We start from the raw sequence: 112,163 nt of genomic DNA, 5'->3' as shown, positions 1-112,163 counted from the left end.
CCCTGCCCCCCCCCCCCCCCCCCCCCCCCCCCGCCCCGGCGCGCCCCCCCCCCCCGCCCCGCCCCCCGCCCCCCCCCCCCCCGGGCCCCCCGGCCGCCCCCCCCCCCCCCCCCCCCCCCCCCCCCCCCCCCCCCCCCCCCCCCGGGCGCGGCCCCCCCCCCGGCCCCGGACGCGTTCCCCGGGGGGCTCCACCCGCGGTGAGCTGGGGCGTGTGTCACACCTTCGAACGGTTACGTCACGGCGCGTCACGGCCTATCGTCGTGGCCATGTTCGCCGCCTACGCAGCCCGCATCGACCGTGACCGGCCCCTCGACGGGCTCGAACTGGGCGAACGCCCGGCACCCGAGGCGCGGCCCGGGTGGACCACCGTCAGGGTGAAGGCCGCTTCGCTCAACCACCACGACCTCTGGTCCCTGCGCGGCGTCGGCCTCGGTGAGGACAAGCTGCCCATGATCCTCGGCTGCGACGCCGCGGGTGTCGACCAGGACGGCAACGAGGTCGTCCTGCACTCCGTCATCGGCCAGACGGGCCACGGCGTCGGCCCGGACGAGCCGCGCTCCATCCTCACCGAGCGCTATCAGGGCACCTTCGCCGAGCAGGTCACGGTCCCCAGCTGGAACGTCCTGCCCAAGCCGAAGGAACTCACCTTCGAGCAGGCCGCCTGTCTGCCGACCGCCTGGCTGACCGCGTACCGGATGCTGTTCACCAACGCCGGGGTGCGGCCCGGTGACTCCGTCCTCGTGCAGGGAGCCGGCGGAGGTGTGGCCACCGCCGCGATCGTGCTCGGCAGGGCCGCCGGTCTCCGGATGTTCGCCACCAGCCGTGACGAGGCCAAGCGCAAGCGGGCCGTCGAGCTGGGCGCCGTCGAGGCCTGCGAGCCGGGTGCCCGGCTGCCCCAGCGTGTCGACGCGGTCATCGAGACCGTCGGTGCCGCGACCTGGTCCCACTCGGTCAAGTCGCTGCGCCCCGGAGGCACCCTGGTCATCTCGGGCGCCACCAGCGGTGACCGCCCCTCGCACGCCGAGCTGACCCGCATCTTCTTCCTGGAGCTCAAGGTCGTCGGCTCCACGATGGGCTCCAAGGACGAGCTGGAGGACCTCCTGTCGTTCTGCGCGGCCACCGGTGTGCGGCCCGTCATCGACGGGACGCTGCCGCTCGACCGGGCCCGCGAAGGCTTCGAGCGGCTGGCCGCCGGAGACCTGTTCGGAAAGATCGTTCTCACGACCTGATGAGCGCCCAGGGGGAGCCGCGGGCACCGGACGGCCTCGGCCTGAGGGCCTGGCGGCCCGAGGACGCTCCGGCACTTCTCCGTGCCTTCTCGTCTCCGGAGATGGCGCGGCAGGCGGGCCGGCCCGTCACGACCGGTGCCGAGGCGCTGGAGTGGGTCGCGGAGCGGGAGGCCGAACGGGCGGCCGGCACGGCCTACGGCTGGGCCGTCGTGCGGGACGGGGTCCCACTGGGGCACGTGGCCGTCGCGGCGGTGAACCACGTCCACGACACCGGCTGGGTCTCGTACTGGACGGTCGAAGGGGCCCGCGGGACGGGTGTCGCCCTCGGGGGCGTACGGGCGCTGGCCCGCTGGGCCTTCGACGACCTGGGTCTCCACCGGCTGGAGCTCGGCCACAGGACGAACAATCCGGCCTCCTGTGCCGTAGCCGTGCGGGCCGGCTTCGTCCCGGAGGGCATCGAACGGCAGAGGCTCCGCTACGGCGATGTCCGGTACGACGTGGAGCGCCACGCCCGCCTCTCCACCGATGATGTCAACGATGGTTGACGGGTGTCCGATGTCAACGTAAGTTGACGTCATGACCGAAGCAACGGATCTCGCCGCCCGCGCCGGTGATCACGACCCGCGAGTCGGCCTGCGGGCCGTCGCCGCACTGCGGCGGCTGCTCGAGCAACTCGAAGCCGTCCAGGTGAGAAGTGCCCGTGTCCAGGGGTGGTCGTGGCAGGAAATCGCTGCCGAGCTGGGTGTCAGCAGGCAGGCCGTGCACAAGAAGTACGGGAGGCATTGATGTTCGAGCGATTCACCAAGGGTGCCCGGGCCACCGTGACCGGCGCCGTGACCCATGCCGAGCGTACGGACGCGGACTCGGTGACCGAGGGGCACCTGCTGCTCTCCTTGCTGGACCAGCAAGGCAGCCGGGTCTCCTTCGCCCTCGCTGCCCTCGGACTCAGCGATCGCCGCGCCTCGGTGGAGGCGGCACTCGACGATGCCCGCCGCCGCGGAGGGCTCACCAGGGCCGACAGTGAGGCGCTCGCCGGAATCGGTATCGATGTCACCGAGATCGTGGCCCGGGTCGAAGGGGCTCACGGTGAGGGGGTTCTGGCGGGCGGGCGCGCGAACCGCCGATGGTGGACCGGCCGTCGGCCCTTCACGGCCGGCGCCAAACGCATCCTGGAGAAGTCCCTGCGTGTCGCCCTCGGCCGCCGCGACCGCTTCATCGGTGAGGAGCACTTGCTGCTCGCCCTGACCGCTTGCCCCGGTGTCGTGGCCGATGTGCTCGCCGAACACGGTGCCACCTACGCGACGGTGGAGCGGGCACTGTACGGGGACACGGGCCAGGGCACGGCCCGCGCGAGCTGAACCGGCGACCCGGCCCGCGCGAGCTGAACCGGCGGCCCGGCCCGGCGGCCCGGCCGGGTGAAGCCGACGGGGCGCGACGCCGGCCTGGCCGCGGTGTCGCCCGGCCAGGATGTCCGGCCGGGCGACGAGCGGTTCGTCACCTGCCGGAGGGGCCCGCCGCCGTCTCGTCGGGCGTACCGCGCAGCAGTGAGTCGATGCGGGTCGCCGCCCCGGCCAGGTGACGGCGCGCCTCCGCGAGCTGTGCCTCGGTGACGCCGCGGTCCCGGGCCGCGTCGCGGATGTCGTCGCGGAAGCGGTCCAGCAGGCGGTCCAGGTCCCGGGCGGCGTCGCCGGTGCTCGTGGCGTCGGCGGCCCACTCGATGTCCGGTTCTTCGGGTGCCGGACGGCTGTACGAGGGCCAGGTGCCGGTCTTGGCGAAGCCGCCGAGCTGGCCGGTGATCTCGGCGAGCCCGTCCCGCACCCCGGCGGGCCAGTCGCCCCGCGCGAAGTGCTCCTGGACCTGGCGTGCGGCGTTCTGCACCTGCTCCCGAGCCTTCTCGTGCGCCTCCTGGGCCTGACGGCGGGCCTGGTCGGCGTCCTCGCGGGCCTTACGGGACTCGTCCTTCGCCCTGCGGGCCTGTTCCTTCCATTCCTGCTTGGCCTTGCGGAGCTCTTCCTTCGCCGTGCGCCAGGCATCCGTGTCCCCGAGACCGGCGTCCCAGCCGCTCCGGCCGCCGGCCGAGGCATGCCGGGACTCGGAGGCCGCAGCGCGCATCTCGCTGCGGAGCTGGCCCGCCGCGCCCCGTACGTCGTCGCGGATCTCGGCGGCCAGCTCGGAGACGGACTCGCGGATCTCCAGCTCCAGATCGGCCAGTTCGCCGCTTCGGCCGGCCAGCTCGGCGCGCCCGGCGTCGGTGATGGAGTAGACCTTGCGGCCGCCTTCGGTGGCGTGGGTGACCAGGCCTTCCGCCTCGAGTTTGGCCAGCCGGGGATAGACGGTGCCGGCCGACGGCGCGTACAGCCCCTGGAAGCGCTCCTCCAGGAGGCGGATCACCTCGTACCCGTGGCGGGGGGCCTCGTCCAGCAGTTTGAGCAGGTACAGGCGCAGACGGCCGTGGGCGAATACGGGGGCCATGTCAGAGCACCTTTCCGGTCGGCTCGGCATCGTGCGCGTGGTCCTGGACGGGTGGGCGGCGCAGCAGGGCGATGGAACCCGACACCGTGGTCGCCTTCAGCCTGCCCGTGCCCGCTCCCAGGGTGCCGGTGATCTTCTTCGCGCCCCACTGGCCGCCCACGCGCAGGTCTTCGAAGGCGCTGGACACGGTGCCGCCGGCGGTGTTCGCCTCGACCCTCGCGTCCGCCGGATGTGGCAGCCGGACGGCGATCTCGCCGGACACCGAGGTCAGTCTGATGTCGGTCGGCTTCGGTGAGGTGTCGAGATCGAGCAGCATGTGGCCGGTGACGGATTCCGCGTGGACCGAGGTGCCGGCACTCTCGACGACCGTCAGATCGCCCGACACCGACGTGAAGTGGAGGTCGCCCGTGACGGACTGGGCCTCCAGGGTGCCGGACACGGTCTCGGCACGGACGGCTCCGGAGAGGCCCACGAGGGTGCTGTCGCCGGAGATGCCCCTCAGCTCTGTCCGCCCCCTGATTCCCGAGACGACCGCTTCGGCGCCGACCGCTCCGACCTCCACCGCCGCCCTCGTCGGCACGGACAGGGACACCACGGCGCTGCGACGCGGACTCCGCCGGTCGAGCCACGAGAGGAGGCCCTGCCACGGCAGGTCCTCGTAGGTGACGGTGAGGGTGCCGTCCCGCAGGGTCACGATCAGCGGGGGCCCGTCGATCGCGGACACCTCCAGCCTGGCGGCCGGCTCGTCGGTGCCGACGACATTGATCGTGCCGTCGACGAGCCGCACGTTGAGTGCTGTCACGGGCTCGTCGAAGGCGAGCCTCAGGGGCTCGGCGACGGTCCACGTCGTCTCGGGCATGGATCTGACCTCCCACTGGCTGGCGTAACGCAATATATCGCGTCTCCTGAGAACACGATATATCGCGGATCGGGGAAGTCAAGAGTGAATCGGAAGGGGCGTGTAGGGGTGGTCGATGAGTGCATCAAAGGGTCCACAAGTGGGCAAAGTGCCCTAGCGTATGGGACATGACCGCGACATCCGTGGGTGCCCTGCTGCTGTGCCGGGCCGACCCCGAGACCGTACGGCCCGTGGCCCACCTCCTGCGGGAGCGCATGCTGCTCGTGCCCGCCGGGGCCGGCTGGAGCGTGCTCGTCCCCGAGGGGAAGCCGTGGCGGAAGGACGGCCAGGACGGGGGCGGGGGAGCGGCGGCAGGCGGGGGCACCGCGTCCGACGGAGGTGTGGAGCCCGTCGACCGCGTCGTCGGCGGCTGGGTCACGGCCCTCGCGGTGGGTTCGACGTGGCCGGTACTCGCGCTGTGGTGGGACGGGGACCGGTCCGGCTACACGCTAGCCTCGGGGTTCCGCCGCCCGGTCGGCTACACCTGGCTCGCCGACGGCACCCCCGCCGCCGAGGAGGAGGCCATGCGGACGTCCGCACTCCGGCTCGGCCTCGACCCCGTCCAGGACGTCCAGGCGCTGGAGGAACTCACCCGGGCGGATCCGGAGGCGGACGCCGATGCCCGGCTGCGGGGGCTGCTCGTCGTGCTCGCCCGCGCGGGGGTGGATCTCCCGCCCGGTCTCACGCCGGGCGATCCCGCCGACCGGCTGCGCTCGGTGGCCGGGATCCTCCCGGAGGCGGAACAGATCGAATGGGCCGGCTGGCGCGATGCCGTTCGCGTGGAACTCGACGCCGTCGAGAGCGGAAGCCTCGGCCCCTGGATGCTCGGTCCGCGGGCCCGTGCCGCCGCCACGGCCCAGGTCGTCGTGGGTCTCCCGCTCGCCCTGTGGGGTGCCGGCCGCCGTAGCGGCGGCTGGGTCACGGCGGGCATGGTCCTTCTCGTGCAGGGTGTGCTGGGACTCGCGTACAACCGCCTCAGGAGCCCGGCGGGAGGACGTCGGGGGAGGTGACTACTCGTCCTCGTCCTCGTCGTCCAGCCGGGCCAGCCAGGTCGCGAGGCGTTCGACGGGGACCTCGAAGTCGGGATTGAGGTCGACGAAGGTGCGGAGTTGCTCGGCGAGCCACTCGAAGGTGACCTCCTCCTCGCCGCGCCGCTTCTCCAGTTCCTCGATGCCACGGTCCGTGAAGTACATGCGTGCGCTCGCTCCGGGTGGGGACGTAGGTGTCCCCTCAGGGTAATGGCGTTCCCATCGCCGCCGCGCAGGGCAGAACACCCGGAACAGGCGTACCGCGGACGGCGTCGTGCTCCATGAGCCCCACATCGCCTGCGGACTCCCGCTAATCTGCGACGAGTTGGGGAACGGGGGGTGTCATGGGTGACAGTGTGGCCCGGATCACGCGCATCGAGATGCCGGACGGTACACCGGTCTGGGCGCGGATATCCGGCGCTGAGGAGCTGGGGGAACCCACAGGGGGGCCGACCTACACGGACATCGGGTACGAGGACCTGACCGACCGGATCCAGGCGAGGGTGGAGAGCCTCGCCGACGTCGTCACGAGCGTCGCCCGCTCGTTGGCCGAGCCCTTGCGCGCGGTACGGCCGGACGAGGTCAGCGTGGAATTCGGCATCGAGCTCACGGCCAAGGCGGGCAAGGTCGTCGGACTCCTCGCGGACGGCGAGGCCAAGGGCGCGATCAAGGTCACTCTCACCTGGTCCGGCGGAGAGTCCCCTCCCTCCACCTCTCCTCCCGCCGCGCCGCCAACCGCCACACCTCCTCCTCCCACCACGCCCCCTCCCGCCACGCCGCCATCCGCCACACCTCCTCCTCCCACCACCACCCCGCCGCCCGTCGGCGCTCCGCCGGGCGAGCCGTCCGCCGGGGCTTCCACCGGCGCACCGGTGCATCCCCTCGGCGGTGGGGCGCCCGGCGGTGACGGTTCATGACCCAGCCCGCCGGCGGGGGCGCAGAGGGCGGACGGGACCGGGCGACCCTTGCCCTGATGGACCTCGTGAGGGAAGCGACGGTACGCATCCATCGGCCGGGGCCCGGGTATGTCCCAGACGGATCCGACACGGGCTTTCTCGGCAGCGGCTTCTTCATCGCACCCAGCTGGGTCCTCACATGCGCCCACGTGGTGCTTCAGGGGGAGGGGGGCGGGGTGAACGTGGTCTTCAGGCCCGACCGGCACAGCGCCGCGGAGACCGCCGTCGCGGGCACGATCGTCGCGACGCTGCCCGAGACCGGACCGGGCACCGGACCGCGGGCACCCGGCTGGCCGGCCCCCGACCTGGCCCTGATCCGCCTGCTGGAACCGGCCGAACACGCGTGCGTATACGTGACGGAGAGGCCCGCCGCCATGCTCCCGGGCGGCAGGGTCCACTACGTGGGCTGGACCGGTCCGAGGGGCGGCAGGCCGGCCGCCGTCAGCGGCGACTGCGCGGTGAAGGGCATGTTCGGGGGGCCCGCCGACGACGGGCAGCAGATCCGGCTGGGCGGTGACTGGATGGAGGCCGGGATGTCCGGCGGCCCGGTGGTCGACCTGGCCCGGGGTGAGGTGGTCGGCGTCCTCAAGTCACGCATCGAGGGCGAACAGGGCGGCACGGCGGTCGGCATCGAACGGCTGCGTACCCTCCCGGTCCCGGCCGGTGCGGAGGACCGGCGGGCCGATCACTACCACGCGGTGTTCCACGCGCACGACCGTCATCACGCCGACCGGCACGACAGCACGGCCGGCACCGAGCGGACCTGGGTCGACGCCCAGAGCGAGCTCGCGACCGGGCCCGGGCACACGCTCAGCCCCCGGCAGCGGATCGTCCTTCTGGGGCGGCTGGCGGACATCCCGCCCCCGGTCAGCACGCGTGCCCTGCTCGACCTGCTGGACAGCCTTCCGGACGTCTGGTCCGGCGATCACCGCCCTGCCCCGCGGGGCTGGCGCGACGGCCTCGCGGCCCTGTACGAGGTGCGTGACGGCGATCCCGCGCTCGAACTGGTCCTGCGCTACTGCATGGCCGTCATCTCCGCCGACCGCCCCTACGAGGCCACGGGCACCGCGGAGGCCACCCAGGCCCTCTGGGAGTGGGTGCGCCGGACCGCCGACGACCGCCTCTCCCGCGGCTTCCGCAAGGAACTCGATCTGCTCTGGAGCGCGGGCCGCAACCGTCCGGTTCCCGGGCGCCGCGCACCTCACGCCCGGCCCGGCGCGGCGGAGCCGCCGGCGGCGCGGTCCTTCGTCCTGCTGTCGCTGGAACTGCGTGGCTGGGAGCAGGGACGCTACGACTGGCGCATCGCCGTCGGTGAGGGCGACGGCGACTTCCGTCCGGTCGCGGAGGACGCCCACGGCACCGCGCTGGCCGACCTGCCGTCCCGGTTGGCCGCTCCGCTGGCCGAGGCCTTCAGGTGCTGTGACGAGCCGGACAGCCCGGCCGTCCTCCAGGTGGCCACCGACCGGGCGTTGTTCACCCTGGACGTGGACAAGTGGTGCCTGGCGCCGCACGAACCACCGCTCGGTGTCGTGCGCCCCGTGGTCCTCAGGTGCGCCGACCAGGAGGCGTACGACGAGGAGTGGTCCGCGAAGGAGCGGAAGGTCCGCTGGAACCGCATGGCGGCGGGCCCGGTACGCGGCGAGGTCATCGACTGTGTCGCCGGTATCCGGGTACGTGTTCCGGAGACGGCCGAGCTCCGCACGCTGGCGCACGAGACGGTTCCGCTGCTCTGCCAGTACGGCGGTCACTCCCCGGCGGAGGCTCTGGCCGGGCTCGGCCGGGTGGTGAGCGCGGGCTACGGCGTGGTGCTGTGGCGGAGGCGCGCGGGGCAGGCCGGGGCCGTCTGCACGGAGTTCCACCGGCGTGGCGCCGACACGGTGGCACAGGCCGGCGTGAGTGGCCGACTTCCCTACTTGATACACGAGTTGAGGAAATCTGTACGGGCCGGCCGTATCGAGACGTACTGGTCCGACAGCGTCGCCCTGCTCTACGACGACCCGCATCATCCGCTGCCCGGCTCCGGGCAGCTCCTGGAGGCGCCATGACAGGAGGAACGCCATGAGTGAACCGAGCGAGTGGCTCATCTACCGAGGGGCCGGCGAACCGCACGAGGGGATCGGGCGCCTGCCCTCCCCGCCGCCCTGGCGGGACTTCGCGAACCGTGCCGGCCCACCGCCCGGCGGAGCCGAGGAGGCCGACGGCTCCGCGGACCGGCGGCTGGGCAGCCACCGGCATCTGGCCGAGCTGCACCGGCCGGGCGCCGAGGAGCTGGAGATGATCAACGCCGCGCTCTACCTCAGACGCCCACTGCTCGTCACCGGGAGCCCAGGTGCGGGGAAGAGCACCCTGGCGCACTCGGTGGCCCACGAGCTCGGCCTCGGCAAGGTGCTGCGCTGGCCGGTGGTCAGCCGCTCCACCCTGCTCGACGGGCTGTACCGCTACGACGCCATCGCACGGCTCCAGGACGTACAGATCGCCGCACACGGGGCAGCCGGGGCGCAGGCCGGGGAGGGCCCCGCGGACGACATCGGGAGCTACATCAGGCTCGGCCCGCTCGGCACCGCGCTGCTGCCGTCCGACCGGCCGCGAGTGCTGCTCATCGACGAGCTCGACAAGAGCGACATCGACCTGCCCAACGACCTGCTCAACGTGCTGGAGGAGGGCGAGTTCGCCATCCCCGAGCTGGAGCGCATCAGCGACAGGCTGCCCGACGGGGAGGCCCGCGTCCTGGACGACGACGGCAACAAGGCGGTGATCAGGGGAGGCAGGGTCCAGTGCACGTCCTTCCCCTTCGTCGTCCTCACCAGCAACGGCGAGCGTGACTTCCCCGCTCCGCTCATGAGGCGCTGCATCCACCTGGAGCTCGGCCGCCCCGACCACCAGCGACTGGCCACCTTCGTGCGCGCGCACCTCGGTGACGAGGCGGCGCGCTCCGGGGACGATCTCATCAGCCACTTCCTGGAGCGCTCGCGCGGCGAACTCCTCGCGACGGACCAGCTGCTGAACGCCGTCTACCTCACCGACGTGACCGCGCCCTCGGGCCGCGACAGGCTCGCCGACCTGCTCATCCAGCGACTCGACCGGCCGAGGTGAACGGCTGATGCCCGATGCCGCGGCACGGCACGGACCGGGCGGCCCCCAGGACGCGCCCACCCCCCGTAACGGAGGACCGGACGAGCCGGGGGCCGGCGGGAGCGGGCTGCTGCCCGCGTTCGTCGCCAGGCTGCGCGGGGCCGGGCTCGACCCCGACGCGGAACAGATCTGCGACGTCCTCTGGCTCGCCCGGCAGACAGCCGGCGCGGACGCACCGGAGGCGCCGGCCACCCCTGGTCCGCTGCCGGACCGCACCGCCGAGGCCCTCGGGAGCGTCAGCACCCACGGCAAGGACGAGCGCCCGGCACCCCCCGGCCCGGACCCGTCCGCTCCCGACCAGGACACGGACGGAGAGCCGGACGGTCCGCCGCCCGCGGACCCGCGCGTCGCTCTCTACCCGGTCCCGTACACCACCGGCGTGCCCGGCCGGTCCGGCGGCGCACTCCGGTCCGGCCTGGGGAGTGCCACGGTGCTCCCTCTCGGGGTGCCCGCCGCGCAGTCGCTCCCGGACCTGCTGGAACTGCAGCGCGCGCTGCGCCCGTTGCAGCGCTACCGGACGGGGGCCCCGCCCCGGCGCAGCACCCTGGACGAGTCGGCGACGGCGGAGCTCAGCGCCCGGACGGGCGGGCTGGTCATTCCGGTGTTCCGAGGGGTGTCCCGAGCCGACGCGCTTCTTCAGTGCGTCATGGACGCCTCGTCCTCGATGCGTGTCTGGGACCGCATGTTCACCGAACTCCAGTCGATATTCGCCCAGCTGGGAGCCTTCAGGGACGTACAGGTGCGCTATCTGCACGAGGGCCCTGACGGGGCGCCGGCGGTGAGCCGGAGTGCCGATCCGGCCGCCGCCCCCCTGCACTCCGCGGACCGGCTCAGCGATCCCACGGGCCGCCGTGTCACCGTGGTGGTCAGCGACTGCACCGGGCCCGTCTGGCGCAACGGGCAGGCGCACCGGCTCCTGCACCACCTCACCCGGCAGACCCCCACCGCCGTACTGCAGCCACTGCCGCAGCGACTGTGGAACCGCACCAGACTGCCCGTCAGCTACGGCGTCCTGTCGCGCGGCGACGGCATCGGCGGGGCCGCCACGCTCAGGGTGACCGATGAGTCCGGGGCGCTCCTGCCGGGACACGACGGGTCGCTGGCCGTTCCCGTGCTGCCGCCCGTCGCGGGTGCGCTGGCCGGCTGGGCCAGGCTGCTCTCCGGCACCGGTGCGGGACGGATCTACGGTGCCGTCGCCCGGGTGCGCGCGGACCAGCCGGCGGCCCCCGCGCCACGAGGCGGCGCCCGGCCGTCCTCGCTCCAGCTGGTCAGCCGGTTCCGTTCGTCGGCCTCCCCGGCCGCCGGGCAGCTGGCGGTCTACCTCGCCGCCGCACCGCTCTGCCTCCCCGTGATGCAACTGGTGCAGCGGACCATGCTGCCGGACTCGGGCCCCTCCGAGCTTGCCGAGGTCCTGCTGAGCGGGCTGCTGACCCGCACCGGGGTCGACGCGGCGGAACAGGGGCAGTGGTACGCGATCGAACCGGGTGTCCAGGAGGCACTGCTCGGCTCGCTGGGCCGGGACGAGGCCAAGCTCGTGCTCAAGCACTGCTCGGAGTACATCGAGCAGCGTTTCGGGAGGGCGGGACCCAACTTCCCGGCCCTGGCCCTGGCCCAGCTCGGCGACGGCAGGTACAGCGCACCGTCGTACCCCGCCGGCCCGCCTTACCAGGACGAGGCGGACGACCCCGGGGCCGGTGGAATCGAAACGGACACGCCGGGCGGTGCGCCGACTCCGCCCCAGGTCCCGCACCCCTTCGCCGAGGTCGCCGCCCAGGTGCTGAAGCGCTTCATGCCGCTGCCCGACCGCTTCGCCCGACCCGACGGTACGCAGGGCTCCCGGCGCCCCGACCCCGCGGGGGCCACCGCCGTCGCCGCCGCACGCGACCTCGTGCGTCAGTTCGAGTCCGACGGCATGGTGCAGTATCTGATCGACGCGGTCCAGATGCTGCGCGGAGCCACCGGCCGGGAGCGGTCCGAACCCGGCCCCGCCCTGTGGGCCGAGTACGCGCGCTGCCTGCTCCGCCTCTGGGAGGTGCGGGGCGGCGACGAGTTGCTGCACGAGGCCGAGCGCGCCGCCGAGCGTGCCGCGGGCCACCCCGGAGCCGTGGCCGAACGGGCGGTCCTGGCCAGAGTTCTGCACGTTGCCGCCGACGACCGGCGGCGCCGCGGTGACCGCCGCGGCGCCCTGGAACTGCTGCGCCGAGCGGATCGCGAGTACACGGTGGCCTGCGCGGACCCGGACCTGGACCCGGGAAGCGCGTTGCGCCTCACCCTGGAGCGGGTGCGCGCCCTGGAGGCGCAATGGCGGTTGGGAGGTGACCCCGCGCTGCTGCAGGCGGCCGTCGGCATGCTGGAGGCCTTCGCCGACGTGTGGCCCGACCAGGAGGACCGTCCCTCGCCCCTGGTCCTGGCCCATGGGCGGGTCCTGCTGCGGCTGGCCGGTGCGACCAGCGACGCCGAGCAGTCCCGGGTGTACGCCCGCCAGTCGGCGCGGTCGCTGCGCACGGCGTTCGAGGCCGGCGCCGCCCAGCACACCGGCGACACCCGGACACGGGTCCTGCTGGACCTGGTGGACGCCCTGCTGGGCTGCGGAGGAGATCCGGAGGAAGCGTCGAACCTGGTCGGACAGGCCCTGGAGGCGGTGCACGACCAGCGCATGCGGGCCCCGCTCCGGGCGAGGGCGGGCCGGATCCGCGTCGCACGCCACGAGCACACCGGCGACCCGTCGGAACTGGTCCTGGCCGCGGCATGGTTCGAGCGCGCCGCGCGCAGCGTCCCGAGGGACTCCCGGGACCACGCCGACCTGCTCGCCGAGTGGGGCAGCGCCCTGCTGAGGCGCGCCGGACTGCCCGACGGCGACCGCTACATCGGCGACGCCGTCCGGGTCCTGCGCGACTGCCGTACGGAGACCGCCGGCGGCAGCCCGCGCCAGGCGGGCCGGCTGCTGATGCTCGGCAGGGCCCTGATGCTTCGCCACCGGGCCACCGGCGACCCCGTGGACCTGCGCGAGGCCGAGCACCTCTTCGATCTCGCCGCGAGGGAGGCCCGCGATCCGCTGACCGAGGCGGAGTGCAGGCTGGAACTGGGGCGGTCCCATCTCGACGCCTACCACAGCCTCGGCAGGTCCACCCGTCTCGACGAGGCGGCGGAGGCCTTCCGCACGGCCTCCGAGGCCGCCAGGGCCGCGGAAGAGGAGCTTGAGGTTCCACAACTGATCGGACAAGCAGTGGAATTGGCTGCTACAGCCAACCACTGGCGGGGTATGACCTATGAAGAGGCGGGGCGTCCCAGGGCCGCGCGCGACGCGTACCGGGCGGCCCGTCTCGAATGGCGCAAACTGCCGGACGCGGGCGGCCCGGCGGGCGAGTCGACGGACCGTCGGCTGGAGGCGCTGGAGCGATGAGCGTTCGACGGGGAACGCCGACGGGCACGCTCAGTACCACTTGTGTCAGGGCCGTGCGCTCACGAGCGAGCGCACGGTGGTGAGCCGGGTACGACGTCGACGGGGAGTCGCGATGAGTCAGTCCGCGCGCGAAGGCGGAGCAGATGCACCACGGGAGCCGTACGCAGGGGGCGAGCCGTTGCCCGACCTGCTGCAACTGGACCTCGAAACCCTCCGGACGATGGACCACCCGGTCCTCGCCTCGGTGGTCGCGGACCTGCGGTGCCGGGCGGGAGCGCCGCAGGAAACGCTGTGGGGCTTCACCAGCGCGCTGTGACCGGCCCCGCGGGCGACAGCACTTCGAGGGGGCCGGAGTGTCCGGATCGGAGAGGACGACCCCTGCGACGGTGCCGCCCGCCGGTCCGGTGACCCCCGTTCCCTTCGGGCAGTTCATCATCAAGGTGCACGGCCGCTGCAATCTCGCGTGCCGCTACTGCTACCTCTACGAGGGCCCGGACAACACCTGGCGGGACCGTCCGGGCCCCGCGTCCGACGCCGTGCTGGACCGCGCCGCCGCACGTGTCGCCGAACACGCCGCCACGCATCGCCTCAAGCGGATCTCGCTCGTCCTGCACGGTGGCGAACCCCTCCTCGCGGGAGTGGACCGGCTGGGCGCCCTCGCCGGCCTGGTCCGCGAACGGGTCCCGGACCCCTGCACCGTCAGCACCACCCTCCAGACCAACGCCACGCTCCTCACCGACGCGCGCGCCGCGACCCTGGCCGGGCACGGCATACGCGTCGGCATCAGCCTCGACGGAGGCCTCGCCGCCCACAACTCCCGCCGTACCGACCACGCCGGACGCCCTTCCTGGCCCGCGGCCTCGCGAGGCGCCCGGCTGCTCGCCGCCCGCCACCCCGACGCCTACGCCGGCATCCTCACCGTCGTCGACCCGGACACCGACCCGGTCGAGGTGTACGAGTCGCTGCTCGCCCTGCGGCCCCCGGCCGTCGACCTGCTGCTCCCGCACGGCAACTGGACCACCCCGCCGCCCGGTCTGTCCGACCGGGTCAGGGACGAGGGGGCGGGCCCCGGTGCGGCGGCTCCCCGCCCGGCCCCGTACGGGGACTGGCTGTGCGCCGTCTTCGACCGCTGGTGGCGGGCCGGACGCCGGGAGACCCGGGTGCGCCTCTTCGAGGAGTGCCTGGCCCTCCTGCTGGGCCTGCCCGCCGCCACCGAGTCCCTCGGACTCGACCCCGTCAACGCCGTCGTGGTGGAGACCGACGGAAGCATCGAACAGGTCGACTCCCTCAAGTCCGCCTACGACACGGCCGCGGAGACCGGGCTCGACGTCTTCCGCCACAGCTTCGACGAGGCGCTGAGCCACCCCGGCATCGCCGCCCGTCAGGCAGGCGCGGGCGCGCTCGCCCCCGCGTGCCGCGCCTGCCCGCTGCTCGGTGTCTGCGGCGGCGGGCACTACGCCCACCGCTACCGCGCCGGACACGGCTTCGTGAACCCGTCCGTCTACTGCGCCGACCTCGAACGGCTGATCCGCCACATCGCGGCCCGGCTGGCCGACGCCGTCACAGGAGACGGGCCGTGACCCCCGCCCTCTCCGACCGCGAACTGCGCGCGCTGGGCCGTACCGAGGGTGACGCCCACGCCCTCGGGCTTCTGGTGCACGACCAGGACACGCGCCGCTTCCTCCTCCTGCGGGCCCTGTTCGACGCCGCCGACCAGGCCCCGGACGCGGTCTGCCCACCTGCCCTGCGCCACCGCCTCCGTGACGACTGGGCGCTGCTGGAGGCGGCCGAGCGCGCCGACCGCGCCGCCGCCCGCTCCGTGCTGCTCCACCCGCTGGTGGGCCCCTGGGGCCGGCGCTGCCTGTCCGGCCTCGGCGCCGGCGCGACCACCCCGCAACTCCTGGCCGATATGGCCCACTTCGGGGCGATCGCCGCCGCGGCCGCGATCCGGGCGCGGATGCCGTTCACCATCCGGCTCACCGTGCGCGGCAGCACACTCCCGCTGCCCACCCTGGGGGCTCTGCGAACCGGCCGCGGCCAGGTCGACCTGAGTCACGCGGACGGGGTGTTGGCCGTGCGGAGCGAGGGCGGGACGGACATCGTGGTGCGCCCCGTGACCGACGGCCGCCACCCCCACGACCCGCGGTGGCGGCCCGTCCACGTGCTGCCGCCCCTGGTGCCCGGCGCGGCGCCGGTCCCCCTCGACGACTTCGATCCCCATCGCACGGCGGACGGCGGCCCGGGAGCCCACGGCCTGAGCGGCGCCGTGCGCCTCGACGACCGGGCCCGGGCGGGCTGGGCGGAGTCATGGGCGGGGGTCGCCGACCGGCTCCGCGCCGGGGGCGGTCACCGGCTCACCGAAGCGGCGGTCCTGCTCCGTTGCCTGGTTCCGCTCGCCCCGCCACCCGGCTCCGGACGGACGGGCGGGAGCGCGTCGCACTGCAGCGGCACCCGCCGCGAGGCGTTCGGCGCCGTGCTCAGCAGCCGCCCCGGCACCTCCGGGTACTTCGCCTCCACGCTCGTGCACGAGTTGCAGCACACCAAGCTGGCCGCGCTCACCGCCCTCGTACCGCTGCACCACGAGGGCCCGGAGGCACGGCACTTCGCGCCCTGGCGCCCCGACCCCCGGCCGTTCGACGGCCTGCTGCAGGGCGCCGTGTCGCACGCCGCCCTCGCCGGCTACTGGCAGCGGTGCGCGCTGGCCGCGGAGAGCGCGGGGGAGCGGGACCTGGCCTGGACCGAGCACGCCCGCTGCCATGAACAGGTGGGCGCCGTACTGCCGGTCCTGGCCGGATCGGGCGGGCTGACGCGGGAGGGACGCGTGGTCGTCAACGAGTTGATCAGCCTCTACCACCGTCTGGCGGAATCTCCGGCTCCCACGGGGCACCAGGCCCGCGCGAGGGCCTACGTGGGTACGGCCCGGGTGATATGGCAGCAGAGGAACGGCTCCGGGCAGCTGTGAAGAACCGCGCCCGCCGGGCAGGAACGCGAGGTTCCCGCAAGGTCGCCGGTGTATGTTGACAAGGCTTGTAACGATGCAGGGAGACGGTTGAATGCCCGTACCAGATAAGCACGTTGGGGCGGCCGGAGCACATTCCGTCACCATCAGTTTCGCGGGGTTCAACCGGGCCTGGGCCACCTGGATCGGGGACTGCCTCGAACGGCGCGGGGTGCGGGTCGGCTACCAGCGCTGGGACCCGCAGGCCGGGACCGCGCTGGAGGACGAGCTCCGGAACCTGATGCTCGCCCCCGGCCGGATCCTCGTCGTCCTCAGCGAGTGGTACTTCCAGCTCGGTCCCCGCAGCCAGGAGGAGTGGAACAGGGCGCTGCGCGCGGTGGTCGCCCCGGACCCGGGCCGCTTCGCCGCGGTCTCCGTCACCACCTCGGCCCTTCCCGGCGCCACTTCGGTCTTCGCCGCGGCCGACCTGACCAACACCGGCCAGGACGACGCCGAGCGGCGCCTGCTCGCCCACCTCGAACTGCCCGACGAGCCGCTGCCGCGGCCCGAAGGGGGGCGACCGGCACCGCGCTACCCGGCCGTCACCCCCGAGGTGTGGGGCGGGGTCCCGCGCCGCAACACGCGGTTCACGGGCCGCGAGGCCCTGCTCAGCAACGTCTACCGCACCCTCCAGGACGCGGGCCCCGGCGCCGGTGTCGTCACCGTGCACGGGATGTCCGGCGTCGGCAAGACCCAGCTGGCCGCGGAGTACGTCTACCGCTTCAACGCGGAGTACGACGTGGTCTGGTGGGTCCCGGCCGACCGGCGGGCCCTCTACCGCCAGAAGCTCGCCGAACTCGCCCCGGAGCTGGGCCTGAGCACCGGTGCCGAGTACGGGGAGCGGCTGCGCGCCGTGCGCGACGCCCTGCGGCGCGGCGAACCGCACTCCCGCTGGCTCCTCGTCGTGGACGGCGCCGACGAGCCGGACCAGATCAGCGACCTGGTGCCGAACGGACCGGGCCATGTGCTGATCACGTCGCGCAACACCGAGTGGGGCGAGTACAACAGCTCACTGATCAGGGTGCCCGAGTACGACCGGGGCGAGTCCGTCTCCTTCGTCCGCCGCCGGGCCCCGAGGCTCACCGAGACCGAGGCCGACGAACTGGCCGGGGCGCTCGGCGACCTCCCGCTGCTGCTCGACCAGACGGCCGGCTGGCTCAACGACTCCGACATGTCCGTACGGGAGTACATCCAGCTGCTCGACAACGGCATCGAGGGGGACGTGGTCAAGGTCTCCGCGGACTTCCCGCTGGCCTTCCAGACCGCCTGGTCGATACTGCTGAACCAGCTCAAGGAGACCGTCCCCGAGGCCGTCGACCTGCTCCGTCTGTGCAGCTTCTTCGCCCCCGGCTCCATCCCCGTACGGCTGCTCAAGGAGATGCCGCCCGGGGATGTCCCGGAGCAGCTCTCCCGCCTGATGAACGATCCGGTGCTGTGGAACCGGGCGGTCGGCCGGCTGAGGCAGTACTCCGTGGTCCGGCTGGAGTCGCACGAGTCGGGCACCGAGGACGCGTCCTCCGGAGAGTCGATCTACCTGCACCGGATGGTGCACAAGGTCCTCGGGCTCGACATGCGCGGACCCGACCGCGGGGAGTTCGTCGACGTCGTCCGCCGCGCACTGGCCGCCGCGGACCCCGGCCGTCCCATGGAGGCGCTCTTCTGGCCCGCGTACGCCGAGATCGTTCCGCACCTCAAGTGGGCAGAGGTCCTGGAGAGCACCGATCCGGCCGTCCAGAACCTGACCCTCAACTGTCTGCGCTACATGTACTGCTCGGGGGAGTACCGCGCGGGCATCAAGCTGGGTGAACGCGCCCTGGAGGCCTGGCGGGAGCTGCTCGGCGAGACCCACCCCCGCGTGTGGGACGTCAGCTACCACTACGCCAACCTCCTCAGGGCCGTCGGCGACTACGCGGTCACCGAGGCCATGGAGCGGGTCGTCGTCGACCATCTGCGCCAGGAGCGCGGACCGCAGGACCTCAACCACCTCAGGGCCGCGACCGGCCTCGCCGCGGACCTGCGGGGGCTCGGCCGCTACGACGAGGCACTGGAGCTGTCCACCTGGCTCCTCGTCGCCTACCGTGACCTGCTCGGCGACCAGGACTCACGCACCGTCAACGCCCAGAACAACCTGGCCGTCTCGCTGCGCCTGCTCGGACGGTACGAGGAGTCGAGGGACCTCAACCGGCGCACCCTGGAGGCCCGGCGCCTGCTCCTCAAGCCACGCCACCACTGGACCCTCCTCTCCGAGATCAGCTACACCACGGACCTGCGCCTCCTGGGCCGCTACGGCGAGGCGGAGTCCCTCCAGGCCCAGAGCGCCGAGCTCCACCGCACCACCCTGGGCAAGGACAATCCGCAGACACTGATCGCCGAGTACAACCTGGCGCTCTGCCGCTACCGCCGAGGCGACCGGGGCAGGGCAGGGACGGCGCTCACCAGCGTCCTGGAACGGGCCGAGCGGGTGCTCGGCGAGAGCGACCCCCTGACCCTCATGTTCTCGGCGGGCCAGAGCTGCTTCGCCCGCGAGCACGCGGACGTGGACCAGGCCAGGGCCATAAGCGACCGGGTCATGGACGGGTACCGGATGATGCTCGGCGAGGACCACCCGTACCTCGCCGGCATCCGCGCCAACCACGGGCTGATCCTGCGCAACGTCGGCGAGCGGGACCAGGCCCACCTGCTCATCGAGCACGCACTCGCCGACATGACCCGGGCGGTGGGGGAGCACCACCCCTGGACCCTGGGCTGCGCGATCAACGCCTCGGCGCTGCGCAACCTGGTCGGGGACCCGGAGGCCGCCGCCGAGCTCACCGAGTCCACGATGAACCGCGCCACCGAGGTCATGGGCCGCACCCACCCGCTGACCCTGTCCGCCAGGATCGCGTACGCGGCCGACCTGAGGGCGCTGCGGGACCGCACCCGGGCGGAGAAGATCGAGGGCGAGGCCCTGGGCGACCTGGCGTCGAGCCTCGGCGCGCAGCACGTGCACACCGTCTCCGCCCGCTCGCGCAACCGGCCCTTCTGGGACTTCGAGCCGCAGATGATCTGAGGCGGCGCGCACGACGGGTTACGGCGCCCCGTGACGCCGGAGGGCCCGGCCCCGCGAGACGCTCGCGGGGCCGGGCCCTCCGGTGACGTACAGCCGCTGATCAGGCCTCGAAGACCTCGGCGACCAGCTGAGCCTGCTCGGCCTGGTGGCGCTTGGCCGAGCCGACCGCCGGGGACGAGCCACGCGGACGCGAGATGCGGCGCAGGCGCTCACCGTGCGGCACATCGGCGCCGACGGCCAGGTCCAGGTGGTCGATCAGGTTGAGCGCGATGAACGGCCACGCACCCTGGTTCGCCGGCTCCTCCTGTGCCCACAGGTACTTCTCGGCGTTCGGGTACTTGGCGATCTCGGCCTGGATCTCGGCACCCGGCAGCGGGTACAGACGCTCCAGACGGATGATCGCCGTCTCCGTGTCACCACGCTTCTCGCGCTCGGCGTCGAGGTCGTAGTAGAGCTTGCCGGAGACGAAGACGACCTTGCGGACGGCTTCGGCCGCGACCGACTCGTCACCGATCACCGGGCGGAAGCCGCCGGTGGTGAACTCCTCCACCTTCGACGCGGCCGCCTTGAGGCGGAGCATCGACTTCGGGGTGAAGACGATCAGCGGCTTGTGGTGCGGGTTGTGCACCTGCCACCGCAGGAGGTGGAAGTAGTTCGACGGCAGCGTCGGCATCGCGACCGTCATGTTCTCCTGGGCGCACATCTGCAGGAAGCGCTCGGGGCGGGCGGACGAGTGGTCCGGGCCCTGGCCCTCGTAGCCGTGCGGGAGCAGCAGGGTGACGCCGGACGTCTGGCCCCACTTCTGCTCGGCGGAGGAGATGAACTCGTCCACGACGGTCTGGGCGCCGTTGACGAAGTCACCGAACTGCGCCTCCCAGATGACCAGGGACTCCGGGCGGGCCAGCGAGTAGCCGTACTCGAAGCCCATCGCCGCGTACTCGCTGAGGAGCGAGTCGTAGACGTTGTAACGGGCCTGGTCGTCGGAGAGGTAGAGCAGCGGGGTGTAGTCCTCGCCGGTCTTCTGGTCGACGAGCACCGCGTGACGCTGGCCGAAGGTGCCGCGGCGGGTGTCCTGGCCGGCGAGCCGGACCGGGGTGCCCTCCATCAGCAGCGAGCCGATGGCCAGGGTCTCGCCCATGCCCCAGTCGATCGTGCCGTTCTCCACCGAGGCGGCGCGGCGCTGCATCTGGGGCATCAGGCGCGGGTGCACCGTGATGCCGTCGGGGATGTTCACCTGCGACTCGGCGATCAGCTTCACGACCTCCGAGGAGATCGCGGTGCCCACCGAGACCGGGAACTCCGCCTGCACGTCCGGGACATGCGGCTGGGAGGGCGCCGAGGTGGCCTCGCGGACCTCCGCGAAGACCTTCTCCAGCTGGCCCTGGAAGTCCTGGAGCGCCTGCTCGGCCTCTTCCAGCGTGATGTCGCCGCGACCGATGAGGGACTCGGTGTAGAGCTTGCGCACCGAGCGCTTCTTGTCGATCAGGGTGTACATCTGCGGGTTGGTGAACTCCGGGTTGTCGCCCTCGTTGTGACCGCGGCGGCGGTAGCAGATGAGGTCGATCACGACGTCCTTGTTGAACGTCTGCCGGTACTCGAAGGCGAGGCGCGCGACGCGGACCACGGCCTCCGGGTCGTCGCCGTTGACGTGGATGATCGGCGCCTCGATCATGCGCGCCACGTCCGTGGCGTACATCGAGGAACGCGAGGACTCCGGGGCGGCGGTGAAGCCGACCTGGTTGTTGATCACCACGTGCACGGTGCCACCGGTGCGGTAGCCGCGCAGCTGCGACATGTTGAGCGTCTCGGCGACGACGCCCTGGCCCGCGAAGGCCGCGTCGCCGTGGAGCGCGACGGGCAGGACCGTGAAGTCCGTGCCGCCCTTGTTGATGATGTCCTGCTTGGCGCGCGCGATGCCCTCGAGGACCGGGTCGACCGCCTCCAGGTGCGAGGGGTTGGCGGCCAGCGAGACCTTGATCTGCTCGCCGTCCAGGCCGGTGAAGGTGCCCTCGGCGCCCAGGTGGTACTTGACGTCACCGGAGCCGTGCATCGACCGCGGGTCGAGGTTGCCCTCGAACTCCCGGAAGATCTGCGCGTACGACTTGCCGACGATGTTCGCCAGGACGTTCAGCCGGCCGCGGTGGGCCATGCCGATGACGACCTCGTCGAGGCGGGCCTCGGCGGCGGAGTCGATGACCGCGTCGAGCAGCGGGATGACGGACTCGCCGCCCTCCAGCGAGAACCGCTTCTGGCCGACGTACTTGGTCTGCAGGAACGTCTCGAACGCCTCGGCGGCGTTGAGGCGGCGCAGGATCCGCAGCTGCTCCTCGCGCTCCGGAGCGGGGCGCGGACGCTCCACCCGGTCCTGGAGCCACTTGCGCTCCTTCGGCTCCTGGATGTGCATGAACTCGATGCCGGTGGTGCGGCAGTACGACTCACGCAGGACGCCGAGGATGTCGCGGAGCTTCATCATCGTCTTGCCGGCGAAGCCGCCGACCGCGAAGTCCCGCTCCAGGTCCCACAGGGTGAGGCCGTGCTCGGTGATGTCCAGGTCGGGGTGCTTGCGCTGGCGGTACTCCAGCGGGTCGGTGTCGGCCATGACGTGGCCGCGGACCCGGTAGGAGTGGATCAGCTCGAAGACCCGCGCGGCCTTGGTGACGTCGTCGTCGTGCGAGGCGTCGATGTCCTTGAGCCAGCGCACCGGCTCGTAGGGGATGCGCAGCGCCTTGAAGATCTCGTCGTAGAACTCGTTCTCGCCGAGCAGCAGCTGGGACAGCACGCGCAGGAACTCGCCGGACGCGGCGCCCTGGATGACCCGGTGGTCGTACGTCGAGGTCAGGGTCATGACCTTCGAGATGCCGAGCTTGTTCAGGGTGTCCTGCGAGGTGCCCTGGAACTCCGCCGGGTAGTCCATCGCGCCGACGCCCATGATGAGGCCCTGTCCGGGCATCAGGCGGGGCACCGAGTGGACGGTGCCGATGCCGCCGGGGTTGGTCAGCGAGGCCGTGACGCCGGAGAAGTCGTCCATGCCGAGCTTGCCGACGCGCGCACGGCGGACGATGTCCTCGTAGGCCTGCCAGAACTCGAAGAAGTTGAGCGTCTCGGCCTTCTTGATGGCCGCGACGACCAGCTGGCGGTCGCCGTTCGGCTTCACCAGGTCGATGGCCAGACCGAGGTTGACGTGCTCCGGCTTGACCAGGGTCGGCTTGCCGTCCTTCACCGTGAAGGAGTGGTTCATCGACGGCATGGCCTTGAGGGCCTGCACCATCGCGTACCCGATGAGGTGCGTGAAGGAGATCTTCCCGCCGCGGGCGCGCTTGAGGTGGTTGTTGATGACGATGCGGTTGTCGAAGAGCAGCTTCACCGGCACGGCGCGCACGGACGTGGCCGTCGGCAGTTCCAGAGAGGCGTTCATGTTCTTCGCGACGGCGGCCGACGGGCCGCGCAGCGTGACGAACTCCGGGCCGCCCGGCGCCTCGGCGGGGGCGTCCTTCTTCGCGGCCGCCGGGGCGGCCTTGGCGGGCGCTGCCTTCGCGGGAGCGGCGGGAGCCTGCGCCGGAGCCGCCGGAGCGGCTGCCGCGGGCTTGGCCGGAGCAGCCGGGGGCGCGGCCGGGGCCTGAGCCGGGGCCTGCGCCGGAGCGGCGTTGTTCACGGTGTTCGCGGCGGTGGCGGCCGGGGCCGGGGTCACCGCTCCCGCGGATGCGGGGACGGGCTTGTCCGCCGTGCCGGACGTGCCCGGCTTGTAGTCGGCGAAGAAGTCCCACCAGGCGCGGTCGACCGAATTCGGGTCCTGGAGGTACTGCTGGTAGATCTCGTCGACGAGCCACTCATTGGGGCCGAACGCAGCCGCCGGGTTGGACCCGGAGCCTGCTTCCTGATCGGTCGAGATGCTCGAGTTACTGGGGGACTGAGACGACACGGCGGCAACCGCCCTCTTCCGCTTCACAAGGTGATGGACAGCGGAAATCAAGGCTACGCCTCCCCAGCCGTTACGTGCAGGCCGGGCCGGTCTTCGTCGTGCACATCACATCGGAAGCCGGGTTTCGGCGCATGAAATGGCGGGAAACAAGCAGGGTTCCGCTGCCCTTCGGGTACGCGAGGCCGCGCTACGGCCCCTTGGACCGTATCTCTTTCCCGGCCGGGAGGGAGAAACGGGGCCCTCCGCTTCGAACGCGGGGTCAATCGTGGGCGTGCTGGTTGCCCGGAAGGGTGACCTGGATGCGGCACCCGCGGGCGGATTCGGCCACTCCGATGCGACCGCCGTGCAGATCGACCGCCCAGCGGGCGATGGCAAGCCCCAGGCCCGTACCGCCGTCACTGCCGGGGCCGTGCGGAGACGGCGCCTGGCCGCGGTTGAAGCGTTCGAAGACCCGGTGGCGCTCGGCCTCCGGGATGCCGGGCCCCTCGTCGATGACCTCGAGCTCCAGCGACTCGGGATGCTCCCCGCGCCGCGCCAGCACCGTGACCCGGCCGTGCGGCGGACTGTGCTTGACGGCGTTGTCGATGAGATTGGCCACCACCTGGTGCAGGCGCTCCGCGTCCGCGTGCGCCGTCAGCTCGGGCGGTGACACATCGAGGTGCAGGTGGACGTCCGTGCGGGAGTGGTTGCCCGAACCGGAGGAGAGCCGGCGCTGCGAGGCGGCGAGATTCGCTTCCTTCAGCACGCCCGACAGGTACGGCCACACCTCGAAGCGGCGTGCCTTGATGGCCAGGACACCGTTGTCGAGCCGGGAGAGGTCCAGCAGCGTCTCCACCAGCCTGCCCAGACGCTCGGTCTGTTTCAGGGCCGTCCGCATCGTCTCGGGGTCCGCGGCGGACACCCCGTCCACGACGTTCTCCAGCACGGCTCTGAGGGCCGCGATCGGTGTGCGCAGCTCATGGGAGACGTTGGCCACCAGCTCCTTGCGGTGCCGGTCCTCCGCCTCCAGATCGTCCGCCATGCGATTGATCGTCTGCGCCAGGTCGCCGAGCTCGTCACGGCGCCCGGCGCCGCTCACCCGTCTCGTGTAGTCGCCGTGGGAGATCGAGCGCGCGACGGCGCGCATCTCGTCCAGCGGCGCGGTCAGACCGTGTGCCACGAACTGGGTGATCAGCAGGGTGGCGATCACCGAGAAGACCGTGATGAACCGGAACTCGGTCCTGGTCCGCAGTGCGACGATCAGCAGTCCGGTCGTGATGAACACGGAGACCACCACGAGCGTGCCCAGCTTGGCCTTGATCGAGAACGGTCGCAGTCCGGAGCCGGGCCGCGTCATGGCGCGGGAGTCTCCAGGGCGTAGCCGACGCCGTGCACGGTGCGGATCCGCTCGGCGCCGATCTTCCGGCGCAGAGCCTTGATGTGGCTGTCGACCGTGCGGGTCCCGGAGGCGTCCGCCCAGTCCCAGACCTCGGCCAGCAGCTGTTCCCGGGACAGCACCGCGCGCGGGGTGTTGGCCAGGCAGACCAGCAGGTCGAACTCGGTCGGGGTGAGGTGGACGTCGTCGGCGCGCACCCGGACACGGCGCTGCGCGTGGTCGATCTCCAGCTCTCCGAGACGCAGGATGCCGCTGCGCGGCGTCACCGCCGCCAGCGCGGCGCGCTCGACCCGGCGCAGCAGGACGTGCACCCGTGCGGCCAGCTCACGCATGGAGAACGGCTTGGTCATGTAGTCGTCGGCGCCGACCCCGAGCCCGACCAGCATGTCGGTCTCGTCGTCGCGTGCGGTCAGCATCAGCACCGGCACGGGGCGCTGGGCCTGCACGCGGCGGCAGACCTCCAGGCCGTCGAAGCCGGGAAGCATGATGTCGAGCACCATCAGGTCGGGCTGCCACGCCTCTGCCGCGTCCACGGCCGCGGGCCCGTCCAGTGCGGTCTGCACCAGGAAGCCCTCGGCCCGCAGCCGGGCGGAAATGGCGTCGACGATCGTCGCGTCGTCCTCGACCACCAGCACCCGGCGCTGAGCCCCGGGGGTGGCCGCGACGCCGTTGTGGGTGGTGTGTGTCTGTTCCATCGCCCCGCCCCTGCCCGTTCTCGCGGAGGCCATTCCCCCGGAGGCACGGTTATCGCTTGTGGATTTCGTCGGTGATCCCTTGTGCCGGTCAGCAGCGTAAAGGCAGAGGACGCCTCTCGGCTACGCAGGGTGTTGTCCGACGTGAAGGTGTTACCCGCGGAAAGGATACGGACCGGCGGAGTTGCGGCGCCCGGTCCGTGGCGGGACCGGGATGTGCATACCGGGTGGGGGTTCAGTCGCTCCGGAGTGCGAGATGGACCACGTCCGGCACACCTCGGGCAACGGCTACTTCTTCGGTCGTTACTGCGTGGAATCCGGCATTCCGCAAAGCTTCCCCGAACTCCGGGGACGGCTGCGCGGACCACACCGCGAGGACTCCACCGGGCGTCAGACGCTCCCTGCAGGCCGCGAGACCGGTGGGTGAGTAGAGGCTCCCGTTGTCCTCGGTCACGGTCCAGTCGGGGCCGTTGTCGATGTCCAGGCACAGTGCGTCGTAACGCTCCGTGGTCGTGTGGAGGTGGGCCACGAGGTCCGCGCGGAGGATCTCGGTGCGCGGATCGGCCAGCGCCGCCCCGGAGATCCGGCCGAGCGGTCCGCCGAGGTGCCAGTCCACGACGGCCTGCTCACGCTCCACGACCACGATCCGGCCCCAGCGCGGTTCGCCGGCGGCGCGTACGAGTGAGAACCCGACGCCGAGCCCGCCGATCAGCACCGACGGATCCGGCCGTCCCGCGGGCAGCGCGGCGAGCGCGGCGTCGATCAGCAGCCGCTCGGAGCGCCCGTCGGAGGTGTCCATCAGGAAGCAGCCGTTGGCGATGATCTCGAAGTCGTCACCGCGCTCGCGCAGGACGACTTCGCCGAAGGGGCCCTCGCGCCGGTCGAGGACGACGGGGCGGTGGGTGTCGGGGGCGGGCATGCGTTCGGTCTCCGGTCTTCGGGGGCGGGCTTCCGGCCCGCTATTTTTCCCCGCCGCCGGGCCGGGTGCCAGTGGATTGCGGGGGCCTCACCCCCCGGGGCGGGCGGCCTTGGTCCCGTGGGCGTCCGTGTACGCGGAGGCGAGCCATGGCCCCAGGTCGTCGATGAGCATGGCGAGTACGGCCGGGTCCGGCGAGGGCGTGCGGGCCGTGGCCGCTGCCGCCCGGACCTGCGCGACACGTTCCGGGTGATCCGGCTGGTAGCGCGCGAACAGTTCGGCGGACCGGTGCAGATCGCTCGTCCAGCCGCCCCAGACCGGCATGACCAGCGTGAACGCCGTCCGCACGACGCGGCGGGCGACGCGCCGGCTCAGCCGTGGACGCGCGTCGTCGGTGGTGGCTCCCGCGGCCTGCCCGCGCCACCGCGGGAGCACGGCCGCCAGGTCGCCGTTCGTGCCGCGGGCGAGCTGCGAGGTGGGGCGGTGGAGCGGCAGCCGGGTGGCGAGGTCCTCGCCCAGCAGCGGGGTGCAGAGGCACGCGACGAAGAAGCCGGAGTCGTCGCGCTCCGCCTCACTGAGCACGTCACCGGCGGTGGAGAGGAGCACGCCGACTCCGTCGATCACGGGAAAGGCGGCGTCCAGGGCGGCGCCGAGCTCCTCGGCCGCCTCCCTGTCCCCGTCGGTCGGTCCGTCGTGCAGGACCACCAGCAGGTCCAGGTCGGACACGCCGGGAATGGCCGTGCCCCTCGGGATGCTGCCGTAGAGGTAGGCGCTGTGGAGCCGCGCGCGGGCGAAGGCCTCGGCCAGGCGCTCACCGGTCGCCTCGACCACCGGGACGAAGGCCGGCTGGACGCGGTCGACGGCCCCCTCGCGCCGGATGCTCCCGTCGGCGGCGAGCCCTCTGTCCTCGGCGCCTTCCTTCTGGTCCATGGCGGGATCCTCGCAGGCGGGAGTCGTGCGAAGCGCTTGATCGCTGAGAGCGAACAGCGGCAGGGGAACATCCAGAGGCTCACAAGCATTGAGTCCACATAGCTCAACTTGCCTGCCGAAGGGGAGATCATGACTGCAGAGTCCAACGCGTCCAAGGCGTCCACGCCGATCGACCTGCCCGTGCTGCCGCTGGACGACGAGGTCGTGCTGCCCGGAATGGTGGTTCCGCTCGACCTGTCGGACGCGGAGGTGCGCGCAGCCGTGGAGGCCGCTCAGGCCGTCGCACGGCCCGGGAGCGGCAAGCCCGAGGTGCTGCTCGTGCCGCGTATCGACGGCAACTACACCGGGACGGGTGTCCTGGGCACCGTGGAGCAGGTCGGACGCCTGTCGGACGGCGATCCGGGCGCGCTCATCCGGGCCCGCGACCGGGTGCGGATCGGAGCGGGGACCAGTGGACCCGGCAACGCGCTATGGGTGGAGGGCACGCGGATCGACGTGTCGCTCCCCGATCCGCTGCCGGGCTCGGCCACCGAGCTCGCCAAGGAGTACAAGGCCCTCGCGACGAGCTGGCTGAAGAAGCGGGGCGCCTGGCAGGTGGTCGACCGGGTCCAGCAGATCGAGGACATCTCCGCCCTCGCCGACAACTCCGGCTACTCGCCCTTCCTCACCACCGCGCAGAAGGTCCAGCTGCTGGAGACCGTGGACGCGGTCGCCCGTCTGAAGCTGGCCGTCCAGTGGCTCGGTGAGCACCTCGCCGAGCAGGATGTCGCCGAGTCCATCGCCAAGGACGTCCAGGAGGGCGTCGACAAGCAGCAGCGCGAATTCCTGCTGAGGCGCCAGCTCGACGCCGTGCGCAAGGAGCTCTCCGAACTCAACGGCGACCCGGAGGACGAGTCCGACGACTACCGGGCCCGCGTCGAGGCCGCCGACCTGCCCCAGCACGTCCGCGAGGCCGCGCTGAAGGAGGTCGAGAAGCTGGAACGCGCCTCCGACCAGAGCCCCGAGGGCTCCTGGATCCGGACCTGGCTGGACACCGTCCTCGAACTCCCCTGGACCGAGCGGACCGAGGACGCCTACGACATCAAGGGCGCCCAGGAGATCCTGGACGCCGAGCACGCCGGGCTCCAGGACGTGAAGGAACGCATCACCGAATACCTCGCGGTACGCAAGCGGCGTGCCGGCCGGGGACTCGGCGTGGTCGGCGGCCGGCGCGGCGGCGCCGTGCTGGCGCTGGTCGGTCCGCCCGGTGTGGGCAAGACCTCGCTCGGCGAGAGCGTCGCCCACGCCATGGGCCGCAAGTTCGTCCGGGTCGCGCTCGGCGGTGTCAGGGACGAGGCGGAGATCAGGGGGCACCGGCGTACGTACGTCGGCGCGCTCCCGGGGCGCATCGTCCGGGCCGTCAAGGAAGCCGGCTCCATGAACCCGGTCGTCCTGCTCGACGAGATCGACAAGGTCGGATCGGACTTCCGGGGCGACCCCGCGGCCGCCCTGCTCGAAGTGCTCGACCCCGCGCAGAACCACACCTTCCGGGACCACTACCTGGAGGTCGAACTCGACCTCAGCGACGTGGTGTTCCTGGCCACGGCCAACGTCGTCGAATCCATTCCGGAGGCCCTGCTCGACCGCATGGAGCTGGTCACCCTGGACGGCTACACCGAGGACGAGAAGGTCGTCATCGCCCGTGACCACCTGCTCCCGCGTCAGCTGGAACGCGCGGGTCTGGAGGAGGACGAGGTCGGCCTCGACGAGTCCGCGCTGCGCAAGCTGGCGGGGGAGTACACCAGGGAGGCCGGGGTGCGGAACCTGGAACGGGCCGTCGCCCGGCTGCTCCGCAAGGTCGCGGCCCAGCACGAGCTGGGTGAGCGGGAGCTCCCGGCCACGGTGTCCGAGGAGGACCTGAGGGGCCTGATCGGCCGGCCGCACCACGTGCCGGAGTCCGCGCAGGACCCGGCCGGGCGGCGGACCGCCGTACCGGGTGTGGCCACCGGGCTCGCGGTGACCGGAGCCGGCGGCGACGTGCTGTTCGTCGAGGCGTCGCTCGCCGATCCGGAGACCGGGGCGTCCGGGCTGACGCTGACGGGCCAGCTCGGCGACGTGATGAAGGAGTCCGCACAGATCGCCCTGAGCTTCCTGCGCTCGCACGGCGCGGAACTGGAGCTTCCGGTGGCCGACCTCAAGGACCGGGGCGTGCACATCCACTTCCCGGCGGGCGCGGTCCCGAAGGACGGCCCGAGCGCGGGGATCACCCTGACGACCGCGCTGGCCTCGCTGCTCTCCGGACGGCTGGTCCGTACGGACGTCGCGATGACCGGTGAGGTGTCGCTGACCGGACGGGTGCTGCCGATCGGAGGCCTGAAGCAGAAGCTGCTCGCGGCCCACCGCGCGGGCGTCACCACCGTGGTGATCCCCCAGCGCAACGAGGCCGATCTGGACGACGTCCCGGCCGAGGTCCTCGACGCCCTGGAGGTCCACCCGGTGACCGATGTCCGCCAGGTGCTGGAGATCGCGCTCGCCCCGGCCTCGGCCAGGGCGACGCGGGACAGGCTCCCGGCCGCCGCGTAGGCGTTACGCAGTGACGGGCGTGGCTCCACGTCCGCGGCCGGTACGGACGGCCCGCCCTCCCCGGAGGGCGGGCCGTTCCGCGTGCGGGGCGGGTCAGGGGCGGTAGACCGTGCCGGGCTCCGGCTCCGCGGGGGCCATCAGCTGGGGGACGGTGACGAAGGTGTAGCCCCGCTCCTTCAGCGTGTCGATGATGCCCGGCACCGCGGGGACCGTCCCCTTGTAGATGTCGTGCAGCAGGATGACCCCGTCCTTGCCGGCCTGGTCGAGTATCCGCTTCCTGATCAGCGCGGAGTCGTTCGTGGAGTAGTCCTTGGCGGTCGCGCTCCACAGGACCTGGGAGAGCCCGAGTTCCTTGCAGATCCGGGAGACGGTGCCGTCGGTCCGGCCCTGCGGGGGACGCATCAGACGGGGCTTCCTCCCGGTGATCTCCTCGATGGCGACCTGGGTCCTCTCCAGCTCGTCCCGTATCTCGCCGGGCTTCTTTCCCGTCAGGATCTCGTGCGACCAGGTGTGGTTGGCGACCTCGTGCCCCTCGGCCTCGATGCGCCGCACGGTCTCCGGGTGCTTCAGGACGTGGTTCTTCCCCAGCAGGAAGAAGGTGGCCGGCACCTTCTTCTCCTTGAGGACGTCCAGGAGGTGCGGGGTGTCCTCCGCCGGGCCGGCGTCGAACGTCAGCGCGATGCACTTGGCCTTGCGGCAGTCCACCGGACCGAAGGATCCCTTGGCGTCCGAGGCCGCGTCCGTGCGCGCGGACCCGGGGGCCGTGGTCTCCATCGAGCATCCGCCGAGCGTCAGTGTGAGCACCGCCACGAGTGCGGAGGCCAACCCCGCACCGAACTGTCTCGTCTTTCCAGGCACAACAGGCACAGCACGTCACTCCCCATGACCGGGCCGCACACCGGTGGTGTGGCACGCCGCGACTATACATTCCATGTATACGCACCATGCATAGTGGGGGCGGGTGCTGCCCGGGTCCGGGAGCTCGGGGCCCGGCGGCCGGCCGGGAGGCAGCCACGACGCGCACGCCGTGGTGCGGACGGCGCAGTCCGGCCGTGGCGCCCGGAGCCCCGCCCCGAGTGAGGGCCGGGTGTCCTCACCTGCGAAATACTGGCTCGGCTGCGGCGATGGCCGAAGCTGGAAGTTCTTTCATCGGCCCGAGAGCGTATGAGGGGTGCTGACGTGCACGGGAGCGGAAGCGGCGGCGGGCCCGGCGCCACGGCCGGACATGGTGTGTCCCATGAGTTCCTCGCACTGGAACGCGAGTTGGCGGTCTTCCTGCGCCGTGCGCGGGCCAATTCGGGGGAGATGGCGCGCGAGGTGCACCCGGACCTGGAGGCGGCGGCATACGGACTTCTCGTACGGCTGGAGTCGGCCGGGCGCCAGCGCGCCACGGATCTCGCCGCCTACTTCGGGGTGGGCAAGGCGACCATGAGCCGTCAGCTGAGGGCGCTGGAAGGTCTCGGGCTGGTGGCGCGGGAGACCGACCCGGCGGACGGCCGCGCCTCGCTGGTAGGCCTGACCGACGAGGGCCTCGCGCGCTTCCGCAGTGTCCGTGACGCGCGGCGCGGCCGTTACGCCAGCAAGCTCGCGGGCTGGGACCGGGCCGAGATCGCCGAACTGGCGCGACTGCTGCACCACTTCAACGAACGCGCCGAGGACTGAGGCGCGCGGGCCCGGCGGAGGGCCGGGCGTCCGGGCCGCCCCGGGTGCGGAGCGCGACGGCGCCCGTGACGGGCCGGGACCCTACAGCTCCACGAGGACCGCCGTCGCGTCGTCGTGGGTCTTGCCGCGGCCCAGGTGCACGCGGCCGGTGTCGGCCCGCTCCAGCTCCCTGACCCGCGCGATCAGCCCATGGGGCCCCTCCTTGCGGAGCAGTCCCATGGTGGCCTTCCAGTCACCCTCACGGAACTTCTCCGTCCAGCGGCTCGCCCCGTCGGTCAGCGCCGCCAGCGCGCGGACCTCCGTCCGGGGCGTCTCGCCGGTCACCGCGCGTGACGCCACTCCGGGGTCCGCGGCGGCCGTGAAGAAGCCGCCCTCCTTGTTCCGTACGCGGGCGTCGGCGATCTCCTGCGAGGCGAGCGAGTTCCGGGGCAGCCGGTCGAGGCGGTCGTCGAGCAGTGGCCGGACCGCGCCGTCGGGACCCTCGACGAGCAGGGCCGAGTCGGAGAGCACCAGGTGCTCGATCCGTTCGTCGTCCCAACGCGCCAGGACCACGGTCGCCTGAGGCGTGCGCACGTGAGAAAGGTCACATGGGGAACGATGCGTGTCGGCGGTGCGCCGGATGGACTCCGCGAGGATCTCGGTCAGCGTCAGATCCCGCCGCGAAGCGGACAGTTCGGCCAGGGCGCTGCCGAGCCGTGCCGTGAACCACGGAACCGAGTGCACACAGCCGTCGTCGCCCGGTGGGGGTGTGACACCGTCGAGCAGCACCAGGGCGCCGCCCTGGCCCGCAGCGGGGGCGGCAGCGGATACCCAGTCCTCGTTGGGGCGTTCGGGGCTGCCCGGCTCGGTGGCGAGTTCGATGCGCATCCAGCCAGTCTGCACGATGCCTTCACGGGGCCTGCACGATCCCCGGGTTGGACCGTACCAGCAGGTCAGAATGGCATCAGGGGCGGAATTGAGGGCTCCGTGCATATGCGGGCGGGCATACTGCCAAAGCCCGGCCCGAAGTTCCACCCGGTGGTCCGTGCATGGCCTGCGGCGCCTGTGGGGAGAGTTGTTCGTCAACTCCGGAGTGTTGTTCACTCGTTCAAGTGGCGGAGCGGTTGATGCACGGCCCCCTCTCAAGAGCGCTGGAATGGTCAGAAGCCGTACGGTGCCCACCAGGGCGGGGTGCCCACGCACGTGACCGTGCGTCACCTCTGCTTCAAGGGCGGACGAGTCAAGATTGCGAGCACCGGTGCAGAAGAAGCGGCCTCGGAGCAAGGACAGCACGCGCGAGGAGTCCGGGGCGATGCCCCAGACAGCGGGTGCCGCCAAGCGGACCGTGCGGGTACGCAGCCGGCTGGTCGCCGGCGTCGCCGTCGTGGGGATCACCGTCATCGCGGCGGGCGCCCCGGCGGCCCTCGGCGCATCCTCCGATCTCAACGAGTCCCAGCGGCTGGTCACGCTCGCCGAGCTGAACCAGCAGGCGATCACCCTCGCGCACTCCCTCGCGGACGAGCGCGACGAGGTGACCGCCCACATCGCGGGCGGCCGTGAGGACGAGGACGGCGAGAAGGGCACCACGAGCCCCGCGGCCCGCGTCGACCAGCAGGTCGACGAGATCAGGGAGGCCTCGCCGGCCGCCCTGCGCCGCGACCTCGCCGAGATCCCCTCTCTCCGCCGGACCGCGCTCACCGGCAAGGGCTCGGCGACGGACGCCTACCAGGCCTACTCCGAGGTCATCGCCAAGCTCCACGACCTCGCCGACGAGCTCGCCGAGAAGACCCCGCCGCGCGCTGCGGACGCCACCCGCGCCCCGCTCGCCCTGGGCGGAGCCGTGGAGCAGGCCTCCGCGACCCGGGGGCTCCTCCTCGCCGCGCTCGCCGTGCCCGGCACGGAGCCGCAGCAGCAGCAGATCGACCCTTTCACCGGTCTGCCCGTCCAGGGCCAGGACACGAGCAGCAGTGAGGACGACCGCAACCGTGACGAGCTGAGCGCCGCCGCCCAGCAGGCACGGGTGCGCGAGCTCGCCTCCCTCGCCGAGTTCGACCAGGCCGCCGGGTCCTCCGCCAGGGACAAGCTCGCCTCCACGGTCACCGGCCCCGAGGTCACCACCGCGGAGAAGTACCTCACCCGGCTGACCGACCGCCCCGAGCTGTCCGACTCCGACCGCGGCGCCGACCCCGGGAAGGTCGAGGCCGCGCTCTCCGCGCGTATCGACCGCATGCGCGGGGTCGAGTCCGCGCTCGGCACGGCGCAGGTCAAGCGCCTGGAAGGGCTGCGCGACGACGACGTCACCGCGCTGGAACTCCGTCTCGCCCTGCTCGGCGGCTGCCTGCTGATCGCCGTGGGCGTCTCCACCGCCGTCGCCCGCACCCTCACCCAGCCGCTGGCCGTCCTGCGGATCGGAGCCGGCCGCATCGCCGCCGAACCCGAGACCGCCGAGCCGGTCCGCTACACCGGGCGCAACGACGAGTTCGCCCAGGTCGTACGGTCCATCAACGCCCTGCACGGCAAGCTGCACGGTCTGCACCACGACGTCACCGGCCGGCTCGAGAGCATGCAGACCGAGCGCGGCGAACTGATCGCCGGCCGTGAGGCCCTCACGCTTCAGCGGGCCGAGCTCCAGGTCCGGGTGGCGGAACTCACCGGGCAGCTCGAGCGGCTGCGGAACACGGTCCACCACACCTTCGTCAATCTGTCCCTGCGCACGCTCGGCCTCGTCGAGCGCCAGCTCGGAGTGATCGAGGGGCTGGAGGAGCGCGAGCAGGACCCGGAGCGCCTCGCGACCCTGTTCAAGCTGGACCACATGGCCACGGTCATGCGGCGGCACAGCGAGAACATGCTGGTCCTCGCCGGCACGGATCACAACCAGGGGCACGCCGGCCCGATCCCGCTCGTCGACGTACTGCGCGCGGCGGTCAGTGAGATCGAGCGGTACGAACGGGTCACCATCCAGTCCCTGCCGCCGCACGCCCAGGTCGCGGGCTTCGCCGCCGACGACCTGAGCCACCTCGTCGCCGAACTCCTGGAGAACGCGACGTCCTTCTCCCCGCCCGACTCCCATGTCGAGCTCTCCGGCTGGCTGCTGGAGACCGGGGAGGTGATGCTCTCCGTGCAGGACGAGGGCATCGGCATGTCGACGGTCCGGATGGGCGAGCTCAATGCCAGGCTGGCCGACCCGGCGTCCTTCGAAGCGGGTGAACAGGCCGCGGACGGGGCCGGGCTGGGTCTTCAGGTGTCCTCGCTGCTGGCCGCCCGCCACGGCGTACGGGTGCAGCTGCGCGAACAGAAGGGGAGCGGGGTGACCGCGGTCGTCGTCCTTCCGCAGGCTCTGCTGCCCAAGGCTCCGCCCGCGGCTTCCCCGCCGCCCGTGCCCCTGCCGGGGGACGCGCCCACGCTGAACCTTCCGGGGTCGGTCGCCGAGGCCAACTCCAACGCGCTGCCTCCCCGCTCGCAGCAGCCCGCCGGGGACCCGCTGATCGCGGCCGCGGAGCGGACCCTGGAGGCTGCGGACCCGGACGCCGCGGCGCCGCGGACCGCGGCCGCCGAGCCCGCACCGGCGCCCGAGCCCGCACCGGCGCCTGCTCCCTCCCCGGCGCCCGCACCGGCCGAGCCCGCCTCCGAGGCGGTCCCCGGGGCCGGGATCCATGACGGGGCGGGGACCCGCGAGGAGTCCGACGCCGAGACCACCATGCAGGTCCGGCTGCCCGCGCAGCAGGACGCCCCGAGCCCGTACGCCATCGGGCCCGACCGCCACGAGCGCACCGCCGACACGAGCCCCGCCACGCCCGCCGCTCCGGCCGCCGACACCGTCCCGGGCCCGCGGCAGCCGCTGACCGGACTCGGCGAGGAGGTGCCCGACCCGGCGCCCTCGCCCGAGCGCCTCACGGACAAGGGCCTGCCCAAGCGCACCCCCAAGGTCACCGCGGCGCCCGCGGCGCCGGTCACCGAGCGGAAGGGCAGCCTCGACAAGGAGGCCCTGCGCCGTCGGCTCGGCGGTTTCCACCAGGGCGCGAAGGACGGTCGGCGCGATGTCGAGGCGGAGATCGCCGACAGCGGCCCACAGACCGACCACGACCGTACCGACGGTCGTATCGATGAGACGGGGGACACAGTCGAGGAGGCACGCAGTTGACTGCGCCCAGCACATTCGGGCTGAGTACCGAGGCCCGGAACCTTCACTGGTTGCTGAGCAATCTCGTGGAGGAGGTGCCAGGGGTCCACTCGGTCACCGTCGTCTCGTCCGACGGACTCATGCTGCTCTCCTCGGACCCCGGTCTCGCGACGGCCACGACGGCAGGGCGGCAGACGGGCCCCAGGGGCTCCAGCGCCGACCTCGCCACCATCGTCTCCGGCATCGGGTCCCTCACGATCGGCGCCGCCAAGCTGATGGACGGCGGTGGCGTCAAGCAGACGATGGTCGCGATGGACGAGGGCAGCGTCTTCGTCATGTCGATCAGTGACGGCTCCCTCCTCGGTGTGCACGCCACCCCCGACTGCGACATGAGCGTCGTCGCCTACCACATGGCGCTCTTCGTCGGCCGGGCCGGACACGTACTCACCCCCGAACTCCGCAGTGAGCTGCGCAAATCGATGGAGAGCACCCAGTGACGTCAGCTGCTGAACCCGTACGAAAACTCCCCGTCCGGGGAGCGGACCGCAAGGCGGCACGGGTCCGTCCGTACTCCCTCACCGGAGGCCGCACCCGCTTCGGGCACGTCCTGCTCGTCGAGACGTTCGTCGCCGCGCTGGACGCTCCCGAGGAGCGCCGCGAGCTCACGAACGGCAATCTCGCCTCGCGCGTCATGCCGGAGCTCCACGCCATCGTCGAACTCTGCCGTCGTATGCGTACGGTCGCGGAGATCTCGGCCCTGCTGAAGATGCCGCTCGGTGTGGTCCGGGTGCTGCTCAGCGACTTGGCCGACCAGGGAAAGATCCGCGTCTACGGAACCGGTCACGGCACCGGCCAGCCCGACCGCGCGCTGCTCGAAAGGGTGCTCAATGGACTCCGCCGTCTCTGAGGCGCCGCTCTTCACTCCGCGTCAGCGGGGGCCGCAGGACGGGCCCGGTGAGTCGGTGCAGGCGTGGCAGCTCGACCACACACGCGCACCGGTCGCGACCAAGATCGTGGTCGCGGGCGGCTTCGGCGTGGGCAAGACGACGTTCGTCGGCTCGGTCTCCGAGATAACCCCGCTGCAGACCGAAGCGCTGATGACGCAGGCCAGCGAGGAGACCGACGACCTCACGGCCACGCCCGACAAGGCCACCACGACCGTGGCGATGGACTTCGGCCGTCTCACGCTGGACGATGACCTCGTCCTGTACGTCTTCGGCACCCCTGGTCAGCAGCGCTTCTGGTTCATGTGGGACGACCTGGTGCGCGGCGCGATCGGTGCGGTGGTCCTGGCGGACACGCGGCGCCTCGCCGACTGCTTCGCCGCGCTCGACTACTTCGAGAGCTGCGGCCTTCCCTACATCGTCGCGGTCAACCACTTCGAGGGGACGGCCGGTTTCGAGGAGGCCGACGTCAGGGAGGCCCTGAGCGTGGCTCCGCACGTGCCTGTTGTGATCATGGATGCGCGTAAGAGGATCACGGTCGTCGAGTCGCTGCTCGCCCTGGTGGGCCACGCGCTCGACATCGCCCCCGAGTAACGACAGACGCACCCAGTAACACGTAACGGAGAACCGCGATGCGGAAAGTACTCATAGTCGGAGCCGGCCAGTCCGGTCTCCAGCTGGCCCTTGGACTGCAGTCCAACGGGTACGAAGTCACCCTGATGTCCAACCGCACCGCGGACGAGATCCGGTCCGGCCGGGTCATGTCGACGCAGTGCATGTTCCACACGGCCCTCCAGCACGAGCGCGACCTGCAGCTCAACTTCTGGGAGTCGCAGGCTCCGCGGATCGAGGGTGTCGGCGTCTCCGTCGCCGGGCCCGACTCCTCGCGGGTCATCGACTGGGTCGGCAAGCTCGACGGCTACGCGCAGTCCGTCGACCAGCGCGTGAAGATGGCCGGCTGGATGGAGACCTTCGCCCAGCGCGGGGGACAGCTCGTCATCCACGGTGCCGCGGTCTCCGACCTGGACTACTTCTCCCGTACCTACGACCTGGTGATGGTCTCGGCCGGCAAGGGCGAGCTGGTCTCCATGTTCGGCCGGGACGCCTCCCGTTCGCCGTTCGACGCCCCGCAGCGGGCGCTGGCCGTCGCCTACGTCCACGGTCTGGGCCCGCGCCCGGAGCACCCCGAGTTCGACGCGGTGCGCTGCAACCTGGTCCCGGGTGTCGGCGAACTCTTCATCATGCCGACGCTGACGACCTCGGGCCGCGCGGACATCCTCTTCTGGGAAGGCATCCCCGGCGGTCCGCTGGACGCCTTCCAGGGCATCAAGGACCCCTCGGAGCACCTGGCCAAGACGCTGGAGCTCATGGAGAAGTACACCCCGTGGGAATACGCGCGCGCCACCAAGGTCGAGCTGACCGACGCCAACGCCACGCTGGCGGGCCGTTACGCCCCGACCGTGCGCAGGCCCGTCGGCCGGCTGCCCGGCGGCGGTCTGGTCCTCGGGGTGGGGGACGTGGTCGTCGCCAACGACCCGATCACGGGCCAGGGCTCCAACACGGCCTCCAAGTGTGCGCACTCCTACCTGCATTCGATCCTCGAGCACGGCGACCGGCCGTTCGACGAGGAGTGGATGGAGGCCACCTTCGAGCGCCACTGGGAGAACACCCAGCACGTCGTGAAGTGGACGAACGCGATGCTCGGCCCGCCCCCGGAGCACGTGCTGAACCTGATCGGCGCCTCAGGCCAGATCCAGCCGGCCGCCGACCGGTTCGCCAACGGGTTCAACGACCCGGCGGACTTCGACAACTTCTTCTTCGAGCCCGAGAAGACGAACGCCTACCTCGCCTCGCTCACGGGCGCGCAGGGCTGACACCGGCGACACCTCGCCGCACGAGGACCGGGCCGTCACCTCCGCCACGCAGACGCGCGGAGGAGTGTGACGGCCCGGTTTCTCATGCGTCCGGGGCGTCGTACCCCGTGTCCGTCCCCGAGGTGGCGCCCTCGGGCAGCTCCGGCAGGGTGTAGGAGCTCAGCGGCGTGCCGCCGGGGTCCGGGCGGACCGCGCCCAGCAGAGGGTTGGACGCCAGGGGCGACACCTTCACCGAGGCCCCGGGGCGGGGGGCCTGGACGACGAGGCCGTCGCCGATGTAGAGCGCCACATGCGTCGCCTTCGGGAAGTAGACCACCAGGTCCCCGGGACGCAGCGAGCCGACCGGAACCCTCGGCAGCTCCCGCCACTGCTCCTGGGACGTCCGCGGAATGGTCCTCCCCGCGTCCGCCCAGGCCTGGGAGGTGAGGCCGGAGCAGTCGAAGGAGTCCGGTCCCTCGGCGCCCCAGACGTACGGCTTGCCGATCTGCTCGATCGCGTACCGCACGGCCTCGCCGCCCTCCTCGGACGGCAACCGGGTCGAACCGAGTGCCCCCGACGCGGCCAGAGCGGTCTGGGCCTCTCCGATGTTCTTCTCCTCCAGGGCCGTCAGGGCGGCGAGCTGCTCGGCCGACAGCGAGGCCAGCATCGCCTCGATGCCCTTCAGCCGGGACCGCACGGTGTCGCGCTGCTTCTTCCGTTGAGCGGTCAGCGCCCGCTGGCGTTCCTGCGCCGCCCGGGACTTGGCCGCCACCACCTCGGCGTGCCTCTCCGCGCCGGTCAGCCGGTCCACCACGGCGGACCTGCCGGCCTGGGCGCGCTCGATGACGTGGCTCTGCTCCAGGGCGCGCGCCGGGTCCTCGGCGAGCAGCAGGCGCAGATAGACGGAGAAACCGGTGTTCCCCTGGTACTGGTCGCGCGCCAGCCGCCCGGCGTCCCTGCGGCCCGACGTCAGCGCGGCCCGGGCCCTGGCCAGTTCCGCCCGCAGCTCTCCGGCCTCGGCCGTCCGCTTCTTCAGCTCCTCCTCGGTGCCGTTGTAGAGCTCGCCGGCCTCCTCTGTCTTCTGATAGAGCGTCTGCAACTGCTTCAGCAGCCCGGCCACGCTCTGCGGAGCCGGTCCCGCGGCCGGGGCGGTGCCCGCTCCGCCCGCCTCGGACGCGGAGGGTTCCGGTTCCGTCGGCACCGTCGGGGCGGGTCCCGGTCCGGCCGGCTCGGCGACGGCGGGGGATGTGGCGACGACCGCCGCCAGCGCGGCCGTACAGAGGGCGCGTGCGACTCTGCCCGGCACGGCATCACCTCCGGTGTCAGGGGTGATGCCGATTAATCGGACTACCCCACAAATGATCGGATCTCGTCCATCCGGTCACTCGGCCGGGGGTGATGCAAGGACCGCTCCGCGTGCCGTCCGGGGTGTGCCCCGAACGGAGGACGCCGGCCCCTGGAGAGGTCAGTCGACGGGGAAGGCGTAGACGGCCCGTTCCCGCTGGACGACCACGGTCTTCCCCGCCGCCATCAGTCGGTACCACCCGGTGACCGCGGCGCCCTTCGGGTCCTGGACCCCGATGTCCTGGAACTTCCACAGCCGGCGCCCGTCCGCCGCGCGGAACGCGGTCACCTGTGAACCGTCCGCGGCGAGCAGGGTCTTCCCGCCGTCGCTGAGCGTGATGGCGGGCGCGTAGTCGCCGCGACGTGCCTCGGTTGACCGTCGCCACAGCAGCTTCCCGGTGGCCGACTCGACGGCGCCGACCTCCTGATTGCGGTTCGCGGTGTGGAGCACCGCCCCCGCCGGGAGGGGTGTGCCGAAGACCGACGACGCCGTCCCGTTCAGAGTCCAGACCGGCTTCCCGGTGTCCGTCTCGAACGCCTGCAGATCGTCGCGCACCGCGCCGTAGAGCAGTCCGTCCTCGTCCCCGACCGCGGAGCCCGCCGGTGAGACCGAGCCGAACTGCCGGTTCCACAGCTGCTTTCCCGTGGCGCGGTCGAAGCACCGGAAGGACGCCTTGCCCTTGCCCGCCGCGGCATCGGCGGGGGTGAGCGTGTCGGAGACCTGGCGTACGACGAGGTCGGCGTCCCGGGCGGAGATCAGCCGGTAGGCCGGGGTGCCGGGCGCCCGGCCCGCCGGGACGGGGACACGCCAGAGCTCCTCGCGCCGCACGATGTCGTACGCGAAGAAGTACGCCTTGACGGCCTTGGTGTCCTTGCCGGGCTTCTTGCCCTTCTTCGGCTTCGGTGCCTTCACGGTGACGGTGTGGGAACCGGTGAACCAGAGGACGGACCCGGAGAGGCCGGTGAGCGGGGCGACCTTCATGTCCGGGACGCCGGTGAACTGGTCCGCGAAGCGCACCCGGTGCGCGACGCTTCCGTCCTTCGGCGACAGCCAGAGGAATTCGGCCGGGCTCGCGAGGAAGCAGAGGTCGTCACCGGCCGCCAGGACCGCCTGGGCGCCGCCGGCGTCGGCACGCTCCCAGAGCTTCCGGCCGGTCCGCAGGTCGACGGCGGTCGCTCCGTCCGTGTCCGTCAGCACCAGCAGCCTGCCCCGCCAGACGCCCGCGGTCAGCGGGGCGGGTGAAGTGGCCGGGTGGGTGTAGATCCACCGGGGGTCCGGCGCCCGGCCGGGGAGGGCGGGGCCCGGCGCCGGTTCTCCGGCGGACTTGCCGTCGGCGGCGGAGGCGGGTCCGTCCGACCCGAGGGCGGCCACCGCCGATCCGCCCACGACCAGTCCGGCCGCACCGGCGGCGACCGTGGTCAGAAGCGCCCGCCGGCTGGTGGCCGGTGCGGGCGCTGCGCGGGGCGGTGCGGGCGGTGGGGCTGCGGGCAGGGCGAGCTGGGCGGACGGGGCGGGTGCGGGAGCACCCTGGAGCCCGGCGGCCGGGTAGGCGTAAGGGTAAGAAGGCTGTGCGGGTGCGGGTGCGGGTGCGGGCGGCAGGGCGGCTGCCGCCGGGTGCGGGGGCGCGGAGCCGGTGACTTCCCGGGGGAGGGCGAGCTGGGTCGTCGCCCGGTCGGACCGCGGGGTGCGCGCCCCGGTTCCCAGGAAGCGTGTCGTCCGGCTGTCCTCCCCGATGTCCCCGTTGTCCGCCCCCGCCCCCGCCCCCGTGACCGCGGCGCCACCTGGGGAGACCTCCTCGGTGGGTGCCCGGCCGCGCTCCACCTCGCCGTCGGGAGCCCCGCCGTCGGCAGACACCGCGTCCTGGACCGGGTCCGTGGAGTCCACCGGGTCCGTGGAGTCCACCGGGTCCGTGGAGTCCACCGGGTCCGTGGAGTCCACCGGATCCACCGGAGGCTCCGCCGCCCGCGCCCGCGCCGCCTGGTCCGTCACGGCCGCCGAGAGCGGCCCGGGAAGCCAGCCGCCCTTGGCGAGGCCCGCCGCGCCCTCCAGCGCGAGATCCGCCGCCACCGATCCCGCACCGGGCCGGTCGTCCGGGTCCTTCGCCAGGCAGCCGGCGATCAGAGCCCGCAACTCATCAGGAACGGAACCCAGTTCGGCCGAGCCGTGCGCGATGCGCTCCGCCGCCTCGTCGGCGGGGCCGTCGGCGAGCGGAGTCGTCCCCGTCGCCGCGTACGCCAGCAGCAGGCCCAGGACGAACAGGTCGGACGCCGGGCCCGCCTCCTTGCCCTCGACCTGCTCGGGGGTGAGGTAGCCCAGCCGCACGGACAGCCGCCCGTTCTCCCGGGCCTCGGCGGACGCCGCCGCACCGAGCGGCCCGAACGCGGTGAGGCGGGGGCCGTCCTCGGCCAGCAGCACCGTCTCCGGCGCCAGCCCCTGGAGCACGGCCCCGGTGGCATGGACCCGGGAGAGGGTCTCGGCCAGGCCCGCGCCCAGTATCCGGACGGCCCGCTCGGGCAGCGGACCGGCGAGGCCGATGGCCTCGGCGAGCGTCACCGCGGGCACGTAGGCCGCTGCCGTCCACAGGGCGTCGTCCTCCGGCGCGGCGAGGGGCGGCTGCACCCAGCCGCCCGCCAGCCGCTCGGCGGTACGGGCCTCGGCGAGGAAACGCCGCCGGAAGGCGGGTGCGGAGGCGAGGGCGGGCCGGGCGGCGGTCACCACGGCGAGGTCGTCGCCGTCCACACCCCGGGCCAGGTAGTGCACGGCGCTCGCGCTCTCGCGGAGGCGGGCCAGCGCGGTGTACGGGCCGAAGTGACGTGGATCGTCCTGACGCAGCGCCTCCATGGCGCACCCCCCTTGTGACCGTGCCCTCGGCACCTGACCGCCGATCTTACGGGCGCGGGCGCGGCAGCGGCTCAGAGCCCGCTGCGGGGCCTGCCCCAGGGCCACTTGGGCGAGAAGCGCTCACGCCCCTCGGGGACGAACTCGTACACCCAGCCCCGCTGCAGGCCGAGCCGCTTCGAATGGCCGGCGGGTGCGCGCCGGTAGGCGTACACGGTGGCGGGGCCGCCGTCGGCGTCCGGGACCGGGACCTCGTACCACTTGGGCGGATGGCCGGTCGGCCCGAGCAGGACGGGCAGCACCCGGCCGTCCAGAGGGCCGCCGCGGAAGGGGGTGTTCTCGCTTTTCACGGTGCCAGTCTGACCCAGGGGACCGGGCGACGCCGTCCGGTCCCCTGGGGCGCGCGGGTACGCACGGCACCGGTAGGGCCGGAGTGCGCCGGTGCGCCGGGGGATCAGTCCGCCGGCCCGTTCCCGCCCGGAGCGGCTCCAGGGGCCAGCAGGTGTGTCGCCGCCTCGCCGGCCGGGGCCACCAGCGCGGCCAGCCGTCCGACCGGGCCGTCGGCCGTCTCCTGGCCCACCAGGTCGGCCACCACGGACGCGGTCTCCTCGTCCGTTGCCGCGGTCACCGCTATCAGGCCGATCAGATGGTCGACCAGCCAGCCGCGCAGCTCCGGCGCCGGGGGCTGCTTCTCCTCGTCCAGCCAGATCAGGGACGCCGCCTCCACGGCCGCGATCCAGGTGCGCACCATCATCCGCAGACGCGGCCCGGCGGGTTCCTGGCCGGGGCCGCCGCCCCGGCCGAGGTGGAGGAGGATCTGCTCGGCCGCCGACCGGCGTACGCCGTCCACGATCGTGGACGTCCGCGAGGTTTCGGCCACGCTGCCCCCGCGCAGCAACGCGCTGAAACCGGCGTCGTGCTGGTCGACGAAGCCGAGGTAGCGGTCCAGGACCCGGCACACGCGCTCGGTGGGCGGGCCGGCGGCGGGCTCCGCGAAGCAGAGCGTCAGCTGCTCGGCGGCCGACCCGAGGGCGGCCTCGTACAACTGCTGCCTGCCGCCCGGGAAGTAGCGGTAGACCAGGGGGCGGGAGACCCCGGCCGCGGCCGCCACCTCGTCGATCGACACGTCGTCCGGTGCCCGGTGGGCGAAGAGCGTGAGCGCCGCGCCCAGCAGTTGGGCGCGGCGCTCCTCGACACCGAGCCGTCGGTACGCGCGGGCCGGCGGTGCTGCGGGTGCGGAGGTCATACCCGGAAGCCTAAGGCCGCGCGGCTCATGGGAGGCGGCCTCAGGCCAGCAGACCCGAGCTCTTCCACAGCCTGCGTCCCACCCCGTTGAGCACACCGATGTCGTCGAAGAAGTCGGTGAGCCGCTTGGCTCCCGTCTGCATGACCTCCGCCCGGTGGCCACTCGCCTTCACCTGCGCGACGGCCTCGTGGCGGTCCAGGCCGACGTTCTCGTAGACCTGCGGGTTGACGAAGCAGACGGAGAAGACGCGCGCCGCCTCACCGCAGTTGAGACGGGTCAGCCGGCGCTCCCAGTGGGGGGCGGTGACCATCTGCCGGCGCAGCTCCTCGCGTGCGTAGCGCACGTGCCGGGCCTCCTCGACGACGTGGATGCGGGTCACCCCGCGCACCAGCGACTGGACCCGCTCGTCGGGGAAGGTGAGGCGCTGCATCCAGTCGAGGATCTCCTCGCCGAGCAGCGTCGCGGCGAAGGAACCGGGGGTCGTGGAGATGGTCTTCAGCACCCGCGCCAGGTTGTGGTAGCGCCGGGGGACCGGATAGCTGGGGGCCCCGCCCCACTCGATCATGCGGGCGAACATCATGGAGTGCCGGCACTCGTCGGCTATCTCCGTGAGTGCGTAGCGGACGTGCTTGCTGGTCACGGACTTGTCGTAGATGTGGCGTACGAGCAGCTGCATCAGGATGATCTCGAACCAGATCCCCAGCGAGGCCAGCGACGCCGCCTCGTGCCGGGCCAGTTCCATCCGCTGGTCCTCCGACATCCTCCGCCACATCGGGGTGTCGTAGAGGGAGACCAGCTCCGGCGGCCAGAACCACTTGCCGTCCTCGACGGCCGAATCCCAGTCCAGCTCCGTGTCCGGATCGAAGGAGTGCTTGGCCGAGGCTTCGAGCAGGCGCGCGGCGACCTGCTCGCGGTCCTTCAGCGGGCCGAGCGCATCACGCAGCGCCTGGATGTCCTCGTCGGTCACTGTCGTCATGGCTGAAGGCACCTCACAGAGGGGTTACCGGCGGTCAGGATTTTGCTCAAGCATTATGAGACTGCCTGTCAGCAAGCCAGTCAATCCCTTGCGCGCGACTTGTTGACCGCGTGTCTACCAACGTGTGAACCTGCCAACTGACGTCAGCACCACGGAATTCACGATCCTCGCCAGGCGAAGGAGCTGTCCGTGTCGACACACGACCTCTACACCACCGCCCCCACCGCACCGACGTGGCAGGTCCCCGCCACGGGCGCGGCCAGGTTCAGCTGGGACTACGACGACGGCCGCGAACGCCTCCTCGCCCTCTACCAGAAGGGCAAGGACAAGCAGTGGGACGGCAACAAGCGCATCGACTGGAGCCTGGAGGTCGATCCCGCCGACCCGCTCGGCACTCCGGACGAGGCCCTCACCCTCTACGGCACCCCGCACTGGGCGAAGATGACCGAGCGGGACCGCGGTGAACTGCGCAAGCACTACACCTCGTGGCAGTTCAGCCAGTTCCTGCACGGCGAGCAGGGCGCCATGGTCTGCGCCGCCCGGATCGTGGAGTCGGTCCCCGACCTGGACGCGAAGTTCTACTCCGCCACCCAGACGATGGACGAGGCGCGGCACGCGGAGATCTACGGCCGCTTCCTGCACGAGAAGGTCGGGATGCTCTACCCGATCAACGACAACCTCCAGGGGCTGCTCGGCGACACCCTGCGCGACTCCCGCTGGGACATGCCCTACCTCGGCATGCAGGTCCTCATCGAAGGGCTGGCGCTCGCCGCGTTCGGCATGATCCGCGACACCACGACCAGGCCGCTGCCCAAGCAGATCCTGGCCTACGTCATGCAGGACGAGGCCCGTCACGTGGCCTTCGGGCGGATGGCGCTGCGCGACTACTACCAGCAGCTGAGCGAGGCCGAACTGCGTGAGCGCGAGGACTTCGTCATCGAAGGCTGCTACCTGATGCGCGACCGGCTCAGCGGCGTCGAGGTCCTGGAGAACTTCGGCATCGGCAGGCAGGAGGCGAAGGACCTCTCCGAACACTCGGAGTACCTCCAGCTCTTCCGCAAGCTGCTGTTCAGCCGGATCGTCCCCTGCGTCAAGGACATCGGCCTCTGGGGCGAGCGGCTCCAGAAGGCCTACGTCGACATGGGCGTGTTCGAGCTGGGCAACTCGAATCTGGACCTGCTGATGGCCCAGGACGAGGAGATCGCCGAGCAGCTGGACCGGGACCGCTTCGCGGTGGAGGAGCAGGCGCGGGTCGCCGAGGTGGCCGACGCCATAGCGGAGGGCGGCACACCGGGGTGAACGGCCCGGGGCGGGCGGCGGACCGGATGTGCGGCCCGTGGTGCGTGCGCTGCCCGTCGCCGGACAAACGGATGTACGAGGCCTGGGAGCTCCGGAAGGATGGGAGCCATGAACTCGCCCTCACACAGCGGAGATCCGCTCGCCGCACGCCGCAGCCTCGAGGCGCTCGCGCTCGGTGACGCCTTCGGGGAACGCTGGTTCCCGCTCTTCCGGCCGCCCCGGCAGGCGTACGCCGAGGTCCGGGCGCGCCTGACCCCGCACGAGCCCGTGTGGCACTGGACCGACGACACGGCGCTGGCGCTCGCCCTGCAGCGGATGCTCGACGAGCACGGGGAGGTCGAACAGGACCGGCTCGCCCTGTACTTCGCCCTGGCCTTCGAGGGGGACCGGGCCCGCGGGTACGGGCACGGCATGCACATACTCCTTCCGGAGCTGCTGACCTCGCCGGCCGACTGGCGCACCCTGGCGCCCGGGCTCTTCGAGGGCGGCAGTCTCGGCAACGGCGCCGCGATGAGGGTCGCGCCGCTCGGGGCCCGCTTCCACGCGGACGTCGGTCACGCCGCCGAACAGGCCGAGCTCTCGGCGGCCGTCACCCACGCCCATCCTGAGGGCGTCGCCGGTGCGGTGGCGGTCGCCGTGGCCGCGGCGCTCTCCGTGCGCGGGGAGTTCACGCTGGAGGCCGTCGCCGGGCGGACACCGGAGGGCCTCGTGCGGGACGGAGTGCTCCGGGCCGCGGAGGTGCCGTTCACGACGGAACCGTGGAAGGCGGCAGACCTCCTGGGCAACGGGCGACGGATCAGGGCCGACGACACGGTGCCGTTCGCACTGTGGACCGCCGCACGGCACCCGGACGACCTGGAGGGCGCCCTGTGGTCCACGGCGGAGGGCTTCGGGGACGTGGACACGACCTGTGCCATCACCGGGGGTGTCGTCGGGGCGCGGACCGGGGTGGAGGGAGTTCCCGCCGCGTGGCGGCAGCGGAGGGAGCCCCTGAGCTGAGCCGCGGCGGCAGCCGGATGCCGGGCCGGTGGAGCGCTTCGCGACACCGTGGCGATGGACGCCGTGGTGCGGCCCGACGAGGCGACGACGGACGCGGCGGACATCGACCTGGAGAGGGCGGCCGGGGAGACGCTGAGGGTCCGGGAGGAGATCCGTCAGCCGATCGGCTGAGAACGGGGCAGACAGACCTCCAGCGCACGTGCGATGCCGAGCAGTTCGGCGTCCCTGCCCCGGTCGGCCACCAATTGGAGACCTACCGGGCAGCCGTCCGCCGTGAAACCGGCCGGCAGGCTCGCCGCCGGATGGCCGCTGAGGTTGAACGCCCAGGTGAGCGCGGTGGAGTGGACGTCCCCCGGGCCGTCGTGGCCGTGCGGCCGGTTCGGTGTGACCGGAGTGAGGAGCAGGGGCGTACGGGCGAAGAGGGCGTCGAGCGTACGGTCGTTGGCGTCGCGGATCCGCTCCGTGGAAGGCCCGGGAGTCCCTCCGCGCACCGCGGACCACGCCTCCGCCGGGTCGAGCAGCTCGCAGGATCCCGGCATCAGGCGTACCGCTCCCGCGGCCACCAGCCGGTCCACGGCGGCCCGTGTCACCTCCGCGACCTCCGGGTCGACGCGGGCGAAGCCCAGGTCCGGGCTGAAGACGGCCGGGACGGGAAGGCGCGCGGGCCGGGGTGCGTACCCGTCGAGGAGATGGGTCAGCCACTCCTCCGCCCGCGCGGCGGAGCTCGCCAGCAGGCCCGCCGACGCGAGGCCCGTGCGGTCGGGGGAGGGGAGCCGGCCCGCCGTCGTGCTCAGTCCGAACACTCCGCACCAGGCCGCCGGGATCCGCACCGAACCGGCGCCGTCGCTGCCCGTCGCGACGTCCACCATGCCCGCCGCGACCGACACGGCCGATCCCGCCGAGGAACCGCCCGGAGTCCGGTCCGGACGCCACGGGTTGACCGTCCGTCCGTGCGCCCCCTGCCCCCAGGTCCGCCATGGTGTCCCCGGCCCGGGGACGGAGGTCGCCCCGACCGGGATCCCGCCCGCGGCGATCAGCCGCCGTGCGGCGTACGAGCGGATGCCCGCGGGGCCCTTCACGGCGAAGGGCAGCCCGGCGAGCGGGAGGCGGGACGCGGCGTCCACGCGGGCCCGCGCCTCCTCGTGCCAGACCTCGGTGAACGCGTGGAGCCGAGGATCGAGCCGGTCGATCCGCGCGAGGGACGCTTCGAGAGCCGCTGTCATGGGACCAGTCTCCTGTGCCGCCACGCGGAGAGGGCGCCCGGTGCCCGGTACCGGCTCAGTCCGCCAGTGCCGCTTCCATGACGGCCCTGGCGATCGGCGCCGCGTTGCCGCCGCCGCTGACATCGGCCCGGTCGGCGGCGGCGTCCTCCACGACCACCGCGACGGCCACCGCCGGGCGTCCGGAGTCAGGTGCCTGCGCCCAGGCGATGAACCACGCGTACGGCGTGCCGGAGTTGTCGACGCCGTGCTGGGCGGTGCCCGTCTTGCCTCCGACCGTCACACCGTCGATCGCCGCGTTCCTGCCCGTGCCGTTCTCCACCACGTCGACCATCATCCGCTGGAGCTGCTGGGCCGTCGTGGGGTTCATCGCCCGGTGGTAGGAGTCGGCGCCCTGCTGCCGGACCGTGTCCCCGTCGTCGGTGGTCACCCGGTCCACCAGGTGCGGGCGCATGAGCTCGCCGCCGTTCGCGACCGCGGAGGCCACCATCGCCATCTGGAGAGGGGTCGCGGCGGTGTCGAACTGGCCGATCGAGGACTGGGCGAGCTGGTCGTCGCTCATGTCCTCGTCGAAGTTGCTGCGGGCCACCCGGGACGGGATCTTCAGATCGTTGTCGTTGAAGCCGAATCCGCGCACCGTCTCCAGCATCCCGTCCAGCCCCACCCGCACGCCGAGATGGGCCATCACCGTGTTGCAGGAGACGCGGATCGCCTCCGCCAGGGACGCCTTCTCGCAGCCCTTCGCCTCGTTGGGCAGCACGGTCGAGGTGCCCGGCAGGACGTAGGGCGAGGGGGTGTCCGTGTCCTCGTCCGGATCGGTGACCACACCGGCGTCCAGCGCCGCGGCCGCGGTCACGATCTTGAAGGCCGAACCGGGCGGATAGGTCTGCCGGATGGCCCGGTTGAGCATCGGCCGGCTCGGCGCCCGGTTGAGCCGTGCCCACGCGTCGGTCACCTGGGAGCCGGTCCCGGAGAGGACCTCGGGGTCGTACGAGGGGGAGGAGACCAGTGCCAGGATCCGGCCGGTCGACGGGTCGAGCGCCGCGACCGCGCCACGCCGGCCGTCCAGGCCGTCGTACGCCGCGTGTTGCACGGAGTCCTCGACGGTGGTGACGACGTCGCCGCCGGGCTGCCGGCTGCGCGTGAGGTCGCCCCAGAGGGGGAGCGGGGCCAGGATCGGGTCGGTGCCGGAGAGGATGCCGTCCTCGGCGTTCTCCAGCAGCGTGGTGCCGTACGTCTGCGAGGCGTATCCCGTCACGGGCGCGTAGAGCGGACCATGGCGGTAGGTGCGCTCGTACGCGAGCTGCTCTCCGGTGTCCTCGGAGCCGGTGACGGGCTCGTCGCCGACCAGGATGCTGCCGCGCGGCTGGTCGTAGCGGTCGATCACCGTACGGCGGTTCGCGGAGTTCGAGTCCAGCTCGTCCGCCTCGAAGAGCTGGATGCGGGCGGCGTTGGCGAGCAGGGCCAGGAGCAGGAGCAGGCAGAAGCCGGCGGCGTGCCGGATGTAGCGGATCACTGTGCCTCCCCGGCCGGCGCGGACTCCGTGGCGGGATCCGGTGTGCGGGCCACGTCGCTGACCCGGATGAGCAGTGCCACGATGATCCAGTTGGTGACGACGGACGATCCGCCCTGGGCGAGGAACGGCATGGCCATCCCCGTCAGCGGGATCAGCCCCATCACCCCGCCGGCGATGACGAAGACCTGGAGCGCCAGGATCGAGGCGAGGCCGATCGCCAGCAGCCTCCCGAAGGGGTCGCGCAGGGCCAGCCCCGCACGGAAGCCGCGGGCCACCAGCAGGGCGTACAGCAGGAAGATCGCGGTGAGGCCCGCCAGTCCGAGCTCCTCGCCGGCGGTGGCCAGGATGAAGTCGGACTTGGCGGCGAAGCCGATGAGGATGGAGTGGCCGAGCCCGAGGCCGGTGCCGAGCATGCCGCCCGCGGCGAACGCGAAGAGCGACTGGGCGAGCTGGCCGGGCCCCTCACCCGCGTCGATGGAGGCGTAGGGGTCCAGCCAGTCCTCCACCCTGCTGTGCACATGGGGTTCGAACGAGCCGACGACGAAGGCTCCCGCGGCGGCCAGCAGCAGCCCGACGGCGATCCACCCGGTCCGGCCGGTGGCCACGTAGAGCAGGATCACGAAGAGCCCGAAGAAGAGCAACGAGGTGCCCAGGTCCCGTTCCAGGACGAGGACACCGACGCTGAGCAGCCAGATCGCGACGATGGGGCCGAGCACCCGCCCGGTGGGGAACTGGAGCTTCCAGATCCTGCGGCCGGTGTACGCGAGCGCGTTGCGGTTCGCGGCGAGGTACGCCGCGAAGAAGACGGCGAGGAGGATCTTCGCGAACTCCCCCGGCTGGAAGGAGAGTCCGCCGACCCGGATCCAGATCTTCGCCCCGTTCACCGCCGGGAAGAAGATCGGCACGATCATCAGCACCAGCGCCGCGGCGACCGAGAGGTACGCGTAGCGCTGGAGCACCCGGTGGTCACGCAGCAGGACGACGACGGCGATGAAGAAGGCGACCCCGAGTGTGGACCAGATCAGCTGTGTCGTCGCGGCCCGGTCACTCGGGGTCTCCAGGTCGAGCCGGTAGATCAGCACCAGGCCCAGTCCGTTGAGCAGGACGGCGATGGGCAGGAGCAGCGGATCGGCGAACGGGGCGCGGAAGCGGACCGCGAGATGGGCGAGGAGGGCGAGGAGGCCGAGACCGGCGCCGTACCCGGCGACATCGGGGGGCACGGCGTTGTTCCGGGCGAGGCCGACGGCGGCGTAGCCGTAGACGGAGATGAGCACGGCCCCGATCAGGAGCGAGAGCTCGACCCCGCGCCGCTTGGGCAGGCGTAGCGCGGGCGGGCGTGCGTCCGCCGTCGTTGCGGTCATGCCCCGCAACGTAGCAAGAGGCGGGTGCTATTTCCCTTATGTCAGCTTCGTGGCACTCCTCGGCGGGCGCCGCCGGGGCGGATCAGCTCTGGTACGGGTTCTGGCCGCCGGGAGGCGCGTAGCCGGGCTGCTGCTGCTGGGCGGCACCGTACGGATTGCCGTCCTGGCCGCCCTGGGCCTGCGCCAGCAGCTGGTCGGCCTGCTCCTTCGGTATCTGCCGCTCCCCGCCGCAGAAGGTGCACTGCGTCGCGTACTTCGTGGAGAAGGGGAACAGCGGTACGAAGAACAGAGTGAACTTGGTGACCCGCTTGCGCAGGGTGTGCGCGGCGGGATTCCCGCACCAGCCGCACACCATCGTCAGGACCGCCAGTTGGTAGAGATAGCCCCGTGTACCGAAAATGATCATGATGTGGTTCCTTTCCCCGTGTCTTCCGGAAGCGCCCGCCGGCAGAGCGCCAGCAGCTTCTCGTCCTCATAAGTGTCGTGGCTGCCGTACCCGCCGTCCATCGCCTTGTGGCGGCGTACGGACAGGAGCTCGGCGCGCAGCACCCGTATCGCGTCCGAGCCTGCACCGTCGGGGCCCATCCGCGCCAGACATTCCGCGACCCGGACCCTGACGTGGCAGTTCTTCTCCCATGCCGACAGGAGCACCGGCACCACGCCGGAGGCCCGCCCGGAGATCTCCCACAGAGCGACCGCCGCCTCGACCCGGAGCCACAGCTCCTCGTGCTCCAGCAGGGCCCGCAGCCGCGGCGCCACCGCGGCGGCACGCGGCCCCAGCGCTCCCAGCGCGCTCACCGCCGCCCGGCAGTCGCGCACCTGCTCGGCCCGCAGGCCCTCGGCCAGCACGGGCAGCACCGCCGCGGCGTCCCCGGTGACCGCCCAGAGGGCCTCCGCCGCCTCGGTCGCCACCGCGGTCCCCGGCTGCCGCATCAGGCGCAGGAGCTCCGGGACCGCGAGGCGGGCGGCCGGGCCGAAGGATCCCAGGGCCCGCAGCGCCGCCGTACGCAGCCACTCGCCCCGGTACTCCGGCGCTCCCCGCAGCACCCGCAGCACCTCCGGCGCGGCCTCGCCCGCGCGCAGCGCCGTCACCCCGCCGAGCAGCGGCTTCGCCCGGTCGTACAGGCTCTCGTCCAGCCCTACCTCGCCGAGCCTGCGCCGCAGCACTCCGGCGAGCGGGGCGGCCGTATCGCCCAGGCACCTGATCGCGAAGCCCACGTCGTGGGGCACCTCCGGCCGCTCCAGCGCCGCGGCCAGGGCGGGCAGCACCCGCGCGTCCCCCAGCCCGGCCAGCGCCTTCACCGCGGAGCCGAGCCCCGGCGGTCCGCTCGCCCACTCCCTCACCCACGCCCCGGGATCCGCCGCCACCCGCCCGGCCAGCGCGTCGCCGGCGGGCGCGGCCAGACCGAACAGATCCTCCAGCGCGTACGCGGCGGCATCGGCCAGCCTGGGCTCCGGATCCGAGAGCTGCACGCCGATCAGCCGCACCAGGTCCTCGTAAGTCCCACGCCAGGCCCGCATCAGCCCGCTGCTCATGCGTACGGCGTCGACGCGCTGCCAGGGGTCGGGGCTGCGCAGCTGGTCGGTCAGCAGCGCCGTGCGGTCCGCCACACGGTCGTTCAGGCCGACGTGCAGTGTCCGCAGCAGGTCGGCGGCCCAGGGGGTGCTGCGCCCGGCCGACTCCTCGGCGGACAGCTCACGCAACTGCCCCACCAGCGTCGGAGCGGGGACCCGGTCCGCCGTGCCCTCCTCGCCGCCCGGCGGCTGCGGGGGGCCGGTCTCCGGACGGGCGGGACCGGAGCGCAGCTCCCGCAGCAGGCCGGAGACCACCCGTACGACATCCCCCGGCAGGGCGTCGGGGGCGCACCTGGCGAGCTGTGCGAGGGCCGCCAGCCGCAGTCCGGGCGGATACGCCTCCGCGGCCAGCCGGCTCAGCCAGTCCGCGGCCCGCTCCGACAGCGCCTGGTGGCGCAGGGCGATCCGGCCGGCGGCCTCGACCAGGGCGAGGCGCACCTCGTCGTCCGCCTCCACGGGCAGCCGCTCCCGCAGCAGCGCGAGGACCCTGCCCGGCCGGGCGTGCAGGGTGGCCAGGGCCAGCGGGGCGGCGAGCCGTACCCCCGGATCCTCGTCGGCGACGAGCTCGAAGAACACCGCGGACCCGGCGGACACGGCTGCCGCCGCCATCGCGTAGTTCGCGACGCCCTCGATCTCGTCCTCGTCCAGATCGTCGAACCCGTCCTCCTCGTCCTCGTCCAGGTCGATGCCACCGATGCTGGTGAGCAGCTCGACGACGCTCCCCCGGTCGCGTATCCCGGGGTCGATCGCCAGCTCGAAGAGGAACGGGATGCAGGCGAGCGTGCAGGCGTACACGTTGCCCTGGTGGTGGACCGCGCCGTACATCCCGTCGAGCGCGCCCTCCCGCTCCGCCGGGTCGGCCGAGGCGAGTCCGTAGAGGAGGGCCGGCACGTCGTCGGCCGGACCGTAGGCATGCTTCATCGAGGCCCAGTCGACCTCGTCGATCCCCGTGAACACGCCACGCCCTCCCCGTGTCTTCCCTCCGCTCCCCGGGCACGGCGGAAGAACGCCTCCGCGAAGCAGTGTCTGCGCAGAGTGTGCACCACGCACACGACGATCCACCCTCCAGTTGCGGCCTTTCCTCATGGGACCGCCCCAGGCCTGTGAAGGTGCTGTGAGAACGCCGTTCCCGCGGCTCCTCTCAGCCACCGGGCAGGGGCCGGGCCTGCCCGGGATCGGTCAGAGGGGCGAGCAGGTCACCGTGCAGCTCCAGCCGCGCCGCCATGTCGCCGGCGAGGAAGAGCAGGTCGTCCGCTGTCCCGCACGCCTCGATCTCGTCCCAGGTGACGGGCGCCGACACGGTCGGGCTGCCCTTCGCCCGCAGGGTGTAGGGGGCCGCGGTGGTCTTCGCGGCGGCGTTCTGGCTGAAGTCCACGAAGACCTTCCCCGGGCGCAGCGCACGCGTCATCCGGTGCACGGCCAGCTCCGGGAGTGCGGCCTGCGCCTGTACCGCCAGCTTCTTCGCGTAGCCCGTCACCTCCTCGGAGGGGGTGGGCTCCAGGGGGACGAGCAGATGCAGCCCCTTGGATCCGGAGGTCTTCCCGTACGCGGACAGCCCGTCCTCGGCCAGCCGTTCCCGCAGCCAGAGGGCGACCGCGCAGCACTCGACGACGCCCGCCGGCGGCCCGGGGTCCAGGTCGAGGACCAGGCGGTCGGCCACGGCGGGGGAGCCCTGCCGCCACTGGTGGGTGTGGAACTCCACCACCAGGTTCGCCGCCCACATCAGCGAGGCGAGGTCCTGCGCGAGCACCTGGCGGGCACCGGGGTCGTCGCTGCGGGGGACGGGTGCCGTCCGCACCCAGTCGGGTGTACCCGGCGGCGGATTCTTCGTGAAGAAGCGCAGTCCCTCCGGGCCGTCCGGGTACCGGAGGAAGGACAGCGGCCGGTCACGCAGGTGCGGCAGCATCGCCCCCGCCGCCGTGGCCGCGTAGTAGTGCAGCACCTCGCCCTTGGTCGTACCGGTGACCGGGTACAGCACCTTGTCGAGATTGCTGAGCGCCAGGCGCCGCCCCTCCACCTCCGTGATCGGCGTCATACGATAAGAATCACATGAAATCGTATGTATGAATGCTTAGCGGGCGATAAGGGGTGCACGGTGAGGTCCATCTGGAACGGCTCCATCTCGTTCGGTCTCGTCAGCATCCCGGTCAAGCTCATGAACGCCACGGAGAACCACACGATCTCCTTCCGCCAGATCCACCTCGCCGACGGAGGCCGGATCCGCTACCGCAAGGTCTGCGAGCTGGACGAGGAGGAGATCCCCGCCTCCGAGACCGTGAAGGCGTACGAGGACGCCGACGGCACGGTGATCCCGGTGACCGACGAGGACCTCGCCTCGCTGCCGCTCCCCACCGCCAAGACCATCGAGATCGAGGGTTTCGTGCCGGCCTCGGCGATCGACCCCCTCCAGCTGGACTCGGCGTACTACCTCTCGGCCAACGGTGTCCCGGCCGCCAAGCCGTACGCCCTGCTGCGCGAGGCGCTGCGGCGCAGCGGCAAGGTGGCCGTCGCGAAGTACGCGCTGCGCGGGCGGGAGCGGCTCGGCATGCTGCGGGTGGTCGACGACGTGATCGCGATGCACGGCCTGCTGTGGCCGGACGAGATCCGCGCCCCCGAGGACGTCGCTCCGGACGCGGGCGTCAAGGTCCGTGACGCCGAGCTCGACCTGGCCGACGCGCTGATGAACACGCTCGGCGACGCCGACCTGGACACCCTCCACGACGAGTACCGCGAGGCGATCGAGGAACTCGTCGCGGCGAAGGCGTCCGGTGAGCCGGTCGCGGAGGAGGAGGCCGGGGAGCCCGAGGGCAAGGTGATCGACCTGATGGCCGCGCTGGAGAGCAGTGTGCGGGCCGCCGAGGGGTCGAAGGGGGACGGGGGCAAGGCGGACGGCAAGGACGCCGACGTCCACCCGATCAAGGGCCGCACGCCCCGGTCCGGCGGGAGCGGAGGGGGTGGCACGAAGAAGACCGGCAAGGCGGGCCCGGAGAAGAAGGCGCCGTCCGGGAAGACGCCCGCGAAGAGGACCACAGCGAAGAAGACCGCTGCGAAGGAGACCGCGGCGAAGAAGACCACCGCGAAGAAGACCGCGGCGAAGAGGACCACCGCGAAGAAGACCACCTCGGGCACCCGGAAACGGACCTCGGCCTGACCCGGCAGGGCCGCGCCGGCCGAGGCCCGCCCCTCAGGGCGCGGACGCGGGTTTCAGCAGGTCGGAAAGGTCGGGCACGGTGGGCAGGTCCAGTCCGTACCTGTCTCTCTCCACGACGTACGTACAGCTCGTGTAGGTGTAGCCGGACTGGACGCGTGAGCCGGAGGAGTAGCTGTCCACGGCCGCCGTCGCCCCCGTGCCGTGCTTGTACAGGAAGTGGTACTCGCCCGCCGGGAGCCGCAGCCGCGCCTTCGGGTACGACGTGCCGCCCGCCTTGCAGGCGCCGGCCGAGCCGGCGGCCTCGCTGCTGAACCGCTCGCAGTCACCGCAGGGCTTCAGCTTCACCGTGCCGGTGACCGGTCCCGTGTAGAGCACCTCGACCTCGTTGGGGGCGCCGTTGCTGATGACGAGCTCCATCCGGGCACCGCCCGGCTCCCCGCTCCCCGGCAGCCGCTTGCCGGCGGAGGGCCGGTCCTCGGCTATCTCGGCCGCTATGGCGATGTTCCGGGCGTGCCGCACGCGCCGGTCCTCCTTGTAGGTGTCCGCGAAGTCCGTCAGCGTCTGCCGCGCGTCCGTGAACCGCTTGTCCTTGAACTCGTCCACGCCGCAGGCGTACACGCCGTCCCGGACACCGGCGCCGGCCTGCCGGCCCAGCGAGGGGACGGAGGTCTCGGGCAGCTCCGCGACCAGGGCACTCGTCCGGCGCAGGTCCTCGGTGACGGTGCAGGGCTCCGCGCCCTTCAGACGGGCCACCTGCTGCCGTATCTTCCCACTGACGGCCGGGCCCACCTGCCCTGCCTGCCGGGACTCGGGGAACGTGCGCAGCAGCGTGGTCAGCTCCTCGCTTCCGGATCCGGTCCCCGTGCCGTCCAGCCGGGAGACCCCGCAGCCGTACAACGACTCCGCGAGCGGGGTGTCGGGCCATGCGGCGAGATCGCCGAGCAGCTTCCGGTCCACCGCGTCGGGCACCGTGCGCAGATAGGTCAGCGGCTCGACCGCCTCGCAGTGCTCCTTCGCACGGTAGGGCGTGGCGACCGCCGTGTAGTAGGCCTTCAGCCGATCCGGGACGAGGGCGGCCGCGCGCGAACCGGGATGATCCTCGCTCAGATCCCGGTACAGGGTGAGTGCGTGGCGGTAGTCGGTCTCGGACAGGAGGAAGGAGCTGCGCGCGGCCTTCGCGACCAGATCGTCGCCCTCTTCCAGCCGGCCGAGCAGCTCCCGCTCCACCGCCTCGTCCCGCGCGGACGCGTAGGCGGAGGTGCCGGCCAGCGGGACGGCGAGCAGCAGCAGTCCGAGGACTCCTGCCAGGAGGGGCCGGGGCGGTCCCCCGATGTCCGTGCGCCGGGCGATGCGTGCCGCGTCGGCAGCGGCGAGGACCAGCAGCAGGAGATAGCCGGCGACGAGGACGGCGGGCACCCCGTCCGGATCGGCGGGCAGCGCGACGAGCAGGAACACACCGGTCGCCGCCCAGCTCGCCGCGGCCCTGCGCCACCGGCGCACCAGGACGTGGCCGAGACCCAGACCGGAGAGGTTCAGCAGCCCGGCGGCGGCGGCCCTCAGTGCGCCGCCCGGCGGCGGCGGTCCGGCCGCCGGAGGCCGGGTGGGAGGAGGGGGAGGAGGAGGCTGAACGGCCCCCCGGGCGTCCTGCGGCACGGCTCCCCGGGCGTCCTGCGGTACGGACTCCCACCCGGCGCCGGGTCTGGGCTCCGGTGTCTCCGACTGATCGCGCGATTCCACCACGGCCCCCCACCGTCGAACCCCGTCAGGTCCCCGGGTAGCTGCCCGGTTTCATGCCCCTTCACGCATCCTTGCGGACGTTGAATCCATTTTGGTGTGGGATGCATGGATCGGCGCGGGAGCACCGCACGGTGTCGGAACGCGCCGCCTCGCAGTAGGGTGCGCAGTGCCGCGACTGGCGCGTACCCGGCAGGGTGCTCCGTGGAAACGACCACGAGGGAGCGGCACACTCCGGGCGTGCCCGGGGCGTCATCGCCGGAGGGCCGTCCGCCTGGGCAATCCGGGTCCATGTCGCCCCGTGCGACCGACCCGGGAGGAACCCCGTGGCCGTACAGCCGTCCGATGACCGCCGTCCCGCCCTCACCGCCGCCGATCCGGAGCTCGCCGCCCTGGTGAACGCCGAGGAGCGGCTCCAGGCGGACACCCTGCGCCTGATCCCCAGTGAGAACTACGTGTCCTCCGCAGTGCTGGAGGCGTCCGGAACCGTCCTGCAGAACAAGTACTCCGAGGGCTACCCCGGCAAGCGCTACTACGAGGGCCAGCAGGTCATCGACCAGGTGGAGACCCTCGCCGTCGAGCGCGCCAAGGCGCTGTTCGGGATGGAGCACGCCAACGTCCAGCCGTACTCCGGTTCGCCGGCGAACCTCGCCGTCTACATGGCGTTCCTCCAGCCCGGCGACGCCGTCCTCGGGATGTCGCTGCCGATGGGCGGGCACCTCACCCACGGCTGGGGGGTCTCGGCCACCGGCACGTGGTTCCGCGGTGTGCGGTACGGGGTGCGGCGCGACACAGGGCGCATCGACCTGGACGAGGTGCGCGACCTGGCCCGCGCCGAGCGGCCCAAGCTGATCTTCTGCGGGGGGACCGCCGTGCCCCGCGTGATCGACTTCGCGGGGTTCGCCGACATCGCCCGTGAGGTGGGAGCGGTGCTGGTGGCCGATGTCGCCCACATCGCGGGGCTGATCGCCGGGGGCGCGCACCCCTCGCCCGCCCTCCACGCCGACGTGGTGTCCACCACCACCCACAAGACCCTGCGCGGGCCGCGCGGCGCGATGCTGCTCACCCGGGCCGAGCACGCCAGGGCCGTCGACCGCGCGGTCTTCCCCGGACTCCAGGGAGGTCCGCACAACCAGACCACCGCCGCCATCGCGGTCGCGCTGAAGGAGGCGGCGGGGCCGGACTTCGCCGCGTACGCCCACCAGGTCGTCGCCAACGCCCGCGCGCTGGGCGAGGAACTGGCCGCACGCGGCTTCGACCTCGTGTCCGGCGGTACGGACAACCACCTGCTGCTGGCCGACCTCACCGCCAAGGGGGTCTCCGGGAAGATCGCGGCCAAGGCGCTCGACCGCGCGGGGATCGTCGTCAACCACAACACCGTCCCGTACGACCCCCGGAAGCCCTTCGACCCGTCAGGCATCCGCATCGGAACCCCCGCCCTGACGTCCCGGGGCATCCCCGCCTCCGAGATGGGAGCGGTCGCGCAGTGGATCGATCTCGTGGTCGACGCCGCTCGTACAGGTGATGAAACGACGATTTCCAAGGTCCGGGACGAAGTGAGGACCATGATGGACGCCTATCCGGCGCCGGGCCTCCCCCTGGTCTGACCGGGGCGCCGGAGCAGTCCGTCCGGGGGCACACCGGACCCGGACTGCTCCGGAACGCCGTGCTCCCGACTCCGCGCGCCCGCTCTGCGCCCTGTGCGGAGGGCGAACCGCCGTACAGGCTGGGGGAGCAAGGATGCCGGAGGGGTGAACAGAGGGGGCACGATGCAGGATCTCAAGGTCACGTCATGGCAGCTCTTCGGGCACGACCGGCTCTACGTGAATCTGCCGGACGGCACCGCGATCGGGTGGGCGGACCGGGGCAGCGGCACGATCACGGTCCTGCACCCGCGCTACCGCGACGCCGTGACCGACGCGCTCGCCCGGCAGGTCCCGGACCTGCCGGCGCTCGTCGGGGAGCCCGTCGTCGGCGAGGAGGGCCGGGCGGGGCTGCCGGCCATGCCCGCGCCGCCTGCGGTCCCGCGGATCCCGCCCATGCGGGGGATGCGGAAGAGAGGCGCCGTGAGGGAGCCGGAGCCCGTCACCGCTGAGGTACCGGAACCGGTGGCCGCGCCCGTTCCGGCGCGTACGGCGGTCCCTGATCAGCCGCCCGCGCCGGCGGCCGCGTCGGTGGCCGTGTCCGAGCCGGTGGCGGCGGCCGTGTCCGAGCCGGTGGCCGTGCCGGACCGGGTGGCGGTGCCCGAGCCCGGGGGGCGTCGCCGCCCGGACGTCCTGCCCGCGTTGACCCCCGCGAGCGACCTCGCTCCGCGGCGGCCGGGCGCCGCACTCCGGCAACAGCTCGGCGAGTCCGGGGCGGGGGCGCTCGTACGGGCGGCGACCGGGGCCCTGCGGCGGCACCGGGACGCCGATCCTCGCCGTGGCGCCCTCGCGGGGGAGCGGAGGGTCGGGGCCGAACTGAAGCGCCTGACCCGCCACGGCTGGCGGGTCCTGCACTCCGTCCCGCTTCCGGACGGCACGGAGATCGGGCACCTGCTGATCGGGCCCGGAGGGGTCTTCGCGGTGAGCACGGACCACCGGCCCGGGGCGTCGGTACGGATCGGGGACGGCACCCTGCGGACCGGCGACGGCACCCCGCAGCCGTACGCCCTCGACGACGGACCCGGCGCCCGCGGGGCCCGGGCGGTGCTGGAGGCGTACTGCGCCTTCGACGTGCCCGTACAGACCGTGCTGGTGTTCACCGGGGTCACCGCCCTGGACGTGGCGGACACCCCTCCCGGCGTCCGTGTCTGCCGCGAGCGTCAGTTGTCCGCGCTCGCACCCCTGACCGGCGTACTGACCCCCACGCAGGTGGAGCGGGTCTACGACGTCGCACGGAACGGGGAGGCCTGGCTGGAGACGTGACCCCCTGGGCCCTGCCGGTAGATTTCGTGGTGCCGCGGCGGCGACGCCGCGGTGCCGTCGCCGAAGGGGAAGCCGCCATGAAACTCCGCTGCGCCGTGCTCGACGACTACCAGTCCGTGGCGGGCACCGCCGCGGACTGGTCCCCCGTCGCTGACGACGTCGAGGTGGTCGGCTTCGCCGATCACTGCGCGACCGAGGACGAACTGGGCGCGAGGCTGGCCGAGTTCGACATCGTGGTCACCCTCAGGGAGCGTGTGCCGTTCCCCGCGACCCTGATCGAGCGGCTGCCCCGGCTCAGACTGATCGTCGCCTCGGGCATGCGCAACGCGTCCATCGACCACGCCGCCGCCGAACGGCACGGGATCACGGTCTGCGGCACGGCGAGTACCGCGACCCCGCCCGTCGAGCTCACCTGGGCGCTGCTGCTCGGGCTGGCGCGGGGACTCGTGGCCGAGGCCAACTCCCTCCGCGAGGGCGGCCCCTGGCAGTCCACCGTCGGAGCCGACCTGTACGGGCGCAGGCTCGGGATCCTCGGACTGGGGAAGATCGGCGGCAGGGTCGCCGCGGTCGGCCGGGCCTTCGGCATGGACGTGGTGGCCTGGAGCGAGAACCTGACCGCGGAGCGGGCGGAGGAGGCCGGGGCGGGATTCATCGCGTCCAAGGAAGAGCTCCTGGAGACCAGCGACTTCGTCTCCGTCCACCTGGTGCTGAGCGACCGCACCCGCGGCCTGCTCGGTGCGAAGGAGCTCGCGCTGATGCGGCCCGGCAGCTATCTCGTCAACACCTCGCGGGCGGCGATCGTCGACCAGGACGCGCTGCTCGACGTCCTGCGCCGAGGGGCCATCGCAGGCGCCGGCATCGACGTGTTCGACATCGAACCGCTTCCCGGGGACCATCCGATGCGCAGCGCGCCCCGCCTCCTGGCCACACCGCACCTGGGCTACGTGTCGCAGGCCAACTACGCCGCGTACTACGGGGACGCGGTCGAGGACATCCGCGCCTACCTGGACGGGAAGCCCGTGCGCAGGCTCGGCTGAGACGGTGCCGTCGCGGGAGCCAGGTTCACCGGCGGTCATGCGCAGACCGAAGTAGCCTGAGCGCAGGGGCACTTCGGCCCCCGGACAGGGAGGTCCCCGCGTGAGCCTGCTCGACGACGAGACGGCCGCCGGCATGCTCCGGATGCCCGCCGGCACCGTCGACCTCCGTGACGACCGCCGCGGAGCGCAGTGGCAGGAGACCGTCGAGTCCTTCCTGCTCGCCCGCCTCCCCGTCACCCTCGGCCAGTACTGGGCCCTCACGGACACGGCCCCCGATCCCGCCGTGTCCCACGCCCTGCCCGTGACGAACGTCAGCTGGCTCGACGCCGTCGACCTGTGCAACAGCTTCTCGTCCCGCGCCGGACTGACCCCGGTCTACTCCCACGACGCGCGGAGCGGTGAGGTCACCCGCGACCCGGCCGCCGACGGCTACCGCCTGCCCACGGAGGCGGAGTGGCAGTACGCGTGCAAGGCGGGCACCACCGGCTACCGCTACGGCGAGCTCGACGCCATCGCCTGGTACGAGGAGAACTCGGACGGCCGGCTCCACGACGTCGGCGGCAGGACCCCGAACGCCTGGGGGCTGTACGACATGCTGGGCAACGTCTGGGAGTGGTGCTGGGACCTCTACGACGAGGAGGTCTACGGTGCCTACCGCACCTTCCGCGGCGGTGGCTGGGCCGAGGCGGAGCGCGGCTGCGGCGCCACGGTGCGCCGTCGCAGCCACCCCACCTTCGCGATCGACGACCTCGGTTTCCGGATGGCCCGGAGCCCGAGGGGCGTGGGAACCGAGAAATCGCGCGACTGACCGATACCGGGTGCGCTACGTTCCTGATCACTCGAAGGGGGCGAAGTGACGAAGCTCAACCAGATCATCGCCGTGGAGAAGGGTGTCAAGAGCAAGTCGCTCCAGGACATCACCGCGGCCCACCACAAGGTGCAGAAGCCCGTGCCGCTGGCCGGCATCTCGCGTACGTACCAGCCGAAGGACGAGGAGGGCGAGCAGCTTCCGCCCGAGTCCACGCGCGTACAGGTCAAGGCCGAGGACGTGGTGCGTGAGATGGCCGCCTCGCTGACCCGGCTGTTCGACGTGACCGCCACCAAGGACTGGGCCAACTGCACCGCCCGCGCGGACGTGTCCGTCGACGGACGGGTCGTCGTCCCCGAGGTCCCGGTCAGCTACCTCCTGTTCCTGGAGAAGCAGCTCACCGACCTGCACACCTTCGTGAAGAAGCTGCCGGTGCTCGACGCCTCCGAGTCCTGGTCGCTCGACCCGTCCACGGACTGGTGGAAGACCGACCCGGTCCGCACGATCCGTACGAAGAAGGTCCCCCGCAACCACGTCAAGGCCGAGGCGACGGAGAAGCACCCGGCGCAGGTCGACGTGTACTACGAGGACGTGCCCATCGGGTACTGGACGACCGTGAAATTCTCCGGAGCCCTTCCGGCACGACGGGTGAACGAGCTCCTGGAGCGGGTCGAGAAGCTCCAGCACGCGGTGAAGTTCGCCCGCGAGGAGGCCAACGGCGCCGAGGTCACCGACCGGAGGGTCGGGGACGCGGTGTTCGGCTACCTGTTCGGCTGACGCCGGACGTGAGGCGGCACCCCCAGAACGCCCCCGCGCCAATGCCGTGGGGGCTGCGCACCCTGCACGAGGCGGAATGAGGTCCGCCCCGTGTGATGAGCGCAAGCTGAAACTGAACGTTCAGCCTGAAGACGCGGTAACGGTGGAGGTTCGAGTCCTCCCCCCGGCACCACCTGCCGGGGTGGCCCAACATGGCAGAGGCACCCGCGATCAATCTCAGACTCTCGCTCCAGATTCAGTATCGCCGCCGACTGCCAGACCGACCGAGTACGGACGAACACCTTTGAATGCTGGTTCGAATCCGGCCTGCGCCTCTTCGCGGCGCGGTAGTTCAATGGAAGAACGCGATGGTATGACGACTGATCCGCACTCTTAAACGGCGCTGGCACGCGCAATTGGGTGGCAACCCCAGGGGCCCGGGAGCTGGATACGACTCCCGGGCTCCGCCACGCCTGCCACCGTGATCGCAAGGACCGGTTCGAGGGATACGAGTCACCCGTCTGCTGTACGTTCTTGGCATGGTCACGAGCGAAATGGGCGAGAACGCGGAGTCGCGCTTCTCCGCTCTCCTGGCCGGTGCGGCAAGGCTTCCGGGCGTGCGGATCGACCGGGAGGCGTACCTCCGGACGGCGTTGGCCCGTCATTGCCCGGAGGATCAACTGCGCCGGGCGATGGAGGAGAACCCAGCGGCGGCTGGTATCCCGCTCGACGTTCTGGACAAGGTGGCCAACGACTCCATCCGCTACGAGACCGCCAAGGTGAGCGCGCTCTCCGCGGCTGCCGGGCTCCCTGGAGCCCTGGCCCTGCCTGCCACCGTGCCGGCCGATCTGGCCCAGTACGTCGCCCACATGCTCCGCGTCGCGCAGAAGCTCGCCTACCTCTACAGCTGGCCCGATCTGTTCTCGGTCGACAAGGACGAGCTCGACGATGCGACCAAGTCAGTGCTCACGCTCTTCTTCGGAGTGATGTTCGGGACCCAGTCCGCGAACGCCGCTGTGGGGAAGGTGGCGGAGGCTGTAGCCGAGCAGGTCGCCAAGAAGCTGCCCCAGCAGGCACTGACGAAGGGTGTCGTCTACCCCGTCGTGAAGAAGATCGCTCAGTACCTCGGCGTCGAGATGACCAAGCAGACCTTCGCCAAGTCCGTCTCGAAGGCGATTCCCCTCGTCGGGGCCGCGGTGTCAGGCGGGCTCACCTACGCGACCTTCCGCCCCATGTCCAGAAGGCTCAAGGCGCACCTTTCCGGCCTGGACCTCGCCAAGCCGGTCGGGGGCCAGGTCATCGTGGGTGAGGTCATCCAGGACGAGGACCGCCCAGCCGCTGACGAGGCGAAGATCCCGAAGCCGGGCCGTGAATGGCGTGTGCTGAAGCGCCGGTAGGCCGCGGCTCAGGCCCTGGGCGGGGCGGCCGGGAGCCGTCGTGGCTGTGCTTTCGGCGCTCGGGTCTCGAATCTCGGGGTTCGAGATTCGTGGAGCCCTTCTCACTCGTTCGGGGGTCCGGCGAGGGGTCCCGGGCCGACGCTTGAGCTTCGGGTTTCGAGGGCCGAGGTCCGGGCTCCGGGATTCGAGCCGTGTTGTTCATCCGGGAGGTAGGTAAGGGCTTTAGGGGAACCTCCCCTCCCTTCCCACCCCGTCACGGCCAGCAAGTATGACTAATCGTGATCAGGTTGCAGCGGAGAGTCGCGGCTGCTTACGGTGCCCACAACGAGACGACCCCGACGCGGTGTTAGCAGCACCGGCCGGGGTCTGACCCAAGATCGATTACCCAAGAAGGACGATCTCGTGGTTATCCAGCACCCTAGCTCCGCGCTGCCCGCCCCCGCATCCTCGGGCCCGTACCGCAGGGCCCACACCGGCTACGGCAAGCAGTCCGTCCCCGGCCGGCACCAAGCGCACCGGGACGACTTCGCCCACCTGCCGGAGCGCGAACGCTACGTCGCCGGGTATGTCGACCACCTGCCCGACGGCGCCGCCATGGACATCAAGTCGCTGGCCAAGGACCTGCCTCTGTACGGCCAGATGGCCATCGGGACCGCCCTGCGCGCCCTCGCCGTGGCCGGGCATCTGCGCCGCGTGCGCTGCCGGGTCGAAGGGGGCGGCCAGTGCCGGTGGGTGACGCTCACCTACTGGTCACGCACCGCCCACGACAACGAGTGGTGGGCCGCCAGGCTCGCCGGCGGAGCAGCCGCCCCGGAGCAGGCGCCCGCACTCTCCGCCCAGCCGATCGTGCCCCGTCAGCGCACCGCGCAGGCGGACATCACGCCGTCCCCCTCCCCGAACCCGCCGCCGCCGTCCCCGGCTCCGGAAGGCGCACCGGGTACAGGCGCCCCAGGCCCGGCCGAGGCGCCGTCCCCCGCCTACCTCGCCCTGGCCGAAGTCGGCCGCCGCGAACCCCGCCTGCCGCTCTCGGCCGCCGACTGCACCGCCCTGGAGCCCCTGGCTGCCGCCTGGTTCGCGCGCGGTGTGAGTGCCGACTACCTGACCTCGGCGCTCATCGCCGGGCTTCCTGAGGGGGTCGGTTCCCCCGTCGGCCTGGTACGCCGTCGCCTCATCGACAAGATGCCGCCCCGCCTCCCCGCGGAACCCGCACCGACCCGGGGCGCGCCAGGCAAGCCCGTCCGCGGTCTCCTGGTCGAGTGCACCGAATGCGGCCGCCCCGGCCCGGCCGAAGCGCTCCCGGACGGCCTCTGCCGTCCCTGTGGCACCACGCCCCAGCCGGCGGAATCACCCGATGGCGCAGAGGCTGACGAGGTCGAACGCGACGTCCCGGCCCTCGTCGCGAGCCTCCGCAACCTGATGCGCACGCCGTGAACCCTCGCGCAGTGGACTGCGGCTGCCCGTGACCGGCTGCCCGCGCGCCGGCCAGAAAGTGGTCCTCCGTTCACTGTTCCTGCTTCTACGCCTACCGGCAAGACTCGGCACCCGTAGTGCACACTCCTGAAAGCTGAGGCACGGGCCATGGCGCAGATTGACGATGTCTCATGGAACCGCTCCCTGAGGGCAGTTTTCGGGGAGGGCATGTTCGCAGCTGTGGGAGCGCGGAGATGCGATGACTGGCGACTGGATGCCCTCGACGTGATGCGTCTTCGGACAGACGACCCGCGTGGCTGGCGCAGGATTGTCATGGCGCCAGCAGGGAGCAGTTACGGTGCGGGCTCGGACGGCCCGTTCGGTGCTGTCACGCCGGGCGACATCGATGCGGCTTTCCCTGTGGCGAGGAGCGGGGCCGAGCAAATCATGGTCACTCTCCAGGGAGAGTGGTTCCAGACGGAGGACATTCAGGATTTCGATGCGAGAGAGGCTGAGCTGTTCTCTCACGCGCGAGTGATCCTGGAGAGGTTCGGAGCAGACGCGGTGTTCTTCACCAATGCGGTGTCGGCGCGCGAGAATCCCCATGCCGACATGCTTCGTCGAGAGGGGGTATACGAGGGCTTCACCAGCCACGTTATGGACTGTGGTGTGATCGCTGTCTCCGCCACGGAAGTCGGCATCTTCTGGAGCTTCACGACTGACTGAGGATTTCCCGCGCGCCCGTTCTGCCACGCTGCAGCACCAACCGGATCACCGACGTCGTGAGAACAGACTGCGCCGTGATCACTCCAGCCACGGTGAGATCATCTCGGCGGCCCTATCATGCGATCCGAAGAGACGAGCAGCCGTCGAGGGGACTGACAGGGGTGGCCGCAGCGCGCATGGCAGCAGCAGTGCTGGTCACATGGGCCGCGCTGGTCGCGCTCCTACTCGCACCGTCGGCCCTGCCCGAGCAGTGGCAGTACTACATCTACTCGCCAGCAAGCGTGGGATTGTGGATGCTGGTCATGCTCCTCGCGCCCATCGTGGTCTGTACCGTCAAATGGCCATGGATCAAGTCGGGCAGAAGGTAAGCCTCGACCTGCGTACGAGCCCGCAGGGCACTCCGTAGCATCTGGCCGTCATGTGCGGGACGACCCTCAGGCTCAGTGGTGTACCCGGCAGGTCGTCACACGCGACGAGCAGGAAATGCACCACTGGCCGGCCCAGGGAGCGCGACCGAGGCTCACTGCCGAGGCCGGGTGCCTTTGCCGGCCACGCCCCGTACGCATGGGGAACGGGCGCCCGCTTCGGCGAGCTGAGGCAGTTCCTCGGCGGTCGGTTCTCGCAGGACATGCTCGACGAATTCGCCGACCACGATGCGGCGGTCCGCGATCACAGGGAATCAACTGGTCCACGGTGCCCGTGCGTACGCTGACACGGAGTACGCGGGTCACTGCTGGTGTGCTGTCCGGACGTGCCGCCAGATTGGGCACATGACATCACCGCCCATCCCGGTCGGCCGCCACGCTCCAGTCACCGTGAGCGTGTTCGTCCAGCGCTTCACCAGTTGTAGCGGTCCCAGGCATTGGCCTGATAGTCGAGACCGACCTTGGGCTCACCACTTGCGTCCGGCACGACGGTGACCACCCCGGTAACGTTCGATCTGGTGGCACCGACCGCGTAGAACCAGTTCTCATTGACGTTTTTGGAGAAGTTGAAGTCCCGGTTACCGGTTTCCACCGGTATGGATACCGGCTGTCCGCCATTCCTGCTCCTCGGCGCCATGAGGGCCGGAACCCCGGTCGGGAGCGGCTCGCCTGATCCCTGGCGAAGGCGTCGCACACGCACGGTGGCGGGGCGGGCTTGACCGCGTCGGCGGGGGCGGCACACAATGCGGGACATGACCCCCTACTCGCTGACCACCGTCGCCCTGCGGATGACGGGGCCTCGCGGCGAGTGTGCTCCTCGGTCCACCACCTGTCTGCGACGCCGCGGCCGTATCGGCTCGCCGCCGGTGCGCATCGGCGTCCACTCGCGCTGACGAGGCGTCATCTCCACTCGGCCGCCTCGCGAGACGAAGCCGAGAACCCGGTAGCACCGGTGTTACCTCTCCCCGGCCCTTCACGGACCCACTGTGTCCCGCACCCTGCCCCGCAGGCACGCGGCGCGGGCGTGAACGGCCCACCTCATCGCACCGCCGGAGGCCTCGGCCGCTGTCGCGGGTCCAACCCGTCCCCTCGGGTGCCCGCCCGCCCACCGGAGCCCACGGCGGCTCGCTCTCCGCCAAGGAGGAACCGTATGACCAGCATTGCTTCCCCGAACGCGACAGCCACGGCCGCCGACAGCTCCTTCTCCACTCCGCCCGTCCTGCGTGAGGCACGCATTCCGCAGGACGGCATGTACGAAGGGCACCGTGTCCTGGAACGGCTGCCGGCTGATGCGGAGGCGCGCCCGTACACCCTCTTCGACGTCGTCCCCCAGGGCCGCACGATCGGCGCGGAGATCCACGGCGCCGACCTCTCCCGGCCGTTGGAGCCGGCCCTGCGCGAAGAGCTGAACCGTGCCCTGCTGGAGTGGAAGGTGCTCTTCTTCCGGGGGCAGAACCTCACCTCGGCCGCCCAGCGAGACTTCGCCCGCCACTGGGGCGAGTTGGAGGTCAACCCGTTGCTGGCCAGGGGAGACAGCGAGGACGTCGTCCGCTTCGACAAGTCGGCGGGGGCGCCGAAGACGTTCGAGAACGTCTGGCACACGGACGTCACCTTCCGCGAGCGTCCGGCTCTCGGCGCCGTCCTGCAACTGCGCGAAGTGCCCCCGCTGGGGGGCGACACCATGTGGGCGGACATGGCTGCCGCGTACGACAACCTGCCGCAGGACGTGAAGGACCGCATCGACGGGGCGAGCGCCGTCCACGACTTCATCCCCGGTTTCGCACGCTTCTACGGGCCCGAGGAACTCGCGCCCCACCAGGAGGCGTTCCCGCCGGTCGAGCATCCGGTCGTGCGTACGCACCCGGAGTCGGGGCGGCGGATGCTGTTCGTGAACACCTCGTTCACGACCCGGATCGTCGGTATCGACCGGGCGGAGAGCGACCGACTGCTGCGCTTCCTCTTCCAGCAGGCGCACGTACCCGAGTACCAGGTGCGTTTTCGCTGGCAGCCGGGCGACGTCGCCTTCTGGGACAACCGGGCGACCCAGCACTACGCCGTGAACGACTACGGCCCGCACCCGCGGGTCGCCGAGCGGGTCGCCATCGCCGGGGACCGCCCCTTCTGAGCGACCAGCGACCAGCGATCGGCGACCGGCGACCGCCGGACGGCGGGCGCGTCTCCGCGCCCGCCGGGTCGTCACCGTACGCCCCGGTCAGGGGGAGAGCGGCGCCATCTTGTCGACCACGCCCGGGTTCTCGGCGATCCACTTCTCCACGGCCGCTTCCTCATGGCCGGTGCCTTCGTCCTGGATGGCCGCCTCCAGGTCCCCGAGCTGCTCCTCCGACATGTGCCAGTCCTTGAGCCAGCCGTGGAACTCGGGGAACTTCTCCGGGAACGACTTGTGGCCGAGCGAGCGGATCTCGTTCACCTCGCCCCACAGCTTCTTGGGGTCCTTGAGCTTGGTCAACTCGTACTTGCTGTACGCCCAGTGCGGCGACCACAGGACGACCGCCACCGGTTCGCGCTTGCGCAGCGAACGCTGCAGCTCCAGGATCATGCTGGGGGAGCTGCCGTCGGTGACCTTGTACTCCTTGTCGAGCCCGTAGCCGGGCAGCACCTCGTTCCTGAGCAGGTTCATCTGGCCGGTCCCGGGCTCGATGCCGATGATCCTGCCGCCGAACTCCTTCGACCTGCCCTTGAGGTCCGCCATCGAGTCGATGCCCTTGACATAGCTGGGCACCGTCACTTCGAGCGTGGTCTCGTCGTACCACGGACCGATGTCGACGAGGTCGTTTTTGTACTTGTCCCAGTACTGCTTCTGAGCATTGGGGAGCCAGGCGTCGAACTCCACATCGACCTGGCCGCCGGCCATCGCGGTGAACATCGACCCGACGTCGTACTGGTGGATGCTGGGCTTGTATCCGCGCCGCTCCAGAACGTTCTTCCACAGGTAGGTGACGGCCACGTCCTCGTCCCACGGGAAATAGCCGATGCTGGGAGCCGCGCCTGCCTCCTTCCCCAGGTTCTTCTCGTCCACGTCCCGGCCCTCGTCGTCCGGACCGGAGACGAACTGCAGGCCGCCGGCGAGCAGTGCGAGGACCAGCACACCTATACCCGCGAACGCCGTGTTGGGCCTCCACCGCAGGGCCTTTCCCGCCCGGAGGGAGGCCGCTTTGGCCAGCGCACGGCGACCGAGAGGCGAGATGCGCTGATTCAGCGCACCGGTCATACGGTCGAGGTACATGGCGAGGATGACCACGGCGAGACCCGCCTCGAAGCCGAGGCCGATGTCCACCGAGCTGATGGCCTGGAAGACGACGGTACCCAGACCGTCGGCGCCGACCATGCCCGCGATGACCACCATGGACAGGGAGAGCATGATGATCTGGTTGACGCCGGCCATGATGGTCGGCAGGGCCAGCGGCAGCTGTACGCGCAGCAGAATGGCACGCGGAGGGGCTCCGAACGCTTCCGCCGCCTCCACCAGCTCCTCGTCCACCTGCCGAATGCCGAGCTCGGTCATCCGGATGCCCGGCGGCATCGCGAAGATGATGGTGGCCACGATGCCGGGCACCACGCCCACCCCGAAGAAGGTGATGCCGGGGACCAGGTAGACGAAGGCCGGCATCGTCTGCATGAAGTCGAGAACCGGCCGGAGGGCCGAACTCACCGACTTGTTCCGGGCCGCCCAGATGCCGAGGGGGACGGCGATCACCATGGTGATCGTGGCCGCCACGACGAGAAGCGACAGCGTCTGCATCGCCTTGTCCCACAACTCGATCGAGTTGACGAGAAAGAAGCCCGCGGAAGCGAGGACGGCGGCCACCACGCCCCGCAGCCACCAGGCGATCAGCGCGAGGATCGCGCCCATCACCAGCGCGTCGGGGCCCGACATGACGAAGTACACCCCGTCGTACAGGCCTTGGCCGACGGAGTGCAGGGAGTCGAAAAGCCAGGGGAGGCGAGCTTCCAGGAACTCGACCGCGCTGTTGACACCGGCACCTATCTCGAGCCTGATCACGGCTTACCGCCTTCATCGCACCGGTGTCCGTCAGCTCCGGCAGGGCCTGGCCCGCGTGCAGGTCGCCCAGCTCCCTCACCGAAGGTGCTGTACCTGCCTGGGGGCTCTGTTGTCAGCCTGGTCACGTGTGCCTTTCGCGTTGTCCTGAGACCCGGCGAAAGAGACATGGGGGCGCCCAGCCCCTCGGCGGTGTGGGACATGCGGATGCGCGCGGCGCGTGGCCGTAGCGGTGCCTCAGCCGGGCGGTCATGTGTCCTGGCAGCCGGATCCTGGCATGCTGCCGTGCCATCCGCGCCGGCCGCCCGAAGGGCGTCCGCGCCCGGACAGGGTGATTCGGGCTGCGGCTACCCAGTGTTCAAAGAGACAAACGGATGGCGAAGCTTTCGTTCGGACGCGCTCGCAGGTGCATCGCACGTCCCTCAGCTCCCGGGCTTCCGGTGGACATGAAAAAGACCCCCTGCTCAGTGTCTCCACTGATCAGAAGGTCTTTCCGGAAAGTGCCCCCGGCAGGATTCGAACCTGCGCACCCGGCTCCGGAGGCCGATGCTCTATCCCCTGAGCTACGGGGGCGATGTCGCTGCGCTTGGCGGCGACGAGTGAAACCCTACCAGCTCCGGCGGGGTGTCCGGGAACGGGTATTTCCGCGTCGTCGGCATCCACATGCGGCTGGCGCCCCCGGCTCCGCCGGGGCGGAAGTGGGCAAAACCCGGACGCAGCCACTCCGCTCGACCTACCCTCGAAGGGTGTCAGGGGCGTACGGCCGCGTGCTTGTTGTGGACGACAACAAGGTCATCCGGCAGCTGATCAGGGTCAATCTCGAGCTGGAGGGCTTCGAGGTCGTGACCGCGGCCGATGGCGTCGAGTGCCTGGACCTGGTGCACGAGGTCTGCCCGGATGTGATCACCCTCGATGTGGTGATGCCCAGGCTCGACGGGATACAGACCGCGGCCCGGCTGCGCGCCGACCCCCGGACCGGCCATCTGCCCGTCGCCGTCATCAGCGCGTGCACGCCCCCCGACGCGGACTCCGGTTCGGCCGTCGGGGTCGACGCCTTCCTGGCCAAGCCGTTCGAGCCGAGCGAGCTGGTGCGCATGGTGCGCCGGCTCCTGCACCGGGAGGATCCGGAGCCCTTCGAGGGCAGGCACGGCGCGGGGACGGCCGGGAGCGCCGCCGGCTGACCGTGCGGCCGTCCGGAGCGCTGCCCGTATGGCGAAACCGGTTGGCGGAGCGCCCCCCTTCCTCCCCTACGCTTGTCCCGTGACCCCCGCAGATCTCTCCCGGACCGTGCTGCACGCTGTGCGCCGCGCGGTCGACGAGGATGCCCTGCGCGCGCCGGTGCCCGCGCGCGTACGGGTGGAGCGGACACGCCCGGGTGGCAGCGGCGACTACGCCTGTGCCGTGGCGCTGCAGCTGGCCGGCCCCGCCGCCCTCCCGGCGCGGGAGGTCGCCGCGCTGCTGCGGGACCGGGTCGTGGGAGTGCCCGGGATCGGCCGGGTCGAGATCACCGGGCCCGGCTTCCTGAACTTCACCCTCGACGCGGACTCCGACGGTGCCGCGCGTTCGGCACGCGTACGCCAGGTGCTGGAGCAGGGGCTCCGGTACGGCTGGGGTGCCGAGTGCGCCGGGCAGGTCCACCAGCTCCACCACCGCCGCGAGGTCCGGGCGGCGGTCGTGGCGGGCACGGTGATGAGCTTGCTGCGGGCACAGGGTGCCCTGGGGCGTGTCACCTGCGAGGAGGCGTCCGACCCCGACTGGGCGCGGCTCGGCGTCGCCGTCGACGCGAACGGCCGGCCGCCCGTCCCGCTCGCGCAGACCCGGCCCGTCCCCGCGGGGGCAAGCGCGGGGGAGCTGCTGGAACGGCTGGGGGCCGACGCCACCCGCTGGGGCCTGCTGAGGCCCGCCGGGCACGACCGCGCCCACCTCGGGGACGACCTCCTCGTGCAGGGCGAGGCCAATCCGCTGTTCCAGGTCCGATACGCCCACGCCCGCTCCCGTGCGCTCACCCGCGAGGCGGGGCGCCTCGGCTTCACCCCCGGTCACGACGAGGACGTCGACGCGCCCGCTCTGCACGCCGCACTCGCCGATCACCCCGGCGTCCTCGCCTCCGCCGCCCGTCACCAGGCGCCCGACCGGCTCGCCCGGCACCTCGAAACGGTGGCGCACGCCTTCTTCGACTTCCACGACGCCTGCCCGGTGCTCCCCGTCGGCGACGAGAAACCCTCGGCCGCCCACCGCTCCCGGCTGGCCCTTGCCGAAGCCGCCGGGACGGTGCTCGCAGGCGGCCTGTCCCTGCTCGGCATCAGCGCGCCCGAACACCTCTGAGACCGTAAGAGAGCAGAACAGAACGATGAGCCGATCCGCACACCCCGCCGGGCCCCGTCACGCCGACGTCCTCCCCGAGGGCCACTACACCGCCCCGGCCACCGACCTGAACGAGCTGGACGCGAAGGTCTGGTCCCGCACCGTCACCCGTGACGCGGACGGTGCGCTCACCGTCGGCGGGATCGAAGTCGCCCGGCTCGCAGAGGAGTTCGGCACTCCGGCGTACTTCCTGGACGAGTCCGACTTCCGGGCGCGGTGCCGCGCCTGGGCGGACGCCTTCGGGGCGGACGCCGATGTCTTCTACGCCGGCAAGGCCTTCCTGTCGCGCGCCGTGGTGCGCTGGCTCAAGGAGGAGGGGCTGAACCTCGACGTGTGCTCCGGCGGCGAACTGGCCACCGCGCTGGACGCCGGGATGCCCGCCGAGCGCATCGCCTTCCACGGCAACAACAAGACCGTCGCCGAGATCGAGCGGGCCATCGGGGCCGGCGTCGGGCGGATCGTGCTCGACTCCTTCCAGGAGATCGTCCGGGTCTCGCACATCGCCCAGCGGCTCGGCGTCCGCCAGCCCGTGCAGATCCGTGTCACGGTCGGGGTCGAGGCCCACACCCACGAGTTCATCGCCACCGCGCACGAGGACCAGAAGTTCGGCATCGCGCTGGCGGGCGGACAGGCCGCCGAGGCGGTCCGCAGGGCGCTCACCCTGGACGGCCTGGAGCTCATCGGCATCCACTCGCACATCGGCTCCCAGATCTTCGACATGGCCGGCTTCGAGGTCTCCGCGCGGCGCGTCGTGCAGCTCCTCGCCGAGGTCCGCGACGAACACGGCGTCGAGCTCCCCGAGATCGACCTCGGCGGCGGCCTCGGGATCGCGTACACCTCCGACGACGACCCCCGCGAGCCGCACGAGATCGCCAAGGCGCTCAGCGACATCGTGACCCGTGAGTGCGAGTCCGCCGGCCTCCGGACCCCGCGCATCTCCGTCGAGCCGGGCCGCGCGATCGTCGGCCCCACGGCGTTCACGCTGTACGAGGTCGGCACCATCAAGCCCCTGGAGGGCCTGCGGACGTACGTCAGCGTCGACGGCGGGATGTCCGACAACATCCGCACCGCTCTGTACGACGCCGAGTACAGCGTCGCGCTCGTCTCGCGCACCTCCGACGCCGAGCCGATGCTCGTACGGGTCGTCGGCAAGCACTGCGAGAGTGGTGACATCGTGGTCAAGGACGCGTTCCTCCCGTCCGACCTGGCACCCGGTGACCTCATCGCGGTGCCCGCCACCGGCGCGTACTGCCGTTCCATGGCGAGCAACTACAACCACGCCCTGCGCCCGCCGGTCGTCGCTGTGCGTGACGGGCAGGCGCGGGTCATCGTCCGGCGCGAGACGGAGGAAGATCTCCTGCGCCTCGATGTCGGCTGATGAAATTTACATCTCAAAATCCGGACGGGTGGCAGAAACCCCCGTCCGGTGAGTGAGACTGGTCCACACATCAGAAGTATGAGAAACGAGGTCGGATGATGCGTACGCGTCCGCTGAAAGTGGCGCTGCTGGGCTGTGGAGTGGTCGGCTCAGAGGTGGCGCGCATCATGACGACGCACGCCGACGACCTCGCCGCGCGCATCGGCGCGCCGGTCGAGCTCGCCGGTGTCGCCGTCCGCCGGCCCTCCAAGGTGCGGGAGGGGATCGACCCCGCACTGATCACGACCGACGCCACCGCCCTGGTCAAACGGGGCGACATCGACGTCGTCGTCGAGGTCATCGGCGGCATCGAGCCCGCCCGCACGCTCATCACGACCGCCTTCGAGCACGGCGCGGGCGTCGTGTCGGCCAACAAGGCGCTGCTCGCCGAGGACGGTTCCGCGCTCCACGCCGCGGCCGAGAAGCACGGCAGGGACCTCTACTACGAGGCGGCCGTCGCCGGCGCCATCCCGCTCGTACGGCCGCTGCGCGAGTCCCTCGCGGGCGACAAGGTCAACCGGGTGCTCGGCATCGTCAACGGCACGACCAACTTCATCCTCGACAAGATGGACACGAGCGGCGCCGGATACTCCGAGGCGCTCGACGAGGCCACCGCCCTCGGGTACGCCGAGGCCGACCCGACCGCCGACGTGGAGGGCTTCGACGCCGCCGCGAAGGCCGCCATCCTGGCGGGGATCGCGTTCCACACCCGGGTGAAGATCGGTGAGGTGCACCGCGAGGGCATCACCGAGGTCACCGCCGCCGACATCGCGTCCGCCCGCCGCATGGGCTGCACCGTCAAGCTCCTCGCCATCTGCGAGCGTGCGGCCGACGGCAAATCCGTCACCGCACGCGTGCACCCGGCGATGATCCCGCTCAGCCACCCGCTGGCCTCCGTCCGCGAGGCGTACAACGCGGTCTTCGTCGAGGCCGAGGCGGCCGGACAGCTGATGTTCTACGGCCCCGGCGCCGGCGGCGCCCCGACCGCGTCCGCGGTCCTCGGCGACCTCGTCGCCGTCTGCCGCAACATCATCGGGGCGACCACCGGTCCCGGTGAGTCCGCGTACACGCGCCTGCCGGTCAGCCCCATGGGCGATGTCGTCACGCGCTACCACATCAGTCTCGACGTGGCCGACAAGCCTGGCGTACTCGCCCAGGTCGCGACGGTCTTCGCCGAACAGGGCGTATCCATCGATACGGTCCGCCAGCAGAGCCGGCCGGACAGTCAGGAAACCGGCGGTGAGGCATCCCTCGTCGTCGTCACCCACCGCGCGCCCGACGCCGCCCTCTCCGGGACCGTCGAAGCGCTGCGCAAGCTGGACACCGTGCGCGGTGTCGCCAGCATCATGCGTGTTGAAGGGGAGTAAGGACCCATGACCAGCAAGGGCACCCACCAGTGGCGCGGCATCATCGAGGAGTACCGGGACCGTCTCCCGGTCACGAGCACGACGCCGGTCGTCACACTCCGTGAGGGCGGCACGCCGCTCGTCCCGGCGCAGGTCCTCTCCGAGCGCACGGGCTGCGAGGTGCACCTCAAGGTCGAGGGCGCCAACCCCACCGGGTCGTTCAAGGACCGCGGCATGACCATGGCGATCACCCGGGCCAAGGAGGAGGGTGCGCAGGCCGTCATCTGCGCCTCCACCGGCAACACCTCCGCCTCCGCCGCCGCGTACGCGGTGCGCGCCGGCATGGTCTGCGCCGTCCTCGTGCCGCAGGGCAAGATCGCGCTCGGCAAGATGGGGCAGGCGCTGGTCCACGGCGCGAAGATCCTCCAGGTCGACGGCAACTTCGACGACTGCCTGACCCTGGCCCGCAGCCTCTCGGACAACTACCCGGTGGCGCTGGTCAATTCGGTCAACCCGGTCCGTATCGAGGGCCAGAAGACCGCCGCGTTCGAGATCGTCGACGCGCTCGGCGACGCCCCCGACATCCACGTCCTGCCGGTGGGCAACGCGGGCAACATCACGGCCTACTGGAAGGGCTACAAGGAGTACGCGGGGGACGCCGTCTCCACGCACACCCCGCGCATGTGGGGCTTCCAGGCGTCCGGCTCCGCGCCGATCGTGCGCGGTGAGATCGTCAAGGACCCGGCGACCATCGCCACGGCGATCCGCATCGGCAACCCGGCGTCCTGGCAGTTCGCGCTGGACGCGCGGGACGAGTCGGGCGGCTTCATCGACGCCGTGACGGACCGTCAGATCTTGTCGGCCTACCGCCTGCTCGCCTCCCAGGAGGGCGTCTTCGTCGAGCCCGCCTCGGCGGCCTCCGTGGCCGGTCTGCTCAAGGCCGCCGAAGAGGGCAAGGTCGACCCCGGCCAGAAGATCGTCTGCACCGTCACCGGCAACGGCCTCAAGGACCCCGACTGGGCCGTCGCGGGCGCGCCGCAGCCGGTCACCGTGCCGGTGGACGCCGTGGCCGCCGCCGAGAGGCTGGGCCTCGCGTAACCGGCTCCTGCCGCAGCTCAGCCGCCCTTCGGGGCGGAGAGCGCATGGGAGGTGTGCGACACGCATCGTGCGCCTCCCGTGCGCCCTGTGTCGCCACAGAACCTTCCTTCGATAAGCTGTGACCGACCCGCCCCGCCGCATCCGCCGCGGTGCAGCAGCCGTCGTGCCTGCCGGGCCCCCCGTCCCACCGCGCAGCGGCACCCCACGCACGTCGAAGTACCCCGCACAACCTCCCCGCCGCCGTACAGGAAGAGTCGTCCAACCGATGGCCGGTCCCGCGTTCCGAGCCGCCGCCGTCCGGGTGCGCGTCCCCGCAACCAGCGCCAACCTGGGCCCGGGTTTCGACGCCCTCGGCCTGTCTCTGGGGCTCTACGACGACGTCGTCGTCCGGGTCGCCGATTCCGGGCTGCACATCGACATCGCGGGTGAGGGCGCCGAGACGCTTCCCCGCGACGAGAACCACCTGCTCGTCCGCTCGCTGCGCACGGCCTTCGACCTGCTCGGCGGACAGCCCCGCGGCCTCGAGATCGTCTGCGCCAACCGCATCCCGCACGGACGTGGCCTGGGCTCCTCGTCCGCCGCCATCTGCGCCGGGATCGTCGCCGCCCGTGCCGTGACGACGGGCGGCGAGGCCCGCCTCGACGACACCGCGCTGCTGGAACTGGCCACCGAGATCGAGGGGCACCCCGACAACGTCGCCGCCTGCCTCCTCGGCGGATTCACCCTCGCCTGGATGGACGGCGGAGCGGCCAGGGCGATCCGGATGGATCCCGCCGGCTCCGTGGTCCCGGTGGTCTTCGTCCCGGCCGTGCCGGTGCTGACCGAGACCGCCCGCGGCCTGCTGCCGCGCACCGTCCCCCATGTGGACGCCGCGGCCAACGCCGGCCGTGCGGCCCTGCTCGTCGAGGCCCTGACCAGGCGCCCCGAGCTGCTGCTGGCCGCCACCGAGGACCGGATCCACCAGGAGTACCGGGGCCCGGCCATGCCGCAGAGCGTGGAGCTGGTCAACCGGCTGCGCGCCGACGGCGTCCCCGCCGTCATCTCCGGTGCGGGGCCCACCGTGCTCGCGCTGACGGATGAGGGCTCGGCCGACAAGGTCGCCCGGCTGGCGGGCGAGGGATGGGCCGCGAACCGGCTCGCTCTCGACGCCACGGGTGCGAGCGTGTTGCCGCTCGCCGCGTAATCCCACGTGATTGCCGGTGCATGAGAGGGGGAATGTTTGTTGGAGCCGGTAGTGTTAACCTCAAGTCAGCAATCGACGTCTTCGTGGCGCGTTGCTTCGTGTCCCCCTCCGGGACCACCACTCTTCCGGGAGCCTCCCCGACTGCCTGAGCAGCCTGCCTGAGCTTTCGAGCACGCTCCGGAACCGGCACGACACCCTCTTGCTCGTCCAGGAGTGGGCCGAGCAGGGGGATCTCGCGCCGGAACCCCGCACATTCGTCTCTCCGCCGTACCCGGCGGACCACCGCCCCGGCAAGGTCCGCGATCGACACGATCAACAGACCTCAGTCGGACAGCACAACCGGTCGCCGAGCCAGAAGGCCGACGTCCGCTCCAGGGAAGGACCCTTCGTGAGCGACACCACCGATCTGATGGGCGTGACTGCCGACAAGAGCGTCGACAGCTCCGCGTCCGCCGAAGGTGCTGCCACTGGCACCACCGCACGGCGCCGCCGCTCCGGCACCGGCCTCGAGGGCATGGTCCTGGCCGAGCTGCAGCAGGTCGCGTCCGGCCTCGGCATCAGGGGAACCGCGCGGATGCGCAAGAGCCAGCTGATCGAGGTCATCAAGGAGGCGCAGGCCGGAGGATCCTCCGCGCCCGCACCGAAGGCCGCCGCGGCCGCCGCGGACACCGCGAGCAAGCCGAAGCGGCGCGCCACCTCCAAGTCGCGCACCGGTGACGAGACCGCTGCCGCGCCGGCCGCCGACCAGACCGCCGCGCAGCAGCAGATCGACATTCCCGGTCAGCCGGCCAGCGACGACCAGCCCACGGGCGAGCGCCGCCGCCGCCGGGCCACGGCGCAGGCGGGCAGCCCCGACACCAAGGCCGAGCCGAAGGCTGATGCCCGTGGCGAGGCGAAGGCGGAGCCGAAGTCCGAGCCGAAGGCCGAGGGCCGTCAGGACCGCGCCGACGAGCGCGGCGAGGCGAAGGCCGACGCGAAGGCGGAGTCCGCCACGGACACCGCCGAGGGCCGTCGCGGTGACCGTCAGGACGGCCGCCGTGGGGACCGCCAGGACCGCGGTGACCGCGGTGACCGCCGGGACCGCCAGCGCGACCGCCGGGGCAAGGGCGACGACCAGGGCCAGCAGGGCGGCGGACGCCGCCAGGGCCAGCAGGGCGGCGGCCAGAACCAGGGCCAGCAGCAGAGCAGCGGCCCGCAGGACGACGGTTACGACGACGAGGGCGGCCGGCGTGGCCGTCGGGGCCGTTACCGCGACCGCCGTGGCCGTCGCGGCCGCGACGACTTCGCGACCGACGTCCAGGTGGCCGACGACGACGTCCTGATCCCCGTCGCGGGCATCCTCGACATCCTCGACAACTACGCGTTCATCCGGACCTCCGGCTACCTGCCGGGACCGAACGACGTGTACGTCTCGCTCGCCCAGGTCCGCAAGAACGGCCTGCGCAAGGGTGACCACGTCACCGGTGCGGTGCGCCAGCCCAAGGACGGCGAGCGCCGCGAGAAGTTCAACGCGCTGGTCCGCCTCGACTCCGTCAACGGCATGGCGCCGGAGAGCGGCCGCGGTCGTCCCGAGTTCCAGAAGCTGACGCCGCTGTACCCGCAGGACAGGCTCCGTCTGGAGACCGACTCCAACGTCCTGACCACCCGGATCATCGACCTGGTCGCACCGATCGGCAAGGGCCAGCGAGGCCTGATCGTGGCTCCGCCGAAGACCGGTAAGACCATGATCCTGCAGGCCATCGCCAACGCGATCACGGTCAACAGCCCCGAGTGCCACCTGATGGTCGTCCTGGTCGACGAGCGTCCGGAAGAGGTCACCGACATGCAGCGTTCGGTGAAGGGCGAGGTCATCTCCTCGACCTTCGACCGTCCTGCCGAGGACCACACCACGGTCGCCGAGCTCGCCATCGAGCGCGCCAAGCGCCTCGTGGAGCTGGGGCACGACGTGGTCGTCCTGCTGGACTCGATCACCCGTCTGGGCCGCGCCTACAACCTGGCGGCGCCGGCCTCCGGCCGAATCCTGTCCGGTGGTGTCGACTCGACCGCGCTGTACCCGCCGAAGCGCTTCTTCGGTGCCGCGCGCAACATCGAGGACGGCGGCTCGCTGACCATCCTGGCGACCGCCCTCGTCGAGACCGGCTCGCGCATGGACGAGGTGATCTTCGAGGAGTTCAAGGGCACCGGCAACATGGAGCTCAAGCTCGACCGGAAGCTCTCGGACAAGCGCATCTTCCCGGCGGTGGACGTCGACGCGTCCAGCACCCGTAAGGAAGAGATCCTCCTCGGCACCGACGAGCTGGCCGTGGTCTGGAAGCTGCGCCGGGTGCTGCACGCGCTCGACCAGCAGCAGGCCATCGAACTGCTGCTGGACCGCATGAAGAAGACGCAGTCCAACGCGGAGTTCCTGCTCCAGATCCAGAAGACGACGCCGGGCAACGGCAACGGCAACGACTGACGCCGTATCAGGAGTCTCACGGAACTGCCCTCGCCACCTCGTGGCGAGGGCAGTTCCGCGTTCCCGGCCCATCCGTCCGTGCGGGCCAACCTGCCGGGCCCGCCCGGAAGTTGAGCCGGCCGGAAGGGGAATCGCCGCGCGCGCCCGCGTCCGGGGGTCTCCTGCCGGGCGCTGACGCCCCGCACGCCCGTCCCGTGGCCGCCGCCGCGCGCGGCCGGAGCCAGGGCCACCCCGCCCCCAGCAGCCGCCGCGCGGAGTCGCAGCCGCTCACACAGAGCCGCACCATGCGACGGCCGGCACGGCCCGGCCCGGATCCGGCTTCCCGGCTGCCTCCCCGGGAGCCCTGGAGGCCCCGCGACCTCGGGAGACCCCGGGGACCCCGGGGACGCCGGGGCGCCGGAGACGTTGACCACATCGGTCAGGGCCGGAAACCGCCCTCCGGGGATTCGGCCCCGGGCACGAAATGCCAGGTGAGGCACCTGTTTCCGAAAGCTCGACCGCACCTTTCGAGCCACCCGTGGCCGGACCGCGTCCTCAGCTCGTTGTGCAACGCTTTTCGATGCTCCGGCCGTCCCACCGAGTGACGCCGGACCGCGCCCGTGCACCACGGCAGGGGGTGACAGAGAGAAGCGGAAGAGGGAGCGCATGAGCGAGCAGAGCCGGATCACCGGCCGAATACGTGGCACCGGCAGCCGCCGGAAGAAGCCGTCGCGGGCCCGCCGCGTCAAGAGGACCGCCCTCTGGGGTGCCGCCGCGCTGGTGGTCGTCGGAGGATCCGGGCTCGGCTACGCCTACGTCACCCTCAACGGGAACCTGAAGGGTGTCGACATCGACGCCGCCCTGGGTGCCGAGCGTCCCCATGACGTGGACGACGGCTCGCAGGACATCCTGGTGCTGGGATCAGACTCCCGTTCAGGCGCGAACTCGAAGTACGGCGCCGACCAGGGCTCCGCACGGTCGGACACCGCGATGGTCGTCCACGTCGACAAGGGCCACACCTCCGCGAGCGTGGTCTCCATCCCGAGGGACACCCTCGTCGCCCGCCCCGCCTGCGCCAGCGACACCACCGGCGAGCAGGTCGGCGGACAGAAGCAGGCGATGTTCAACACGGCGTACGCCGTCGGCGGCCCGGCCTGCGCCGTGAAGACCGTCGAGCAGATGTCCGGCATCCGCATGGACCACTACGTCGAGGTCGACTTCACCGGGTTCAAGAAGCTCATCGACGAGCTCGGCGGGGTGAAGATCACCACCTCGGAGGCGATCGACGACCCCAACAGCCACCTCGCGCTCAAGCCCGGCCCCCACACCCTCAGCGGGGAGCAGTCCCTCGGCCTGGTCCGTACGCGCGAGAGCGTCGGCGACGGCAGCGACCTGGGCCGGATCCAGCTCCAGCAGGCGTTCGTCAAGGCGCTGATGGACCAGGCGAAGACCGTCGGGGTGTTCTCCGACCCGAAGACGCTCTTCGGACTCGCCGACACGGCGACCAAGGCCGTCACCACCGACTCCGAGCTGGCCTCCGTGAAGAAGCTCACCGGCTTCGCCAACGGGCTCAAGGGCCTGGGCTCGTCGAACGTCGACATGGTCACGCTGCCCGTGGAGTACGACCCGGACGCCCCGAACCGGGTGCTGCCCCAGGAGAAGGCCGGACAGCAGGTCTGGGCCGCCCTCAAGCAGGACAGGCACATCCCGGAGTCCGCCACCGCGAAGTCGGCCGGCGACAAGGGCGACGCGGGGAAGGTCGTGCGGTAACGCGCCGTCCGTCACCGGACGGTCGCTCAGGGTTCCCCGGACCGCACGGGAATATGCGGGGAGGGGTCCTCGTTTTGGGAGATACGGCCGGTCCTGGCAGACTGGTACGTCGGCCCCGGTTCACGGACGCGCAATCCGCGCGAACGACCCGGAGCCCTCCCGAAACTAGGAGACACCTTGAAGCGCGACATTCACCCCCAGTACGTCGAGACCCAGGTCAGCTGCACCTGCGGTGCGTCGTTCACCACCCGGAGCACCCTCGACGGCGGCGCCATCCGTGCCGACGTCTGCTCCGAGTGCCACCCGTTCTACACGGGCAAGCAGAAGATCCTCGACACCGGCGGCCGCGTGGCCCGCTTCGAGGCCCGCTTCGGCAAGGCCGCCGGCTCCGCCAGCAAGTAGCGAGCCGATGCGCCGGTTCCCGACGCCCTTCACCGGGCGCCGGGACCGGCGTTTTTTCCGGCTGTGCGGCCGGCCGCGCCCTGAGGCGCCCAGCCGGAGGCACACCGTCCGTCCGGCCCGCAGACGTATGACGCAGAAACCAGGAGCCCGAAGATGTTCGAGGCGGTCGAGGAACTGATCGGCGAGCACGCCGATCTCGAGAAGAAGCTCGCCGACCCGTCGGTCCACGCCGACCAGGCCAACGCGCGCAAGCTCAACAAGCGCTACGCGGAGCTGACCCCGATCGTCTCCACCTACCGGTCCTGGAAGCAGACCGGCGACGACATCGGGACCGCCCGGGAGTTCGCCGCCGACGACCCGGACTTCGCGGCCGAGGTCAAGGTCCTGGAGAAGCAGCGCGAGGAGATCACCGAGAAGCTCCGCCTCCTCCTGGTCCCGCGCGACCCCAGCGACGACAAGGACGTGCTCCTGGAGATCAAGGCGGGCGCGGGCGGCGACGAGTCCGCCCTGTTCGCCGGCGACCTCCTGCGCATGTACCTGCGCTACGCCGAGCGCGTCGGCTGGAAGACCGAGATCATCGACTCCACCGAGTCCGAGCTCGGCGGCTACAAGGACGTCCAGGTCGCCGTGAAGACCAAGGGCGGCAACGGTGCCACCGAGCCCGGCCAGGGCGTCTGGGCGCGTATGAAGTACGAGGGCGGGGTGCACCGCGTGCAGCGCGTGCCCTCCACCGAGTCGCAGGGCCGCATCCACACCTCGGCCGCAGGCGTGCTCGTCACGCCCGAGGCGGAGGAGGTCGACGTCGAGATCCACGCCAACGACCTCCGGATCGACGTCTACCGCTCCTCGGGCCCCGGCGGCCAGTCCGTCAACACCACGGACTCCGCCGTCCGCATCACACACCTGCCGACCGGTGTCGTCGCCTCCTGCCAGAACGAGAAGAGCCAGCTCCAGAACAAGGAGCAGGCGATGCGCATCCTGCGCTCCCGGCTGCTCGCCGCCGCGCAGGAGGCCGCCGAGCAGGAAGCCTCCGACGTACGCCGCAGCCAGGTGCGCACCGTCGACCGCTCCGAGAAGATCCGGACGTACAACTTCCCGGAAAACCGGATCTCGGACCACCGCGTCGGCTTCAAGGCGTACAACTTGGACCAGGTGCTCGACGGCGATCTCGACGCCGTCATCCAGGCCTGCGTCGACGCAGACTCCGCCGCCAAGCTCGCCGCCGCATAGCCGCACCCGACCCGCCCCGCTCGTGAACCCGTACGGAGAACCGCGATGAACCTGCTGCTCGCCGAGGTGGCCCAGGCCACCCAGCGGCTGGCCGACGCCGGTGTCCCCTCACCGCGATTCGACGCCGAGGAACTCGCCGCGTTCGTGCACGACGTCAAGCGGGGCGAACTGCACCACGTGCCGGACGCCGACTTCGACGCCCGCTACTGGGAGACGATCGCCCGCCGCGAGAACCGCGAGCCGCTCCAGCACATCACCGGCCGCGCCTTCTTCCGTTATCTGGAACTCCAGGTCGGCCCCGGTGTCTTCGTGCCGCGGCCGGAGACGGAGTCGGTCGTGGGCTGGGCGATAGACGCCGTCCGCGCGATGGACGTCGTGGAGCCCCTGATCGTCGACCTCTGCACCGGATCGGGCGCGATCGCGCTCGCCATGGCGCAGGAGGTGCCGCGCTCGCGGGTGCACGCCGTGGAGCTGTCCGAGGACGCCCTGCGGTGGACCCGGAAGAACGCCGAGGGGTCCAGGGTCACCGTCCACCGCGGAGACGCCCTGAGCGCCCTCCCCGAGCTCGACGGCCAGGTCGACCTGGTGATCTCCAACCCGCCCTACATCCCGCTCACCGAGTGGGAGTACGTGGCGCCGGAGGCCCGTGACCACGACCCGCAGATGGCGCTCTTCTCCGGCGAGGACGGCCTGGACACCATCCGCGGCATCGAACGCACCGCGCACCGTCTGCTCCGCCCCGGCGGGCTCGTCGTCATCGAGCACGCCGACACCCAGGGCGGCCAGGTGCCGTGGATCTTCACCGAGGAGCGGGGCTGGGCCGACGCGGCCGACCACCCCGACCTGAACAAGCGCCCCCGGTTCGCGACGGCCCGCAAGGCCATGCCGTGACCACCGGGACACCGGCACCGCACGATCCCCACCCGCACATGTCCGAGGAGGCCGGCTGATGGCACGGCGATACGACTGCAACGACGCGACCGACCGTACGACCGGCCTGCGTGAAGCCGCGTCCGCCGTCCGCCGCGGCGAACTGGTCGTGCTGCCCACCGACACCGTGTACGGGATCGGCGCGGACGCCTTCAGCTCGGAGGGCGTCGCCGACCTGCTCGACGCCAAGGGCCGCGGCCGCAACATGCCGACCCCTGTCCTGATCGGTTCGCCGAACACCCTGCACGGCCTGGTCACCGACTTCTCCGAGCAGGCGTGGGAGCTCGTCGACGCCTTCTGGCCCGGCGCCCTCACGCTCGTCGCCAGGCACCAGCCGTCGCTCCAGTGGGACCTCGGCGACACCCGCGGCACGGTCGCCGTACGGATGCCCCTGCACCCGGTCGCCATCGAGCTGCTCACGGAGGTCGGCCCGATGGCCGTCTCCAGCGCCAACCTCACGGGACACCCCTCGCCCGAGGACTGCGACGCCGCCCAGGAGATGCTCGGCGACAGCGTCTCCGTCTACCTCGACGGCGGCCCGACCCCGGGCATCGTCCCGTCGTCGATCGTCGACGTCACGGGCAAGATCCCCGTACTGCTCCGGGCCGGCGCGCTCTCGGTCGAGGAACTCCGCAAGGTGGTACCCGACCTCGAGGTGGCCAATTGACCGCCCCTGAGGGGCGTGGCATAGCGGGGCAGCACGATGCTTTCCGCATCCTCCACGTCAGCACCGGCAACGTCTGCCGCTCGCCCATCACCGAGCGGCTGACGCGGCATGCCCTCGTGGACCGCCTCGGGGATCCGCTCAGCGGCGGCCTCATCGTGGAGAGCGCGGGCACCTGGGGGCACGAGGGCGCTCCCATGGAGGCCAACGCCGAGGTCGTCCTCGCCGACTTCGGCGCCGACGCCACCGGATTCGTCGGCCGCGAGCTCCTCGACGAGCACGTGATCCGCGCGGACCTCGTCCTCACCGCCACCCGCGACCACCGCGCCCAGGTGATCTCCATGGGCCACTCCGCGGGCCTGCGGACCTTCACCCTCAAGGAGTTCACCCGGCTGGTGCGGGCCATAGACCCCGCGACGCTGCCCGACGCCCGTGAGGAGGGCGTCGTCGAGCGCGCCCGCGCACTGGTGCGTGCCGCGGCTGCCCTGCGCGGCTGGCTGCTGGCCCCCACCGCGGAGGCGGACGAGGTCTACGACCCGTACGGCGCCCCGATCACCTTCTTCCGTTCCGTCGGAGACGAGATCAGCCAGGCACTCGACCCGGTCATGACCGCGCTGACCGGGGTACGCGCCCCGCACTGAACCCCCTGAGGGCCCACACGCCGGCCCGCGGTGCGCCGACCGGCGTAGAGGGGCCTCCGGCAGCGGGCAGGCCGCCCGGGGCGGGCCTACATTGGATCTGACGCCACGCACCCCCTCCTCCAGGCCCGGAGCCCTCGATGCCGGTCACCACTCCAGCCGCCCCCGCGCCGCCAGTGCCGACGCCGGACACGGTCATGCCGCAGGACTTCGGCGCCCTGCTCCGTCAGGACCCTGAGCTCGGCTCCATCCTGCTGGCCGAGGCAGGCCGGCAGTCGAGCACCCTGCAGCTCGTCGCCGCCGAGAACTTCACCTCACCCGCGGTCCTCGCCGCCCTCGGCTCACCCCTCGCCAACAAGTACGCCGAGGGCTACCCCGGAGCCCGGCACCACGGCGGCTGCGAACAGGCCGACGCCGCCGAACGCGTCGCGGTCCGGCGGGCCATGTCCCTGTTCGACGCCGAGCACGCCAACGTCCAGCCGCACTCCGGCTCCTCCGCCGTCCTGGCGGCCTACGCCGCCCTGCTGCGCCCTGGTGACACCGTGCTGGCCATGGGACTCCCGTACGGCGGACACCTCACCCACGGTGCTCCGGGGAACTTCTCCGGGCGCTGGTTCGAGTTCGCCGGCTACGGCGTGGACCCCGACAGCGGCCTGATCGACTACGCGCAGGTGCGCGCCCTGGCGCGGGCCCGTCGCCCCAAGGCGATCGTCTGCGGGTCGATCTCGTACCCCAGGCATCCGGACTACGCGCGGTTCCGGGACATCGCCGACGAGACCGGCGCCTATCTGATCGCGGACGCCGCCCATCCGATGGGGCTGATCGCCGGGGGAGCGGCGCCCAGCCCGGTGCCGTACGCCGACGTGGTGTGCGCCACGACGCACAAGGTGCTGCGCGGCCCGCGCGGCGGCATGATCCTCTGCGGCGTCGAGCTCGCCGAGCGGATCGACCGCGCGGTGTTCCCCTTCACCCAGGGCGGGGCGCAGATGCACACCGTCGCGGCGAAGGCCGTCGCCTTCGGGGAGGCGGCGTCCGGGTCCTTCGCGGTCTACGCCCACCGGGTCGTCGCCCACGCCCGCGTCCTCGCCGCCGCCCTGGAGGCGGAGGGCTTCGAGATCACCACGGGCGGTACGGACACCCACATCGTCGTCGCGGACCCCGACCCGCTGGGAGTCGACGCGCGGACCGCCCGGGAGCGGCTGACGGCCGCGGGCATGGTGGTGGACACCTGCGCGCTGCCGTACGGGGACGCGCGGGGGATCAGGCTGGGCACCGCGGCCGTCACCACCCAGGGCATGGACGAGGACGACATGGCACGGATCGCCTCGCTGTTCGGTGCGGCCGTGCGCGACGAGGGCGACCCGGGAAGCCTGCGGGCCGAGGTACGCGGACTGGTGGAGCGCAACCCGCCGTATCCGGGGTAGTCGGTGTGGATGAGGTATGTGCAACCAACACCCGTGGCTCGGTGTCCTTGCTCATGAGACTAGGGTGTGGGGCTGAGATGGCCGGCGAATTCTGTGGGGCAGCCCGTGCGTGATTACCTGCTGACGCTCTGTGTCACGGCCGCAGTGACCTATCTGCTGACCGGACCGGTGCGGAAGTTCGCCATCGCGGTCGGGGCGATGCCCGCGATCCGTGCGCGTGACGTCCACCGGGAACCGACACCTCGGCTCGGTGGCATCGCCATGTTCGGCGGACTGTGCGCCGGGCTGATCGTCGCGGACCACCTGTTCAACCTGAACGGCGTCTTCGAGCTGTCCAACGAACCCAGGGCCCTGCTCTCCGGCGCCGCCCTGATCTGGCTGATCGGCGTCCTTGACGACAAGTTCGAGATCGACGCGCTGATCAAGCTCGGCGGGCAGATGATCGCCGCGGCCGTCATGGTCATCCAGGGTCTGACGATCCTGTGGCTGCCCATCCCCGGCGTCGGCACGGTCGCCCTCACGCAGTGGCAGGGCACGCTGCTCACGGTCGCCCTGGTCGTGATCACCATCAACGCGGTCAACTTCGTCGACGGACTCGACGGCCTCGCGGCCGGCATGGTCTGCATCGCGTCCGCGGCGTTCTTCCTCTACACCTACCGGCTCTGGTACGGGTACGGCATCGAGGCGGCCGCCCCGGCGACGCTCTTCGCCGCGATCCTGATGGGTATGTGCCTCGGCTTCCTGCCGCACAACATGCACCCCGCCCGGATCTTCATGGGCGACTCCGGGTCGATGCTGATCGGTCTCGTCCTCGCCGCGGGCGCCATCTCCGTCACGGGACAGGTCGACCCGGACGCGATGAAGCTCTTCGAGGGCAGCGAGCGGCAGGCGACCCACGCGATGCTGCCGGTCTTCATCCCGTTGCTCCTGCCGCTGACGATCATCGCCATCCCGGCCGCCGACCTCGTGCTGGCGATCGTGCGGCGCACCTGGAACGGCCAGTCCCCGTTCGCGGCCGACCGGGGGCACCTGCACCACCGGCTGCTGGAGATCGGGCACTCGCACAGCAGGTCCGTGCTGATCATGTACTTCTGGTCCGCGCTGATCGCCTTCGGCGCCGTCGGCTACTCCGTGCACTCCGCGTCGCTCTGGATCGTGCTGGTGATCGTCGGGCTCAGCGCGGTCGGCCTGATCCTGCTGCTCATGCCGCGCTTCACCCCGCGCGCCCCGCACTGGGCGGAGGCCTTCGTGCCGCCGCGCTACCGCAGGCGCTCGCGCGCGGACCACGAGGAGTCGCCGGACGCCGCGGACGTCACCGTGCGGGGTCAACAGGACTCCGACGGCTCGGACATGGCCTCTCCCGTGCCGGAACGGGCCCCGGTGTCCGTGGGGGTCTCCGGCGTCAACGGCGCGACCGCGATCGGCCCCCGCTCGCGGTTCACGAACCGGGACCGAGCAGATTCACCGCGTTAGCGGCCAGTGCACAGAACTCCCCATACCAGACAACATGCCGTGATGTTCTGCACACACGGGCGATGTAGCTCTCATGTGTGACAGCTGGCACACTTTCTGAGTAAAGACCTCATCAAATAGTTTGTGATACCGTTCACGAAGCCCGGTGAGGAGCCGAAGGACCTGAGTAGCACGGTCCATTGGCCCGAGGCATCGACTCGGACCGGGCCTACTCTCGTCCCTGACGACCACTGCCCACCCCCTGCCACGCGGAGTAACCGCCATGCCGTCCAACGACGTCCGGACTCTCCTCCACACCGCCGTGCCCACTGCCGCCGTCGGTGCTGTCGCCGTCGCCGTCAGCGCTGCGCTCGCCGGCGGCAAGGGGGCGATCGGCGCGGCGGTCGGGACGCTGGTGGTGATCCTCTTCATGGGGATCGGACTCGGCGTCCTCCAGCGCACGGCGAAGTCCCTGCCGCACCTGTTCCAGGCCATGGGTCTGGTGCTCTACACGGTCGAACTGCTGCTGCTCTTCGTCTTCGTGGCGGCCTTCCAGAACACGACGCTGTTCAACCCGAGGGCCTTCGCCGCCTCGCTGATCGCGGCGACGCTCGCGTGGGTCGCGGCCCAGATCCGTGTGCACATGAAGACAAAGATCCTTTACGTCGAGCCGGACTCGTCCGCGGGCAAGACGCCCGAGAACATGGGGTCTTCGACGTGAGGGGTAGGGCCGGGATAAGCGAGCGTTCGAGACCCTGCTATCGTCCGGTGCCAACTGCGGCACTGCGGGCGCGGGCATCAAAATCGGCGCCTGCTCCATCGCGAGGCGTAATGCCTGAGCCGCCCCCCATCCGTAACACCAGTCCAGTGCCGACCAGCGGCTGCTTGCCGCGCCGACACAACGAGGTTGCCGTACCTATGCGCCACGCTGAAGGAGCCCGCGGTGAGTGCTGACCCGACGACGGTGCTCGCCTTCGAGACCGACTGCCACATCTTCGACGGATGCGGCTTCCCGGCTCCTGGCCTGCACTCCTTTGTTTTCGAGCCGATGTTCACCGTCGGCGGCATCGAGATCAACAAGCCGATGCTGCTGGCGGTCCTGAGCACCGTTGTCGTCGTCGGCTTCTTCTGGGCCGCCTTCAACAAGCCGAAGGTGGTGCCCGGGAAGCTCCAGATGGTCGCCGAGGCGGGTTACGACTTCATCCGCACCGGTGTGGTGTACGAGACGCTCGGCAAGCGCGAGGGCAAGAAGTACGTGCCCCTCATGGTCTCGCTGTTCTTCTTCATCTGGATCATGAACCTCTGGGCGATCATTCCGCTCGCCCAGTTCCCGGTGGTCTCGGTCATCGGGTTCCCGGTGGCGCTGGCCGCGATCGTGTACGTCCTCTGGGTCAGCCTGACCTTCAAGCGGCACGGCTTCATCGGCGGCTGGAAGAACATCTCCGGCTACGACCCGTCGATCGGCCCGGCCCTTCCGTTCGTCATGCTCATCGAGATCATGTCGAACCTGCTGATCCGGCCGTTCACCCACGCCGTGCGACTCTTCGCCAACATGTTCGCCGGCCACGTGCTGCTGCTGATCTTCACGATCGCCAGCTGGTACCTGCTGAACGGCATCGGCATCGCCTACGCCGGTGTCTCGTTCGTGATGACCATCCTGATGACCGCCTTCGAGCTGTTCATCCAGGCGCTGCAGGCCTATGTGTTCGTCCTTCTGGCCTGCAACTACATCCAGGGCGCTCTCGCAGAGAAGCACTGAGCAGCAGCCCGGCACCACCCCCCGATAGTCGTCCGGTGGCCAACCCCCACCGGTTCTGAAAGAGAAGGAAGAAACGGCATGTCCGCTCTTGAGACCCTCGCCGCCGTCAACATCCAGGGCAACCTCGGTTCCATCGGCTACGGCCTCGCCGCCATCGGCCCCGGCGTCGGCGTCGGCATCATCTTCGGTAACGGCACCCAGGCGCTGGCCCGTCAGCCCGAAGCTGCCGGCCTGATCCGCTCGAACCAGATCCTCGGCTTCGTGCTCTGTGAGGCGCTCGCCCTGATCGGTCTCGTCATGCCCTTCGTCTACCCGGTCGACTAATTCGCGGCATCCAGACTGCCCGAAGCGACGAAAGGCATTGATGTGAACGCCCTCCAGCTGGCGTCCGAGGAACAGAACCCGCTGATCCCGGCGCTTCCTGAGATCATCATCGGCCTCATCGCCTTCGCCATCGTCTTCGGTTTCCTCGCCAAGAGGCTCCTCCCGAACATCAACAAGGTTCTGGAAGAGCGCCGCGAGGCCATCGAAGGTGGTATCGAGAAGGCCGATGCGGCCCAGACCGAGGCCCAGAGCGTTCTTGAGCAGTACAAGGCTCAGCTCGCCGAGGCCCGCCACGAGGCCGCCCGTCTGCGCCAGGAGGCGCAGGAGCAGGGTGCCGTCATCATCCAGGAGATGAGGGCGGAAGGTCAGCGGCAGCGCGAGGAGATCATCGCGGCAGGCCACACCCAGATCGAGGCCGACCGCAAGGCCGCGGCGTCCGCGCTGCGTCAGGACGTGGGCTCCCTCGCCACCGCCCTGGCCGGCAAGCTCGTCGGCGAGTCCCTCGAGGACCACGCCCGGCAGAGCGGCACCGTCGACCGTTTCCTCGACGAGCTCGAGGCGAAGGCCGAGGCCGTCCGATGAACGGAGCGAGCCGCGAGGCGCTGGCCGCCGCACGCGAGCGCCTCGACGCACTGACCGACTCCACGTCGGTCGACGCGGCGAAGCTCGCCGAGGAGCTGGCAGCCGTCACCGCGCTGCTCCACCGCGAGGTGTCGTTGCGCCGGGTCCTCACCGACCCGTCGCAGGGTGGCGAGGCCAAGGCCGAGCTGGCCGGACGACTGCTGAGCGGACAGGTGGGCGGCGAAGCCGTGGACCTGGTCTCCGGCATGGTCCGTTCCCGCTGGTCGCAGTCGCGTGACCTGGTCGACGCGGCCGAGGAGCTGGCGAACACCGCCGACCTCACCGCCGCCCAGCGCGCGGGTGTCCTCGACGACGTCGAGGACGAGCTGTTCCGGTTCGGCCGGATCGTCGCTTCCGACGTGGCACTGCGGTCGGCCCTGACCAGCAAGTCGGCCACGGTCTCCGCCAAGGGCGAGCTGCTCCGCAGCCTGCTCGGCGGCAAGGCCCAGCCCGTCACGGAGCGCGTGATCACGCGCCTCGTGACGCAGCCCCGAGGACGTAGCCTGGAAGCGGGACTCGACTCCCTGTCCAGGCTCGCCGCGGAGCGCCGGGACCGCCAGGTCGCCGTCGTCACCTCGGCGGTGCCGCTGTCCGATCTCCAGAAGCAGCGCCTCGGCGCCGCCCTGGCGAAGATCTACGGCCGGCAGATGCACCTGAACCTGGACGTGGACCCCGAGGTCCTCGGCGGGATCTCGGTGCGCGTCGGTGACGAGGTCATCAACGGCACGATCGCGGAGCGCCTCGAAGAGGTCACCCGCAGGATGGCCGGCTGACGGCGCGCAGCGCCCACACCGCACCAACTGAACGAGCAAGAATTGCGGCCCGGTTGGGCCGTGCAGAAATTGCAGAAGATTCCTGGGGGTCGCCCCCAGACCCCCTTAAGAAACTTCGGGCCCAACAAGGAGAGCAGGGAACCCCAGATGGCGGAGCTTACGATCCGGCCGGAGGAGATCCGGGACGCACTGGATAACTTTGTCCAGTCGTACCAGCCGGACGCGGCCTCGCGCGAGGAGGTCGGGACGGTCAGCGTTGCCGGCGACGGCATCGCGAAGGTGGAGGGTCTGCCCTCCGCCATGGCGAACGAGCTGCTGAAGTTCGAGGACGGAACCCTCGGTCTCGCCCTCAACCTCGAGGAGCGCGAGATCGGTGCGATCGTCCTCGGCGAGTTCAGCGGAATCGAGGAGGGCCAGCCGGTGCAGCGCACCGGTGAGGTGCTCTCCGTCGGCGTCGGCGAGGGTTACCTCGGCCGCGTCGTCGACCCGCTCGGCAACCCGATCGACGGTCTCGGCGAGATCGCGACCGAAGGGCGTCGCGCCCTCGAGCTGCAGGCCCCTGGCGTCATGGTCCGCAAGTCGGTGCACGAGCCGATGCAGACCGGCTACAAGGCCGTCGACGCCATGGTGCCGATCGGCCGCGGCCAGCGTCAGCTGATCATCGGCGACCGTCAGACGGGTAAGACCGCTCTGGCCGTCGACACGATCATCAACCAGCGCGACAACTGGCGCTCGGGCGACGTGAACAAGCAGGTGCGCTGCATCTACGTCGCCATCGGTCAGAAGGGCTCCACGATCGCCTCCGTGCGCGGAGCGCTCGAAGAGGCCGGCGCGCTGGAGTACACGACCATCGTCGCCGCCCCGGCGTCCGACCCGGCCGGCTTCAAGTACCTGGCGCCGTACACCGGTTCGGCCATCGGCCAGCACTGGATGTACGACGGCAAGCACGTCCTCATCATCTTCGACGACCTCTCGAAGCAGGCCGACGCCTACCGCGCCGTGTCGCTTCTGCTGCGCCGTCCGCCGGGCCGCGAGGCCTACCCGGGCGACGTCTTCTACCTGCACTCGCGTCTGCTGGAGCGCTGCGCCAAGCTCTCCGACGACATGGGCGCCGGTTCGATGACGGGCCTCCCGATCGTCGAGACCAAGGCGAACGACGTGTCGGCGTTCATCCCGACCAACGTCATCTCCATCACCGACGGCCAGTGCTTCCTGGAGTCCGACCTGTTCAACGCGGGTCAGCGTCCGGCGCTCAACGTCGGTATCTCGGTCTCCCGAGTCGGTGGCTCCGCCCAGCACAAGGCCATGAAGCAGGTCTCCGGCCGTCTGCGCGTGGACCTCGCCCAGTTCCGTGAGCTGGAGGCGTTCGCCGCCTTCGGTTCCGACCTGGACGCGGCCTCCAAGGCGTCGCTGGAGCGCGGTAAGCGCATGGTCGAGCTGCTGAAGCAGCCGCAGTACGCCCCGTTCCCGATGGAGGAGCAGGTCGTCTCCGTCTGGGCCGGCACCACGGGCAAGATGGACGACGTCCCGGTCGAGGACATCCGCCGCTTCGAGAGCGAGCTGCTCGAGTTCCTGCGCCGTGAGCGCAAGGACCTCCTGACCAGCATCGCCGAGGGCGGCAAGATGTCCGACGACACGCTGCAGTCGATCGCCGACGCGATCGCCGCCTTCAAGCAGCAGTTCGAGACCTCGGACGGCAAGCTCCTGGGCGAGGGCTGATCGATGGGCGCTCAGCTTCGCGTTTACAAGCGCCGCATCCAAGCCGTCACCGCGACCAAGAAGATCACCAAGGCGATGGAGATGATCGCCGCCTCGCGCATCGTCAAGGCGCAGCGCAAGGTGGCGGCGTCGATGCCGTACGCGACCGAGCTCACCCGTGCGGTGACCGCGGTCGCGACCGGCTCGAACACCAAGCATCCCCTCACCACCGAGGCCGAGTCCCCGGCCCGGGCGGCGGTCCTGCTCCTCACGAGCGACCGCGGTCTGGCCGGCGGCTACTCCTCCAACGCCATCAAGGCGGCGGAGCGGCTCCGGGAGCGGCTGGCTGCCGAGGGCAAGGAGGTCGACACCTACATCGTCGGCCGCAAGGGTGTCGCGTACTACGGCTTCCGTGAGCGCAAGGTCTCGGAGTCGTGGACCGGCTTCACCGACAGCCCCGAGTACTCGGATGCCAAGAAGATCGCCGAGCCCCTCATCGAGTCCATCCAGAAGGACACGGCCGAGGGCGGCGTCGACGAGCTGCACATCGTCTTCACGGAGTTCGTGTCGATGATGACGCAGAACGCGGTCGACGGACGGATGCTGCCGCTGTCGCTCGACAAGGCTGAGGAGGAGAGCACCGAGAAGGGTGAGATCCTCCCGCTGTTCGAGTTCGAGCCGTCGGCGGAGGACGTCCTCGACGCCCTTCTGCCGCGCTACGTCGAGAGCCGTATCTACAACGCACTGCTGCAGGCCGCCGCTTCCGAGCACGCCGCCCGCCGCCGCGCGATGAAGTCGGCGACCGACAACGCCGGGGACCTGATCAAGAGCCTCTCCCGGCTTGCCAACGCGGCCCGCCAGGCCGAAATCACCCAGGAAATCAGCGAGATCGTCGGCGGTGCAGGTGCGCTGGCCGACGCGTCCGCGGGGAGTGACAAGTAATGACGACGACAGTTGAGACGGCCGCTGCCACGGGCCGCGTCGCCCGGGTCATCGGCCCGGTCGTCGACGTGGAGTTCCCCGTCGACGCGATGCCGGAGATCTACAACGCCCTGCACATCGAGGTCGACGACCCGGCCGAGGCCGGCGCTCGTAAGACGCTGACCCTGGAAGTCGCCCAGCACCTGGGTGACGGCATGGTCCGCGCGATCTCGATGCAGCCGACCGACGGCGTGGTCCGCCAGGCCCCGGTGATCAACACGGGCGAGGGCATCACCGTCCCCGTCGGTGACATCACCAAGGGCAAGGTGTTCAACACCCTCGGCCAGATCCTGAACGAGCCGGAGGCCGAGGCGCAGATCACCGAGCGCTGGCCGATCCACCGCAAGGCCCCGGCCTTCGACCAGCTCGAGTCCAAGACCGAGATGTTCGAGACCGGCCTGAAGGTCGTCGACCTGCTGACCCCGTACGTCAAGGGCGGCAAGATCGGTCTGTTCGGTGGTGCGGGCGTCGGCAAGACGGTCCTCATCCAGGAAATGATCATGCGTGTGGCGAAGCTGCACGACGGTGTGTCGGTGTTCGCCGGTGTCGGCGAGCGCACCCGTGAGGGCAACGACCTCATCGACGAGATGACCGACTCGGGCGTCCTGGAGAAGACCGCGCTGGTCTTCGGCCAGATGGACGAGCCGCCGGGCACCCGTCTGCGGGTCGCGCTGTCCGCCCTGACCATGGCGGAGTACTTCCGCGATGTGCAGAAGCAGGACGTGCTGCTCTTCATCGACAACATCTTCCGCTTCACGCAGGCCGGTTCCGAGGTCTCCACGCTGCTCGGCCGCATGCCGTCCGCGGTGGGTTACCAGCCGACCCTGGCCGACGAGATGGGTGTGCTCCAGGAGCGCATCACCTCGACGCGTGGTCACTCGATCACCTCGATGCAGGCGATCTACGTCCCCGCGGACGACCTGACCGACCCGGCCCCGGCCACCACGTTCGCCCACCTCGACGCGACGACGGTTCTCTCCCGTCCGATCTCCGAGAAGGGCATCTACCCGGCCGTGGACCCGCTGGACTCCACGTCCCGCATCCTGGACCCGCGCTACATCGCGCAGGACCACTACGACACGGCCAGCCGCGTCAAGGGGATCCTGCAGAAGTACAAGGACCTCCAGGACATCATCGCGATCCTCGGTATCGACGAGCTGGGCGAGGAGGACAAGCTCGTTGTCCACCGTGCCCGTCGCGTCGAGCGCTTCCTGTCGCAGAACACCCACGCCGCCAAGCAGTTCACCGGCCTGGACGGTTCGGACGTCCCGCTCGACGAGTCGATCGCCGCGTTCAACGCGATCTGTGACGGGGAGTACGACCACTTCCCCGAGCAGGCGTTCTTCATGTGCGGTGGCATCGAGGACCTCAAGGCCAACGCCAAGGAGCTCGGCGTCTCCTGAGCCTCCGGCTCACCGAGGGGGGTGGGTGTGTCCCGCCCCCCTCACCACGCCCCGTAGAATCGAAACGACACCCGGCACGACCGCCGGGTGGTGACCCGAGGAGCCACCCTTGGCTGCTGAGCTGCATGTCGAGCTGGTCGCCGCGGACCGCAGTGTCTGGTCCGGCGAGGCCACCCTCGTTGTCGCGCGTACGACGTCCGGCGACATCGGCGTCATGCCCGGTCACCAGCCGCTTCTGGGTGTGCTGGAATCGGGCCCCGTGACGATCCGTACGAGCGACGGCGGGACGGTTGTCGCCGCCGTGCACGGCGGTTTCATCTCGTTCGCGGACAACAAGCTCTCGCTGCTGGCGGAGATCGCCGAGCTGGCTGACGAGATCGATGTCCAGCGCGCCGAGCGTGCGCTGGAGCGTGCGAAGTCGGACACGGACGCGGGCGCCGAGCGCCGCGCGGACGTGCGACTGCGTGCGGTGGCGGCGCACTGAGCGTCCCCACGAGGAGTTCTTGACTCAGCCGCGGCCCGAACTGGAGAGATCCAGACCGTGCCGCGGCTGAGGCGATGCAGGTGCAGTGCGGTTCGGAGCGGTATCCGTTACTCGACGATGCGAGGAGGTCGGTGGAGATGGTCCTCGCGTTGTGGGTGGGCGGTCTGGTCGTCGTACTGGTCGCGGTGGGTCTGTTCGTCTTCGGCCTCCGCCGGCGGCTGATCCAGCGTTCCGGCGGAACCTTCGACTGCAGCCTGCGCTGGGACGTGTCCGAGGAACCGGACCCCTCCGGCAAGGGCTGGGTGTACGGCGTCGCCCGTTACAGCGGTGACCGCGTCGACTGGTTCCGGGTCTTCTCCTACTCGCCCCGCCCGCGCCGTGGCCTGGAGCGTTCGGCCATCGAGGTGGTCGCACGCCGGCTGCCCGAGGGCGAGGAGGAGCTGGCGCTCCTGTCCGACTCCGTCGTGCTCGGCTGTCTCCACCGGGGGACGCGCCTGGAGCTGGCGATGAGCGAGGACGCCCTCACCGGCTTCCTCGCGTGGCTGGAGGCGGCACCGCCCGGCCAGAGGGTCAACGTGGCCTAGACAGAGGTTTCTCGCTGGTCGAGGCCCCTCGGACTCCGTCCGGGGGGCCTCTGCCGTCCGTCGTCCGCGCGGCTGTCTACCGCGAGGCGAAAGTGGCGACCACACCCCGGACGGTCGTCCCGTCGGGCCAGGTCCACCCCGCGACAATGCCCGCGGACGAGCCCTCCGGGGTCTCGGCGGGCCGAAGGATCCGGTTGACCCGTACGTCCGCCCCGTCCCCGGGCCCCGCCGGGTGCACGGCGACGGAGGGGTCGGCGGTGTCGCTCTCACTCCGGTGCTGCGGAGTCGCCTCACCGCGCAGGAGCGCTCGAAGCTGTTCCACGACCACAGGGTCCCGCACTCCGTCGTAGATCCACCGGGTCCCGAGCACACCGTGCTCGGAGGTGCCGATCAGGGCCGTGCCGGGGACGCTCTCCGGGGCCGCGCCCCGGTAGCTCATGGGCACCAGGTACGCCACCGGCCGCTCCGCGGCGGTGTCCACCACGATCATGATCTCGATCCCGACCTCCCCCTCCGGATCGTCCAGACGGAAGCCGCCGGCCACGGCGAGCTCCGGTGCCTTCGCGTCACCCACGTACCAGCTCTGCTCCGGGAGCCATCCGGCGAGCAGTTCCAGCTTGGTGGGTGCCATGGTCGTGCGGTGGATGGAGGCCACATGAGCTCCTTCGACGGGGCAGGGTCCGCCCTACGGCAGGACGTGACCGAACCTACAAGAGTCCACGGACGTCTTCAGAGGGCCGGAACGCGAAAACCGGGGAGACAGGGGGCGGACCTGTCTCCCCGGCGCTTTACGGGGGGTGGCGGCCGCCGCGTAGGGGCGGACCGGGGCGGCCGTCGTGAACGGGCTAGTTGAGGCCGTTGTCCATCGCGGTCACGAGCTCGCCGTTCGCGGTGTCACCGCTGAACTCCCAGAAGAACGCTCCGCCCAGGCCCTGGCCGTTTGCCCAGGCCATCTTGGACGTGATCGTCGCGGGGGTGTCGTAGCTCCACCAGTTGGTGCCGCAGTGGGCGTAGGCGGTGCCGGCGATCGTGCCGGTGGCGGGGCAGCTGTTCTTGAGGACCTTGTAGTCCTCGATGCCCGCCTCGTATGTGCCGGGGGCCGCTCCGGTGGCGGTGCCGCCGGGGGCGGCCTGGGTGACGCCGGTCCAGCCGCGGCCGTAGAAGCCGATGCCGAGCAGCAGCTTCTTGGCCGGGACGCCCTTCGCCTTCAGCTTGGCGATGGCGGCGGCGGAGTTGAAGCCGTCCTGCGGGATGCCGGCGTACGAGTTCAGCGGGGAGTGCGGGGCCGTCGGTCCCTTGGCCGCCCAGGCGCCGAAGAAGTCGTACGTCATCACGTTGTACCAGTCCATGGACTGGGCCGCGCCGGCGTAGTCGGCCGCGTCGATCTTGCCGCCGGTGGAGCCGTCCGCGGTGATCGCGGCGGTGACCAGGTTGCTCGCCCCGAACTTCGACCGCAGGGCCGAGGCGACGTTCTTCAGTGCGGCCGGGCCGCTGGTGTCACAGGTGAGACCGCAGGCGTTGGGGTACTCCCAGTCGATGTCGATGCCGTCGAAGACATCGGCCCAGCGCGGGTCCTCGACCAGGTCGTAGCAGGACTGGGCGAAGGCCGCCGGGTTCTGGGCCGCCTGCGGGAAGCCGCCGGACCAGGTCCAGCCGCCGAAGGACCAGAGGACCTTGATGTGCGGGTACTTGGCCTTCAGCTTGCGCAGCTGGTTGAAGTTGCCGCGCAGCGGCTGGTCCCACGTGTCGGCGACGCCGTCGACCGACTGGTCGGCGGTGTAGGCCTTGTCGTAGTCGGCGTAGGAGTCGCCGATGGTGCACTTGCCGTTCTGGACGTTGCCGAACGCGTAGTTGATGTGCGTGATCTTCGCGGCGGAGCCCGAGGTCACCAGGTTCTTCACGTGGTAGTTGCGCCCGTAGACGCCCCAGTTGGTGAAGTAGCCGAGGTTGACCTTGTCACCCGTGCCGGGGCCCGGGTCGGTGGTCCCGGTGGTGCGTACGGCGACCGAGGAGCTCACCGGGCCGGTCTGGTCGGCGGTGTCGCGGGCCTGCACCGTGTAGGAGTAGTCCGTGCCCTTGGTGAGGCCGCTGTCCGTGTACGTCGTCGTGGTGACCGTCGCGACCTTGGCGCCGTCGCGCAGGACGTCGTAGTTCTTGATGCCCTTGTCGTCCGTGGCGGCGCTCCAGCTGAGCTTCGCCGAGGTGTCCGTCACGTTGCTCGCGGTGGGGGTGCCGGGCTTGGACGGGGCGGTGTCGCCGGGGACCGTGGGGCCGCCGTCACAGGAGGCGCCGTTCAGCTTGCAGCCCGTGGGCGAGCCGTTGCCGGTGCCGTTGAAGCCGAAGCTGACACTTGCGCCCGGAGCGACCGAGCCGTTCCAGCCGAGGTTCTTCGCGGTCCAGTGGGTTCCGGAGCTGGTGACGGTGGCGTCCCAGGCGGAGCCGGCCGCGGTGCCGGAGGGGAAGTCCCACTCGATCGTCCAGGAGGAGAGAGCGGTGGTGCCCGTGTTCTTGACCGTCCACTGGCCCTCGAAGCCGGTGCCCCAGTCGGACTTCTTGACGTAGGTGGCGGTCGCGGAGGTGGCGGCCTCGGCGGGGGAGGCCAGGCCGACCATCGCGGCGAGGGGGAGCAGCAGTGCGGTGAGACCCGCGACCGTCCTGGATCTCGTGGCTGAGCCGGTTCCGCGTCTCCATCTGAGTCGGGACCGGCGTACGGGGTTGTCAGTGCTCAACGGTGCTCCTCGGGTGAGGTCCGGCAAACGGGGATCTGACCCTGCGTCGCCCTGAGCCCGCTTTGTCATGGCGTACTCACCGCAGCGTGTTCGGTGAGATTAGGAAGGTCTGGACCAATCGTCAAGAGGTCCAGACCAAAGATCCCCGTCCGGAGTCAGAGACCCAACTCCTGCGCGAGCATCGCCGCTTGGACCCTGTTGCGCAGCTCCAGCTTCGCCAGCAGCCTGCTGACGTGCGTCTTCACCGTCGCCTCGGCCATCGAGAGGCGCACCGCGATCTCCGCGTTCGACATCCCTTCGCCGAGACAGCCCAGCACCTCGCGCTCGCGGCGGGTCAGCGTGTCGAGGGCCGCCGGAGCGGGTCCCGACGACCTGCGGGCGGAGGAGGAAGCGGCGAACTCCTCGATCAGCCGCCGCGTCACGGCCGCGGCGATCAGGCCCTCGCCGCGCGCCACCGTGCGGACCGCCTCGATCAGGTCCCCGGCGTCGGTGTTCTTCAGCAGGAAGCCCGACGCACCCGCGCGCAGTGCCCCGAAGACGTACTCGTCCAGATCGAAGGTCGTCAGCACCAGTACGTCCGCCAGCCGCTCCGTCACGACCTGCCGCGTCGCGGCGACCCCGTCGATCCGGGGCATCTGCACATCCATCAGCACCAGATCGGGCCGCAGCTCCCGGGCCAGCCGTACGGCCTCCTCCCCGTCGGCGGCCTCGCCCACGACCTCGATGTCCCGCGCACTGCCCAGGATCAGCACCAGTCCCGCGCGTACGGCCGACTGGTCCTCCGCGACCAGCACCCGGATCGTCATGTCCCGTACGTCCTCTCCTCGACGGGCAGTTCGGCCCGCACCAGCCAGATCTTGATGCCGTCACCCCCGGGTCGCGGGCCCGCCCCGATCGTCCCGCCCAGCAGCGCCACCCGCTCCCGCATCCCCACCAGGCCGGTGCCCGAACCGGGCACGCGCGGCCCCGGGCGGTCGCCCAGCGCACTGCTCACCTCGACGGTGAGCACCTCGCGCGTCCGCCTCAGCCGGACGGTCACCGGCCCCGGAGCCGCGTGCTTCAGCGCGTTCGTCAGCGATTCCTGGACGATGCGGTACGCCGCAAGCTCCACCGGTGCGGGGAGCGGCCCGGTCTCCTCACGGCCGTCGTCCAGGGTGACGACGAGGCCGCTGGAGGCGGAGTTCGCGTCGGCCTGTCCGACGAGGGCGTCCAGGGAGGCCAGGGTCGGTGCCGCGCTCGGCGGCTCGTCCGCGCCGCTCTCCCGCAGGAGTCCGATCAGCCGCCGCATCTCGGCGAGCCCGTCGACGCTGTTCCGCCGGATCACCCCCAGGGCGTCGTGCGAGGTGCCGGGGTCGCCGATCGAGAGCGCGGCGGTGGAGTGGATGGCGATGGCGGAAAGGTGGTTGGCGACGACATCGTGCAGTTCCCGGGCCATCCGCGACCGCTCACCGGTCACCGCCTGGACCCGGTCCATCTCGGCGAGCAGCGCGGTCTGGTCGGCGCGCAGACGGGCAGCCTCCGCGGCGTCCCGGTGGTTGCGCACGCTGACACCGGTGAGAGCGGGGCCGAAGGAGACCATGCCGACCACGATCCCGATGAGCACGGCGTCCGCCGACGGGGCCCAGGCGATGAAGCCGACCGTCGTGGCGACCGTGGCGAGCAGGGTGATCACCGGAATGCGGCGGGAGGCCGTGGGGGAGCCGTACAGCACCGCCGCGTACACGAGGTCGGTGAACATCAGCAGGGTCGCGAGGCTGCCCACGGTGAACTGGTCGGCCACCAGCGCGAGGGTGCCGGCCGCGAGGGCGGTGACCGGGGCGCGGCGCCGCAGCAGTTCGAGGGCGGACATCACCACGAGCGGAAGGAGGGACACCCAGGGGGCGTCGAAGAGCCGGCCGTTCTGGATGTGGATGCCGATCAGCCACAGGACCACACCGCCGGACAGCCCGGTGGCCGCGAGCAGGACGTCGTCACGATGCGGGCGCGCAAAGGAGAACACTCCCTCATCCAACACGGCGCCGGGCCGCGGCACGTCCGTACCCGGAGTGAGGCGCCGCTACATCGAAGGATGCAGTCACGTCTCGTCACTGCCGACGACGATCCGGCGCCGTACGGGCGGGAGTCTGGAGGGGACGGAAGGAGAAGCGCCGTGATCGTCACACTGATCGTGCTCTGCGAGGTCGGCTTCTGGGTCCTGCTGGCCGCCGGACTCGCCCTGCGCTACGTCGCGAGGAAGCCCCGGCTGGGCGCCGCCGTGCTGCTGTGCGAGCCCCTGCTGGAGGTCGTCCTGCTGGTGGTGACGGCCATGGACCTGAAGAACGGCGCCGAGCCGGGACTCAGGCACGGCATCGCCGCCGTCTACATCGGCTTCACGGTGGGGCTCGGCCACTCCACCGTCACATGGGTCGACGCGAGGGTCGCCCACCGCTTCGCCGGCGGCCCGCCGCCCGTGAAGCCCCCGAAGTACGGGATGGCGCGGGCCGCCCACGAGTGGCGCACCGCCGCCCGGTGGACCGTGGCCGCGGTGACGGCCATGGCCCTGCTCCAGGCGGCGGTCTGGTACGTCGGCGGGGACGGGAACACCGAGTCGCTGCGGATGTGGCAGCAGAAGATGCTCTGGGTGATCGGGATCAACCTGGTCATCGCCGGCGGCTACACGGTGTTCCCCAAGCAGGAGCCCAGGGACCGGGTCGGCGCCGGCCGCTGATTCAGCGCTCGCCGCCCGGCACCCACAGCACGTCGCCGAGCTCCTTGTTCGCCGTCCTGGCGAGGATGAACAGGAGGTCGGAGAGGCGGTTCAGGTACGTCGCCGTCAGGGCGTTCATGACGTCGCCGTGGACCTCCAGCGCCGCCCAGGTGGACCGCTCCGCGCGGCGGACGACCGTGCAGGCCTGGTGCAGCAGCGCCGCCCCCGGTGTGCCGCCCGGAAGGATGAAGCTGCGGAGCTTCTCCAGCTCCTCCAGGAAGGTGTCGCAGTCCGCCTCCAGCTTGTCGACGTAGGACTGCTCCACGCGAAGCGGCGGGTACTCCGGGTTCTCCACCACGGGCGTGCACAGGTCCGCGCCCACGTCGAACAGGTCGTTCTGCACACGGACGAGGACCTTCACGACGTCCTCGGAGAGGCTCCCGAGCGCGATGGCCGTACCGATCGCGGCGTTGGCCTCGTTGGCGTCGGCGTAGGCAGAGATCCGCAGATCGGTCTTGGCGGTCCGGCTCATGTCGCCGAGGGCGGTGGTGCCCTTGTCGCCGGTACGGGTGTAGATGCGCGTCAGATTGACCATGGGGCCAGCGTAGTTACGCTCCGGCCCCGCGGAAGACGCGCGTGCCGACCGTCACAGCCAGCAGGGCGAACGCCAGGGCCACCAGGACCCCGTACAGCATGTGCGCCGTGGCGTACGAGCCGATGTACGCGTCCCGCACCGCGTCCACCAGGTAGCGGAACGGCGTGAAGTGCGACAGCACGTCCAGCCACGCGGGACCGAGGGTCATCGGCAGCATCAGGCCGGAGAGCAGCATGGCCGGCATGGTGATCGAGTTGATCACCGGCCCGAACTCCTGCGGCGTACGCACCTTCATGGCGAGGGCGTACGACAGCGAGGCGAGCGAGACGGTCAGCAGGCCTACGAACGCGAAGCCGATGAGCACTCCGGCCAGCGGCGCGCGCAGCCCCATGACCAGCGCGGCGAGCACCAGCAGCACGGCCTGGAACATGAACAGCAGGGCGTCCCGCAGGACCCGTCCCAGCAGGAGTGCCAGTCGGCTCACGGGGGTCACACGCATGCGTTCCACCACCCCCGTGGACTTCTCGATGATGATGGAGAAGCCGGCGAACGAGGCGCCGAAGAGGCCCAGTTGAAGCAGCAGCCCGGGGACCAGGACCTGCCAGGAGTCTCCCGTGGAGCCCAGGGGGAGCTCCGTGAGGAGCGGGCCGAAGAAGAGCAGGTAGAGCAGCGGCATCAGGATCCCGAAGAAGATCTGGAACCGGGAGCGCACGGTCTGCCGGAGGTACCGGCCGAAGATCAGTGAGGTGTCGTGGAGAAGCATCGGGCGTCCTATGCGGCGATGGGGGCGGCCTCGGCGGCGGCCGGAGCGCGGCCGGTGATCGCGAGGAAGGTCTCGTGGAGCGACGCGTCCGGCGAGCCGGCGTGTTCGGTCTTGAGTGCGGCCGGGGCGCCCTCGGCGACGACCAGGCCGCCGTCGATGACGACCAGCCGGTCCGCGAGGGTGTCGGCCTCGTCGAGGTGGTGGGTGGTGAGCACGACCGTCGTGCCGAAGTCGTCCCGCAGCCCCCGGACCAGGTCCCACAGGTCCTCCCGGCTGCCCGGATCGAGTCCGGTCGTCGGCTCGTCGAGGAAGAGCAGGGGTGGGCGGTGGGTGAGGCCCATCGCGATGTCGAGGCGGCGGCGCTGCCCGCCGGAGAGTGCGGCCGTCCTGCGGTCGAGCAGGCCGTCGAGGCCGAGGCGCGCGGCCAGTTCGGCCGTCCGCGTGATCGCCTCGGCCTTGCTCAGCCGGTACAGCCGCCCCTGGGTGACGAGCTCCTCCCGCACCGTGATGTGCGGATCCACCCCGCCCGACTGGGCGACGTAGCCGCACTTCTCGCGGACCCCCGCGGGGTCCGCGGTCAGGTCGCGGCCGGCCACGGTGGCAGCTCCGCCGGTGGGGGCGAGCAGCGTGGTGAGCATCCGCAGGGTGGTGGTCTTGCCCGCGCCGTTGGGGCCGAGGAGACCGACGATCTCGCCGGGCAGGACGGTCAGGTCGACCGAGCGCACGGCGTGGACGGGTCCCGCCTTGGTCGTGAAGGTCCGGGCCAGCCCGGACGTGCTGATGATGGCCATGGCGACCACAAAAACAGAGGTACCCCAAAAATGCAATGACTCCAAAATTACAGAGACCCCATCGGCTGCGTAGGATGGGGCCATGACCGAGGGACTCAGGGAGCGGAAGAAGCGTCGGACCAGGCAACACCTCTCGGACGTGGCCACCGGGCTCTTCGTGGAGCGCGGCTTCGACGCGGTCACGATCGCCGAGATCGCCCAGGCCGCGGACGTCTCCGTCAACACCGTGTACAACTACTTCCCCGCCAAGGAGGACCTCTTCCTGGACCGCGGCAGCGGCATCGTCGACCGGCTCTCGCGCTACGTCCGGGGCCGCGAGGCGGGGGAGTCCGCTGCCGACGCCGTGCTGCGCGAGCTGCGCATCCAGGTGGAGGGCGTCTCGCCCACGGTCGGCCTCATGGAGGGGTACGCGGCCTTCATGAGGGTCATCGAGGGTGCCGACGGCCTCAAGGCCCGCCTCTGGCACATCCAGCAGGAGGCCCAGCTCCACCTGGAGGCGACCATGCGGGCGGAGTCCGGGGCGGATCCGGACGACCTGGCCCCGGATCTGGTGGCCGGTCAGCTCTCCTGGGTGCACAGCACCCTGATGGCGTACATCGGCGGCGAGATGGTGGCGGGCCGCAAGCCGGACGAGGTCTCCCGCGACGCGCTCGCCCTGCTCGACGGCATGGAGGACCTCCTCGGCGAGAAGGTGCTCAACTACGCACGACGCGCCGCCGCGTGACACCGGACGGTGTGATGTCCGTCATGTGAGACGTGACGCGCATCTCTTCAGGGCCTCAGGGCCCCTCACGGGTACTAATCTCCGCCGGAGAGATGCGAACGACCGAGAATGCATAGGGGTGCGAATCGTGGCCAGGAAGCTCGCCGTCATCGGCGCCGGACTCATGGGGTCCGGTATCGCGCAGGTCTCCGCCCAGGCGGGCTGGGACGTCGTGCTGCGCGATGTCACCGACGAGGCGCTGGCCCGCGGGCGCGGCGGCATCGAGGCCAGCTACGGCAAGTTCGTCGCCAAGGGCAAGCTGGAGGCGGCCGACGCCGAGGCCGCGCTCGCCCGGATCACCACGACCACCGACCTCGACGCCGTGGCCGACGCGGACGTGGTCGTCGAGGCCGTCTTCGAGAAGCTCGAGGTCAAGCACGAGATCTTCCGCACGCTCGACAAGGTCGTGCGGGAGGACGCCGTCCTCGCCTCCAACACCTCCGCCATCCCGATCACCAAGATCGCGGCCGTGACGGAGCGCCCGGAGCGCGTCGTCGGGGTGCACTTCTTCTCGCCGGTCCCGATGATGCAGCTCTGCGAGCTCGTGCGCGGATACAAGACGAGCGACGAAACCCTCGCCACCGCCCGTGAGTTCGCCGAGTCCGTGGGCAAGACCTGCATCGTCGTCAACCGTGACGTCGCGGGCTTCGTCACCACCCGGCTGATCTCGGCGCTGGTCGTCGAGGCGGCCAAGCTGTACGAGTCGGGCGTCGCCTCGGCCGAGGACATCGACACCGCGTGCAAGCTCGGCTTCGGCCACGCGATGGGTCCGCTCGCCACGGCCGACATGACCGGGGTGGACATCCTCCTGCACGCCACGGGCAACATCTACACCGAGTCCCAGGACGAGAAGTTCGCCGCTCCCGAACTGATGCGCCGGATGGTCGACGCAGGTGACATCGGCCGCAAGAGCGGGCAGGGCTTCTACACCTACTGATCACGACCGGGGCCCCGGGCCGCTCGACCTGCCGTCGCGCGTACCCGGGGAACCGGGATCCCGCGCCGCCAGTCGCACGGATCCGACGCGCACGACCGGTCCGGCTTCACCCCTCGGGGTGAATTCGGTACCGGTTCGCTTACAGACGGCAACTTCCCTGTCGCCGCGGCAGTCAGTTGTGGCAGAGGAAGAAAGAGAAAACAGACAGACCGACCTTGCTACGGAGTACTTCCGGGGAGCGCATATGCACATCAGGGGCGACCACGCCGAGCTGCTCGTCGGGGGCCGCCTCGACGTCCGAAGCGCGGCGGACGCCCGTACGGTTCTGCACTCGGCCGTCGACGACGGAGCCGGCGACCTCGTGCTGAACCTGACCGAGCTGGACTCCTGGGACGCCACCGGCCTCGGCGTCATCATGGGCGCCCACCGCAGAGCCGGGCGGGCCGGCCGGCGGCTGGTCCTGCGCGGGGTGCCGCCGCAGATGCAGCGGCTGCTGGTGGCGACCAGACTGCACAGGATCCTGGCCATCGAGGGCGGGATCGCCGCCGACTCCCTGCCGCGCGTCTGAGGCGGCCGCCGGCGGCGGCGGGCCGTCGGTGACCCACGCACAATCCTCACGAGAACGTGACGTCCCAGGCGGCGCGGCCCCCCGCCGGTTCGTAGATACTGTGCGAAGGTTTAGGGTTCGGCCGTCTGCCGATCGACGAGGACCCACTGGCGGACACCGGACCGGGAGCGACAGCGGGGCGTGCGAGGCCGGAGGGGGCAACAGCACACCGCGCGTCTTGGGGGTTTTGAAGATGGACCCGACCAACCGGGGACCGGAAGAGTACGGCCACGGAAACGACCGGTCCGGTGACGACGGCGGGCGCCGACGGCAGTCACGCGATCCGCTGACGCCCGACTTCGGGCACCAGGCGCCGCAGCAGTCACGGACCGTGCAGCTGATATCGGGCGACTTCCTGCTCACCGTCAATCCGGTCGACGGCAGCGAGATCGAGCCCTGCAGACCGGGGGAGCGGCCCGACGCGCCCGTCCGGCACACCGCCGCCCAGCGCGTGGAGCGCGAGCGCGCCGCCGCGCCGCCCGTCCCTCCGGGGCCGCCCGCCCCGCAGATGCCCCTCCTGGAGCGCCAGGAGGAGCGCGAGCGGCTGGTACGGATGCTGGCCCGCGGCCGCTCGGTGTGCCTCACCGGACCCGCGGGGTCGGGCCGCACGGCCCTCCTGGACGCCGTGGCCGCCGACTGCGCGGACCTGGCCCCGGACGGCGTCGTACGGCTCTCCGGGTACAAGCGGACCGTCACCGAGCTCCTCCACGGGCTGTTCGAAGCCGTGTACCGCTCCCCGCTGCACCGCCCCGACCGTGAGGGCCTGGCCGCCCTCGTCCACGGGATCGGCGCCGTGGTCCTCGTCGACGACCTGGAGCTCGGCGGTGCCGCGCTCCAGGAACTCCTCGACGCCACCCCCGAGTGCGCCTTCCTCCTCGCCGCGGCCCCTGACATGTCCGCGCAGACGGCCGAGGCGAACCTCGAAGAGGTGGCCCTCACCGGCCTCGGCCGCAGCGCGTCGATCGAGCTCATGGAGCACGTCGTGGAGCGCGCGCTCACCGACGAGGAGGCGAACTGGGCGGGAGACCTCTGGTTCGAGTCCGAAGGACTCCCGCTCCGGTTCGTCCAGGCCGGCGCCCTGCTGCGCCAGCGCGACGACCGGAGCATCGGCCAGGAGACGACCGACGGGTACGACGACGACCCCGACGACACGCCCTTCGGCCGGCCCGAGCCGGCCGGCTTCCCGCTGCCCAGTCTCGGTGAGGGCGCGGCGCCCGCCGCCCTGCTCGCCTCCCGGCTGAGCGAGGCGGCCAGGGAGACCCTGCGCTTCGCGGTCGCCCTCGGCGGTGAGGTGCCCCACCAGGCGCATCTGCCGGCCCTCGTGGGGGACACCCACGCGGACGCCGCGCTGGGAGAGCTCGCCGGCAGCGGCCTGCTCTCCCCGGCGGGCCCCCGCTACCGGCTGGCGGCCGGAGTCCTGGCCCAGCTGGAGGCGAGCGGATACGGCGAGGACGCGGACGCCCACGCCCGCGGCGCCGCCCAGCACTTCACCTGGTGGGCGGGGCACCCCTCGGTCACCCCGGAACGCGCCGTCGCCGAGGCGGACGCCGTCCTCGCCTCGATGGTCCGCCTCGTGCCCGGCGAGACCCCGGGGCAGGCCAGCGTGGCCGTCCTCCTCGCCCGCAGCGCCGCCCCCGCCTTCGCGGCGGGCATGCACTGGGGTGCCTGGGAGAAGAGCCTCAGGACCGGCCAGGAGGCCGCGCGGATCGCCGGCGAGGTCGCGGAGGAGGCCTACTTCCACCACGAGTTGGGCGTACTCGCGCTCTGCACCGGCCACCTGGACCGGGCCAGGGCCGAACTGGAGGTCTCCATCGGCATGCGCGGGGCGCTCGCCGACAAGCCCGGTGCGGTGGCGGGGCGCCGGGCTCTGGCCCTCGTCGCGGACCGCTCCGGCGAACCGGTGCACAGCACCCCGGCGGCCGAGGAGGTGCCGGCCCCACGCCACGACGCGTCGGCCGTGCCTCCCGCCGGCACCCCCTCGGCCGCACCCCTCTTCCCCCGGGTGCACGAGACGTCCGCGACCCTGGTCACCCGTCAGGCCCCGCGGGCCGCGGGTGCGCCCGGCGGGCGGGACGGACTGCTGCGGGGTGCCCGGCGCAATCTCGTCGCCGTGGGAGCGGGGGCGCTGCTGGCAGCGGTCCTCGGCACGGTGGTGACACTGGGCGCCACCTCGGGGGGCGGCGAGGAGCCGGAAGGGCAGAACGTCACCACCGAGCAGTCGGCGACCGAGGACGACGGCGAGGGAGGCCTTCCCGCGGACGAACCGGCCGAGGGCGAGGCCACCGACGGGGGGAGCGCGGGGGGAGCCTCCGAGTCCCCCGGCCCGTCCGGCACTCCCGGCCCGTCCACGAGCGGTACGCCGTCCCCGGGTGCCTCGGAGACCGGCGCGAGCCCGTCGGGCACCCCGTCGAGCGGCAGCCCGAGCGACCGGCCCACGGACGGCAGCCCCTCAGCGACGAAGAAGCCGACGAAGCCCCCGACCACCCCGACGACGAAGCCGCCGACCACGCCTCCCACCGAGCCGACCCCCACGGAGACGACCCCGACGGAGACGCCGACGGAGACCCCGACGGAGCCGGAGACCTCCAACTCGGCGAGCGGCCCCGCGGAGACCGTCACCGCGTCGGCGACCGAGGACCTGCCCGCCTCGCCCACGACGGCCTGAACGCACGGACGCCGTACGGCCCCGGTTCAGGGCCGTACGGCGTGGTGGAGGCCCTGAGCCGGTGCCCGCACGGTGTGACGGAGGGGACGGCGCCCGGGGTCAGAACAGCCGCAGCTTGTCGTCCTCGATGCCGCGCATCGCGTCGTAGTCGAGGACCAGGCACCCGATCCCGCGGTCCGTCGCCAGCACCCGGGCCTGAGGCTTGATCTCCTGCGCGGCGAACACGCCCCGCACCGGCGCCAGATGCGGATCGCGGTTGAGCAGTTCCAGATAGCGGGTCAGCTGCTCCACGCCGTCGATGTCGCCCCGCCGCTTCAGCTCCACGGCCACCGTCGCGCCGTCCGCGTCCCGGCACAGGATGTCGACCGGACCGATCGCGGTCGGGTACTCACGGCGGATCAGGGTGTAGCCCTCGCCGATCGTCTCGATGCGGTCCGCGAGCAGCTCCTGGAGGTGCGCCTCCACACCGTCCTTGATCAGCCCCGGGTCGACACCCAGTTCGTGGGACGAGTCGTGGAGGATCTCCTCCATCGTGATGATCAGTTTCTCGCCCGCTTTGTTCACCACGGTCCAGACGCCCTCGTCGTCGTCGGCGCCCTCTTTCAGGGTGCACGGCGGGGACATCCAGTTGAGCGGTTTGTACGCCCGGTCGTCGGCGTGGATCGAGACGCTGCCGTCCGCCTTCACCAGGATCAGACGGGGGGCGGAGGGCAGGTGGGCGGTGAGCCGGCCCGCGTAGTCGACGGAGCAACGGGCGATGACGAGACGCATGGTCCGCAACGCTACTCGACGACCCGTGGTCCACGCGATTCCCGCCCTCCTCGTCCGGTACGGCCCTTGACGTACGCCGATCGGTCTTGCCCCTCTTTGCGACCGTTCGTTATTGGCCGGTTGTGTTCCCAATCTCCTGGTGCGGCCCGGACTGCGCCCTTACCGTGGAAGCAGGAGGTCGCCGCCTGTGTACGCAGCGTCGCCGTCCTGTCTTGCCCGTAGGGCCCCGGCCACCCGTCGGGGCCGCGAGAGGAGAACCCATGTCGCTCGACGTCTCACCGGCGCTGTTGGAACAGGCCGAGCGAGGCGAGGTCGACGAAGCCGACTTCGTCGACTGCGTCCGGACCTCCCTGCCCTACGCATGGGAGATGATCAGCTCGCTGGTGGCCCAGCTGAAGGTCGACGGCGGAGAGTTCGCCGACAACCAGACGCCCCCGCCGGACGAGCAGGCACGTGGTCAGCTGCTGCGTGCGCTCGCGAGTGATGCGATACGCGGCGCGCTGCAGCGGCACTTCGGGGTGCGTCTGGCATTCCAGAACTGCCACCGCGTCGCGGTGTTCCCGCTGGACGCCTCGGTCGACGAGCGACTGGCCCGATTCACCTCGGTGAGGGGCCAGTTGCTCAACCAGTCGCCCGAACTGCGGGACTGCTGAGCGCTTCTGCTGCCGCTCCGGGCCGCGGGAGGTGCAACTGGCTCCGGGGCGGCAGCCCTCGTACCACCGCACCACCAGGACCACCAGCGTGAACGTGTCACTCCAGCAACGGCAGCACTTCCGTGCCCAGCCGCTGCACGTTCGTCTCCGTCGCCGCGAGATCACCCGACCCCTCGACCATGAGGGCGAACCGGGTGATGCCCGTGCGCTCCGCCGTGGCCGCCAGCCGGTCCGCGGCGAGTCGCGGCGGGCCGACCGGATGAAGGCCGCAGAGGAACTCCGTGTACGCGACGGGGTCGCGCATCACCCGGTGCCGTCCGTCGACCGTCACATGGGCGTCGAGCCCCTGCCGCAGCCAGCCCGG

98 protein-coding genes, 1 tRNA gene and 1 riboswitch (1 of these 100 only partly in view) are annotated in these 112,163 nt (G+C 71.4%); of the genes, 65 read left to right on the top strand and 34 right to left on the bottom strand.

Annotated features, from left to right (window positions below; translation table 11 throughout):
- The first annotated feature begins 266 nt into the window (after positions 1-266).
- Genes ACIRJR_RS27970 through ACIRJR_RS27955 form a run of 4 tightly spaced genes read left to right on the top strand, consistent with a single transcriptional unit; the run spans position 267 to position 2,587 of the window.
- A complete protein-coding gene (locus tag ACIRJR_RS27970; protein WP_403785599.1) occupies positions 267-1,229 on the top strand; it encodes a zinc-binding dehydrogenase in 963 nt (320 codons plus the stop codon).
- A complete protein-coding gene (locus tag ACIRJR_RS27965) occupies positions 1,229-1,774 on the top strand; it encodes a GNAT family N-acetyltransferase (RefSeq protein ID WP_403785596.1) in 546 nt (181 codons plus the stop codon). The genes ACIRJR_RS27970 and ACIRJR_RS27965 overlap by 1 nt, the downstream gene beginning before the upstream one ends.
- A gap of 31 nt (positions 1,775-1,805) precedes the next feature.
- On the top strand, positions 1,806-2,015 hold the full coding sequence (locus ACIRJR_RS27960; RefSeq protein WP_033298277.1) for a sigma factor-like helix-turn-helix DNA-binding protein: 210 nt from the start codon (positions 1,806-1,808) through the stop codon (positions 2,013-2,015).
- Positions 2,015-2,587: a Clp protease N-terminal domain-containing protein gene (locus ACIRJR_RS27955; protein ID WP_403785594.1), complete on the top strand. Its 573-nt coding sequence runs from the start codon at positions 2,015-2,017 to the stop codon at positions 2,585-2,587. The genes ACIRJR_RS27960 and ACIRJR_RS27955 overlap by 1 nt, the downstream gene beginning before the upstream one ends.
- Positions 2,588-2,723: 136 nt before the next feature.
- On the opposite strand, the gene ACIRJR_RS27950 is transcribed toward ACIRJR_RS27955, so the two are convergent.
- Together ACIRJR_RS27950 and ACIRJR_RS27945 are read right to left on the bottom strand one after the other, a co-directional pair.
- Positions 2,724-3,701 (bottom strand): helix-turn-helix transcriptional regulator, encoded by a 978-nt coding sequence (locus ACIRJR_RS27950; protein ID WP_403785591.1) that lies wholly within the window; start codon positions 3,699-3,701, stop codon positions 2,724-2,726.
- Between the two features lies 1 nt (position 3,702).
- Entirely contained in the window at positions 3,703-4,560 is an 858-nt protein-coding gene (locus tag ACIRJR_RS27945) for a DUF4097 family beta strand repeat-containing protein (RefSeq protein WP_403785588.1), read from the bottom strand.
- 167 nt (positions 4,561-4,727) lie between these two features.
- Between ACIRJR_RS27945 and ACIRJR_RS27940 the strand changes: the two genes are divergently transcribed.
- Complete coding sequence (locus tag ACIRJR_RS27940; RefSeq protein ID WP_403785586.1) at positions 4,728-5,609, top strand: hypothetical protein; 882 nt, start codon at positions 4,728-4,730, stop codon at positions 5,607-5,609.
- Here the strand turns inward: ACIRJR_RS27940 and ACIRJR_RS27935 are convergent, their stop codons facing one another.
- A complete protein-coding gene (locus ACIRJR_RS27935; protein ID WP_003961784.1) occupies positions 5,610-5,792 on the bottom strand; it encodes a DUF6104 family protein in 183 nt (60 codons plus the stop codon).
- A 179-nt stretch (positions 5,793-5,971) separates the two neighbouring features.
- Here ACIRJR_RS27935 and ACIRJR_RS27930 point away from each other — a divergent pair, with 179 nt between their 5' ends.
- The 8 genes from ACIRJR_RS27930 to fxsT all read left to right on the top strand — a co-directional run bounded on the left by ACIRJR_RS27930 (position 5,972) and on the right by fxsT (position 19,165).
- The gene (locus ACIRJR_RS27930; RefSeq protein ID WP_403785583.1) at positions 5,972-6,544 is read left to right on the top strand and encodes a CU044_2847 family protein; all 573 of its coding nucleotides are present in this window, start codon (positions 5,972-5,974) and stop codon (positions 6,542-6,544) included.
- Positions 6,541-8,628: a trypsin-like peptidase domain-containing protein gene (locus tag ACIRJR_RS27925; protein ID WP_403785581.1), complete on the top strand. Its 2,088-nt coding sequence runs from the start codon at positions 6,541-6,543 to the stop codon at positions 8,626-8,628. The genes ACIRJR_RS27930 and ACIRJR_RS27925 overlap by 4 nt, the downstream gene beginning before the upstream one ends.
- 13 nt (positions 8,629-8,641) lie before the next feature.
- Positions 8,642-9,676, top strand: coding sequence for an AAA family ATPase (locus ACIRJR_RS27920; protein WP_403785578.1), 1,035 nt, complete (start codon positions 8,642-8,644; stop codon positions 9,674-9,676).
- A gap of 7 nt (positions 9,677-9,683) precedes the next feature.
- The gene (locus ACIRJR_RS27915; RefSeq protein ID WP_403785575.1) at positions 9,684-13,118 is read left to right on the top strand and encodes an SAV_2336 N-terminal domain-related protein; all 3,435 of its coding nucleotides are present in this window, start codon (positions 9,684-9,686) and stop codon (positions 13,116-13,118) included.
- 112 nt (positions 13,119-13,230) lie between these two features.
- Positions 13,231-13,434, top strand: coding sequence for an FxSxx-COOH cyclophane-containing RiPP peptide (gene fxsA, locus ACIRJR_RS27910; protein ID WP_403785573.1), 204 nt, complete (start codon positions 13,231-13,233; stop codon positions 13,432-13,434).
- A 37-nt stretch (positions 13,435-13,471) separates the two neighbouring features.
- Positions 13,472-14,698 (top strand): FxsB family cyclophane-forming radical SAM/SPASM peptide maturase, encoded by a 1,227-nt coding sequence (locus ACIRJR_RS27905; protein WP_403785570.1) that lies wholly within the window; start codon positions 13,472-13,474, stop codon positions 14,696-14,698.
- Positions 14,695-16,080 carry an aKG-HExxH-type peptide beta-hydroxylase gene (locus ACIRJR_RS27900; RefSeq protein ID WP_403785567.1) on the top strand — a complete coding sequence of 462 codons (1,386 nt, stop codon included), beginning with the start codon at positions 14,695-14,697 and terminating at the stop codon, positions 16,078-16,080. Before ACIRJR_RS27905 ends, ACIRJR_RS27900 begins: the two co-directional genes overlap by 4 nt.
- Before the next feature lie 91 nt (positions 16,081-16,171).
- Complete coding sequence (gene fxsT / locus ACIRJR_RS27895; protein ID WP_403785564.1) at positions 16,172-19,165, top strand: FxSxx-COOH system tetratricopeptide repeat protein; 2,994 nt, start codon at positions 16,172-16,174, stop codon at positions 19,163-19,165.
- Between the two features lie 100 nt (positions 19,166-19,265).
- Here the strand turns inward: fxsT and ACIRJR_RS27890 are convergent, their stop codons facing one another.
- From ACIRJR_RS27890 to ACIRJR_RS27870, 5 genes are all read right to left on the bottom strand, one after another.
- Entirely contained in the window at positions 19,266-23,084 is a 3,819-nt protein-coding gene (locus ACIRJR_RS27890; RefSeq protein WP_403785562.1) for a multifunctional oxoglutarate decarboxylase/oxoglutarate dehydrogenase thiamine pyrophosphate-binding subunit/dihydrolipoyllysine-residue succinyltransferase subunit, read from the bottom strand.
- Between the two features lie 259 nt (positions 23,085-23,343).
- Positions 23,344-24,420: an ATP-binding protein gene (locus ACIRJR_RS27885; protein WP_403785558.1), complete on the bottom strand. Its 1,077-nt coding sequence runs from the start codon at positions 24,418-24,420 to the stop codon at positions 23,344-23,346.
- On the bottom strand, positions 24,417-25,154 hold the full coding sequence (locus ACIRJR_RS27880; RefSeq protein ID WP_014154105.1) for a response regulator transcription factor: 738 nt from the start codon (positions 25,152-25,154) through the stop codon (positions 24,417-24,419). The genes ACIRJR_RS27885 and ACIRJR_RS27880 overlap by 4 nt, the downstream gene beginning before the upstream one ends.
- Positions 25,155-25,386: 232 nt before the next feature.
- Positions 25,387-26,070, bottom strand: coding sequence for a spermidine synthase (locus tag ACIRJR_RS27875; protein WP_403785555.1), 684 nt, complete (start codon positions 26,068-26,070; stop codon positions 25,387-25,389).
- Between the two features lie 87 nt (positions 26,071-26,157).
- Positions 26,158-26,997 (bottom strand): nucleotidyltransferase domain-containing protein, encoded by an 840-nt coding sequence (locus ACIRJR_RS27870; RefSeq protein WP_403785553.1) that lies wholly within the window; start codon positions 26,995-26,997, stop codon positions 26,158-26,160.
- A 129-nt stretch (positions 26,998-27,126) separates the two neighbouring features.
- On the opposite strand from ACIRJR_RS27870, the gene lon reads away from it, so the two are divergent.
- Positions 27,127-29,559, top strand: a complete 2,433-nt coding sequence (gene lon / locus ACIRJR_RS27865; protein WP_403785550.1) for an endopeptidase La — start codon at positions 27,127-27,129, stop codon at positions 29,557-29,559.
- 93 nt (positions 29,560-29,652) lie between these two features.
- Here the strand turns inward: lon and ACIRJR_RS27860 are convergent, their stop codons facing one another.
- The gene (locus ACIRJR_RS27860; protein ID WP_403785627.1) at positions 29,653-30,333 is read right to left on the bottom strand and encodes a polysaccharide deacetylase family protein; all 681 of its coding nucleotides are present in this window, start codon (positions 30,331-30,333) and stop codon (positions 29,653-29,655) included.
- A gap of 390 nt (positions 30,334-30,723) precedes the next feature.
- Between ACIRJR_RS27860 and ACIRJR_RS27855 the strand changes: the two genes are divergently transcribed.
- Entirely contained in the window at positions 30,724-31,221 is a 498-nt protein-coding gene (locus ACIRJR_RS27855; protein WP_403785548.1) for a MarR family winged helix-turn-helix transcriptional regulator, read from the top strand.
- Positions 31,222-31,302: 81 nt separating this feature from the next.
- Here ACIRJR_RS27855 and ACIRJR_RS27850 read toward each other — a convergent pair whose 3' ends face one another.
- Positions 31,303-32,088: a protein phosphatase 2C domain-containing protein gene (locus ACIRJR_RS27850; RefSeq protein ID WP_403785545.1), complete on the bottom strand. Its 786-nt coding sequence runs from the start codon at positions 32,086-32,088 to the stop codon at positions 31,303-31,305.
- A gap of 370 nt (positions 32,089-32,458) precedes the next feature.
- On the opposite strand from ACIRJR_RS27850, the gene ACIRJR_RS27845 reads away from it, so the two are divergent.
- The 5 genes from ACIRJR_RS27845 to ACIRJR_RS27825 are packed head-to-tail and all read left to right on the top strand — an operon-like array spanning position 32,459 to position 38,138.
- Positions 32,459-35,341 (top strand): nitrate- and nitrite sensing domain-containing protein, encoded by a 2,883-nt coding sequence (locus ACIRJR_RS27845; protein WP_403785542.1) that lies wholly within the window; start codon positions 32,459-32,461, stop codon positions 35,339-35,341.
- A complete protein-coding gene (locus ACIRJR_RS27840; RefSeq protein WP_403785540.1) occupies positions 35,338-35,817 on the top strand; it encodes a roadblock/LC7 domain-containing protein in 480 nt (159 codons plus the stop codon). Before ACIRJR_RS27845 ends, ACIRJR_RS27840 begins: the two co-directional genes overlap by 4 nt.
- Positions 35,814-36,227: a DUF742 domain-containing protein gene (locus tag ACIRJR_RS27835; RefSeq protein WP_103513691.1), complete on the top strand. Its 414-nt coding sequence runs from the start codon at positions 35,814-35,816 to the stop codon at positions 36,225-36,227. The genes ACIRJR_RS27840 and ACIRJR_RS27835 overlap by 4 nt, the downstream gene beginning before the upstream one ends.
- Complete coding sequence (locus ACIRJR_RS27830; RefSeq protein WP_403785537.1) at positions 36,208-36,858, top strand: GTP-binding protein; 651 nt, start codon at positions 36,208-36,210, stop codon at positions 36,856-36,858. The genes ACIRJR_RS27835 and ACIRJR_RS27830 overlap by 20 nt, the downstream gene beginning before the upstream one ends.
- Positions 36,859-36,896: 38 nt before the next feature.
- A complete protein-coding gene (locus ACIRJR_RS27825) occupies positions 36,897-38,138 on the top strand; it encodes a styrene monooxygenase/indole monooxygenase family protein (RefSeq protein ID WP_403785535.1) in 1,242 nt (413 codons plus the stop codon).
- 82 nt (positions 38,139-38,220) lie between these two features.
- Here ACIRJR_RS27825 and ACIRJR_RS27820 read toward each other — a convergent pair whose 3' ends face one another.
- The 5 genes from ACIRJR_RS27820 to ACIRJR_RS27800 form a co-directional block, all read right to left on the bottom strand.
- A complete protein-coding gene (locus ACIRJR_RS27820; RefSeq protein ID WP_403785532.1) occupies positions 38,221-39,423 on the bottom strand; it encodes a C40 family peptidase in 1,203 nt (400 codons plus the stop codon).
- A gap of 159 nt (positions 39,424-39,582) precedes the next feature.
- Positions 39,583-42,303 carry a PQQ-binding-like beta-propeller repeat protein gene (locus tag ACIRJR_RS27815; RefSeq protein WP_403785530.1) on the bottom strand — a complete coding sequence of 907 codons (2,721 nt, stop codon included), beginning with the start codon at positions 42,301-42,303 and terminating at the stop codon, positions 39,583-39,585.
- 71 nt (positions 42,304-42,374) lie between these two features.
- Positions 42,375-42,650 carry a hypothetical protein gene (locus tag ACIRJR_RS27810; protein ID WP_403785527.1) on the bottom strand — a complete coding sequence of 92 codons (276 nt, stop codon included), beginning with the start codon at positions 42,648-42,650 and terminating at the stop codon, positions 42,375-42,377.
- Between the two features lie 104 nt (positions 42,651-42,754).
- Positions 42,755-43,546, bottom strand: a complete 792-nt coding sequence (locus tag ACIRJR_RS27805; RefSeq protein ID WP_403785525.1) for a TetR/AcrR family transcriptional regulator — start codon at positions 43,544-43,546, stop codon at positions 42,755-42,757.
- A gap of 40 nt (positions 43,547-43,586) precedes the next feature.
- Entirely contained in the window at positions 43,587-44,522 is a 936-nt protein-coding gene (locus ACIRJR_RS27800; protein ID WP_403785522.1) for a diiron oxygenase, read from the bottom strand.
- Positions 44,523-44,711: 189 nt separating this feature from the next.
- On the opposite strand from ACIRJR_RS27800, the gene ACIRJR_RS27795 reads away from it, so the two are divergent.
- The 3 genes from ACIRJR_RS27795 (at position 44,712) to ACIRJR_RS27785 (ending at position 46,991) form a co-directional block, all read left to right on the top strand.
- Complete coding sequence (locus ACIRJR_RS27795; protein ID WP_403785519.1) at positions 44,712-45,821, top strand: ferritin-like domain-containing protein; 1,110 nt, start codon at positions 44,712-44,714, stop codon at positions 45,819-45,821.
- A gap of 108 nt (positions 45,822-45,929) precedes the next feature.
- Entirely contained in the window at positions 45,930-46,820 is an 891-nt protein-coding gene (locus ACIRJR_RS27790; protein ID WP_403785516.1) for an ADP-ribosylglycohydrolase family protein, read from the top strand.
- Between the two features lie 48 nt (positions 46,821-46,868).
- Positions 46,869-46,991 (top strand): hypothetical protein, encoded by a 123-nt coding sequence (locus tag ACIRJR_RS27785; protein ID WP_403785514.1) that lies wholly within the window; start codon positions 46,869-46,871, stop codon positions 46,989-46,991.
- Here ACIRJR_RS27785 and ACIRJR_RS27780 read toward each other — a convergent pair.
- The 6 genes from ACIRJR_RS27780 to ligD all read right to left on the bottom strand — a co-directional run bounded on the left by ACIRJR_RS27780 (position 46,976) and on the right by ligD (position 54,527).
- Positions 46,976-48,043, bottom strand: coding sequence for an amidase (locus tag ACIRJR_RS27780; RefSeq protein WP_403785511.1), 1,068 nt, complete (start codon positions 48,041-48,043; stop codon positions 46,976-46,978). The two genes, ACIRJR_RS27785 and ACIRJR_RS27780, sit on opposite strands and share 16 nt — an antisense overlap.
- A 55-nt stretch (positions 48,044-48,098) precedes the next feature.
- A complete protein-coding gene (locus ACIRJR_RS27775; protein WP_403785508.1) occupies positions 48,099-49,556 on the bottom strand; it encodes a peptidoglycan D,D-transpeptidase FtsI family protein in 1,458 nt (485 codons plus the stop codon).
- Positions 49,553-50,917, bottom strand: coding sequence for an FtsW/RodA/SpoVE family cell cycle protein (locus ACIRJR_RS27770; protein ID WP_403785505.1), 1,365 nt, complete (start codon positions 50,915-50,917; stop codon positions 49,553-49,555). Before ACIRJR_RS27770 ends, ACIRJR_RS27775 begins: the two co-directional genes overlap by 4 nt.
- An 82-nt stretch (positions 50,918-50,999) precedes the next feature.
- Entirely contained in the window at positions 51,000-51,323 is a 324-nt protein-coding gene (locus ACIRJR_RS27765) for a zinc-ribbon domain-containing protein (protein ID WP_403785503.1), read from the bottom strand.
- Positions 51,320-53,449 (bottom strand): PBS lyase, encoded by a 2,130-nt coding sequence (locus ACIRJR_RS27760; RefSeq protein WP_403785500.1) that lies wholly within the window; start codon positions 53,447-53,449, stop codon positions 51,320-51,322. The genes ACIRJR_RS27765 and ACIRJR_RS27760 overlap by 4 nt, the downstream gene beginning before the upstream one ends.
- A 184-nt stretch (positions 53,450-53,633) precedes the next feature.
- Complete coding sequence (gene ligD, locus ACIRJR_RS27755) at positions 53,634-54,527, bottom strand: non-homologous end-joining DNA ligase (protein ID WP_403785497.1); 894 nt, start codon at positions 54,525-54,527, stop codon at positions 53,634-53,636.
- Between the two features lie 60 nt (positions 54,528-54,587).
- Between ligD and ACIRJR_RS27750 the strand changes: the two genes are divergently transcribed.
- On the top strand, positions 54,588-55,643 hold the full coding sequence (locus ACIRJR_RS27750; protein WP_403785494.1) for a Ku protein: 1,056 nt from the start codon (positions 54,588-54,590) through the stop codon (positions 55,641-55,643).
- A 33-nt stretch (positions 55,644-55,676) separates the two neighbouring features.
- Here the strand turns inward: ACIRJR_RS27750 and ACIRJR_RS27745 are convergent, their stop codons facing one another.
- Positions 55,677-57,380 carry a hypothetical protein gene (locus ACIRJR_RS27745; protein WP_403785492.1) on the bottom strand — a complete coding sequence of 568 codons (1,704 nt, stop codon included), beginning with the start codon at positions 57,378-57,380 and terminating at the stop codon, positions 55,677-55,679.
- 161 nt (positions 57,381-57,541) lie between these two features.
- A riboswitch (ZMP/ZTP riboswitch) is annotated at positions 57,542-57,664 on the top strand.
- Between the two features lie 39 nt (positions 57,665-57,703).
- Between ACIRJR_RS27745 and glyA (ACIRJR_RS27740) the strand changes: the two genes are divergently transcribed.
- The 8 genes from glyA (ACIRJR_RS27740) (at position 57,704) to ACIRJR_RS27705 (ending at position 66,417) form a co-directional block, all read left to right on the top strand.
- Positions 57,704-58,984, top strand: a complete 1,281-nt coding sequence (glyA, locus tag ACIRJR_RS27740) for a serine hydroxymethyltransferase (RefSeq protein WP_403785489.1) — start codon at positions 57,704-57,706, stop codon at positions 58,982-58,984.
- Between the two features lie 162 nt (positions 58,985-59,146).
- Positions 59,147-60,283: an NERD domain-containing protein gene (locus ACIRJR_RS27735; protein WP_403785487.1), complete on the top strand. Its 1,137-nt coding sequence runs from the start codon at positions 59,147-59,149 to the stop codon at positions 60,281-60,283.
- 77 nt (positions 60,284-60,360) lie between these two features.
- The gene (locus ACIRJR_RS27730; RefSeq protein WP_403785485.1) at positions 60,361-61,320 is read left to right on the top strand and encodes a D-2-hydroxyacid dehydrogenase family protein; all 960 of its coding nucleotides are present in this window, start codon (positions 60,361-60,363) and stop codon (positions 61,318-61,320) included.
- A 100-nt stretch (positions 61,321-61,420) separates the two neighbouring features.
- Positions 61,421-62,128, top strand: coding sequence for a formylglycine-generating enzyme family protein (locus ACIRJR_RS27725; RefSeq protein ID WP_403785483.1), 708 nt, complete (start codon positions 61,421-61,423; stop codon positions 62,126-62,128).
- Between the two features lie 45 nt (positions 62,129-62,173).
- Positions 62,174-62,905: a hypothetical protein gene (locus tag ACIRJR_RS27720; protein ID WP_403785480.1), complete on the top strand. Its 732-nt coding sequence runs from the start codon at positions 62,174-62,176 to the stop codon at positions 62,903-62,905.
- Between the two features lie 518 nt (positions 62,906-63,423).
- Complete coding sequence (locus ACIRJR_RS27715) at positions 63,424-64,281, top strand: hypothetical protein (protein WP_403785478.1); 858 nt, start codon at positions 63,424-63,426, stop codon at positions 64,279-64,281.
- A 402-nt stretch (positions 64,282-64,683) separates the two neighbouring features.
- Entirely contained in the window at positions 64,684-65,712 is a 1,029-nt protein-coding gene (locus tag ACIRJR_RS27710; RefSeq protein ID WP_403785476.1) for a MarR family transcriptional regulator, read from the top strand.
- A gap of 147 nt (positions 65,713-65,859) precedes the next feature.
- Positions 65,860-66,417 (top strand): hypothetical protein, encoded by a 558-nt coding sequence (locus ACIRJR_RS27705; protein WP_403785474.1) that lies wholly within the window; start codon positions 65,860-65,862, stop codon positions 66,415-66,417.
- Between the two features lie 837 nt (positions 66,418-67,254).
- Here ACIRJR_RS27705 and ACIRJR_RS27700 read toward each other — a convergent pair.
- A complete protein-coding gene (locus tag ACIRJR_RS27700) occupies positions 67,255-67,434 on the bottom strand; it encodes a hypothetical protein (RefSeq protein ID WP_403785472.1) in 180 nt (59 codons plus the stop codon).
- 160 nt (positions 67,435-67,594) lie between these two features.
- Here ACIRJR_RS27700 and ACIRJR_RS27695 point away from each other — a divergent pair, with 160 nt between their 5' ends.
- A complete protein-coding gene (locus ACIRJR_RS27695) occupies positions 67,595-67,735 on the top strand; it encodes a hypothetical protein (RefSeq protein WP_403785470.1) in 141 nt (46 codons plus the stop codon).
- Positions 67,736-68,091: 356 nt separating this feature from the next.
- Positions 68,092-68,967 carry a TauD/TfdA dioxygenase family protein gene (locus ACIRJR_RS27690; protein WP_403785624.1) on the top strand — a complete coding sequence of 292 codons (876 nt, stop codon included), beginning with the start codon at positions 68,092-68,094 and terminating at the stop codon, positions 68,965-68,967.
- An 87-nt stretch (positions 68,968-69,054) separates the two neighbouring features.
- On the opposite strand, the gene ACIRJR_RS27685 is transcribed toward ACIRJR_RS27690, so the two are convergent.
- Entirely contained in the window at positions 69,055-70,863 is a 1,809-nt protein-coding gene (locus ACIRJR_RS27685) for an ABC transporter permease/substrate binding protein (protein WP_403785468.1), read from the bottom strand.
- Positions 70,864-71,361: 498 nt separating this feature from the next.
- Positions 71,362-71,433 (bottom strand) — tRNA-Arg (locus tag ACIRJR_RS27680).
- A gap of 173 nt (positions 71,434-71,606) precedes the next feature.
- Here ACIRJR_RS27680 and ACIRJR_RS27675 point away from each other — a divergent pair.
- The 25 genes from ACIRJR_RS27675 to ACIRJR_RS27555 all read left to right on the top strand — a co-directional run bounded on the left by ACIRJR_RS27675 (position 71,607) and on the right by ACIRJR_RS27555 (position 97,839).
- Complete coding sequence (locus ACIRJR_RS27675; protein ID WP_403785466.1) at positions 71,607-72,041, top strand: response regulator; 435 nt, start codon at positions 71,607-71,609, stop codon at positions 72,039-72,041.
- A 79-nt stretch (positions 72,042-72,120) separates the two neighbouring features.
- Complete coding sequence (gene nrtL, locus ACIRJR_RS27670; protein WP_403785464.1) at positions 72,121-73,185, top strand: ArgS-related anticodon-binding protein NrtL; 1,065 nt, start codon at positions 72,121-72,123, stop codon at positions 73,183-73,185.
- A 25-nt stretch (positions 73,186-73,210) separates the two neighbouring features.
- Positions 73,211-74,602, top strand: a complete 1,392-nt coding sequence (gene lysA, locus ACIRJR_RS27665; RefSeq protein WP_403785462.1) for a diaminopimelate decarboxylase — start codon at positions 73,211-73,213, stop codon at positions 74,600-74,602.
- A gap of 95 nt (positions 74,603-74,697) precedes the next feature.
- On the top strand, positions 74,698-76,008 hold the full coding sequence (locus ACIRJR_RS27660; protein WP_403785460.1) for a homoserine dehydrogenase: 1,311 nt from the start codon (positions 74,698-74,700) through the stop codon (positions 76,006-76,008).
- Between the two features lie 6 nt (positions 76,009-76,014).
- Positions 76,015-77,085, top strand: coding sequence for a threonine synthase (gene thrC / locus ACIRJR_RS27655; protein WP_403785457.1), 1,071 nt, complete (start codon positions 76,015-76,017; stop codon positions 77,083-77,085).
- Between the two features lie 265 nt (positions 77,086-77,350).
- Positions 77,351-78,268 carry a homoserine kinase gene (thrB, locus tag ACIRJR_RS27650; protein ID WP_403785454.1) on the top strand — a complete coding sequence of 306 codons (918 nt, stop codon included), beginning with the start codon at positions 77,351-77,353 and terminating at the stop codon, positions 78,266-78,268.
- A 388-nt stretch (positions 78,269-78,656) separates the two neighbouring features.
- A complete protein-coding gene (rho, locus tag ACIRJR_RS27645; protein WP_403785451.1) occupies positions 78,657-80,723 on the top strand; it encodes a transcription termination factor Rho in 2,067 nt (688 codons plus the stop codon).
- Between the two features lie 645 nt (positions 80,724-81,368).
- The gene (locus tag ACIRJR_RS27640; protein ID WP_403785449.1) at positions 81,369-82,472 is read left to right on the top strand and encodes an LCP family protein; all 1,104 of its coding nucleotides are present in this window, start codon (positions 81,369-81,371) and stop codon (positions 82,470-82,472) included.
- A gap of 177 nt (positions 82,473-82,649) precedes the next feature.
- The gene (rpmE, locus tag ACIRJR_RS27635) at positions 82,650-82,874 is read left to right on the top strand and encodes a 50S ribosomal protein L31 (RefSeq protein WP_329232888.1); all 225 of its coding nucleotides are present in this window, start codon (positions 82,650-82,652) and stop codon (positions 82,872-82,874) included.
- 153 nt (positions 82,875-83,027) lie between these two features.
- Positions 83,028-84,104, top strand: coding sequence for a peptide chain release factor 1 (gene prfA, locus ACIRJR_RS27630; protein ID WP_014154059.1), 1,077 nt, complete (start codon positions 83,028-83,030; stop codon positions 84,102-84,104).
- A 45-nt stretch (positions 84,105-84,149) separates the two neighbouring features.
- Positions 84,150-84,995 (top strand): peptide chain release factor N(5)-glutamine methyltransferase, encoded by an 846-nt coding sequence (gene prmC, locus ACIRJR_RS27625; protein ID WP_403785446.1) that lies wholly within the window; start codon positions 84,150-84,152, stop codon positions 84,993-84,995.
- A 58-nt stretch (positions 84,996-85,053) separates the two neighbouring features.
- Positions 85,054-85,701: an L-threonylcarbamoyladenylate synthase gene (locus ACIRJR_RS27620; protein ID WP_033298365.1), complete on the top strand. Its 648-nt coding sequence runs from the start codon at positions 85,054-85,056 to the stop codon at positions 85,699-85,701.
- Positions 85,698-86,339 carry a protein-tyrosine-phosphatase gene (locus tag ACIRJR_RS27615; RefSeq protein ID WP_403785443.1) on the top strand — a complete coding sequence of 214 codons (642 nt, stop codon included), beginning with the start codon at positions 85,698-85,700 and terminating at the stop codon, positions 86,337-86,339. Before ACIRJR_RS27620 ends, ACIRJR_RS27615 begins: the two co-directional genes overlap by 4 nt.
- A 137-nt stretch (positions 86,340-86,476) precedes the next feature.
- On the top strand, positions 86,477-87,760 hold the full coding sequence (gene glyA, locus ACIRJR_RS27610; RefSeq protein WP_403785440.1) for a serine hydroxymethyltransferase: 1,284 nt from the start codon (positions 86,477-86,479) through the stop codon (positions 87,758-87,760).
- 93 nt (positions 87,761-87,853) lie between these two features.
- On the top strand, positions 87,854-89,233 hold the full coding sequence (locus tag ACIRJR_RS27605) for an MraY family glycosyltransferase (protein WP_403785437.1): 1,380 nt from the start codon (positions 87,854-87,856) through the stop codon (positions 89,231-89,233).
- A gap of 262 nt (positions 89,234-89,495) precedes the next feature.
- The gene (locus ACIRJR_RS27600) at positions 89,496-89,933 is read left to right on the top strand and encodes a hypothetical protein (protein WP_403785434.1); all 438 of its coding nucleotides are present in this window, start codon (positions 89,496-89,498) and stop codon (positions 89,931-89,933) included.
- Positions 89,934-90,155: 222 nt separating this feature from the next.
- Positions 90,156-90,971 (top strand): F0F1 ATP synthase subunit A, encoded by an 816-nt coding sequence (gene atpB, locus ACIRJR_RS27595; RefSeq protein ID WP_403785432.1) that lies wholly within the window; start codon positions 90,156-90,158, stop codon positions 90,969-90,971.
- Between the two features lie 78 nt (positions 90,972-91,049).
- Positions 91,050-91,295, top strand: coding sequence for an ATP synthase F0 subunit C (gene atpE / locus ACIRJR_RS27590; RefSeq protein WP_403785429.1), 246 nt, complete (start codon positions 91,050-91,052; stop codon positions 91,293-91,295).
- A 42-nt stretch (positions 91,296-91,337) separates the two neighbouring features.
- Complete coding sequence (locus tag ACIRJR_RS27585) at positions 91,338-91,877, top strand: F0F1 ATP synthase subunit B (protein ID WP_403785427.1); 540 nt, start codon at positions 91,338-91,340, stop codon at positions 91,875-91,877.
- Complete coding sequence (locus ACIRJR_RS27580; RefSeq protein ID WP_403785425.1) at positions 91,874-92,689, top strand: F0F1 ATP synthase subunit delta; 816 nt, start codon at positions 91,874-91,876, stop codon at positions 92,687-92,689. Before ACIRJR_RS27585 ends, ACIRJR_RS27580 begins: the two co-directional genes overlap by 4 nt.
- A 147-nt stretch (positions 92,690-92,836) precedes the next feature.
- Positions 92,837-94,408, top strand: a complete 1,572-nt coding sequence (gene atpA / locus ACIRJR_RS27575) for a F0F1 ATP synthase subunit alpha (protein ID WP_073745255.1) — start codon at positions 92,837-92,839, stop codon at positions 94,406-94,408.
- A gap of 3 nt (positions 94,409-94,411) precedes the next feature.
- Positions 94,412-95,329, top strand: coding sequence for a F0F1 ATP synthase subunit gamma (locus tag ACIRJR_RS27570; RefSeq protein ID WP_403785423.1), 918 nt, complete (start codon positions 94,412-94,414; stop codon positions 95,327-95,329).
- A complete protein-coding gene (atpD, locus tag ACIRJR_RS27565) occupies positions 95,329-96,771 on the top strand; it encodes a F0F1 ATP synthase subunit beta (protein ID WP_103515352.1) in 1,443 nt (480 codons plus the stop codon). The genes ACIRJR_RS27570 and atpD overlap by 1 nt, the downstream gene beginning before the upstream one ends.
- 109 nt (positions 96,772-96,880) lie before the next feature.
- On the top strand, positions 96,881-97,255 hold the full coding sequence (locus ACIRJR_RS27560; RefSeq protein ID WP_014154046.1) for a F0F1 ATP synthase subunit epsilon: 375 nt from the start codon (positions 96,881-96,883) through the stop codon (positions 97,253-97,255).
- Between the two features lie 137 nt (positions 97,256-97,392).
- Positions 97,393-97,839 (top strand): DUF2550 domain-containing protein, encoded by a 447-nt coding sequence (locus ACIRJR_RS27555; protein WP_014154045.1) that lies wholly within the window; start codon positions 97,393-97,395, stop codon positions 97,837-97,839.
- Positions 97,840-97,915: 76 nt separating this feature from the next.
- On the opposite strand, the gene ACIRJR_RS27550 is transcribed toward ACIRJR_RS27555, so the two are convergent.
- From ACIRJR_RS27550 to ACIRJR_RS27535, 4 genes are all read right to left on the bottom strand, one after another.
- Entirely contained in the window at positions 97,916-98,494 is a 579-nt protein-coding gene (locus ACIRJR_RS27550; protein ID WP_403785419.1) for a 1,4-alpha-glucan branching protein, read from the bottom strand.
- 190 nt (positions 98,495-98,684) lie between these two features.
- Positions 98,685-100,568, bottom strand: a complete 1,884-nt coding sequence (locus ACIRJR_RS27545; protein WP_403785416.1) for a glycosyl hydrolase family 18 protein — start codon at positions 100,566-100,568, stop codon at positions 98,685-98,687.
- Between the two features lie 155 nt (positions 100,569-100,723).
- Positions 100,724-101,374, bottom strand: a complete 651-nt coding sequence (locus tag ACIRJR_RS27540) for a response regulator (RefSeq protein WP_403785414.1) — start codon at positions 101,372-101,374, stop codon at positions 100,724-100,726.
- Positions 101,371-102,567: a sensor histidine kinase gene (locus tag ACIRJR_RS27535; RefSeq protein ID WP_403785412.1), complete on the bottom strand. Its 1,197-nt coding sequence runs from the start codon at positions 102,565-102,567 to the stop codon at positions 101,371-101,373. Before ACIRJR_RS27535 ends, ACIRJR_RS27540 begins: the two co-directional genes overlap by 4 nt.
- A gap of 150 nt (positions 102,568-102,717) precedes the next feature.
- Here ACIRJR_RS27535 and ACIRJR_RS27530 point away from each other — a divergent pair, with 150 nt between their 5' ends.
- On the top strand, positions 102,718-103,275 hold the full coding sequence (locus ACIRJR_RS27530) for a hypothetical protein (RefSeq protein WP_403785410.1): 558 nt from the start codon (positions 102,718-102,720) through the stop codon (positions 103,273-103,275).
- A 1-nt stretch (position 103,276) separates the two neighbouring features.
- Here ACIRJR_RS27530 and ACIRJR_RS27525 read toward each other — a convergent pair whose 3' ends face one another.
- The 3 genes from ACIRJR_RS27525 to ACIRJR_RS27515 are packed head-to-tail and all read right to left on the bottom strand — an operon-like array spanning position 103,277 to position 105,403.
- Positions 103,277-103,849 (bottom strand): cob(I)yrinic acid a,c-diamide adenosyltransferase, encoded by a 573-nt coding sequence (locus tag ACIRJR_RS27525; RefSeq protein WP_403785408.1) that lies wholly within the window; start codon positions 103,847-103,849, stop codon positions 103,277-103,279.
- Positions 103,850-103,862: 13 nt separating this feature from the next.
- The gene (locus tag ACIRJR_RS27520) at positions 103,863-104,612 is read right to left on the bottom strand and encodes an ABC transporter permease (RefSeq protein WP_403785406.1); all 750 of its coding nucleotides are present in this window, start codon (positions 104,610-104,612) and stop codon (positions 103,863-103,865) included.
- A gap of 8 nt (positions 104,613-104,620) precedes the next feature.
- Positions 104,621-105,403, bottom strand: a complete 783-nt coding sequence (locus tag ACIRJR_RS27515) for an ABC transporter ATP-binding protein (protein WP_403785404.1) — start codon at positions 105,401-105,403, stop codon at positions 104,621-104,623.
- An 82-nt stretch (positions 105,404-105,485) separates the two neighbouring features.
- Here ACIRJR_RS27515 and ACIRJR_RS27510 point away from each other — a divergent pair, with 82 nt between their 5' ends.
- From ACIRJR_RS27510 to ACIRJR_RS27495, 4 genes are all read left to right on the top strand, one after another.
- A complete protein-coding gene (locus ACIRJR_RS27510) occupies positions 105,486-106,127 on the top strand; it encodes a TetR/AcrR family transcriptional regulator (protein ID WP_403785401.1) in 642 nt (213 codons plus the stop codon).
- Positions 106,128-106,254: 127 nt separating this feature from the next.
- The gene (locus ACIRJR_RS27505; RefSeq protein ID WP_031091501.1) at positions 106,255-107,103 is read left to right on the top strand and encodes a 3-hydroxyacyl-CoA dehydrogenase family protein; all 849 of its coding nucleotides are present in this window, start codon (positions 106,255-106,257) and stop codon (positions 107,101-107,103) included.
- A 244-nt stretch (positions 107,104-107,347) separates the two neighbouring features.
- Positions 107,348-107,671, top strand: a complete 324-nt coding sequence (locus tag ACIRJR_RS27500; protein ID WP_403785399.1) for an STAS domain-containing protein — start codon at positions 107,348-107,350, stop codon at positions 107,669-107,671.
- A 232-nt stretch (positions 107,672-107,903) separates the two neighbouring features.
- A complete protein-coding gene (locus ACIRJR_RS27495) occupies positions 107,904-110,375 on the top strand; it encodes an ATP-binding protein (RefSeq protein ID WP_403785396.1) in 2,472 nt (823 codons plus the stop codon).
- Positions 110,376-110,474: 99 nt separating this feature from the next.
- Here the strand turns inward: ACIRJR_RS27495 and nucS are convergent, their stop codons facing one another.
- The gene (nucS, locus tag ACIRJR_RS27490; RefSeq protein WP_403785394.1) at positions 110,475-111,146 is read right to left on the bottom strand and encodes an endonuclease NucS; all 672 of its coding nucleotides are present in this window, start codon (positions 111,144-111,146) and stop codon (positions 110,475-110,477) included.
- Positions 111,147-111,406: 260 nt separating this feature from the next.
- On the opposite strand from nucS, the gene ACIRJR_RS27485 reads away from it, so the two are divergent.
- The gene (locus ACIRJR_RS27485; RefSeq protein ID WP_030971516.1) at positions 111,407-111,799 is read left to right on the top strand and encodes an SCO5389 family protein; all 393 of its coding nucleotides are present in this window, start codon (positions 111,407-111,409) and stop codon (positions 111,797-111,799) included.
- 97 nt (positions 111,800-111,896) lie between these two features.
- Here the strand turns inward: ACIRJR_RS27485 and ACIRJR_RS27480 are convergent, their stop codons facing one another.
- Positions 111,897-112,163, bottom strand: the final stretch of a protein-coding gene (locus ACIRJR_RS27480; protein ID WP_403785391.1) for an LLM class flavin-dependent oxidoreductase. It continues 765 nt past the right edge of the window; 267 of the gene's 1,032 nt are visible here — the last part of the coding sequence; its start codon lies beyond the right edge, outside the window — the gene reads right to left on this strand; the stop codon is at positions 111,897-111,899.

The sequence above is a fragment of the Streptomyces sp. NPDC102402 genome, from assembly GCF_044765765.1.
Taxonomy (GTDB): Bacteria; Actinomycetota; Actinomycetes; order Streptomycetales; family Streptomycetaceae; genus Streptomyces.
The sequence above is the reverse complement of the archived record's forward strand: the minus strand, read 5'-3'. Positions and strand labels throughout refer to the sequence as shown.

Coding starts and splice junctions, on each gene's coding strand:
- ACIRJR_RS27525 (WP_403785408.1), bottom strand. CDS start 103,849: ATGGTCAATCTGACGCGCATCTACACCCGTACCGGCGACAAGGGCACC.
- ACIRJR_RS27925 (WP_403785581.1), top strand. CDS start 6,541: ATGACCCAGCCCGCCGGCGGGGGCGCAGAGGGCGGACGGGACCGGGCG.
- ACIRJR_RS27735 (WP_403785487.1), top strand. CDS start 59,147: ATGCAGGATCTCAAGGTCACGTCATGGCAGCTCTTCGGGCACGACCGG.
- ACIRJR_RS27730 (WP_403785485.1), top strand. CDS start 60,361: ATGAAACTCCGCTGCGCCGTGCTCGACGACTACCAGTCCGTGGCGGGC.
- ACIRJR_RS27520 (WP_403785406.1), bottom strand. CDS start 104,612: ATGCTTCTCCACGACACCTCACTGATCTTCGGCCGGTACCTCCGGCAG.
- ACIRJR_RS27570 (WP_403785423.1), top strand. CDS start 94,412: ATGGGCGCTCAGCTTCGCGTTTACAAGCGCCGCATCCAAGCCGTCACC.
- ACIRJR_RS27930 (WP_403785583.1), top strand. CDS start 5,972: ATGGGTGACAGTGTGGCCCGGATCACGCGCATCGAGATGCCGGACGGT.
- ACIRJR_RS27970 (WP_403785599.1), top strand. CDS start 267: ATGTTCGCCGCCTACGCAGCCCGCATCGACCGTGACCGGCCCCTCGAC.
- fxsT (WP_403785564.1), top strand. CDS start 16,172: ATGCCCGTACCAGATAAGCACGTTGGGGCGGCCGGAGCACATTCCGTC.
- ACIRJR_RS27515 (WP_403785404.1), bottom strand. CDS start 105,403: ATGGCCATCATCAGCACGTCCGGGCTGGCCCGGACCTTCACGACCAAG.
- ACIRJR_RS27875 (WP_403785555.1), bottom strand. CDS start 26,070: ATGCCCGCCCCCGACACCCACCGCCCCGTCGTCCTCGACCGGCGCGAG.
- ACIRJR_RS27580 (WP_403785425.1), top strand. CDS start 91,874: ATGAACGGAGCGAGCCGCGAGGCGCTGGCCGCCGCACGCGAGCGCCTC.
- ligD (WP_403785497.1), bottom strand. CDS start 54,527: ATGACGCCGATCACGGAGGTGGAGGGGCGGCGCCTGGCGCTCAGCAAT.
- prfA (WP_014154059.1), top strand. CDS start 83,028: ATGTTCGAGGCGGTCGAGGAACTGATCGGCGAGCACGCCGATCTCGAG.
- ACIRJR_RS27600 (WP_403785434.1), top strand. CDS start 89,496: ATGCCGTCCAACGACGTCCGGACTCTCCTCCACACCGCCGTGCCCACT.
- nucS (WP_403785394.1), bottom strand. CDS start 111,146: ATGCGTCTCGTCATCGCCCGTTGCTCCGTCGACTACGCGGGCCGGCTC.
- atpD (WP_103515352.1), top strand. CDS start 95,329: ATGACGACGACAGTTGAGACGGCCGCTGCCACGGGCCGCGTCGCCCGG.
- thrB (WP_403785454.1), top strand. CDS start 77,351: ATGGCCGGTCCCGCGTTCCGAGCCGCCGCCGTCCGGGTGCGCGTCCCC.
- ACIRJR_RS27915 (WP_403785575.1), top strand. CDS start 9,684: ATGCCCGATGCCGCGGCACGGCACGGACCGGGCGGCCCCCAGGACGCG.
- ACIRJR_RS27960 (WP_033298277.1), top strand. CDS start 1,806: ATGACCGAAGCAACGGATCTCGCCGCCCGCGCCGGTGATCACGACCCG.
- thrC (WP_403785457.1), top strand. CDS start 76,015: ATGACCAGCAAGGGCACCCACCAGTGGCGCGGCATCATCGAGGAGTAC.
- ACIRJR_RS27885 (WP_403785558.1), bottom strand. CDS start 24,420: ATGACGCGGCCCGGCTCCGGACTGCGACCGTTCTCGATCAAGGCCAAG.
- ACIRJR_RS27660 (WP_403785460.1), top strand. CDS start 74,698: ATGATGCGTACGCGTCCGCTGAAAGTGGCGCTGCTGGGCTGTGGAGTG.
- prmC (WP_403785446.1), top strand. CDS start 84,150: ATGAACCTGCTGCTCGCCGAGGTGGCCCAGGCCACCCAGCGGCTGGCC.
- ACIRJR_RS27880 (WP_014154105.1), bottom strand. CDS start 25,154: ATGGAACAGACACACACCACCCACAACGGCGTCGCGGCCACCCCCGGG.
- ACIRJR_RS27830 (WP_403785537.1), top strand. CDS start 36,208: ATGGACTCCGCCGTCTCTGAGGCGCCGCTCTTCACTCCGCGTCAGCGG.
- ACIRJR_RS27765 (WP_403785503.1), bottom strand. CDS start 51,323: ATGATCATTTTCGGTACACGGGGCTATCTCTACCAACTGGCGGTCCTG.
- ACIRJR_RS27920 (WP_403785578.1), top strand. CDS start 8,642: ATGAGTGAACCGAGCGAGTGGCTCATCTACCGAGGGGCCGGCGAACCG.
- fxsA (WP_403785573.1), top strand. CDS start 13,231: ATGAGTCAGTCCGCGCGCGAAGGCGGAGCAGATGCACCACGGGAGCCG.
- ACIRJR_RS27870 (WP_403785553.1), bottom strand. CDS start 26,997: ATGGACCAGAAGGAAGGCGCCGAGGACAGAGGGCTCGCCGCCGACGGG.
- lysA (WP_403785462.1), top strand. CDS start 73,211: ATGAGCCGATCCGCACACCCCGCCGGGCCCCGTCACGCCGACGTCCTC.
- ACIRJR_RS27950 (WP_403785591.1), bottom strand. CDS start 3,701: ATGGCCCCCGTATTCGCCCACGGCCGTCTGCGCCTGTACCTGCTCAAA.
- ACIRJR_RS27690 (WP_403785624.1), top strand. CDS start 68,092: ATGTACGAAGGGCACCGTGTCCTGGAACGGCTGCCGGCTGATGCGGAG.
- ACIRJR_RS27555 (WP_014154045.1), top strand. CDS start 97,393: ATGGTCCTCGCGTTGTGGGTGGGCGGTCTGGTCGTCGTACTGGTCGCG.
- ACIRJR_RS27695 (WP_403785470.1), top strand. CDS start 67,595: ATGACCCCCTACTCGCTGACCACCGTCGCCCTGCGGATGACGGGGCCT.
- ACIRJR_RS27805 (WP_403785525.1), bottom strand. CDS start 43,546: ATGACCTCCGCACCCGCAGCACCGCCGGCCCGCGCGTACCGACGGCTC.
- ACIRJR_RS27965 (WP_403785596.1), top strand. CDS start 1,229: ATGAGCGCCCAGGGGGAGCCGCGGGCACCGGACGGCCTCGGCCTGAGG.
- ACIRJR_RS27495 (WP_403785396.1), top strand. CDS start 107,904: ATGGACCCGACCAACCGGGGACCGGAAGAGTACGGCCACGGAAACGAC.
- ACIRJR_RS27860 (WP_403785627.1), bottom strand. CDS start 30,333: ATGGAGACCACGGCCCCCGGGTCCGCGCGCACGGACGCGGCCTCGGAC.
- atpE (WP_403785429.1), top strand. CDS start 91,050: ATGTCCGCTCTTGAGACCCTCGCCGCCGTCAACATCCAGGGCAACCTC.
- ACIRJR_RS27850 (WP_403785545.1), bottom strand. CDS start 32,088: ATGCGCATCGAACTCGCCACCGAGCCGGGCAGCCCCGAACGCCCCAAC.
- ACIRJR_RS27940 (WP_403785586.1), top strand. CDS start 4,728: ATGACCGCGACATCCGTGGGTGCCCTGCTGCTGTGCCGGGCCGACCCC.
- ACIRJR_RS27945 (WP_403785588.1), bottom strand. CDS start 4,560: ATGCCCGAGACGACGTGGACCGTCGCCGAGCCCCTGAGGCTCGCCTTC.
- ACIRJR_RS27955 (WP_403785594.1), top strand. CDS start 2,015: ATGTTCGAGCGATTCACCAAGGGTGCCCGGGCCACCGTGACCGGCGCC.
- ACIRJR_RS27500 (WP_403785399.1), top strand. CDS start 107,348: ATGCACATCAGGGGCGACCACGCCGAGCTGCTCGTCGGGGGCCGCCTC.
- ACIRJR_RS27825 (WP_403785535.1), top strand. CDS start 36,897: ATGCGGAAAGTACTCATAGTCGGAGCCGGCCAGTCCGGTCTCCAGCTG.
- ACIRJR_RS27485 (WP_030971516.1), top strand. CDS start 111,407: ATGTCGCTCGACGTCTCACCGGCGCTGTTGGAACAGGCCGAGCGAGGC.
- lon (WP_403785550.1), top strand. CDS start 27,127: ATGACTGCAGAGTCCAACGCGTCCAAGGCGTCCACGCCGATCGACCTG.
- ACIRJR_RS27780 (WP_403785511.1), bottom strand. CDS start 48,043: ATGACAGCGGCTCTCGAAGCGTCCCTCGCGCGGATCGACCGGCTCGAT.
- ACIRJR_RS27715 (WP_403785478.1), top strand. CDS start 63,424: ATGGTCACGAGCGAAATGGGCGAGAACGCGGAGTCGCGCTTCTCCGCT.
- ACIRJR_RS27510 (WP_403785401.1), top strand. CDS start 105,486: ATGACCGAGGGACTCAGGGAGCGGAAGAAGCGTCGGACCAGGCAACAC.
- glyA (WP_403785440.1), top strand. CDS start 86,477: ATGCCGGTCACCACTCCAGCCGCCCCCGCGCCGCCAGTGCCGACGCCG.
- ACIRJR_RS27855 (WP_403785548.1), top strand. CDS start 30,724: ATGAGGGGTGCTGACGTGCACGGGAGCGGAAGCGGCGGCGGGCCCGGC.
- ACIRJR_RS27815 (WP_403785530.1), bottom strand. CDS start 42,303: ATGGAGGCGCTGCGTCAGGACGATCCACGTCACTTCGGCCCGTACACC.
- ACIRJR_RS27620 (WP_033298365.1), top strand. CDS start 85,054: ATGGCACGGCGATACGACTGCAACGACGCGACCGACCGTACGACCGGC.
- ACIRJR_RS27540 (WP_403785414.1), bottom strand. CDS start 101,374: ATGACGATCCGGGTGCTGGTCGCGGAGGACCAGTCGGCCGTACGCGCG.
- ACIRJR_RS27705 (WP_403785474.1), top strand. CDS start 65,860: ATGGCGCAGATTGACGATGTCTCATGGAACCGCTCCCTGAGGGCAGTT.
- ACIRJR_RS27935 (WP_003961784.1), bottom strand. CDS start 5,792: ATGTACTTCACGGACCGTGGCATCGAGGAACTGGAGAAGCGGCGCGGC.
- atpA (WP_073745255.1), top strand. CDS start 92,837: ATGGCGGAGCTTACGATCCGGCCGGAGGAGATCCGGGACGCACTGGAT.
- ACIRJR_RS27770 (WP_403785505.1), bottom strand. CDS start 50,917: ATGACCGCAACGACGGCGGACGCACGCCCGCCCGCGCTACGCCTGCCC.
- ACIRJR_RS27790 (WP_403785516.1), top strand. CDS start 45,930: ATGAACTCGCCCTCACACAGCGGAGATCCGCTCGCCGCACGCCGCAGC.
- ACIRJR_RS27800 (WP_403785522.1), bottom strand. CDS start 44,522: ATGACGACAGTGACCGACGAGGACATCCAGGCGCTGCGTGATGCGCTC.
- ACIRJR_RS27640 (WP_403785449.1), top strand. CDS start 81,369: ATGAGCGAGCAGAGCCGGATCACCGGCCGAATACGTGGCACCGGCAGC.